The organism is Photobacterium profundum (assembly GCF_003026285.1).
Classification (GTDB): Bacteria; Pseudomonadota; Gammaproteobacteria; order Enterobacterales; family Vibrionaceae; genus Photobacterium; species Photobacterium profundum.
On record NZ_PYOD01000020.1, the window covers coordinates 1 to 85905 of the forward strand.

General features: G+C 41.9%; 73 protein-coding genes, 7 tRNA genes and 1 riboswitch. Of the genes, 45 read left to right on the plus strand and 35 right to left on the minus strand.

Annotation, left to right across the window (positions count from 1 at the left end; translation table 11 throughout):
* Nucleotides 1-10: 10 nt before the first annotated feature.
* From C9J48_RS24395 to C9J48_RS24410, 4 genes are all read left to right on the plus strand, one after another.
* Nucleotides 11-95, plus strand: a tRNA-Tyr gene (locus C9J48_RS24395).
* 100 nt (nucleotides 96-195) lie between these two features.
* A tRNA-Tyr gene (locus C9J48_RS24400) sits at nucleotides 196-280 on the plus strand.
* A 100-nt stretch (nucleotides 281-380) separates the two neighbouring features.
* A tRNA-Tyr gene (locus C9J48_RS24405) sits at nucleotides 381-465 on the plus strand.
* A 145-nt stretch (nucleotides 466-610) separates the two neighbouring features.
* Complete coding sequence (locus tag C9J48_RS24410; RefSeq protein ID WP_006232854.1) at nucleotides 611-2335, plus strand: response regulator; 1725 nt, start codon at nucleotides 611-613, stop codon at nucleotides 2333-2335.
* A gap of 46 nt (nucleotides 2336-2381) precedes the next feature.
* On the opposite strand, the gene C9J48_RS24415 is transcribed toward C9J48_RS24410, so the two are convergent.
* A complete protein-coding gene (locus C9J48_RS24415) occupies nucleotides 2382-3344 on the minus strand; it encodes a glutathione S-transferase family protein (RefSeq protein ID WP_006232853.1) in 963 nt (320 codons plus the stop codon).
* Between the two features lie 280 nt (nucleotides 3345-3624).
* Between C9J48_RS24415 and tpx the strand changes: the two genes are divergently transcribed.
* Complete coding sequence (tpx, locus tag C9J48_RS24420; RefSeq protein ID WP_006232852.1) at nucleotides 3625-4128, plus strand: thiol peroxidase; 504 nt, start codon at nucleotides 3625-3627, stop codon at nucleotides 4126-4128.
* Between the two features lie 105 nt (nucleotides 4129-4233).
* On the opposite strand, the gene C9J48_RS28035 is transcribed toward tpx, so the two are convergent.
* Complete coding sequence (locus tag C9J48_RS28035; RefSeq protein ID WP_006232851.1) at nucleotides 4234-4392, minus strand: hypothetical protein; 159 nt, start codon at nucleotides 4390-4392, stop codon at nucleotides 4234-4236.
* A 386-nt stretch (nucleotides 4393-4778) separates the two neighbouring features.
* Between C9J48_RS28035 and C9J48_RS24425 the strand changes: the two genes are divergently transcribed.
* Nucleotides 4779-5741, plus strand: a complete 963-nt coding sequence (locus C9J48_RS24425) for an endonuclease/exonuclease/phosphatase family protein (protein WP_006232850.1) — start codon at nucleotides 4779-4781, stop codon at nucleotides 5739-5741.
* Nucleotides 5742-5854: 113 nt separating this feature from the next.
* Here C9J48_RS24425 and C9J48_RS24430 read toward each other — a convergent pair whose 3' ends face one another.
* A complete protein-coding gene (locus tag C9J48_RS24430; protein WP_006232849.1) occupies nucleotides 5855-7768 on the minus strand; it encodes a BCCT family transporter in 1914 nt (637 codons plus the stop codon).
* 188 nt (nucleotides 7769-7956) lie between these two features.
* Nucleotides 7957-8130, plus strand: a riboswitch (Lysine riboswitch).
* Nucleotides 8131-8212: 82 nt separating this feature from the next.
* Here C9J48_RS24430 and C9J48_RS24435 point away from each other — a divergent pair.
* The 3 genes from C9J48_RS24435 to grxB all read left to right on the plus strand — a co-directional run bounded on the left by C9J48_RS24435 (nucleotide 8213) and on the right by grxB (nucleotide 11519).
* Entirely contained in the window at nucleotides 8213-9796 is a 1584-nt protein-coding gene (locus tag C9J48_RS24435; protein ID WP_036804011.1) for a Na+/H+ antiporter NhaC family protein, read from the plus strand.
* Between the two features lie 191 nt (nucleotides 9797-9987).
* Nucleotides 9988-10794, plus strand: a complete 807-nt coding sequence (gene xthA / locus C9J48_RS24440; protein ID WP_006232847.1) for an exodeoxyribonuclease III — start codon at nucleotides 9988-9990, stop codon at nucleotides 10792-10794.
* Between the two features lie 74 nt (nucleotides 10795-10868).
* Entirely contained in the window at nucleotides 10869-11519 is a 651-nt protein-coding gene (gene grxB, locus C9J48_RS24445; protein ID WP_006232845.1) for a glutaredoxin 2, read from the plus strand.
* A 100-nt stretch (nucleotides 11520-11619) separates the two neighbouring features.
* Here the strand turns inward: grxB and C9J48_RS24450 are convergent, their stop codons facing one another.
* From C9J48_RS24450 to C9J48_RS24465, 4 genes are all read right to left on the minus strand, one after another.
* Complete coding sequence (locus tag C9J48_RS24450; RefSeq protein WP_006232844.1) at nucleotides 11620-12297, minus strand: ABC transporter permease; 678 nt, start codon at nucleotides 12295-12297, stop codon at nucleotides 11620-11622.
* Between the two features lie 3 nt (nucleotides 12298-12300).
* Nucleotides 12301-13041, minus strand: a complete 741-nt coding sequence (locus C9J48_RS24455) for an ABC transporter permease (protein ID WP_006232843.1) — start codon at nucleotides 13039-13041, stop codon at nucleotides 12301-12303.
* Nucleotides 13042-13152: 111 nt separating this feature from the next.
* Nucleotides 13153-13929 carry an L-arginine-binding protein AotJ gene (aotJ, locus tag C9J48_RS24460; RefSeq protein WP_006232842.1) on the minus strand — a complete coding sequence of 259 codons (777 nt, stop codon included), beginning with the start codon at nucleotides 13927-13929 and terminating at the stop codon, nucleotides 13153-13155.
* A 123-nt stretch (nucleotides 13930-14052) separates the two neighbouring features.
* A complete protein-coding gene (locus C9J48_RS24465; RefSeq protein WP_036804106.1) occupies nucleotides 14053-14823 on the minus strand; it encodes an ABC transporter ATP-binding protein in 771 nt (256 codons plus the stop codon).
* 267 nt (nucleotides 14824-15090) lie between these two features.
* Between C9J48_RS24465 and C9J48_RS24470 the strand changes: the two genes are divergently transcribed.
* Nucleotides 15091-16818, plus strand: a complete 1728-nt coding sequence (locus C9J48_RS24470) for an ABC transporter substrate-binding protein (protein WP_107281279.1) — start codon at nucleotides 15091-15093, stop codon at nucleotides 16816-16818.
* A gap of 15 nt (nucleotides 16819-16833) precedes the next feature.
* Here C9J48_RS24470 and C9J48_RS24475 read toward each other — a convergent pair whose 3' ends face one another.
* From C9J48_RS24475 to C9J48_RS24485, 3 genes are all read right to left on the minus strand, one after another.
* A complete protein-coding gene (locus C9J48_RS24475; RefSeq protein WP_006232839.1) occupies nucleotides 16834-17127 on the minus strand; it encodes an ArsR/SmtB family transcription factor in 294 nt (97 codons plus the stop codon).
* A 157-nt stretch (nucleotides 17128-17284) separates the two neighbouring features.
* Complete coding sequence (locus C9J48_RS24480) at nucleotides 17285-18766, minus strand: YfcC family protein (RefSeq protein ID WP_006232838.1); 1482 nt, start codon at nucleotides 18764-18766, stop codon at nucleotides 17285-17287.
* A complete protein-coding gene (locus C9J48_RS24485) occupies nucleotides 18763-20130 on the minus strand; it encodes a M20 family metallopeptidase (protein WP_006232837.1) in 1368 nt (455 codons plus the stop codon). The genes C9J48_RS24480 and C9J48_RS24485 overlap by 4 nt, the downstream gene beginning before the upstream one ends.
* Before the next feature lie 469 nt (nucleotides 20131-20599).
* Between C9J48_RS24485 and ycaO the strand changes: the two genes are divergently transcribed.
* The 8 genes from ycaO to C9J48_RS24525 all read left to right on the plus strand — a co-directional run bounded on the left by ycaO (nucleotide 20600) and on the right by C9J48_RS24525 (nucleotide 32161).
* Entirely contained in the window at nucleotides 20600-22336 is a 1737-nt protein-coding gene (ycaO, locus tag C9J48_RS24490; protein WP_006232836.1) for a 30S ribosomal protein S12 methylthiotransferase accessory factor YcaO, read from the plus strand.
* 474 nt (nucleotides 22337-22810) lie between these two features.
* Nucleotides 22811-24325 carry a DUF3360 family protein gene (locus C9J48_RS24495; protein WP_006232835.1) on the plus strand — a complete coding sequence of 505 codons (1515 nt, stop codon included), beginning with the start codon at nucleotides 22811-22813 and terminating at the stop codon, nucleotides 24323-24325.
* Between the two features lie 213 nt (nucleotides 24326-24538).
* Nucleotides 24539-26815 (plus strand): formate C-acetyltransferase, encoded by a 2277-nt coding sequence (gene pflB, locus C9J48_RS24500; RefSeq protein ID WP_006232834.1) that lies wholly within the window; start codon nucleotides 24539-24541, stop codon nucleotides 26813-26815.
* A gap of 198 nt (nucleotides 26816-27013) precedes the next feature.
* The gene (locus C9J48_RS24505; RefSeq protein ID WP_006232833.1) at nucleotides 27014-27718 is read left to right on the plus strand and encodes a hypothetical protein; all 705 of its coding nucleotides are present in this window, start codon (nucleotides 27014-27016) and stop codon (nucleotides 27716-27718) included.
* A gap of 245 nt (nucleotides 27719-27963) precedes the next feature.
* Entirely contained in the window at nucleotides 27964-28704 is a 741-nt protein-coding gene (pflA, locus tag C9J48_RS24510; RefSeq protein WP_006232832.1) for a pyruvate formate lyase 1-activating protein, read from the plus strand.
* A 305-nt stretch (nucleotides 28705-29009) separates the two neighbouring features.
* Entirely contained in the window at nucleotides 29010-30002 is a 993-nt protein-coding gene (locus C9J48_RS24515) for a tripartite tricarboxylate transporter substrate binding protein (RefSeq protein WP_006232831.1), read from the plus strand.
* Between the two features lie 106 nt (nucleotides 30003-30108).
* Nucleotides 30109-30618 carry a tripartite tricarboxylate transporter TctB family protein gene (locus C9J48_RS24520; RefSeq protein WP_006232830.1) on the plus strand — a complete coding sequence of 170 codons (510 nt, stop codon included), beginning with the start codon at nucleotides 30109-30111 and terminating at the stop codon, nucleotides 30616-30618.
* A 10-nt stretch (nucleotides 30619-30628) separates the two neighbouring features.
* A complete protein-coding gene (locus C9J48_RS24525; RefSeq protein WP_006232829.1) occupies nucleotides 30629-32161 on the plus strand; it encodes a tripartite tricarboxylate transporter permease in 1533 nt (510 codons plus the stop codon).
* A gap of 128 nt (nucleotides 32162-32289) precedes the next feature.
* Here the strand turns inward: C9J48_RS24525 and C9J48_RS28040 are convergent, their stop codons facing one another.
* From C9J48_RS28040 to C9J48_RS24535, 3 genes are all read right to left on the minus strand, one after another.
* Nucleotides 32290-32442, minus strand: a complete 153-nt coding sequence (locus tag C9J48_RS28040; RefSeq protein WP_006232828.1) for a hypothetical protein — start codon at nucleotides 32440-32442, stop codon at nucleotides 32290-32292.
* A gap of 283 nt (nucleotides 32443-32725) precedes the next feature.
* Nucleotides 32726-33877, minus strand: coding sequence for an iron-containing alcohol dehydrogenase (locus C9J48_RS24530; protein WP_006232827.1), 1152 nt, complete (start codon nucleotides 33875-33877; stop codon nucleotides 32726-32728).
* A 146-nt stretch (nucleotides 33878-34023) separates the two neighbouring features.
* Nucleotides 34024-34704, minus strand: a complete 681-nt coding sequence (locus C9J48_RS24535) for a type 1 glutamine amidotransferase domain-containing protein (protein WP_006232826.1) — start codon at nucleotides 34702-34704, stop codon at nucleotides 34024-34026.
* A gap of 190 nt (nucleotides 34705-34894) precedes the next feature.
* Here C9J48_RS24535 and C9J48_RS24540 point away from each other — a divergent pair, with 190 nt between their 5' ends.
* Nucleotides 34895-35794, plus strand: a complete 900-nt coding sequence (locus C9J48_RS24540) for a LysR family transcriptional regulator (RefSeq protein WP_006232825.1) — start codon at nucleotides 34895-34897, stop codon at nucleotides 35792-35794.
* A gap of 55 nt (nucleotides 35795-35849) precedes the next feature.
* On the opposite strand, the gene C9J48_RS24545 is transcribed toward C9J48_RS24540, so the two are convergent.
* Both C9J48_RS24545 and C9J48_RS24550 read right to left on the minus strand, forming a co-directional pair.
* Nucleotides 35850-36530, minus strand: coding sequence for a response regulator (locus C9J48_RS24545; RefSeq protein WP_181320836.1), 681 nt, complete (start codon nucleotides 36528-36530; stop codon nucleotides 35850-35852).
* A gap of 36 nt (nucleotides 36531-36566) precedes the next feature.
* Nucleotides 36567-38168: an ATP-binding protein gene (locus C9J48_RS24550; protein WP_036804100.1), complete on the minus strand. Its 1602-nt coding sequence runs from the start codon at nucleotides 38166-38168 to the stop codon at nucleotides 36567-36569.
* Nucleotides 38169-38446: 278 nt separating this feature from the next.
* On the opposite strand from C9J48_RS24550, the gene C9J48_RS24555 reads away from it, so the two are divergent.
* Nucleotides 38447-40201 (plus strand): formate--tetrahydrofolate ligase, encoded by a 1755-nt coding sequence (locus C9J48_RS24555; RefSeq protein ID WP_006232821.1) that lies wholly within the window; start codon nucleotides 38447-38449, stop codon nucleotides 40199-40201.
* Nucleotides 40202-40468: 267 nt separating this feature from the next.
* Here C9J48_RS24555 and C9J48_RS24560 read toward each other — a convergent pair whose 3' ends face one another.
* A complete protein-coding gene (locus tag C9J48_RS24560; RefSeq protein ID WP_006232820.1) occupies nucleotides 40469-41374 on the minus strand; it encodes a LysR substrate-binding domain-containing protein in 906 nt (301 codons plus the stop codon).
* A 220-nt stretch (nucleotides 41375-41594) separates the two neighbouring features.
* Between C9J48_RS24560 and focA (C9J48_RS24565) the strand changes: the two genes are divergently transcribed.
* Nucleotides 41595-43073: a formate transporter FocA gene (gene focA, locus C9J48_RS24565; protein ID WP_006232819.1), complete on the plus strand. Its 1479-nt coding sequence runs from the start codon at nucleotides 41595-41597 to the stop codon at nucleotides 43071-43073.
* A gap of 131 nt (nucleotides 43074-43204) precedes the next feature.
* Here the strand turns inward: focA (C9J48_RS24565) and C9J48_RS24570 are convergent, their stop codons facing one another.
* Nucleotides 43205-43858, minus strand: a complete 654-nt coding sequence (locus C9J48_RS24570; protein ID WP_006232818.1) for an energy-coupling factor ABC transporter permease — start codon at nucleotides 43856-43858, stop codon at nucleotides 43205-43207.
* Between the two features lie 238 nt (nucleotides 43859-44096).
* Between C9J48_RS24570 and C9J48_RS24575 the strand changes: the two genes are divergently transcribed.
* The 7 genes from C9J48_RS24575 to C9J48_RS24605 all read left to right on the plus strand — a co-directional run bounded on the left by C9J48_RS24575 (nucleotide 44097) and on the right by C9J48_RS24605 (nucleotide 52480).
* Nucleotides 44097-44597 carry a YfbU family protein gene (locus C9J48_RS24575; RefSeq protein WP_006232817.1) on the plus strand — a complete coding sequence of 167 codons (501 nt, stop codon included), beginning with the start codon at nucleotides 44097-44099 and terminating at the stop codon, nucleotides 44595-44597.
* 272 nt (nucleotides 44598-44869) lie between these two features.
* Nucleotides 44870-46123, plus strand: a complete 1254-nt coding sequence (locus C9J48_RS24580; RefSeq protein ID WP_006232816.1) for an ABC transporter substrate-binding protein — start codon at nucleotides 44870-44872, stop codon at nucleotides 46121-46123.
* The gene (locus C9J48_RS24585) at nucleotides 46123-48483 is read left to right on the plus strand and encodes a sensor histidine kinase (protein WP_006232815.1); all 2361 of its coding nucleotides are present in this window, start codon (nucleotides 46123-46125) and stop codon (nucleotides 48481-48483) included. The genes C9J48_RS24580 and C9J48_RS24585 overlap by 1 nt, the downstream gene beginning before the upstream one ends.
* On the plus strand, nucleotides 48470-49753 hold the full coding sequence (locus C9J48_RS24590) for a sigma-54-dependent transcriptional regulator (RefSeq protein WP_006232814.1): 1284 nt from the start codon (nucleotides 48470-48472) through the stop codon (nucleotides 49751-49753). The genes C9J48_RS24585 and C9J48_RS24590 overlap by 14 nt, the downstream gene beginning before the upstream one ends.
* 725 nt (nucleotides 49754-50478) lie before the next feature.
* On the plus strand, nucleotides 50479-50796 hold the full coding sequence (locus tag C9J48_RS24595; RefSeq protein ID WP_006232813.1) for a PTS sugar transporter subunit IIB: 318 nt from the start codon (nucleotides 50479-50481) through the stop codon (nucleotides 50794-50796).
* Between the two features lie 17 nt (nucleotides 50797-50813).
* A complete protein-coding gene (locus C9J48_RS24600) occupies nucleotides 50814-52139 on the plus strand; it encodes a PTS cellobiose transporter subunit IIC (protein WP_006232812.1) in 1326 nt (441 codons plus the stop codon).
* Nucleotides 52140-52141: 2 nt separating this feature from the next.
* Entirely contained in the window at nucleotides 52142-52480 is a 339-nt protein-coding gene (locus C9J48_RS24605; RefSeq protein ID WP_006232811.1) for a PTS lactose/cellobiose transporter subunit IIA, read from the plus strand.
* A gap of 107 nt (nucleotides 52481-52587) precedes the next feature.
* Here the strand turns inward: C9J48_RS24605 and C9J48_RS24610 are convergent, their stop codons facing one another.
* Nucleotides 52588-53229: a DUF2057 domain-containing protein gene (locus tag C9J48_RS24610; protein ID WP_006232810.1), complete on the minus strand. Its 642-nt coding sequence runs from the start codon at nucleotides 53227-53229 to the stop codon at nucleotides 52588-52590.
* A gap of 83 nt (nucleotides 53230-53312) precedes the next feature.
* Nucleotides 53313-54368 (minus strand): porin, encoded by a 1056-nt coding sequence (locus C9J48_RS24615; RefSeq protein WP_006232809.1) that lies wholly within the window; start codon nucleotides 54366-54368, stop codon nucleotides 53313-53315.
* Nucleotides 54369-54833: 465 nt separating this feature from the next.
* On the opposite strand from C9J48_RS24615, the gene rlmA reads away from it, so the two are divergent.
* From rlmA to C9J48_RS24645, 6 genes are all read left to right on the plus strand, one after another.
* Complete coding sequence (gene rlmA, locus C9J48_RS24620) at nucleotides 54834-55649, plus strand: 23S rRNA (guanine(745)-N(1))-methyltransferase (RefSeq protein ID WP_036804090.1); 816 nt, start codon at nucleotides 54834-54836, stop codon at nucleotides 55647-55649.
* Nucleotides 55650-55860: 211 nt separating this feature from the next.
* Nucleotides 55861-56826 carry a ChaN family lipoprotein gene (locus tag C9J48_RS24625; protein ID WP_006232807.1) on the plus strand — a complete coding sequence of 322 codons (966 nt, stop codon included), beginning with the start codon at nucleotides 55861-55863 and terminating at the stop codon, nucleotides 56824-56826.
* 434 nt (nucleotides 56827-57260) lie between these two features.
* The gene (locus tag C9J48_RS24630) at nucleotides 57261-58229 is read left to right on the plus strand and encodes an ABC transporter substrate-binding protein (protein WP_006232806.1); all 969 of its coding nucleotides are present in this window, start codon (nucleotides 57261-57263) and stop codon (nucleotides 58227-58229) included.
* Between the two features lie 67 nt (nucleotides 58230-58296).
* The gene (locus tag C9J48_RS24635) at nucleotides 58297-59223 is read left to right on the plus strand and encodes an ABC transporter permease (RefSeq protein ID WP_006232805.1); all 927 of its coding nucleotides are present in this window, start codon (nucleotides 58297-58299) and stop codon (nucleotides 59221-59223) included.
* Nucleotides 59224-59238: 15 nt separating this feature from the next.
* Nucleotides 59239-60033, plus strand: coding sequence for an ABC transporter ATP-binding protein (locus tag C9J48_RS24640; protein WP_006232804.1), 795 nt, complete (start codon nucleotides 59239-59241; stop codon nucleotides 60031-60033).
* Between the two features lie 228 nt (nucleotides 60034-60261).
* Entirely contained in the window at nucleotides 60262-60573 is a 312-nt protein-coding gene (locus tag C9J48_RS24645) for a DUF6172 family protein (RefSeq protein WP_006232803.1), read from the plus strand.
* A 206-nt stretch (nucleotides 60574-60779) separates the two neighbouring features.
* Here the strand turns inward: C9J48_RS24645 and yfbV are convergent, their stop codons facing one another.
* Entirely contained in the window at nucleotides 60780-61229 is a 450-nt protein-coding gene (yfbV, locus tag C9J48_RS24650; protein ID WP_006232802.1) for a terminus macrodomain insulation protein YfbV, read from the minus strand.
* A 337-nt stretch (nucleotides 61230-61566) separates the two neighbouring features.
* Between yfbV and C9J48_RS24655 the strand changes: the two genes are divergently transcribed.
* Nucleotides 61567-62763 carry an acetate kinase gene (locus C9J48_RS24655; protein ID WP_006232801.1) on the plus strand — a complete coding sequence of 399 codons (1197 nt, stop codon included), beginning with the start codon at nucleotides 61567-61569 and terminating at the stop codon, nucleotides 62761-62763.
* A gap of 179 nt (nucleotides 62764-62942) precedes the next feature.
* On the plus strand, nucleotides 62943-65081 hold the full coding sequence (gene pta, locus C9J48_RS24660; RefSeq protein WP_036804007.1) for a phosphate acetyltransferase: 2139 nt from the start codon (nucleotides 62943-62945) through the stop codon (nucleotides 65079-65081).
* 257 nt (nucleotides 65082-65338) lie between these two features.
* On the opposite strand, the gene focA (C9J48_RS24665) is transcribed toward pta, so the two are convergent.
* Nucleotides 65339-66184, minus strand: coding sequence for a formate transporter FocA (gene focA / locus C9J48_RS24665; RefSeq protein WP_006232798.1), 846 nt, complete (start codon nucleotides 66182-66184; stop codon nucleotides 65339-65341).
* Between the two features lie 380 nt (nucleotides 66185-66564).
* Between focA (C9J48_RS24665) and C9J48_RS24670 the strand changes: the two genes are divergently transcribed.
* Nucleotides 66565-66840, plus strand: coding sequence for an Rdx family protein (locus tag C9J48_RS24670; protein ID WP_006232797.1), 276 nt, complete (start codon nucleotides 66565-66567; stop codon nucleotides 66838-66840).
* A 110-nt stretch (nucleotides 66841-66950) separates the two neighbouring features.
* On the opposite strand, the gene yfcE is transcribed toward C9J48_RS24670, so the two are convergent.
* From yfcE to C9J48_RS24695, 5 genes are all read right to left on the minus strand, one after another.
* Entirely contained in the window at nucleotides 66951-67499 is a 549-nt protein-coding gene (yfcE, locus tag C9J48_RS24675) for a phosphodiesterase (protein ID WP_006232796.1), read from the minus strand.
* A 118-nt stretch (nucleotides 67500-67617) separates the two neighbouring features.
* Nucleotides 67618-68049 (minus strand): CBS domain-containing protein, encoded by a 432-nt coding sequence (locus C9J48_RS24680; RefSeq protein ID WP_006232795.1) that lies wholly within the window; start codon nucleotides 68047-68049, stop codon nucleotides 67618-67620.
* On the minus strand, nucleotides 68046-68396 hold the full coding sequence (locus C9J48_RS24685) for a P-II family nitrogen regulator (RefSeq protein ID WP_006232794.1): 351 nt from the start codon (nucleotides 68394-68396) through the stop codon (nucleotides 68046-68048). The genes C9J48_RS24680 and C9J48_RS24685 overlap by 4 nt, the downstream gene beginning before the upstream one ends.
* Nucleotides 68396-69178 carry a DUF1538 domain-containing protein gene (locus C9J48_RS24690; RefSeq protein WP_006232793.1) on the minus strand — a complete coding sequence of 261 codons (783 nt, stop codon included), beginning with the start codon at nucleotides 69176-69178 and terminating at the stop codon, nucleotides 68396-68398. The genes C9J48_RS24685 and C9J48_RS24690 overlap by 1 nt, the downstream gene beginning before the upstream one ends.
* Before the next feature lie 18 nt (nucleotides 69179-69196).
* Complete coding sequence (locus C9J48_RS24695; protein WP_006232792.1) at nucleotides 69197-69931, minus strand: DUF1538 domain-containing protein; 735 nt, start codon at nucleotides 69929-69931, stop codon at nucleotides 69197-69199.
* A 389-nt stretch (nucleotides 69932-70320) separates the two neighbouring features.
* On the opposite strand from C9J48_RS24695, the gene C9J48_RS24700 reads away from it, so the two are divergent.
* On the plus strand, nucleotides 70321-71238 hold the full coding sequence (locus C9J48_RS24700; protein WP_036804084.1) for a TIGR01777 family oxidoreductase: 918 nt from the start codon (nucleotides 70321-70323) through the stop codon (nucleotides 71236-71238).
* 70 nt (nucleotides 71239-71308) lie between these two features.
* Here the strand turns inward: C9J48_RS24700 and C9J48_RS24705 are convergent, their stop codons facing one another.
* Both C9J48_RS24705 and C9J48_RS24710 read right to left on the minus strand, forming a co-directional pair.
* Nucleotides 71309-73774 (minus strand): ABC transporter permease, encoded by a 2466-nt coding sequence (locus C9J48_RS24705; RefSeq protein WP_006232790.1) that lies wholly within the window; start codon nucleotides 73772-73774, stop codon nucleotides 71309-71311.
* Entirely contained in the window at nucleotides 73771-74445 is a 675-nt protein-coding gene (locus C9J48_RS24710) for an ABC transporter ATP-binding protein (protein ID WP_006232789.1), read from the minus strand. Before C9J48_RS24710 ends, C9J48_RS24705 begins: the two co-directional genes overlap by 4 nt.
* Between C9J48_RS24710 and tesA the strand changes: the two genes are divergently transcribed.
* The 3 genes from tesA (at nucleotide 74444) to C9J48_RS24725 (ending at nucleotide 77312) form a co-directional block, all read left to right on the plus strand.
* Entirely contained in the window at nucleotides 74444-75043 is a 600-nt protein-coding gene (tesA, locus tag C9J48_RS24715; protein WP_006232788.1) for a multifunctional acyl-CoA thioesterase I/protease I/lysophospholipase L1, read from the plus strand. The genes C9J48_RS24710 and tesA overlap by 2 nt on opposite strands.
* Nucleotides 75044-75079: 36 nt before the next feature.
* Entirely contained in the window at nucleotides 75080-75907 is an 828-nt protein-coding gene (locus tag C9J48_RS24720) for an SDR family oxidoreductase (protein ID WP_006232787.1), read from the plus strand.
* 550 nt (nucleotides 75908-76457) lie between these two features.
* Nucleotides 76458-77312, plus strand: a complete 855-nt coding sequence (locus tag C9J48_RS24725) for a thioredoxin family protein (protein ID WP_006232785.1) — start codon at nucleotides 76458-76460, stop codon at nucleotides 77310-77312.
* An 81-nt stretch (nucleotides 77313-77393) separates the two neighbouring features.
* On the opposite strand, the gene C9J48_RS24730 is transcribed toward C9J48_RS24725, so the two are convergent.
* Both C9J48_RS24730 and C9J48_RS24735 read right to left on the minus strand, forming a co-directional pair.
* Entirely contained in the window at nucleotides 77394-77819 is a 426-nt protein-coding gene (locus tag C9J48_RS24730; protein ID WP_006232784.1) for an META domain-containing protein, read from the minus strand.
* Between the two features lie 175 nt (nucleotides 77820-77994).
* Nucleotides 77995-78954, minus strand: coding sequence for an OmpA family protein (locus C9J48_RS24735; RefSeq protein WP_006232783.1), 960 nt, complete (start codon nucleotides 78952-78954; stop codon nucleotides 77995-77997).
* Between the two features lie 678 nt (nucleotides 78955-79632).
* On the opposite strand from C9J48_RS24735, the gene C9J48_RS24740 reads away from it, so the two are divergent.
* Both C9J48_RS24740 and C9J48_RS24745 read left to right on the plus strand, forming a co-directional pair.
* A complete protein-coding gene (locus C9J48_RS24740; RefSeq protein ID WP_006232782.1) occupies nucleotides 79633-80268 on the plus strand; it encodes a winged helix-turn-helix domain-containing protein in 636 nt (211 codons plus the stop codon).
* On the plus strand, nucleotides 80255-80695 hold the full coding sequence (locus C9J48_RS24745; RefSeq protein ID WP_006232781.1) for a hypothetical protein: 441 nt from the start codon (nucleotides 80255-80257) through the stop codon (nucleotides 80693-80695). Before C9J48_RS24740 ends, C9J48_RS24745 begins: the two co-directional genes overlap by 14 nt.
* On the opposite strand, the gene cueR is transcribed toward C9J48_RS24745, so the two are convergent.
* Entirely contained in the window at nucleotides 80692-81081 is a 390-nt protein-coding gene (cueR, locus tag C9J48_RS24750) for a Cu(I)-responsive transcriptional regulator (RefSeq protein ID WP_006232780.1), read from the minus strand. The genes C9J48_RS24745 and cueR overlap by 4 nt on opposite strands.
* Before the next feature lie 228 nt (nucleotides 81082-81309).
* Between cueR and C9J48_RS24755 the strand changes: the two genes are divergently transcribed.
* Nucleotides 81310-84207 (plus strand): cation transporter, encoded by a 2898-nt coding sequence (locus C9J48_RS24755; RefSeq protein WP_006232778.1) that lies wholly within the window; start codon nucleotides 81310-81312, stop codon nucleotides 84205-84207.
* 237 nt (nucleotides 84208-84444) lie between these two features.
* Nucleotides 84445-85305, plus strand: a complete 861-nt coding sequence (locus C9J48_RS24760) for a TraB/GumN family protein (RefSeq protein WP_006232776.1) — start codon at nucleotides 84445-84447, stop codon at nucleotides 85303-85305.
* Nucleotides 85306-85401: 96 nt separating this feature from the next.
* Here C9J48_RS24760 and C9J48_RS24765 read toward each other — a convergent pair.
* The 4 genes from C9J48_RS24765 to C9J48_RS24780 form a co-directional block, all read right to left on the minus strand.
* Nucleotides 85402-85478: transfer RNA gene (locus C9J48_RS24765), tRNA-Pro, on the minus strand.
* 64 nt (nucleotides 85479-85542) lie between these two features.
* Nucleotides 85543-85619, minus strand: a tRNA-Pro gene (locus C9J48_RS24770).
* A gap of 64 nt (nucleotides 85620-85683) precedes the next feature.
* Nucleotides 85684-85760: transfer RNA gene (locus tag C9J48_RS24775), tRNA-Pro, on the minus strand.
* A 64-nt stretch (nucleotides 85761-85824) separates the two neighbouring features.
* Nucleotides 85825-85901 (minus strand) — tRNA-Pro (locus C9J48_RS24780).
* Between the last annotated feature and the right edge of the window lie 4 nt (nucleotides 85902-85905).

Sequence of the window (85905 nt, forward strand, 5' to 3'; positions counted from 1 at the left end):
CAAATCCCGTGGAGGGATTCCCGAGTGGCCAAAGGGATCAGATTGTAAATCTGACGGCTCTGCCTTCGAAGGTTCGAATCCTTCTCCCTCCACCATCATTTTGAAAATGGTTTCGCAATCTTATGTCACGAGGTTGAACAACGAAACGGCTTTCATTGCAAGACAGCTTATTGATTAATAATAAGCAAATCCCGTGGAGGGATTCCCGAGTGGCCAAAGGGATCAGATTGTAAATCTGACGGCTCTGCCTTCGAAGGTTCGAATCCTTCTCCCTCCACCATCATTTTGAAAATGGTTTCGCAATCTTATGTCTCGAGGTTGAACAACGAAGCGGCTTTCACTGCAAGACAGCTTATTGATTAACAATAAGCAAATCCCGTGGAGGGATTCCCGAGTGGCCAAAGGGATCAGATTGTAAATCTGACGGCTCCGCCTTCGAAGGTTCGAATCCTTCTCCCTCCACCATCATTCAAGCCAGTTGCATAAGCAGCTGGCTTTTTTTGTGCAAATTTATCACTTTTTTAGTCTTTTTTAGATATGCTGCTCAAAAAAACGGCTAAGATGAAAGATATATAAATACAATTAAGTGCATATTACACAAAGGACGTGTATGCCCGAACGAATGAAGCGCTTACCAACGATTGATTGGTCAAAACTAAAAATACTGATTGTTGACGATCAGCGTACTGCTGCGGTTCTATTAAAAAGCTTATTGAAAAATATTGGCATACATACCAGCAATATCGATATGGCATTCAGTTATGAGGAAGCCATTCGTTACTGCCAAAACAATCACTACCAACTTCTACTGACAGATTATCACTTAAACAGAGCCCTCAATGGTAATGAACTTACGACGTTACTGCGCCAAAAGAAACTCTTATCTTCACACTGCGGTATTCTCATTCTCTCTGGCGATCATTCTAGAGAAGTCATTTTAACCACACTCAGTATCGAACCAGACAGCTTTCTTTCTAAACCTATTTCGATCGTCGGTCTAAAACGAAAACTTGAAGAAATCTGTAATGATTGCGCTCAACGTAAGCCTATTTACACAGCACTTGAAAACAATGATATTACACTCGCCATTAGTATTGCCAAGCAACAGCTGAGTGAATATGGTCATCATCATAAAATTGAAGGGTTATTACTCGATCTTCTAATAGAACAGAAGGATTGGGAACAAGTTAAGCGACTGACAACCTTGTTGATAACACAAAATCCAACCCACAAGATCAGCCTCATTGATGCGCGAGTTAGTCATCATGAAGGGGATATCAATACTGCAATTCATAAGCTACAACAATTGGTCACGCGATCTCCACTCTATGTCGATGCCTATGATTTTCTTTCATTATACCAAGAAGAAAACGAGCAATATCACGATGCACTTAACAGCGCTAAGCAAGCCTTAAACTATACACCTAGCGTGACTCACCGCGTCTTGCAAGTTGCTCAACTCGCAGCGAACCTAAATGACTCAGATAACTTGATAAAAGCGGGAAAAATACTAGCATCTCATTTACCCATTATTGATGTTTCTTGGGTAACACGTTTTGCTGAGTTTACCGCCATTTTTGAACAACTGTACTTTGCTCAAACCTCACAACATCTACAACGGCAACTCATTCAACAGCTCAAAGGTATTCATCAGCTGGCTATCAAGCGATTATTACCCATACAACAACCTTTTCTAACGCTCTATGGTCAGATAACACTGGCACGTTTTTCGTTAGCTGACGATCAACCTTTAAAAGCTAAGCGTCGACTTATGGTTGGCTTATCAGCACATTTTGACGCTATCACAAAACTGCCTTCCGTAATTTTAATCGAAATATTACCAGCATTATTTCATCTGGGTGAGGCACAGCTGATTTTTGATATTTACCAAGTGTTTAAACAACGTGATCGTATTGATGGACATAGCCAAAACCGACTCGCAGAGCTCAAGCAAAATACCACGTCGATTAATAGTATCCACGCCTTAATGATTGACTTAAAAGAAGCCAAAATGCGATTAGAACAAGAGCACATTGCGGATCTTGTGACTTTGCAGCATTACAATGACATCATCAGTCGCTACCCACTCTGCAGTGAAGCTCACCTTGGGCGCCTACAAAGCCTTTATCAATTAGACCTTTATGATCAAGACAAGATCAAAGAAAGTATAAAGGCGATTAATATGATGCCACTACCTAGTGCACTTGAAGAATGGCGAAACAAAATATTTCAATGCTTATTGATAAAGATGACAAAAACGCAACATAACATCACCATTGATCCTTACCTGCGTCGTTACCACAGTAAAAATACCATCACCACTTTTATCTCTTGATCTGTAAGCTTACACTTATGCAAAGAATAAGCTCACTATATTCATATTAAACATTATCCCTACCATGAGGCGTAATAAGATCGAGTGCAGGCCCCATAGGGACAATACCCGTTGGGTTAATCATGGTATGACTAAAATAATAATGTCGTTTAATATGATAAAAATCGACGGTTTCAGCAATCTTAGGGAATTGGTATAACTCCTTCATATAACCTTGGATATGAGGGTAATCCGCAATACGCTTTAGGTTACATTTAAAATGACCAACATAAACAGCGTCAAAACGGATTAAGGTCGTAAATAAGCGCCAATCGGCTTCGGTTAATAGCTCTCCGGCTAAATAACGATTTGTCGCTAAATGTACATCTACTGTCTCGAGTGCTGAAAAAAGCTCAGAAAAAGCAGCATCATACGCTTCTTGCGTGGTAGCAAACCCACAACGGTATACCCCATTATTAATGGCAGGGTAAATATAATCATTCCATTGTTCAATAACAGGATGCAGATCTTGCGGGTAATAATCATCATGGTTACCCGTTAAATCATTAAATGCAGTATTAAACATGCGGATAATTTCGGATGATTCATTGCTCACAATTGTTTGTGTCTGCTTATCCCATAGTACAGGCACAGTCACACGCCCCGAGTAATCCGCTTTTGCTTGGGTATATACCTGGTGCATGAAATTGAAACCATAGAGCGGTTCAGGTTCATCAAATACCCAACCTTTTTCTAACATGTCTGCGCTAACAACCGTCACATCAATATGAGAGGTTAATTCTTTTAGCTGACGGAAGATAAGCGTGCGATGTGCCCAAGGGCAAGCCAAAGATACATACAAATGGTAGCGTCCTGATTCAGCCTTAAAACCTTGTTGACCATCAGGGCCAGTCTCACCATTTGGCGTTAACCAGTGACGAAACCCCGCATCTTCACGAACAAATTTACCATCGCTTGTATCTGTGTCGTACCACACATCGTGCCATATACCTTTAACTAATTTGCCCATGTTGGTTTCCTCACTCATCACAATCAAACATTGGGTGCCGTAATACAGCGCCTTACCTTTAATCGATTATAGGCAGAAACGAATATAAAGTCGGTGGGGAGAAATTGGTAGTGATCATCAGTTTATTTGAACAACTACAGAGACATATAATAAAGAGAAAACCAATCAAATAAGCACTGGTAGATCCTGCTGAATGTAAGGTTAAGTTTTCACCATTCTACTGTATGCTTATTACATTCAAACGGTGTTCAATACTCATATAAAAAAGAAAGGTAAAGTCATGTCTCAAGTTACATTCCAAGGTAACCCTGTTAGCGTTTCTGGTACTTTTGCTCAAAAAGGCACTACCGCTCCTGCATTTACATTATGCGGTGCAGATCTTTCTGATGTGCAACTGAAAGATTTTGCAGGTAAGAACGTTGTTTTAAATATCTTCCCAAGCATTGATACACCAGTATGTGCAACAAGCGTTCGTGCATTCAATGAAAAAGCAGCATCAACAGAAAATACCGTTGTATTATGTATTTCTGCAGATTTACCTTTTGCAACTGGTCGCTTCTGCGAAGTAGAAGGTATTGAAGGTGTTAAAACGGCATCTTTCTTCCGTTCACCAGAGTTCACTGAAGCTTATGGTGTTAACTTAAACGAAGGAGCACTACGTGGTTTAGCTACACGTGCCGTTGTTTGTGTAAACGAAGAAGGTCTTGTTACTTACAGTGAATTAGTCTCTGAAATCACTGAAGAACCTAACTACGATGCTGCGCTAGCCGCACTTAACGCATAAAACCAAGTTAGAGAATGAATACAGACTTATCGTCAATCAATGATAAATAAGCTCTTGCTAACAATAATAAATAGCCTTTTTATAAAGGCTATTTAGTCACAATAACTATTCACCATCTCCGCAGTCATCCGCATCAGCACCTTTTGCATACTTTTTATTTCGTTCAGCAATCAGCGCTTTATTTTCTTCATCTAGCTTTTTCTTTTGCTCATCAATATCAGGGGTGATATCTGATGAAAAAATACTTTTTAACCATCCAAACATATTATTCTCATTGTTATAATCATATAAACTCATACTGCATCAGTCTATCGCCACCAGCATTACTCATTTCTTTTGTCACTAAATACCATAAAGACAATTACCAACAAGGGTAAGATGAACGATAACAATTAAATGTTAATTAATCCGCTTTCGCATTACCAAGATAAGGCACTAACTTTTATCTCTTTTTATTTTTAATTACATACTCTTGCTAAAATCATAATCTTTCATCATAAAAAAGAGCTGAAATAGAAATAGCTCGCAATCATAAGCCAGCACACCAGCCTTCTTTCAGTAAAACACTCGCCTACTCGCAATATGTATTATTTGTTTATCCTATCCGCTCATGAAGCCGTCACATTGTTTCTTTTATTTGGACAAACATCATGCGATGGCGACTCCCGTTTTTTTTGATCTGTACTTGGGCTTTGGTGAACGGCAGCTTTGCCAAACCAAACGTTCCTCCCTTAACCACTACACTGACCGTTGCCAGTTGGAATCTGCAGTGGCTCGCATCTGATCCCATTATTATCATCCCCCCTCCACCCCAGCGCACCCGTGCTGATTATCAGCAACTGGCACACATAGCGACCCAGTTAGATACTGATATTTTGGCCTTCCAAGAAGTCGCGGATCGTCAAGCCATCGAAAAAGTATTAACGAATGACGAATATGTCTTTGAATTCTCCCGTCGACAACAAGAAAGCCAACACAATAACAAGCGTCACACGAAACCATGGCCTCAATTTGTCGGATTTGCTATTCGAAAAGGGATCTCATACGTGCGTAATGCAGATTTACATCAGTTGGATCTGAGGGGAAATAAGAGCTTGCGCTATGGGGTTGATATTACATTACTGAACGACGGAAAAGCGGCGCTGAGGTTACTGACTGTCCATTTGAAAAGTGGTTGCTATAGCCAACAACAAAGCACCAAAAATAGGGCTTGTCGTCAGCTCAACCGACAATTTGAAGTACTGGAGCAATGGGTAGACCGCCGAGCGGCTGAGCCTCTACCTTTTATGATCTTGGGGGATTTCAATCGACGGCTCACACTGCATAATGACCAAATGTGGCAACAGCTGGATGACGGACGCCCTACTGGATTATCACTCTATGCCGCAACCGAAGGTCAAAAGAGTCAATGTCGTATAAGAATTCATAGCAAACATAAAAAACACAGAAAGATCCGTCACTACCCTAATTTTATTGATCACATCGTGCTTGATGAACGAGCCAAACAGAAAATGGTCAACAACAGCTTTCGCGAACTCACCTCTGACGTAGAGGTGGTCAAAGCATTCAACCTAAGTGATCATTGTCCGATTACACTATCATTGAGCCTATAATATTCACCTCTCATTTTTCACAACAACGATATTGCCTTTGTATCAGTAAATATACGCATAAAAAAAGCCGCCCATATATGGACGGCTTACAATTATTCTACGTACTGCCAAGATTATGCTTGTGCTTCCACTTCCATTTCTTGACGATCGCGCATTAGTTCATCAAATACCTTACGCGCTTCTTGCGCTTGTTCAGAGGCTTGCAGCTTGTGCTCTTTAGCTGCCATCGCTTCATTGGTAAGACGCTTAATTTCATCCAGTTGTTCTTGAGGTGCATCGCCTAATTCCATACCAGATTCGCCCTTTGACAGAGCCGTGGCACGGATTTCTTTCTTCAATATCCATATTGCGTTAAGTTTTTCACGCTCTTCTTCTGCAGCTGAAATAGCTTCATCTTTCAAGCGTTCAAATTGCGCCATCGCCATGCCTTCTTTTGACCATGGATCTACATCTGGAAGATCTTCAATATTGATTACTGGATCGCTATATCCTTCCTGATGAGCCAAATCGAGCGTTGCAGCTTTCACTCCTGAAATCATCAACATAACAGCAATAACGAGCAATGGTAGACCACCAACAATTGCAGCGGTTTGCAACGTTGCCAGATCGCCCATGAACATCAGTACTGAAGGCATGAATGACAGTGTGAATGCCCAGAACAAACGGTTCCAGCGCATCGGATCTTCAGTCACGTTATTTTGTACAACAGAAGCCAAAATAAACGAGATAGAATCAAACGTTGTCGCCGTAAAGATAATACACAAGAGAGTGAACACTGCGATAACCATGGTGCTCATCGGCAACTGCTCAAGAATCGAGAAGATAGCGCGTGTAGGTCCATCCACGTTCAAGATACTAACAACATCCAGCTGACCTGAGAGTTGTAAAGACAAACCATAGTTGCCCAGGATCATGAAGTAGAGCGCACAGCCCGATGAACCAAAGAAAATTGCGCCTGACACCATTTGCTTAATCGTACGACCGCGAGAAATACGCGCAACGAACAAGCCCATACTTGGTGCGAATACCAGCCACCACGCCCAGTAAAAAATGGTCCAATCTTGAGGGAAGTGCGTATCTTCAAACGTGCCGTAGCCACCAAACGGTTCTGCCCATGTCGCCATTACGAAAAAATTAGACAGCATGCGTCCGATAGAATCTAAGCCCGTTTCTAACATAAAGAGCGTAGGACCAGCACACAAGACGAAAGCCAGCAACCCAAGTGCACCCCAGAAGTTAATGTTACTGAGAACTTTGATGCCTTCATCCATACCTTTGTAAGAAGAGTAAGCAAACAGTGCCGTACAAAGCAGCAATACACCAATCTGTGTAGTTGTGGTTGATGGAATGCCAAAGAGGTAGCTTATTCCTTCGTTAATCAAAGGTGCAGCAAGACCAAGTGTTGTCGCAGCTCCGCCAAGTAGGCCGAAAATGAAAAGTATATCAATGAACTTGCCAAGTTTACCGTGACTGCGTGATTCACCGATAATTGGCATTAGCGCCGCCGATACTTTCAATACTGGCTGCTTTCTTACGTAGAAAAAGTATGCAATAGGGATCGCTGGAATCATATAAATTGACCATGCGATTGGACCCCAGTGGAAAATACCATAAGTGGCAGCCCATCGAACGGCTTCTTCACTGCCTGATTCTAACTGAAATGGCGGACTCTGATAGTAGTAAGCCCACTCAATGGTTCCCCAATACAATATACTGGCACCGATCCCCCCGCAGAATAACATTGCAGCCCAAGATGCCGTGGCAAATTCAGGTTTTTCGTCAGCATCGCCCAGTTTGATTTGGCCAATATCACTGAACACGATATATATCATGAAAAAGAAAGCTGCGATGCCTAATGCAAGGTAGAGAAAACCGAGTTTATCGGTCATAAAAGTTTTAGCAATCGCAAGCCATTCAGCCCCTTGCACTGGAAACAGTAACAATGGCACTACAACCGAGATCAATAAGCCTAACGCACCAAAAAAGGTGGGTTTATCGATCAATTCAAAATGTTTTTTATCTATCATGCTTGCTCCTTAATCATGAAAAATTCCATGCATAAACTGGCTGATAGTCACGTATAAATAGGGTTGTCATCAAATCCATCTTTTCATCGTGACGATGAAATCAGTAGGTTGTTGCGTAATATCAATAAATATCACTATTTAACACTTGCTCCGTGATGGCTTATTGATAATATAGTCCGCGCAAACCCTTAATCAGTAGAGGTGCGCTGCCTATAAGTAACCGTGCGGAGGATGATACCGACGATGCCGGAGAAAGGAGTCAGTGCCGAAGTAACTGTTGTTATCACACTCAGTTGCTGGGTCTGCGTCGAATAGTCGCAGGACTGCCATAGTTTTTTTTCCTATGGAGCGCTACCTGAAGGGGTAACAAGTCACTTTTTCAGACGTCTTCGTTACACCTCTTTTTGGTAGATCTCCACCTTTTGTTATAGGTGTACAGAGATCATGAACCTCATCCATTATTCAGATTCCGCTTGGTCGGTTCTTCCCCCATTGTTGGCGGTAATTCTCGCTGTTACTACTCGACGAGTACTGTTATCACTCGGAACAGGCATTGTTTCCGGCGCCCTTATGCTGACGCATTTTTCACCCACAGAGGCGCTAAACTACCTATTCGATAAAGTACTTAGCATTGTGTGGGTTAACGGTAACCTAAACAGCGATAACGCCAATATGATCATCTTCATGTTATTGCTTGGTGCATTGATCAGCCTGATGAGTGTCTCTGGTGCGACTCAAGCCTTTGCCGATTGGGCTGCTGTACGTTGTAAGGATCGCCGCAGTGCAAAATCGTTAACAGGTCTAATGGTATTTATCTTTTTTATTGATGACTTCTTCCATAGCCTGTCAGTAGGTGCCATCTGTCGCCCGGTCACCGACCGCTTCCAAATTTCGCGTGCCAAGCTGGCTTATTTGCTCGATTCAACCGCCGCACCCGTTTGTGTGATAATGCCTATCTCGTCTTGGGGGGCTTATATCATCGCGCTAATTGGCGGCATTATGGTCGCGCATAACGTCACAGACCAAAGCCCCATTGCAGCTTTTGTCGAGATGATCCCGATGAACCTGTACGCGGTATTTACTCTTGTCATGGTGCTCTGTGTTATTGCTTTTCAGCTTGATATCGGTCCAATGCGTAAACATGAAGAACGGGCACTGGAAGGACAATTATGGGATGAATCTCGCGGTCGTCCACCCGGCCTTGATATTGAAACGCCTGAAGGCAGCAATGGCGGCATGATTGACATGGTACTTCCGATCCTGACGCTGACAGCAGCGGCGGTCTACTTCATGATCCAATCTGGTGCGACAGTGCTAACGGCAAAAGGCCTCGATTTTAGCGTAATAGGAGCTTTCGAACACACCAATGTCGGTTCTTCACTGGTATACGGGGCGATCTGTAGTCTGGTGGTTTCTGTGGTACTGGCACTTCGTTTGAAGCTAAGTGCAAAAATCTGGCTAAAAGCAGCGCCACAAGGTATCAGCGCTATGCTACCCGCTATCATTATTCTGTTCTTTGCTTGGACAATCGGTTCTGTCGTACGGGACATGGAAACAGGCATGTATTTAGCTTCTATGGCCAGTGGTAATATTCCAGTTGAAATGTTGCCTGCAGTGATCTTCGTGCTGTCTTGTGCGATGGCATTTGCAACGGGAACCAGCTGGGGAACTTTCGGGATTATGCTACCGCTAGCGGGCGATATTGCAGCCGCGAGTGATATCAGCATGTTGCTACCAATGCTGTCTGCCGTTCTTGCAGGTGCTGTTTTTGGTGACCACAGTTCACCCATTTCCAGTACCAGCATTTTGTCAGCCACTGGTGCTGGTTGCCATCATATGGATCACGTACTCACTCAACTTCCTTATGCGATTTCTGTTGCTTTTGGCGCCCTGCTTGGCTACATCGCGATCGGTTATACCCATTCTACATGGGCTGGCCTTATTGTCAGCGGTCTGTGGTTTGTAGTGTTTTGCTTATTTGCTTTGCGTAAAAATCAACCTGTTATGAGTATGGCCGAAGCCCGATAGTAGACACTCGCCCTCCAATTACCCTATTCCCTTTCACATCAAACATCCTCCTCTGGGTACTTGATGTGAAAGTAGAGAATTTGACATTCAGTCGGTTATCTTGAAGCAGCTTGGGTATAACAGTAGCCAAGGGGGTATGCTAATATCGAGAATCACCAGTTAACAAGCTCATAATAATTGGAATTTAGAACATGAAAGTCATCTCATTTAATATTAATGGTCTTCGCGCTCGTCTTCACCAACTTCAAGCTTTGATTGAAAAACACCAACCCGATGTGATTGGTCTACAAGAAATCAAAGTACATGATGAGGTTTTCCCTCTCGCAGACGTTGAAGCCATGGGCTACAAAGTTTATCACCATGGTCAAAAAGCCCATTACGGTGTGGCTATGTTGTGTAAACAAGAGCCAATTAACGTTCAAAAGGGATTTCCAACTGATGATGAAGACGCACAACGTCGCATGATCATGGCGACCTTTGAACAAGAAGATGGCAAAAAAGTGACAGTGTTAAATGGCTATTTCCCACAAGGTGAAAACCTGAGCCACGAAACAAAATTCCCAGCAAAAGAAAAGTTCTATGCTGATTTAATGAATTACTTAAACACTCATCATACTAACGAAGAAGAAGTAATTGTGATGGGTGATATTAATATTAGCCCGATTGACCTAGATATCGGTATCGGCCCAGCCAATGCCAAGCGCTGGTTAAAAACCGGAAAATGTTCATTTCAGCTGATTGAACGAGAATGGCTAAAAACCTTAATGGACTGGGGATTCACCGATACATTCCGTCAGTTACACCCTGATGTAGATGACCAATTCTCGTGGTTCGACTATCGTTCAAAAGGTTTTGTAGATAACCGTGGTTTACGTATTGATGTTGTACTTGCGACACCATCGCTTGCTGCTCGTTGTATCGATGCTGGCATTGATTATGAATTACGCGGCATTGAGAAACCGTCTGATCACGCGCCTATATGGTCAACATTTAAATAAACTCGTTTATCCCCATTGTGCAAGCTCATGAAAACAAGCTTGCACGTTTACCTTCAGCACTCGCAGGAAAACACATGAAATTATTTACTTTTGATCATTGTCCATTTTGTATAAAAGCGATGATGGTTGTCGGTTATAAAAAGGCAGATATTGAATTCGTCACGTTACAAAATCACGATATTGAAGCGCGTATTGAGAAAGTCGGTGCTAACTTAGTTCCTATTTTACAAAAGCCTGATGGCAGCTATATGGCAGAGAGTCTCGATATTGCAGCTTACATCGATCAACTCGATGGCAAGCCAACGTTAGGACAAAGCGTTGATGCAAGTAAGATCGCACAATGGTCAGAGAAAACACGCCCATACAGCAGTTTATTGCTTTACCCTCGCTGGCTAAAAATTGATTTACCCGAATTTCAGTGCCAAGAAGCTAAAGATTGGTTCCATAACAAAAAGTCAGCGATGATCGATGGATCATTTGATGATGCTTTTTCACATTCCGCACAATATATCACAGCATTAAATGCAGTCTTAACAGATCTCGATTGGTTAATTTTGCCATCTGAACGTGATAACAATCTAACGTATGACGATGTGAATCTGTTCCCTTCTTTACGCAACTTAACCGTCGTTAAAGGGCTCGTATTCCCAGCACAAGTACGCCGATACATTGATGAAGTGGCAGTATTAACTAACATCAATTTATACGATAACGTCGCGCTGTAGTTGAACATAAGTACACACAAAAAAGCCCAGATGTGTCCGTTAGTAACGGGAACGTCTGGGCTCATCTAATAACCTGTATTAATCTAATAAGACAGCGTGCTTACACAATCGGCCTTAAGTGTTGCAGCCAATGTTGCTCTAATTTTTTAAAGCCCCAGATAATAGTAAATGTAAGTACCATATAGCACATACCTGCAAAAAGGTAAGATTCGAATGGCGCATAATAACGCGAGTTAACTATACGAGCCGCCCCCGTCAAATCAACAATAGTTACGATACCTGCCACTGCAGAACCATGAACCATAAAAATCACTTCATTACTGTATGCGGGTAATGCTCGACGCATCGCACTGGGTAAAATAATACGGCGAAATGCTTGTGGTGTACTCATTCCATACGCTTTTGCAGCTTCAATCTCACCTTTCGGTAAGCTATTAATTGCCCCTCGGATAATCTCTGAAGTATAAGCAGCTGTATTTAAAATAAAGACAAAAAGTGCACAAAACCATGCTTCTTGCCACAAGGTACCTTGTACCTCAATAAGCTGACTTAACCCGTAATACACCAAATACAGCTGGATTAATAAAGGCGTACCACGGAAAAAATAGATATAAGCCCAAGCTGGAAAATAGATCATCGGATTTTTACTATTACGGGCAATGCCGACTGGTATAGCAATAATTAACCCAATAACCAGTGCAACTGCGACCATCCACACCGTGGTGATAAACCCATCAAGGTAAAGATCCCAGCTTTCAAAAAGAATACTAAAGTCCATATATTACCTCGTATGAATGCTAAATCGACGCTCAGCCCACTTAAGTGCTGATGTAGACAGTGTGGTGAACAATAAGAAAATAACTGCGATGGTCATATAAAAGGTAAATGGCATTTGCGTTGCACCTGCCGCCAACGACCCTTTACGGACCATGTCGTCTAAACCAATAATCGATACCAGCGCTGTTGTTTTAAGTAGTACTAACCAGTTATTACCAAAACCCGGTAACGCATGTCGGATCATTTGCGGTAATAAAATTCGATGAAAAGATTTAAAGCTGCTCATGCCATATGCTTTGCCAGCTTCAAGCTCTCCTTTATCCACCGATAAAATTGCACCACGGAACGTTTCTGCCATATAAGCACCAAAGATAAAACCAATGGTTAAGACGCCAGCCACAAAAGGGCTTATTTCAATATAGTCAGGTAAGTAGGCCGTCCACTCGTGAGTTGGATCACTGGATGTAAAATATTCATTAAACCATTCATTGATGCGATACAAACTATCGTTAAGCAGCATTTGCCCACCGAAAAAAATCAGCATCATCAATACAAGGTCAGGAATACCACGAATGACTGTGGTATAGATGGTAGCAATGGCTCTTGCCCAACGGTATGGCGATAGTTTCGCCAATGCACCAAGCATACCTAAGATTACTGCGAATAAGAGTGACAACAACGCAACCTGGACTGTTACCCAAGCACCTTCTGCCAATGCCCATTCATATCCTTTTAAATCTAACACGACAGATCTCCAAAAAAGGCCTAAAAGCTATAGCCATTAGGCCCTTGAAAATACAGCTTCGGTCATCAAAGCTTAAATTGGTAATATTAAGTTTAAATACAAAATATCTAATTATTGACCGTAAACATCGTAAGCAAAGTACTTAGCCGCAATTTCTTGGTAAATACCTTTTTCACGTAGTGAGATAATCGCTGCATCTAGCTTCTTGGTCAGCTCTTTGTCTTGCTTACGTAATGCAATACCAAAGCCTTCACCAAACCATTTAGGATCAGTTAACGAAGGACCAATAAACTCATACCCTTCACCACCTTCTTTATTAATCAGACCTTCTTCTAGTGCAGAAGCATCACCCAATACGCTAGCAATACGACCCGCTTTAAGATCAAGGTAAGCATCATCAAAAGAACCGTAACGAACAATAGTCACTGAGTCGCCATAGTTATCAGTTAGGTATTTATCGTGTGTAGTCGCACGTTGAACGCCAATTTTCACACCTTTTAAACCTTCTTTAGTAAAGTCGATTTCAGTGCCTTTTTTAGCAACAAACTTGTTCGGGATAAGCGCATATTTACCCGTAAAATCAATCTTTTTCTTACGTTCTTCAGTGATCGACATTGCAGCAATGATTGCATCATATTTACGAGCAAGTAGAGAAGGAATTATGCCATCCCAATCTTGAGCAACGATCTTACACTTCGTTTGAAGTTCTTTACAAAGTGCATTGGCCATATCAACATCAAAGCCTTTCAGCTCGCCACTTGGCTCAGTCCAGCTAAATGGAGGGTAAGCACCTTCAATACCGAAGCGCACTTCTTTGTACTCTTTTGCTTGTAAAGATGTTGCACCCAATGCCGAAACCATTGCTGCTGCCAAAATCCATTTTTTCATCTTACTTCTCCTATGATATTTACCGTCTGCTGCATGCCCCAACATCGTTCAGCAGCCACCTTGTCATTTATTTTACAAATGTATTCAATTAGCTATCTAACATTTATGAACAAATACTCATCTCTAATAAATGGAAGAGATAAACTTTTGTAATCGTTCTGATTCTGGATTTGTGAATAATTTTTCAGGATGGCCTTGTTCTTCAACAATACCCTGATGTAAAAACATCACTTGATTTGATACATCACGGGCAAACGCCATTTCATGGGTGACCACTAACATGGTACGGCCTTCTTGTGCCAAATCTTGCATTACTCCTAACACTTCCCCGACTAATTCAGGATCAAGCGCAGAGGTGGGCTCATCAAAAAGCATCACTTCAGGGTCAACTGCCAATGCGCGAGCTATCGCTGCACGTTGTTGCTGTCCACCAGACAAATGACCAGGATAATAATGACGTCGCTCATAAAGACCGACTTTCTTTAAAAGGGCTTCAGCCTTTTCAATAGCTTCTGCTTTAGGCACACCTAAAACATGAATAGGTGCTTCAATAACGTTTCCTAGAACCGTCATATGCGACCATAAATTGAATCCTTGAAAGACCATAGCTAAACGGGAACGAATACGTTGTACTTGCTTTTCATCAACCGGTAAAAATTCACCACGACGATTATTCTTCATTTGAATGAGTTCGCCATTAACCCAAATTTCACCCTGAGTCGGAATTTCTAACAAATTAACACATCGAAGAAAGGTACTCTTACCTGAACCTGATGATCCAATAATAGAGATAACATCGCCTCGGTGAGCCGTCAAAGAGATCCCTTTTAGCACCTCGTTCTGACCGAAAGACTTATGTAGGTCCTTTACTTCAAGCGCCACTACATCTGTCATGTGCGCTAACTCCTGTAGCTCCATAAAATCGAGAAATTGCTCGCAAAATGTTTGTCTGTTTGCAAACACATTCATGAAGGTATCACCACGAAATACAATTGGCAACATTTTGTTAACTTTAAGGGTTTGGTATTAATAGTCAATCAAAGCGAATATTTACGCATAAATACCCGTATGGTGCGATTTGCCAACACTTTGTGCATACTGTAAATTAACAAAATGAAATGGCATGTTTTTGTCTTGTTGTTGGCTGTATTAGGTTGGTATATGTTTCAATTATCATTTCAACTGAACTTTCGTGTTGTTTTCCCGCTGCTATCCCTTCTCTTATCTATGTTTTCCAGCATTGTTCTAGCACAAGAAGAAGGTGGTAGAAAGGACACTGTTCTTACCCTTGTTCCCGAGTATAAAGATCAGATAATTGCAAATTTTAACCCTTATTCAACGTCTAGCATGCCAACGACACATGAGTTCATGTTTGAACCCTTGATTATTTTTAATACTCGGCAGAATAATCAACCAGAATATCGGCTGGCAACAGGCTACAAGCTTGATGATGATCTGAGTGGCATTAGTTTTACCCTTAGAGATGGTGTTCAGTGGTCAGATGGAAAACCCTTCACTGTCGATGATGTTCTATTTTCATTTTTACTTGTTAAAAAATACCCAGCACTTGACTCACATGGCATAAATAAATGGGTAAAGTTGGTAAAAAAACAAAGTGCAAACGAGATCTATATCAAACTAAACAAGCCAAATGCTCTTATCGCGTTTACATTAGTGCTACTTCCGATTGTTCCCCAACATCAATGGGCATTCATTACTGATCCACTTCGATACGCAAACTCTACTCCCATTGGAACGGGGCCGTTTACATCAATTGAATCCTTAAATCAAAGTGGCTATTTGCAGTGTAAAAACCCCTATTACTGGCAAGCAGAGCAAAGACACATTGATTGCCTTCGATATCCCAAAGTCATCAATAATGACGATTTCATATCTCGTATCATGACCGGAGAGTTTGACTGGACTGGATCGTTCATTCCCGATATAGAACGCAACTACGCCTCTTTTTCCCCTCATTTTAAATATTGGTTGCCCCCTGCGAGCACCATCAGTTTATTTTTCAATTTCAAAGCAGCCGATCCGGAATTACAGACATTAATTAGCCACGTCGAATTTCGTCGTGCGATTTCGATGAGCATTCGTCGTCAATTTTTGATTGATATAGCGGCATTCGGTCAGGGGGAAGTGTCACACTTAGCATCAGGCATGAGCCAAGGTTTTGAGCAATGGGAAGATCCATTGAGCAATGAAAAGTATCAACAATACATGCGCTATACCCCTTTGCTGGCCAAAGAGTTATTAGATGAACTGCATGTTAGAGACGGTAATAATGATGGCTGGCGAGATTTACCGTCGGGCAAAGCACTCGAATTAACCATCTTGACACCTAATGGGTGGTCTGATTTTGATACCACCGCTTTACTCCTTGCTGACATGCTGCAAGAAGTCGGCATTAAAGTCAGCACACTACAGGTAGATTTTAGAGAATTTAATGAAAGGCTAAGCGCGGGTGATTTTACGGCGGCTTTAACGAATTACCCACAAGGCCCTACACCCTATAAGTATTTTGACTCAGCATTTAATAGCGCTTATCAAGCACCACAACACCCTCGCTATGCCAAACATTTCTACAAAAACACAAAAATAGATGAGTTGCTGGCACAATTCCCGATAGCTTCAACGCCAGAGAAACGTCAGGCTATTATTTACGATCTCAGTAATATCGTTGCCAGTAAACAAATCACAGTACCTCTGTATAACACGGTGCAGTTTTTCCAGTACAACACACAACGATTTACAGGGTGGTTTAATGAAGAAAACCCCAAAGCAAGCCCACTTGTATGGCCGCAAGCACCAGAACGTTTATTACATGTATTGGCGCTAAAACCAGTCGCGATGAAAACGGTTGATATCAAAGCTGCACTTTAATTATCGGCAGTTCTTTTATTCTGTGGGCGTACTGCAACATTCATCTTGTAGAAAACCGATTACGCCCTCTAAAACATCATATTGTGGAAGACAGTATAATGTACGTCCGTCTCGGTGTTGTTTTACTAAACCTGCAGACATTAAACTGGAGATGTGGTGCGATAAGGTTGACCCAGGAATAGATAACTCTTCCTGTAATCGCCCAACAGGTAACCCATCATGACCCGATTTAACCAAGTGTTTAAAAATAAACAGCCGTGTAGGATGACCTAACTCTTTTAGTGCTTTTGCGACAAACTCTAATTCCATTATCTATCCTGTTAGCTACTCTGTTGTCTGTATCGCTAGATCTGAGTTCTAACGCGTTTTGATTCGATCATTATAATAGAAAAGAGGTGAATACCGAAGGTTAGCCCTCCTATATTCACCTCTCACCAGATTTGTACAAAAAATGCTTACCGAATGATTATGACAACGCAGCCCCTGCAAATAGGATCACGATAGTCACGACAAATACCATGACAACAAACGGCATTACCCACTTTAAGAAACGCTCATAAGGTATTTTCGCTAATGCCAGACCAGCCACTAAGTGCCCCGCAGTCGGTGCAAACATATTGATCCAACCACTTGCTGATTGATAAGCCGTAATGATCAAATCTCGCCCAATACCCGAGAAGTCAGCTAAAGGTGCCATTAATGGCATTGAAACAGTTGCCAGCCCAGAGGTTGATGGAATGAAGAAGCTTAATACAATATGTACCAAGTACGTCACCACAACAAACACACCAGATGATAGACCAGTAACCGCGCCTTCAGCCCAGTTCAAAATGGTATCAATAATGGCACCATTATCCATCACAACGTAAATACCACGCGCAACAGCAACCACCAGCGCAACGCCGATCAAATCTTTTGCACCTTCTAAGAAGGTTTTAATGAAATCACCTTCTGACATACGGTTAATAACCGCAATCAAAATTGCTGATGCTAAAAATAGTGTAGAAAGCTCATCAAACCACCACCACAAGGTTGGGATAACCGTGATACCCATGTCTTCCCAAGGAATAACCCCGTAAATCATAACCATGAACGCACCAAAGAATACACCCATGGTGAGTTTTTGCTTGGTGGTAAACTCGCCTAAGTCCTCTTTAATCTTCGAGAATTCATCATTAAATTCGATATCAGCCAATACAGATGCAGATTTATCAGCTTTGACTTTAGCGGCATAGCGCATGACATACCATGAAGCCAGTACAATCAAAATGACAAGCTGCACCAAGCGCAAACCAATACCATCACCAATCGGTAAACCAGCAAAGCCCGAGGCAATACCTGTCGCAAATGGGTTAACAGTTGATGACAACACCCCGATACCAGAGCCGAGCAAAATAATACCAGCAGCGACCATACGGTCATAACCCGCTACCGCCATAACGGGTAATATCACCGCCCAAAAGGCGACGGTTTCTTCCGCCATACCATAAGTCGAACCACCAACAGCAAAAAGTGTGATTAACACCGGGATCATCATTTGCTCTCGGCCTTTAAACCGACGAACAATAGCGGCAACACCTGAATCCATTGCACCCGTTCGCATGGTTACAGCTAAGAAACCACCAATCACCAATACAAATAACGCAACATCAACGGCTTTATGGAAGCCTTTGATTGGAGCCATCAATACATCAATGAAACCCTGCGGCGTTGACTCAATTTCATTATACGTACCAGGGATCGGTAATAAACGCTCACCTCCGCTATAGTCCAGCACTTCGGCAGCAGGAATGATTTGATCAGTCCCGTTCACCATATAATCATATTTACCCGCTGGCATTACCCATGTCAGTAACGCAACCAAGCCGATAATAATGAATAAGATGGTGTACACCGTAGGCATCTTAAAAGACTTCTTCACCTTGTTTGTTTCTGTTGCCGCTGTCATAGCTCCACTCCTTGCAGCTGATGAATTGCATTGGCGTAGACATTCATCGCCTTAAGCATGTCATCAATGATTAAGTATTCATTTGGCATATGTTCAACTTTATCGCGCCCTGGGAAAATAGCGCCAAACGCCACACAATTTGGCATGGCTCGAGCATACGTTGCCCCACCAGACGTCATCGGCTTACTGTCAACATCACCACTTATTTCTTGATAAGCGCGCATCAATGTCTGAATGATCGGGCTATCTTTTGGCATATATAAAGAAGGCAATACGTCAAACTCTTCATAATGTAAGCCATACTGCTCAACCACAGCCAAAATATCGTTATCAAAATCTTCTTTACTAAAGGTAACGGGAACCCGAATATCAATGCCCGACTTACTGTGCTCTTTCGATATATCTAACTGCGCAACATTGAACGTTAGACGACCACTCACATCTTCAATATCACCAAAGATATTTGTAGCATTCGCATCTTGCCCAACTTGTTCAGCAATAAAGACCACAAGAGGATGAGTCACACCAATCTTCTTCAATGCGATACATAAGCGAGCGATAGCATTGACGCCTTTGGTATCGGCAGAGGCTGAATGCGCAGCTTTACCAAATACGGTAACTTCATCGTCTTCACAGCTAAAATCAAACCCAAGTTCATCAAGTGCACTCACTAAGCTATCGCTTAATAGACCTTGGTATCGTGCTAATTCAGGAACGGCATTCAATGCGCCGCCACACTCAAGAAATAACGAGGAGTCACCATCACCGTGCAACCACGATTGAATCAGCATTTTTTCAGCATGGATTAGAGGGAAACTGGCATCAGGTGTGAAGCCACACTGAGGGATTTCTTCTTTTTCTAAGTAACGTTCAATACAACGCCACAATGTTTCTTCATCAGTACCAAAAATAAAGCGAATTCGCTTCGTTAACACCACACCACTTTGCAATAAGGCTTTAACAGCAAATAAAGCCGCTAACGTCGGTCCTTTATCATCCTGCGTGCCACGACCGTACAAACGTCCGTCTCGAATTTCTGGCTCAAATGGCAGTGAATCCCATGCTGACAACTCCCCCGTAGGCACAACATCAAGGTGACCCAGCACCCCGATCATTTGTTCGCCTTGCCCAATATCGGCATACCCGTAATAACCCTCAGGATCTTTATACACCGAGAAACCCATCTCTTGGCATAGTGCCAATGTTTGCGTTAGACAATCATCAATAGGTTGACCAAACGGTACTCGATCTTGTTCAGATGATGTTGCCTCATCATAAACACTCGGAATGGTAACTAGCCGCTTAACTGCTTCGATATAATCATCACGCATACCATCTATATTTAACGCTATTTTCGCTTTCATCGTATCCCTCTGCTCCCCTTACATTTTAGTCGACATAAAAAGAGAAATGCAGACTAAAATAATGAAGGATATTTAATTATTGGTATAAATATTCAACGAGATTTCCTTATACCGGATGATTCTGCTACAACAAGCAGTAACAATCTGTGACAAATTTCACTTGATTAAGGATCGAAATGGGATAGTGATCATAAAGCGAACATTCTTTAATGTTGGGGATTTGACGTGCTGGAATAATCTACTCTTTCAAGTACATATGGCATTGAAGTGCAAACGTTAAACCAGTCAATAACTCTCATTTTATTAGGCACAATACTGTGCGACTCATTTTAATGTAGAACACTTCAGGTTATGAATTAGCGTTTTGTCTTGAGGTACAAATTCTCGCTGAAACGAGCATCTAGCTGCCATTTGCATATATACTGCGCGCCATTGATCAAAGACAATCGCCACACTAACGAGAACTATCATGAAAACATCTGTTACAGGTAAAGATGCCACGCTTGAACAATCTATCGAGCATTTCCAAACTCAATTAAATAAATTGGACTTTAATATAGAAGAGGTTGCTTCGTTTAATCCTGTACCGAATGTCTGGTTAGTACAAATTCGTGATGTCGATGCACCGATGAATACCACTCAAGGAAAAGGGACTACACAACAAGCGGCCCTTGCATCTGCATTAGGTAAATTCTTTGAATGTCTATCAACCCATGCTTTTTATAATGACTATTACTTGGGTCAAGCACTGGCTAATAGCGATGTTGTTCACTATAACAACGAAAAATGGTTTGATATTGGTGAAGATAACTTGCCGCCAGAAGGTATGTTGGATGAGCGTTTAACACAATACTACGACCCGACTCTTGAGCTTCTGGGTACCGATTTAGTTGATCTGCAATCAAGTAATATGGATCGTGGCGTATGTTGTTTACCGTTTGAACGTCAATTTGACAATGAAACCGTCTATATTCCAGCTAACATTATCAGTAACCTTTACTTGTCGAATGGTATTGCGGCAGGCAATACGCAAGCTGAGGCACGCACCCAGTGTTTATCTGAAGTGATTGCTCGTGCAATTAAAAACCGCGTTATTCTCAAAGACATCAGCTTACCGGTAATTCCAACAGAGGTAATAGCTCGCTACCCAGCAATCACTGAATCTATTGCTGCATTAGCCGCAAAAGGGTTAACTGTGACATGTTACGACGCATCACTGGGCGGTGAATTCCCAGTGCTGTGTGCGATGTTACCAATTCCGGGGAATGATGTATGCTTAGCTGCATTTGAGGCACATCCACGCTTTGATGTGGCACTTGAGCGAGCGGTAACAGAGTTACTGCAGAACGATACGCTGATCGAATTAGGCATTTACCCACAGCCAACAGTCGATAATAACAGTCAGCACAATGAACAAACGGCACATACACCGAACTTCTCATGTGTGATGGTTTCAGGTGAGTTGTTTAAAGCAGATGCAAGCTATGATTTTGTTGATTGGAATTTCACTGGCAGTACTGAAGAATCATTCAGCCATCTAATGGCAATTATGACTAAAGCAAGAGCTGATGTTTACATTGCCGATTACTCACACCTTGGTGTGAATTGTTGTCGTATTATAGTACCAAGTTGGTCTGAAATTTACCCGATTGAAACACTCATCGAAAGCAACAATAACGTGGCGTTGGAGCTACGTGAGACATTCCTTGCTCTACCAAATGTAGATTGGGAAGGTGAACAGTACGCAGAAATGTACGGTATTTTGGAAGAAGAAGGATACGATGATTCAGTACTGCTTGCTGAAATCATCGGTCTAGCCCCACAAGCCGGCGATGTATGGCAAACATTGCGCATTGGCGAAGTAAAATGTCTACTCGCACTCGCAGGTGGCGATCTCGAGTTAGCCCTCGAACTAGCGACTTGGTGTATTGAAGTAAATGCAACCACTTACAACCCTGAACGTCTCCAATTTTTCCATTGCCTAGTGGCTAGTCTTAACCTTGCACTTGATGAAGAAAGCGATCCAGCCCAGGCTAAAGCAGGTTTCGAACAGCAATATGGTGTAGAAACCGTTACCGCAGCATGGGGCTCTATCGAAGGAACAGTTCGCTTTTATGGTGTCACTGGTGGCGACCTTACAATGAACCAATACCCTGCACATCAGCAATTATTAGAGTCATACCAAAAACTGTATATTGGTCAATAGAAATCGATATATTGCTCTCTCTAAAGCCAGCTTTGTTGCTGGCTTTACCTTTCTTCACATCGCGAGTAATTAACAGCTTCCAGCCTGCCTCTTTTGGTGTAGACTTTCTGTAGACCGTAAAATCCACACCACAGACTCGTATTCGTTTTAAAATAACAACTTAACGAGTATTCTTTCATTTTTTGGATTATTACAAGTTCACATAGTCCGTTAATTTATTACTATATATTTTAACAAATCACTTTTTCTCTCAATTTTTTTTAGTTATTTTACTACATTTTTTGAGCGGTAGTGATCAAGATCAATTCAATCATCGGCTTCAAGCCGTATACTTTACTAAAATTTGGTGAAATATAATTACACTGATATAGCAGTTCCTACTAGAGGGTAACTTGAGGGTAAGTTATTAGTAGAGAACAGCAAGCAGATCACCATTAAAAAAATTTATTATTTTAACGTAGAAACGAGGCAAATATGTCATCAGAAGAAAGAAGTTATCAGGAGCAACATCGTCCTGCATCTGACTTCTCTAGCCGCTCTGAGTATCTAGATAACGAATTGAAAATAATGAAACCACGCCGCTGGAAGTTAAACCTTCCTGGTCGTGATTTTCGTTTTGAGTGGGAAGATTTAGTTCCCGCGCTTGCAGGTACTATCGGCATTATCGCAATGTATTCTGCAGTAATGATGTCTTGGGCTGATGGCCTAACGCAAGCTTGGGATCATGTCGAGCTTGGTAAAGAATTTGCCATTGAAGTCGCTCGTGTAGAAATGCTTATCCCAGCATTACTATTCTGTATTTTAGCCTCCGGGTTCTTTAACCCAAGAGCTAACTTAGCAGGTAACCACGGACCAATGATTCCATTAATTGGTACGATTGCCCTGGCTGGTGCACACCCTCTTGCTCTTGCAATTCTTTTAGGTGTATTCGGTCTATTATTAAGTTATTTTAAAGGCGGCTCTAAACTGGTGAATTTGACCGGTGAAGGGGTTGCTGGAGGCTTACTCGTTTTTCTCGGCTTTACGGGTGCAATGAGTCAGATTGGTGATATCCAATCTTGGGCAACAAGCCTTGAAACTGCCGATGCCGCGAAAGGCAGCATGGGGTATATTGGTTTAGTCGTACTTGCTGTTAATATCGTGCTTTATGCATTCCTTGCTCGTATCGGTAAGCGTTGGCTTGCAATTCCAGCTTGTGCAGCAACAGGTCTAGCCATTGCGCTAGCGCTGGGTGCTGGTTTTGACCTAACATTTGAAACTGAAATGGGTCTACCAAATCTAAACCCTGTATATTGGTGGGGCAGCACAGATCAAGGTTGGATGCTTGGTTTACCAAACTTTCAGCACTTCCTTGCATCATTACCGTTCGCTATTCTAGCAGTAGCAATGTGGTCACCTGATTTCCTTGGTCACCGTATTTTCCAAGAACTAAACTACCCGCGTGGCGCAAAAAATGTATTGATGGACGTTGATGATACAATGACAACGTGTTCACTACGCCAAATTGTAGGTACAGCGGTTGGTGGTGGTAACATTACATCATCTTGGGGTACATACATGATCCCAGCGGCAATTGCTAAGCGTCCAATTCCAGCGGGCGGTATCTTACTGGGTAGTCTGTGTATTATCGTTGCAATCCTTGGTTTCCCAATGGATGTTGCAGTATGGCCACCAGTAATGCGCATTGCGCTTCTTGTAGGTGTATTTCTTCCCCTTCTAGAAGCTGGTATGCAAATGGTTCGTGATACTAAAGACTCTCAGTCTGCTGGTATTTGTATCTTTGCTGCAGCAGTGACTAACCCTGTATTGGCTTGGGCACTCACAATGCTGCTTGATAACAACGGTTTAATCGGTGATAAAGAACGTGCTAAAACACTGTCTATCTTCGACCGTATTATCATTCCAGCATCGGTATTGATTATCTGTCTAGTTGCGATGCTTTCTGTCGGTATGCTAGAAGGTCAATACGGCATTCAATCACTATTATAATACTCGTGGGCAGTGCGCTTGCACTGCCCTGCTTTACTTAAGAATAAGCACTAATACGAATAATGAAATCTTAATTTAGTTGAGCTGTAATTTTTCATTATCCGTATTATTGTTAATAAAAGTGTACTGTTCATCATTTATGATGGTTGCTCGCATAATTGCGTCGTAATCAGTACGTATTTTTTCTACTGAATAGAAACAGGTAGGTATAACATGGCAGAGCAATTTGCTAAAGCTTGGGAAGGTTTCGCTGCAGGCGAATGGCAGAACGATGTAAACGTTCGTGATTTCATCCAAAAGAACTACACACCGTATGAAGGTGACGAGTCTTTCCTAGAATCTGAAGCAACGCCAGCAACGGCAACGCTTTGGGAACAAGTAATGGTAGGTATCAAGCAGGAAAACAGCACTCACGCTCCTGTTGATTTTGATACTTCAGTTATTTCTACTATCACTGCACACGATGCAGGTTACATCAACAAAGATCTTGAAACGATTGTTGGTCTTCAAACTGAAGCTCCACTAAAGCGCGCTATCATCCCTAACGGTGGTATCCGTATGGTTGAAGGTTCTTGTAAAGCGTACGATCGTGAACTAGATCCTGAAGTTTCTAAAATCTTTACTGAATACCGTAAAACACACAACCAGTGTGTATTCGATATTTACACGCCTGACATCATGAAATGTCGTAAGTCTGGTGTACTGACTGGTCTTCCAGATGCATACGGCCGTGGTCGTATCATTGGTGATTACCGTCGCGTAGCGCTATACGGTATCGATCGTCTAATGAAAGACAAGTTCGCTCAGTTTACGTCTCTACAAGAGCGTTTCGAGTTAGGCGAAGATCTTCAAATGACAATGCAACTTCGTGAAGAAATTGCAGAGCAACACCGTGCTCTAGGTCAGATCAAAACTATGGCAGCTAAATACGGCTACGATATTTCTGGTCCTGCTACGAGTGCACAAGAAGCAATTCAGTGGACTTACTTCGGCTACCTAGCTGCAGTTAAATCACAGAACGGTGCTGCAATGTCTCTAGGTCGTACTTCTACGTTCCTAGATGTGTACATTGAGCGTGATATCGCAGCTGGCGTAATCACAGAAGTTCAAGCACAAGAAATGATTGACCACTTCGTAATGAAGCTACGTATGGTTCGTTTCCTACGTACGCCTGAATACGATGAGTTGTTCTCTGGTGACCCAATCTGGGCAACAGAATCAATGGGTGGTATGGGCCTTGACGGTCGTACACTAGTAACACGTTCAAACTTCCGTTTCTTAAACAGCCTATACACTATGGGTCCTTCTCCAGAGCCGAACATCACTGTTCTTTGGTCTGAGCAGCTACCTGATGGCTTCAAGCGTTTCTGTGCGAAAGTATCTATCGATACTTCTTCTATCCAGTACGAAAACGATGATCTAATGCGTCCAGACATGGACTCAGATGACTACGCAATCGCTTGTTGTGTATCTCCAATGGTTGTTGGTAAGCAAATGCAGTTCTTCGGTGCACGTGCTAACCTTGCTAAAACAATGCTTTATTCTATCAACGGCGGCGTTGATGAGAAGCTTAAAATCCAAATCGGTCCTAAGACTGCACCTGTAACTGATGCAGTTCTAGATTACGCTGATGTGATGGATCGTCTAGATCACTTCATGGATTGGTTAGCAACACAATACGTGACTGCGCTAAACAGCATTCACTTCAGCCACGACAAGTACAGCTACGAAGCATCGCTAATGGCGCTTCATGACCGTGACGTTCGTCGTACAATGGCTTGTGGTATCGCTGGTCTTTCTGTTGCAGCTGACTCACTGTCTGCTATCAAGTACGCAACAGTTAAGCCTATCCGTGACGAAGACGGCATTGCTATCGACTTCGAAATCGAAGGTGATTACCCTAAATTCGGTAACAACGATTCACGTGTAGATGACATCGCTTGTGAACTAGTTTCAACATTTATGGGCAAAATCCGTAAGTTGAAAATGTACCGTGATGCTATCCCTACTCAGTCAATCCTTACTATTACATCTAACGTTGTATACGGTAAGAAGACGGGTAACACACCAGACGGTCGTCGTGCTGGCGCTCCTTTCGCACCAGGTGCAAACCCAATGCACGGTCGTGATGAGAAAGGTGCTGTAGCCTCTCTAACATCTGTAGGTAAACTACCGTTTGCTGACGCAAAAGATGGTATCTCTTACACATTCTCTATCGTGCCAAACGCACTAGGTAAAGAAGCAGATACTCAAAAAGCTAACCTTGCAGGCCTTATGGATGGTTACTTCCACCATGAAGCTGGCATCGAAGGCGGTCAGCACTTGAACGTTAACGTATTAAACCGTGAAACGCTTCTTGATGCCGTTGAGCACCCAGAGAACTACCCACAGCTAACTATCCGTGTATCGGGTTACGCTGTGCGTTTTAACTCTCTAACAACTGAACAGCAGAAAGACGTAATCGCACGTACTTTCACTGCATCTCTATAATTTAGAGCTGAGCAACGAGAAACTAGTCATTAGTCTTCTCACGCTGTCCTAATAAAAAACCGACTTTATAGTCGGTTTTTTGTTATCTGCCACATGGTCACATTTTCTTACTTAAAGCCCTGCTCTATATTAAAATGAAAAAGAAGTCGGCTTGTACGATTTATTGAATGAAAACATTAACAAATATGAAGACTTAATATGACTTTCGAAGAAGTAATGAAACTTCCTATCAAGGAGAGAGGCGCTCCGATGCATGAACTTGCAAAAGCCGAAGATGATAAGGCATGTGTCGCGTTTGCAAAACTAGTCTTTGATGATAAGTTCAAAGGAGTAGTCGATAAAACATTATCTAAGGAAGATGCAAAAGCCGCAAGTAAAGCGATACGGTCAGACGCCTTAAATCAACTTCTAAACGCTGGTAAACGTGGATACCTCCCAGCAATTACAGAAGGTCAGGATGCGGCTTTTTTAGGTCGAAGAGGCGCTTTCAGCAAAGTATTTTGCCCTGTGAACTATAACGTTGCTTTAGAGTTCTACGATCTATGGCTTACTCACGATGCTGAACTAAAAGAAGAGGATAGAGCATTACTATTAATGCGAAAGGCCACTTGTTTGCGTCTAACAAACCTTAACGACATCCCTTGGGATCAAATGATGGAGCTATGGAAAGAAGGCTCTACATACAGCGGTATTTTTGCTATTGAGTGTAGCGTCAAAATTGGCACTTATCACTTCGATAACGGTCGATATAAAGAAGCCATTCCTTGGCTAGAAGCAGGAGATAAAATCAGTATTACCGCTGTAGCTCTGCTTTTGCTCATTTATAAAAACTATATTATTGATAAAGACTTATATGCTTCATACCTCGAACGATGTGAAGCCATGTGCCAAAGAAAAGGCTAAGCTGCAAAGCCACTGATAATACGATTACTAAAACGGGCTCGTTCCGTTTTTTGTTTTAGCCTCCAATAGATATACCGAGCAACAACAAGTATTACTGAATGGCGCGATAAAAAGAAGAACACAAAACACGCAGACAAAACACTACAATTGCCCTTACACTTTAAACGTATATAGGGCTACTTTACCCTGTCGTTTTGTAATAAAATGACAGGTAAATAACACGCACAATATATGCGGAGATAGTAATGTCAGTAAAAGGTCGTATTCACTCTTTCGAATCTTGCGGAACCGTCGACGGGCCCGGCATCCGTTTTATTATCTTCATGCAAGGCTGCTTAATGCGCTGCCAATACTGTCACAATCGTGATACTTGGGATCTTCATGACGGTCGTGAAGTTTCGGTTGAAGAAATAATGAAAGAAGCGGTGTCTTATCGTCATTTCATGAAAGCATCGGGTGGTGGCGTAACCGCTTCTGGTGGTGAAGCTATGCTTCAACCTGAATTTATTCGTGACTTTTTCCGCGCAGCACAGGCTGAAGGCATTCATACTTGCCTTGATACCAATGGCTATATCCGTAAGCATACTGATGTGATTGATGAAGTATTAGATGCCACCGATCTTGTCATGCTTGACCTTAAGCAGATGGATGATACGGTTCACCAAGAACTGGTTGGTGTATCTAATAAACGTGTACTGGATTTTGCTCGTTACCTTCACAAACGCGGTCAAAAAACATGGATTCGCTACGTCATAGTTCCGGGTTACACGGATGATGAACAATCTGCTCATAATTTAGGTGCGTTCATTAAAGATATGGATAACATCGAAAAAATTGAGCTGCTACCCTACCACCAGCTAGGTGAACATAAATGGGATGCAATGGGTTATGACTACCCACTATCAGGTGTTCAACCACCATCAAAAGAAACGATGGAAAAGATGAAAGAAATCATTTCAAGCTATGGCCATAAAGTGATTTACTAAGCGAAGAAACCAGTAAAAAAGCCTCTTAATGAGGCTTTTTTTGTTGATAAAGCACCTGGTTACTTTTCCATAATAATTCAACTTATCACTGTATCAATCTTATCTTATTTTGCTTACCTGTCTTCTCTGGCTCTTTTATCTTAATCCTTCCTATTTCACCGTGAACTTTATGAACAAAATGGATAGAAGGTTCTTTAATCTCTTTTTTTACGTTTTATAGCGCCACAGGTAACATTGATTTAACTTCTCATTAACCCTGCTAGCCCAATAGGCATCTCAGCAGTGATAAAAAAGGAAGCTTAATCATGTTGAACACCTTTAAAAAACAGTTTACGACGCGTGTAGCGGTCACTCTCTTAGCATCAAGCATGGCGGCAATATCTAGCTCTGCGATGGCTGAATCACTTGAAAAAATTCACTTCCTAGTACCAGGCGGGGCTGGTGGTGGTTGGGATATGACAGCTCGTGGTACAGGTGAAGTACTGGCAAAATCAGGCCTTGTTGAAAAAGTCTCTTATCAAAACCTATCTGGCGGCGGCGGCGGTAAAGCCATTGCACATTTAATCGAAACTGCGAAGCGTCAACCTGATACTTTAATGGTAAATTCAACCCCTATCGTTGTTCGCTCACTGAGTGGTATTTTCCCGCAATCTTTCCGAGATCTAACCCCTGTTGCAGCCACTATCGCGGATTACGGCGCTATTGTGGTATCGGCGGATTCCCCTTTTACCGATTGGAAACAAGTAGTCGCACAGTACACCAAAGATCCTCGTAGCGTGAAAATCGCAGGCGGTTCAGCACGTGGTTCGATGGATCATCTGATCGTCGCTGCGGCATTTAAAGGCGAAGGTTTTGACCCTCGTAAAGTACGCTACATTGCCTACGATGCCGGCGGTAAAGCCATGGCAGCCCTACTGTCTGGCGAAACTGAATTGCTATCGACAGGTCTTGGTGAAGTATTGGAAATGAGCAAATCAGGTCAAGTACGTGTGCTGGCGATTACAGCACCAGAACGCCTAGCTGCCGCCCCTGAAATTCCAACCTTAGTCGAGCAAGGTAACGATACTGTTTTTGCAAACTGGCGTGGTTTCTTTGCCGCCCCCGGTGCTAGCCAAGCAAAAATTGAGGCATGGAATAAAGCGCTGTCTGGTATGTACAAAACCACTGAGTGGGCTGTAGTTCGAGACCGTAATGGTTGGATCGATACCTACAAAAATGACAAAGATTTCTACAGCTTTCTTGAACAACAAGAAAAGCAGATGGGCGGTCTAATGCGTGAACTCGGGTTCTTAAAGTAAATTCTTAGAATAAGGGGTGTATAAGCAGCCCTTATATTCAAATCAATACCGCACTAAAGCTATACCTATCTCTTTAGGTGCGGTTCTTTTAATTCGGGAGAGCGTAATGAATTCCTCTACTTCGAAGCCTAATTCAGCACCGAAATCATCAGTACAATTGCTCAGTCGCGACCGCATCGGTGCATTAATTTTTCTTGTTGTTACCCTTATTTATGGTTACCAAATCACGAATATCGCCTTATTTCCTGGTGATGAATTTGAACCCTTTACCGCCCGTACATTGCCATACCTACTGACAATTGCAGGTGTTGTATTATCATTATTACTACTGATTACCGGTAAAAATGATGATCAAAGTGGAGCGACGGTTGGTTTTAACTGGAAGCTACTGATTAGCTTTCTAATCTTAATGGCGGCTTATGGTGTGGGGTTAACGTGGCTAGGCTTTGTGCTTTCCACCAGCTTATTCTTACTGGGTGGTTTTTTACTGCTGGGTGAGCGTCGTAAATCTATTCTCTTTGGTGCGTCATTTCCTTTTGTGACCGCATTTTGGTTATTGCTTACTCAAGGGTTAGATATTTACCTTGAGTCAGGCTACATATTCTCAGCTTGGTAGGAGAACACGGATGTTAGATGGAATCCTTTCAGGTCTATCCACGGCCATTATGCCAACTAACCTAATGATGGTGATGGTAGGTTGTTTTGTTGGTACGTTTATCGGCATGTTACCCGGTCTTGGTCCTATTTCAGCCATCGCGCTGATGATCCCAATCAGCTATGGGTTAGATCCGGCATCGGGCCTGATCTTAATGGCTGGCGTATATTACGGAGCAGTATTTGGTGGCTCGACGTCATCAATTTTAATCAATGCCCCTGGCTGTTCATCTACCGTAGTAACCGCATTTGATGGTTACCCAATGGCACAGAAAGGCCAAGCAGGTAAAGCCCTCGCATTGGCGGCTTACTCATCATTCGTTGGTGGTACGCTTTCTGCCATTATGTTGTTAATTGCCGCACCAATATTGGCTAATGTCTCTCTAAGTTTTCAGTCTTCAGATTACTTTGCCCTAATGCTTGTAGGTTTATCAGCCGTTGCTGCCTTTGCCGGTAAAAACCAAGTGGTAAAAGCATGGATGATGACGGTTCTTGGCTTAATGTTAGCAACTGTAGGTATAGATAAAGGTGTCGGTGTTGAACGCTTTACTTTTGGTTTAACAGATCTGATGGATGGCTTCAGCTTCCTATTATTGGCAATGGCGACCTTTGCTTTAGGTGAAACACTGATGGGGATATTAAAACCTCAAAACGATACTAGCCAAGAAGAGCAAGAGAAAATCAGCCAGATCGGCAGTATGAAAGTGACCAAAGATGAATTTAAAGAGCTAGCCCCCGTTTCTATCCGTTCATCGATTTTAGGCTTCTTTGTGGGCGTACTACCTGGTGCAGGTGCGACTATCGCAGCATTCTTAAGTTATGGTTTTGAACGTAGTATTGCACCAAAAGACAAGCAAGCTGAATTTGGTAAAGGCAGCCTTCGTGGGTTAGTCGCACCAGAATCAGCCAACAATGCCGCCTCGAGTGGATCGTTTGTACCGCTATTAACTTTAGGTATTCCGGGTTCAGGCACAACCGCTATTATGCTGGGGGCGTTGATTGCTTATGGTATTCAGCCTGGGCCTCGTTTGTTTGTCGATCACCCCGATATTTTCTGGTCAGTGATTATCTCAATGTACTTTGGCAACATCGTACTGGTGATTCTAAATCTGCCGTTAATCCCGTACATTTCAAAGCTATTAATGGTGCCAAGAACCGTATTACTACCGATGATCTTGTTCTTTTCTATCACTGGGGTATATCTAGTTTCCTTTAACACCGTCGATGTCTTTATCATGCTATTAGTCGCGATGGCTGCGATTGCACTAAGGCTTGCAAACTTCCCACTTGCACCGTTACTACTCGGCTTTATTCTGGGTGGATTAATGGAAGAAAACTTGCGTAGAGCCTTGATGATCAGTGATGGGGAAATTAGCTTCTTATGGGAGCGCCCTATTACACTCGCGTTCACGGTTATTGCAGCATTAGTGTTAATCACCCCCATTATTCGAACGGCATTGCAGCATAAGAGAAAGACGAGCGACGCGAAGCTCAATGTAGAATAAGAGGATAAGTGTTATCACAGCAGAGCAATCATCACTGCTCTACCATGAAATAAAGCCGTCAGTATCGGTAATATAGCAGCGCAACATAACAAAAAACGCGCTGATATATTGCCGATATTTATGCCTGATTAACGGGTATTCGCTTCTATCATCACAACAACAAAGCTGATTAAGCTCGCCATAATTGCGAATGCGATCAGCATCGCATACTGCCATTTAGTAACAGGCTCTTCTATAACCGCACTATTCGATACGGTTTGGTTATTCGTTGACTCTTTCATTTTGATTTATCTTCTTTTTATAGGCTGAGCACGCACAATAAAGAGAACCGCTACATCAACAAAGCACTAGTAATGAAAAACCAGTTTCCATTTTTAACTATCGACAGTAGCACGTTAAAATCACGCTATATAAATCAAGATGTTGCTTAAATATAAAATAGAACTACGTAAAAAAGCCCTGCTAGTAATGCACTAACAGGGCTTTTATCAGTTTTTATGTTTAATTAAATGAATCTTTGGATCTCATTTAATTTTCGAGAACAGTATTCAAGAACAAGGTCTTCTATAAAGCAGCTTCTAGTACTTTACGGTTCACTTCTGGTGTCATGTCGCCATGCTCACCCAGTGATGTCATACCGTGCAGTTCAAGTTGTGCCAAAATATTCTCGATACTTTCAGCATCTAGCTCAGCATCAGTCAAACGTACAGGCATACCCATAGCTTTAAAGAATGCTTCCGTCTTTTCGATAGCCTGATCAATCACTTCATCTTCAGTGCCATCAACAATATTCCAAACACGTTGTGCATACTGCACTAATTTACCGCGTTTTTGCTCACGCTGTACTTTCATAACAGCAGGCAGAATAATCGCTAGCGTACGTGCATGATCGATACCATACTGACCCGTCAATTCATGACCGATCATGTGAGTACTCCAATCTTGAGGTACACCAGAACCAATCAAACCATTCAATGCCATTGTTGCCGACCACATGATGTTTGAACGAACTTCCAAATCATCCGGGTTTGCCAATACTTTCGGGCCTTCTTCAATCAGGTTCATCAACAAACCTTCAGAAAAGCGGTCTTGTACTTTTGCATTCACAGGGAACGTTAAGTACTGCTCCATTGTATGAACAAACGCATCAACTACACCGTTAGCAACCTGACGCTCAGAAAGGCTTAGCGTTACTTTCGGATCCAGCACTGCGAAAACAGGGCGAACAAACGGTGACATAAATGCCAGCTTCGTCGTATCACGTGTTACAACAGCACCAATGTTACTTTCAGAGCCCGTTGCAGGCAGGGTTAATACACACGATAGTGGCACAGCATCTTTAACTTGTGCTTGTTTCGCTAAAATATCCCAAGGTTCATCACCTTCGAAACGCGCTGCAGCTGCAATGAACTTGGTACCATCAACAACAGAACCACCACCAACAGCAAGAAGGTAAGTAATGCCTTCCGCTTTAACAACATCAACTGCTTTCATTAAGGTATCAAACTGTGGATTTGGCTCGATGCCTGAAAATTCAATCCAGTTATGATCTTTTAATGCAGTACTTACTTGCTCGTAAACACCGTTTGATTTGATCGAACCGCCGCCGTAAGTCACGAGGATTTTTGCATCCGCAGGGATTTCTTTTGCAATCGCTGCGATTTGATCTTCACCAAAGAAAATTTGAGTAGGGTTATGAAACGTGAAATTAAGCATTGCTCATTCCTTTATTAGTCATGAATACAGTATTCATGAGTGTTTTTATAATTTGTGGACATTACAAGTGACCTATTACACCTTAGATTCAGACACTAAGTACAATACATCACTTTAATATGTGGTACTTATTACGTTACACAGCACTATTGAGCCAATAAGCTCAGCAAGGCTTCTGCAACCGCTTCAGATGATGCTGGATTTTGCCCAGTAATTAACATGCCATCTTGAATCGCTAATGAATTCCAATCTTGTGCAGCTTCAAACTGCCCGCCACGGGCTTTTAGTTCATCTTCCAGCAAGAATGGCACTACTTCAGCCAAACCAACAGCCGTTTCTTCTGAGTTTGTAAAGCCTGTCACCGCTTTACCAGAAATAATATATTCGCCATCAGCTGTTTTAGCATTTAATAACACAGCTGGTGCATGGCACACAGCAGAAACAGGCTTGCCTGCTTGCCAGAACGCTTCAATTAACGCAATAGAATCACTGTCGCTTACCAAGTCCCATAATGGTCCGTGACCACCAGGGTAAAAAATTGCATCGTAGTCTTGCTCGTTCACATCGCTAAGCTTACGAGTATTAGCTAACACGGCTTGCGCTTGCTCATCGCGATTAAAACGTACCGTCGCTTCTGTTTGTGATTGCTCAAGTTCACTATTAGGATCGATAGGAGGTTGACCACCCGCAGGTGATGCTAATGTAATATCCGCATTTTCATCTAAGAAGCGGTAATACGGTGCTGCAAACTCTTCAATCCAAAAGCCAGTCTTATGATCCGTATCGCCTAGCTTATCGTGAGATGTTAACACCATTAAAATTTTCATCATCAACCTCGTTATGTCCTATTTAAAGCGTGCTGAGAGTGTATGCCTATTCATTAAATTCGACAATGGAGAGAAATTAAGAATCATTGTTTGAATAATTAGAACAATAAGTAGTCTTTAGGCATACTAGAGCACGATTCCTTGACCATTTTGCTCCTTTAATGGTGCATTAACGATATAGAGAAAAAGAATGGATGTATCTTTTGAGCAACTAAAAAGCATGGTCGTTTTTGCCAAAATTGTCGAACAAGGGAGCTTTTCAGCTGCCGCGCGGCAACTGGGCTTATCTCGTGGGGTCGTCAGCTATCACCTGAAAAAGCTTGAAGATCATATCGGCATGCCGTTATTGAACCGTACCACGCGCAGCATTAGCCTAACCGATGCTGGTCAACGTTACTTTCAGCGGTGTAAACGTATCAGTGAAGAAGCCGCGGCTGCCAACCTACAGATTGAAAACCTGCGTGAAGAGCCAGAAGGTAAACTCACGATTAGCGCCCCAGTTAATATCAGCATGCATACCATTGTACCCGCACTGAATACGTTCAAAACCTTATATCCCAAGATCGAAATAGATCTGAATCTGACCGACGATATCGTTAATATTATTCAAGAAGGGGTCGATTTAGCCATTCGAGGTGCACCACTTGCTGACTCTGGTTTGTACGCAAAAAAACTGATGACCATGAAGAATATATTGTGCGGATCACCCCACTATTTTAACCAACACGGTATACCTCGTACCCCTGCTGAGTTAGCCAATCATGAATGGGTGGTTTATAAGAAGACGTCAAAAATCCAAACACTGACAAAAGGCACGCGCTCATACAATGTCAAAATGCAGGGCAGCATTACCACTAATAGCGCATCGGCAAGAACTGCATTTGTGGTTGGCGGGCACGGCGTTGGACGCTTACCAATCTACGACGCACTACCGTTAATTAAAGCAGGGCAACTTACCCCGATTTTAGAAGACTATGAATTAAGCGACATTACGATTTATGGTGTCTATCCACCTCGCGCCGCTAATTCAAAAAAAATGCAGCTACTGCTGGATTACTTACAAGAACACTTCACTCAGCATGTGTTGTGACAACACGGCGATATTAATCATGTCTGTATTTAGCTTAATACAAAAATAGTCGCCTTTATGTGCGCTTAACATACGCCCGCTCAGGCCGACCCACGGTGCCGTAGCTCAAATCCGCTTCCAACTCACCGCTACTGATCAAGTATTCAAGGTAGCGTCTTGCGGTCGTTCGGCTGGCGCCAATTAGCTGCCCTGATTGTTCCGCAGTTAATTGAGCATGGGATTTAAACAACTCTCGCACTTTATCGAGGGTGACATTATCAATGCCTTTCGGTAATTGAGTCGTAAGCTTATGCTCTTTGGGGCGCATCAACATAGCATCGACATCACTTTGATCAATAGCCCCTAATCCTGCCATGGTCACTCTTGAATCCAAATACTTAGTAATTGACTCTTCTAAACGCGAGAAAACCACTGGCTTTAAAATATAATCGACCACCCCACCTCGCATTGCTTCTTGCAGGGTATCGACATCTCTTGCAGCAGTAATCAATAGCACATCGGTTTCTTGTTTTTCAGCACGCAGTAAACGCAATAAATCTAGCCCACTTCCATCAGGAAGCTGTATATCCAATAAGACAAGATCAGGATTTAAGACTTCAAATAACGTAATGGCTTCTTGATAGCTATGTGCCATTCCCTGTATTTCTATGCCAGCTATCTGACTTAAGCAACGACGATGCAGCTCTGCAATTCCGGCATTGTCTTCAACAATCACAACACGAATCAATGACACTATTCACACTCCCTGCCTGTATTTTGATGATGTATTCCTTTAACGTATTGATGCTGTTTTTGGTAAATAAACCGTCATTCTGGTTCCTACCGACGCCCTATCTTCCATCGTGTATTGCCCGTTATAACGTGACACAATTTGGTTGATCAAATATAAACCAACACCGTGATTATCACCTGCTTTGGTTGAAACACCACGCTGTAATAGATCGTGCTGGCTGATACCTTCGGGCAATCCTATTCCTGAGTCTTCCACTTCAAGAATCAAATCATTGCCATAATCGCTTAAATGTAAATGAATAGACGTATCTGCAAAATGAGAAGCTAAAGTGGCGTCGAACGCATTATCGATCAAATTACCTAAAATCGTCACCAAATCTTCAGGTTTGATATGTTCAGGTAAGGCGGATAAGCAACTTTCTAAATCAATCTCTAACTGTAATCCAAGCTCACGAGCGCGCTCACTTTTACCCAGTAACAAACCTGCAATTAATGGCTCTTCAATCGCACCACGCAAAAACTTGATCAACGCTTCATAATGTTGATTTTCTTGTCCGATTAGTTTAAATACATCGCTATATGCCCCAAGTTGAACCAAGCCCGCTATCGTATTCAGCTTGTTTCGATGCTCGTGGGTTTGTGCTCGTAATAACTCTGCATATTGTGTCACTTGCGACAATTGACGATTTAATTCGGTTATTTCATCTTTTAATCGAAAACTCGATACTGCCCCAATGAGTACACCATTTTGAAATAGTGGCTCACGGTTAGCTATCACCACTCGCCCGTTAAAATACAACTCTATATCATGTTCAGATTGACGCGTTAACAGCAATCGCTCAAGGCTGCTTTCCGGCAAACTTTCACTCAATGGACGATTCAAAGCACGATCTGCATCGACACCTAGCATGCCACACGCACTGCGGTTGATAGACCTTAGAATACCTTGATTATCAATACTCAAGACGCCTTCGCGCAAGGTGCTCATGGTGGCATCTTTCTCTGCATATAATCGCCCTATTTCTTCAGGCTCAAAACCCAGTAACGTGCGCTGAAAACGCTTTGCCAATAAGTTCGCCAATAAACCATTAGCGCCAACCACCACAATGGCCATCGCCAATAAAAAGGTTAAAAATGGCAATAATTTATCGTGAATACCAGTCAGTAAATACCCAACCGATACGACCCCTATGATTTCACCACGACTGTCGAATACTGCCGTTTTACCTCGAACAGAATGACCCATCGAGCCTTTGGCATAAGAAATATAAGACTTCCCTTCTGTTAGGGCACGAATATTATCGCCCCCACGCATTGGCAGCCCCACACGCTCAGCTATCGGGTGTGCAAGTCGAATACCATTATTATCACCAATCACAATAAAGGCAGCACCAATGGCTCGTCGGAATCGTTCGACGCCCTCGGTGAGAATCTGCGGATCTTTTTGCTCTACTGCGGTAATAATTAAGGGTGTTTGGGCTATGTATTCCGCGACGCCAATGGCTTTTTCGCCTAAATCTTGGGATTCCCATTTTTTAATGTAGCTAAACCCTAAAGCCGAAAGAATCAATAATTCAAGCAAGCCCGACATAGTCATAATAATCAGCAATCGTCGCCGAAAATTCAGCTTCTGCCATTGAATCATCTTTCACCTTTAATAACGAACGTAACAATATTGAAACATAGTACTCGTTATTCATTTCAAAGACTTTTAGCAAGCTCCCGTATTCAGCCTTTTAACAATGTTATCAGTGCCAACAAATAAACAACATTTATCACGGAATATTTTTGTTTATCCGTGATAAAATTATGGTATAAACACAGCGCAATCGATTGCGCGAGCTGTAAAGTCAATTAAATGCAGAATATTAATACACCAATATCTTCCCTGCTGTCACCACTAGAAGGAAATGCGCCCTTATGAAAAGCGACATTCAAATTTGCCGCAACACCGCACTCACTCCTATTGACCAAATCGCCCAAAGGGCGGGTATTGAACCTCAAGATTTAACCCCGCAAGGTACGTTAAAAGCGAAAGTAAAGCCGTCTATCCTAAAGCGCTTAGCGGATAAACCTGAAGGTAAATTGGTATTAGTAACAGCGATTACACCCACACCACTCGGTGAAGGTAAAACCGTTACGACGATCGGCCTTTCACAAGGTTTAGCAAAGATAAATAAACGGGTTATCGCCTGTATTCGCCAGCCATCAATGGGCCCAGTCTTCGGCGTAAAAGGCGGTGCAGCAGGCGGTGGTTACAGCCAAGTAGCACCAATGGAAAAGTTGAATTTACACCTCACTGGTGACATTCACGCGGTTACCGCAGCCCATAATCTTGCAGCTGCTGCTATTGATGCCCGCTTGTATCATGAAGAACGCCATGGCTACGAAGCATTTAGCGAGAAAACAGGCTTACCTGCATTACGTATTGATATAAAAAATATCGTATGGAAACGTGTAATGGACCACAATGATCGTGCACTACGCATGATCACTGTCGGTCAAAATGAAGCAGGCAAAACCATCAATGGTCTTGAACGTGACGATGGTTTTGATATTTCTGCCGCTTCTGAAATCATGGCAATCCTTGCTCTTTCAAAAGATCTCGCTGACATGCGTCAACGTATTGGTCGTGTTGTTTTAGCTTACAATCTCAACGGCAATCCAATTACAGCTGAAGATTTGCAAGTCGCGGGCGCAATGACCGTTACCATGTGTGAAGCAATTGAACCAACACTCATGCAAACGCTGGAAGGTGTGCCAACACTTATTCATGCGGGACCTTTTGCCAATATTGCCCATGGTAATTCTTCGATTATTGCCGATCGTATCGCCTTAAAGCTGAGTGAATTTACAGTTACAGAAGGTGGGTTTGGCTCTGATATGGGCTTTGAAAAAGCCTGTAATATTAAAGCGCAGCAAGCCGAACGAGGGCCAGATTGCGCCGTGGTCGTCGCAACATTGCGAGGCTTAAAAGCTAACTCGGGATTATATGATTTGCGCCCAGGGCAAGCACTACCCGATGCGATTTTTTCGCCGGATAAAAAAGCCTTAATAGCAGGTTTTGATAACTTAAAATGGCATATCCGCAATGCTGCTCAATATGGTTTGCCGGTTGTGGTGGCAATCAACCGCTTCCCACAAGATACCGATGTAGAGCTTGATCTGCTAAAAACCATGGTTGCAGACACAAATTTCAGTAGCTATGTCGATGTCGCTATAAGCGAAGCCTTTGGTAAAGGCGGTGAAGGAGCCACAGAATTAGCACAGGCGGTTGTTAAAGCGTGTGAAACACCAGCCAACTTCAAGCCATTATATAGCTTGTCGCAACCTCTTGAAGAAAAGCTAATGGCTGTTGCAGAAGCCGGCTATGGCGCACGTAGCATCGAACTCTCTGCTTGTGCGAAAGAGCAGCTCGCGACACTAAAGAAGCAAGGCCATGATAACCTCGCGGTATGCCTTGCCAAAACACCACTCTCTATTACTACCGATCCGAGTATTAAAGGTGCCCCCACTGATTTTGTAGTGCCAGTACGAGAACTAAGGTTATGTGCCGGTGCAGGCTTTGTGTATGCACTGTGCGGCAATGTAATGACGATGCCCGGTTTACCTGAAAAGCCAGCCTACATGAATCTTGATATCGACACTAACGGTAATATTGTAGGTTTAAGCTAAAAAAATTGGAGTGAATTGCATTCACGTCAGCCCTTAAGGGTATTTATTAATAATCTCGTGCCTTGAATACTAGTTATCACTAGTCAGACACGAGATTTTTTTAACTTGACCAAATAAGCAACAAAGCACCTATCAAAAATGTTGCACATGAATATCATTAAAGCTGATAAGTGCTTTTAGTGTCTAGCAAATGATTCGCTACAACATTTACATTTCAAATAAAATCATGATAAACAACAATATAAGATCACATTGATAGAGTGATATTTACATTTCTAGTTTTCTATCTTTAATCATACGGATCGCTTCACGGCGAATACAGTCACGTAACGGATTTTCAATCGAATCTGCACGCCAAATAAAAGACAAGGTTCGCTTCATATTCAGTTCTGGAACATTCAAGGCCACCAACTCGCCGCGTTCTATATGTTTAACCACATCAAGAAAAGGTAAACAACTTAAATAACAGCCATTAGTCACTAAGGTTCTTAGCACAGAGATCTGTTCATATTCCCGCCAAACATTTAAATCTTCAATAACGCCGTGTAATGCACTTTCAAAACTCTGCCTTGTACCTGCGCCTTGCTCTCGAAGTACCCATTGTGCCTGCTCTAACTGTGCAAAGCTGACTTTATCTAACTTGGCATAAGGGTGGTATTTAGAGGCAATAATCACAAGGTGGTCGTGACACCAGACTTCTTGTTCAACACGGCTATCATCACAACGCCCTTCAATAATACCCAGCTCACATTCAAAATTTCTTACGTGATCAACCACTTTTTGAGCATTTTTCACCCTCAGCTTGATACGTAGCTCTGGAAAATCCTTATCAATATTACTGATAAGCTCTGGTAGCAAGTGTTCTGCGGCAGTTTGACTGGCTGAAAGGCTGATTTCACCACTCACAATATGTTGATCATAAAAACCTTGTTCAATCTGTTGGGCATCAAATAAGAGCTGTTTTGCCCTTGGTCTTAACCACGCTCCCCAGTACGTTAATGTCATTTGCTTGCCTTGTCGCTCAAACAAAGGTCGCCCTAACATCTTTTCTAGCTGTAATAACGCCATACTAGCTGCTGACTGGGTTAGTGCTAGATTATCTGCCGCCTTACTCACACTACGAGAGCTCGCAACCTCTTCAAATACAGCCAATTGTTTGAGTGAATACCGCACTTAATTAAAACTCCTACTATCAAACGTCGATGACATTTTGCCATTTTACAATATCAACTTTAATGATGATGGTTAAGAAAACTATCAATTTTACTTAACACCCCTCCTCACCTTAATCTGATTACCAGTTACCCCAATCAAGAAGAGGAGAAAATGATGCAACACCATGTACTTACCAGATTCGACCTAAGTGTTGGTCTATCGATAAGAGGTTATTAAGATGAGTTCAGCAACAGCACCGACGAATAATAACTTCACACCAAAAGAAATGATGAAGCAGGCTGAAAAGTACGCCGTTGGTAAAGCATCTAAACCAACACGTACAACGATTGCCCTAGCAATTACAGCGGGGGTTTTCATCGGTCTTGCTTTTGTTTTTTATATTACCGTTACCACAGGCAATGGCGGCGTAAGTTGGGGGCTTAACCGTTTTTATGGCGGTTTAGCTTTTAGTCTCGGGCTTATTCTTGTTGTTATCTGTGGCGGTGAGCTATTTACCAGTACGGTGCTGTCTTCCATTGCTCGTGCAAATAACCATATCTCATCCGGTCGTATGCTGGGAACGTGGGCAAAAGTGTATTTTGGTAACTTCCTTGGTGCCATGCTGCTGCTGTTGTTGGTTTCGATGGCAAGTCTTTATCAGCTCGATGGTGGGCAGTGGGGATTAAACGCACTGAATATTGCTCAGCATAAACTGCATCACCAACCGCTTGAAGCGTTCTCATTAGGTGTTCTTTGTAACCTATTGGTTTGTCTTGCTATTTGGATGACATTTTGTACTGAAAACATGATGACAAAAATGGTCATTATGATTTTACCTGTCGCCATGTTTGTCAGCACAGGCTTTGAGCACAGCGTTGCTAACATGTTTATGGTGCCACTTGGTATCACTATCCAGAATTTTGCACCTGAATCATTCTGGCTAAATCTCGGTGTACTACCTGAACAATATAGCGATCTAACCATCCAGAACTTCATCTTTGCCAATTTAATTCCTGTGACGTTGGGCAACATTGTAGGCGGTGGCGTTCTTGTCGGGCTGAGCTATTGGGCAATCTTTAGTTCACCAAAAGAGCAGCACGCATCAGCAACAATTATCACACCAGACTTCTCGAACACACACACTCTGAATATGGAACATACTATGTTAAACGAAAAACAATTTGTTAATGACCACATGCGCCCAGCAACAATCACTCTTTTACCAGGTATGCCTGTTGCACAAGCCCTTGATATTCTAATGAATGAAGATCTAACAGGTGCACCAGTAATGACAACAGACCAACGACTAGTCGGTTTCTTCTCAATCCATGATGCGCTTGTTGATCTATGGTGCAACGACTACATGCCTGATGCTGAATCTAAAGTTCAAGATCTGATGAAGCATGAAATTCAAACGGTAAGTCCAGATAATTCAATTCTTGAAATCGCAGAATACATGAGCATTGATAAAAACATTCTTTATCCTGTATCTGATGGCGGTATCGCGACACGCTTTACATCGCTTTCTTTAAATGAGCGAGCACGTGCAATGGTCATTAATCGCCCTCACAGCTTCCCTGTCGTCAAAGATGAGCAACTGGTTGGCATTATTACTCGTAAAGAAATTGTCAGCGCACTTCGCCCTGTATACGGCAACATTGTATCGGTTACTGACGTAGCCAATACACAGCCTAAAGCGGTATCTGAGATCGCGTAATATCTCTGTTACCTGCTGGCTCTGCTAGCAGGTAACATTTCATATCAATGTAATTGATACAATGCATAGCACTGCTTCTAATTACGATATACACCTTCTATCACCACACAACCTGTGCAATAGAAAATCCGTTATTTCCGTTCCCTATCATGCATGTATTCACGTTCCGAAAATGTTCTTACCCATTTTGGCTGATAAATGATCAATAACGTCATGACCATTCCATTCAAAAATGCTTCGGGAAATGCCATAAGAGGCATCAGAATAAGGTAGTTATCAACAATATATTGCCACGATACATTCCCTTCCCAATAAATCCACCCACTGGTCAGCAACAAATGAAAGCACATCGTTAATGCGCCATTAATAAAAGCAGCAACGAAAATATAAATAAATATGTGGTGAGTTAAAAAACGGTAGCTAAGAAGAAAAATGCCGGAACTAAACAAAATGGGCAAGATAACCCCCACCAGTGCCGCAACCCCAATATTGCCTCCGGTAATACTTCCAAGCACAGCCATTAATATCAAAGATGATGAACCGATAAATGCAGCTATACGCCAACCATGTATGAGCATTAAGGCTGTTAGTCCTAAAAAATGTACCTGTAGATCCGCATGGATACCTGCACGTAAAAACCATAGCAGCAACAAAATCACCACGGTTGCAAAAACCAGATGTTGATAGTGCTTGTCGTGTTTAAACTTAGGCCAAAACTCATAGGGGATATTGCGTAAAAGTATCCCACATCCAACAAGGTAGCCTCCCCACTGTATCACTGTCATTTCATATCCATGCTTTTGTTGCGCCTAAATAGAGTTACAAATAGACTAGCCATACCCATACGATTAATAGGCTTAAATATTCAAACATATAAGCTTCACATCCTTACTGTATAAGCTTTCATCAGGTAATTTTTATTAACAAAAAAACGACTGCAACTTGTCGTTAGATCAAGTTTTTTTAAACATAACCTGCTAATCTCACTACCAGATTATAAGAGAATTTTTAAGGCCTACCTCCATGGATATGACAAACGCTCAACGTTTAATTCTTTCAAACCAGTATTACCTAATGTCTCAGCTAACACCTGAAAATGAAGCGAAATACCGCCGCCTACAAACTATTGTAGAACGCGGATACGGCTTGCAGATGCGTGAATTAGATAAAGATTTTGGCTGCCTTCCTGAAGAAGCATGTCGTAGCATTATCGATTACATGGAAATGCACCACGCATTACAAGAGTCGTACAAAATGTTAGATGATGCGAGCCAATCACAAGTGGAACCTCGTCGCCTTCAATTCCTAGGCTTTGACGCTGGAACTGAATCACAACAAGTGCACTACGTTCGCTTCTTAACAGAAGAAGAAGGCTTATACCCTCAATTTGATAAGTCTGAACATCAGTTCAACAGTCAGGTGCCGATGCAAGATAAGTATCAACGCATGCTACAAACATGGCGAAACTGCCCGCGTCAATATCACTTATCAAGCAGTGAAATCACGCAAATTTTAAGTGCATAATTGGTGCTATTATAATCAATTGACTTGCTTATAGAACTTACATTTAAAACCGGAGGACTCCTCCGGTTTTGTCATTTCTGTGTGGGAGTATTTGGGGTAATTAAACGCATCAATAAGCGCAAGGTGAGTTACTTTTGACACACATGCAAAATATGAAAATTTAAAAGCGCTAGCGACTTAAAACATTAATGAACACAGCCACTATTTGGCTATAATCACAATAAATAACCCTGTATATAAGAACATAAATAAAAGAAATTATTATTGCACTTATGATTCGATTGCTATTACTACTGCTTATTCTGTCGCCAACTTGTTTTGCCACCCCGACGAATCATTTAATTATATTAACCACTTTCTCTGAAGCATCAATAACCCCTGTTACGAATAAATTCCAACAACTATATCCTGATTCAACAATCAAAATATTGCACCGTCGAGCTGATTCAGGGGTACGACTACTAAGCAAAAATGATCATGACATTGATCTTGTTATTTCATCGTCGCCTGCTCTTTTTCTTCCGTTGGTCAAAAAAGGCACACTAAAACCATTACCAACGACAATAAATCAAACCCTACAACAACAAACCGATTTAAAAACACACTCTGATGATATCGCAATTTTTGGGTACTCAGCCTACGGCCTAATGTGGAATAACAATTACTTAACTAAACATAACCTCGAACAACCAAAAGACTTTAAAAGTCTAATCGAGCCGCAATATTTCCGTCATTTAATAATGAGTAGCCCTGCCCGTTCAAGTACTATGCACCTCATGGTTGAAAATATACTGCAACAACATGGGTGGAAAGGTGGCTGGAAAATGCTACTACAAATGGGAGGGAATCTGGCGTCTATTTCAGCACGCAGTTTTGGCGTTAGTGATGCTATTTCACGAGGATTGGTCGGTATTGGCCCCGTTATAGATAGTTTTGCTTTTGAAAATAAACAGCGTTTCCCATTTATTGGTTTTACTTATCAAATCGATAGCCCTCTCATGCCCAGCTACATTGCAGCAGTAAAAAATCTACATCAAGCGAACCATACGAGCCATTTTATTGATTTTTTATTATCAGACAACATGCAAAAAAAATTGCCTGAAAGTTCATTGTATAAATACCCTCTAAACAGTGAGATCACTCAATCATTTACATCACAATCATTCGATTTCAAATTAATGCAGCATCGCGATGTCATGATTAAACACTTATTTGAACAAGCAATTGCCCATCAACTGACTTTACTCAATCAAGCATGGCAACTGATTAATGAAGCCGCTAAATGCTCATCACATTTTACCAATGAACAACAGCGTCAATATGACCTTGCGATAAGCTTAGCTTCTACACCACCAGTAACAGAGGCGCAGTCACACAGTGATATATATACCCATTTATCACTATCTCGAAATGATATAGTCACCACAAGGCAACTAAATGCTTGGCGACGAATTATGCGCAGCCAGCTTGAGCAATCAATTGTAATCTCGCAAAAAATCATTCTTGAACACGAAGGTCATAAATAGTGTTTAGCAAGAAAACAATTGGTTACCGACTCACATCCGCTATTGCCTTTATGGGGTTTCTTACCATTAGTGTGGGGCTCATTGCCGTTATTAATTGGGAAACATTAGACGATAAAATTGAAACTATCGTGAATAGAAACATGCCAACATTACGTGCAAGTTACCAACTTGAACGCAATACCGCGAGTTTGCAGGCAGCCCTCAACCTGTTAAGTCACAATACCGACCCTATTTTGCATCGTAACCTTAAGCAAAACATTTTCACTAAACTGGAATTAATCACTGCCGCAATAACCGAAACCGCCAGCCTAGGCGACTACCCTGCAATAAAAGCAGAACATGCCATTTTAGCCAGCGATATTACTGCTTATACTGTCTTATTAGATCAACGCAATAGACATTTACTGTCGTTAACGACCACGGTGAATAGCATTAAATGGCTACACCAAGATTTGATTGATGAGCTTACCCCACTACGTCAAGAGGTCGAGTGGCAACTAACACGTCTATTACCAAATGTGATCAATACTCATTCGATCACTGAAATCATGACCGAATTTTCATTAATCCAATCAATCACAGTTAAAGAAAATGAACTGCACCAATTAGTGCAAGAAATTTTATTGCAGCGACATGAACGTGACATTAGTAATGCCTTCTACTTTATTGGTTATAAAATCAAAGAAGTCAGTAATATGAGTAAAACACTCAGCCATTACCCTTCGACGGTATCTTACCGACAACTGCTCAGCGAATTAATTGTTTTAGTCCAACCTAAAGGCGTGCTGGAAAAACAATTACGAGAAGATGTATTGCTCTCCAATACCATCAATGAATATGCTGAACGTATTCAGAACCGACTACGTGATCAAGAAGAATTAATTCAAACAATGGCAGAACAAGCAACAACCTCATTGAAACAACTCAATGATGAAACTCGCCACTCCATTACTGTCAGTAATTTCATACTCTTTGGGGTCGTCTCCTTAGCGATCTTCTTATCTATCGTGATCTCAATCTACTTAGTGAATCGCGGTATTGTTAAACGCCTTAACCTTCTCAGTAAAGCACTTTACGACGTTGCCAATGGTAATCTTAATACTGAAATTAACGTGGCAGGAAATGACGAAATTGGAAAGTTGGGTAATAATTTGCAGTATTTTTGTCAGCAAATGCAAGAAATGCAGCAAAGTAACGCCTTGAATCTAATTAATAATACTCAGGCGAGTATCATCACCTGTGATTTAAATGGTGTAGTCGAATCGGTCAATACCAGTGCATTAAAACTATTTAATTACGATACATCTTCTAAGACAAATACAATCTGGAATTTGTTTAATATTAATATGCAGCAACGGTTGAAATCTTTATTTGTCGATAGCAGTCCGCTATTAGTCAAAGGGGCGTGCAATCTTACTCTCAAACACAACACTAAAGATGACTGTGTATATTTACGACTCGATTTTCGTCTGTTCACCCAAGGTAATAGCGATAAAGTTATTATCACGATGACGGATATTACAGAACAAGAAAATGCTGCTCGTTGGTTAGAAAATATGGTTCGTGAGAAAACGTTATCATTGACCAACCGTAACCACCAATTAAAGCTGGAGGTTGAAGATAGGAAGCGGGTTGAAAATGATTTACTTGCCGCTCAAGATGATCTTATTCAAGCAACAAAAATGGCCGTTGTCGGGCAAACAATGACCTCACTTGCGCATGAATTAAATCAACCATTATCCGCAATTTCAACGTATGTCTTCACCGCAAAAATGGCAGTCAACAAAGAAAATTATACCCGATTACCCGCCAGTTTAGATAAAATAGACAACCTAACTGCTCGAATGGGACGTATTATTGCGAGTCTGCGCAGTTTCTCACGTAAGCAATCTGCGAATAATCCTCTGGTGTCTGTCAATATTCGAGAATCAATTAACCAATCAATGTTAATTGTTGAGAGTCGGGCGAAAACACAAAAAACCATCATCACGAATACCATTAATCAAGATCTATTCGCGAATGCTGATCAAGTGCAATTTGAGCAAGTACTCGTCAATTTACTGGTTAATAGTTGTGATGCGGTCGCAGGGCAAGAACAGCGCGAAATTTCTGTCTTTAGCTTATTAAATAACAACCCATTATTACGTATTGCAGTCAGTGATACAGGTAATGGTTTTGACGCTGAAATTATAAAAAAACTATTTATTCCCTTCACAACAACAAAGGATGTTGGGCTTGGTCTAGGCCTGAGTATCTGTCGTTCAATTATGAACCGTTTAGGAGGGGATATTTTCCTAGCTTCAACCATTGAAGGAGGGGCTATGGTCGTATTGGAGTTAAATAATCATGATCATAAATAATGATGTACAAGTGCTGATCGTTGACGATGACAAAGATGTTGTTGAAGCCTATCAGGATTTACTTGAAATCTCTGGCTACAAAGCACAAGCAACCACCGACCCAACTCAAGTTCTAGCTATGATAGCTAAAAATTGGTCAGGGGTGATTGTATCTGACATGTACATGCCAGGTTTAGATGGTATGGAATTACTGGCTAAGATTAAAGACTTTGATAATGAGTTACCAGTCATCCTCATTACGGGTCATGGTGATATTCCAATGGCTGTCGATGCGGTAAAGAAAGGTGCAGTCGATTTTCTCCAGAAGCCATTACAACCGACTGAGCTACTAACATTGCTTGAGGTACTGCTACCTAAACGTAAGCAAGTGATCGAACAACGCCAAAGTTTGAATAATACCGTGTCTGAAGTGTTAATCGGTGATAGCCCACTAATAGTCAAACTGCGCGACCAAGTCGCTAACATTGCCTTGACGAACAAGGATGTATTAATTGATGGTGAAGGCGGTACAGGTCGACGTACCGTATCAAAACTACTGCATCACAGTCGCCAGCTAAGCGTCGGCCCTTACATTGAGATTGATGGTAGCGAAATTACGTGTACACCCGATCTTCAGCGCACAATGATTTCAGTACGAAGTGGCAGCTTATGTTTAACCAATCCACATAAAATGCCCATGGAAGTGCAGCAATGGCTATGCCGCTTTTTACTTGAGCAAGATCGGCAAGGAAAAAAAGAAGTACGAGTATTAGCGATCATTGATGGCGATGCCGAAAAGATCGTTGAAAGTGAAGAAATGTTACCCGAACTTTTTTATTTTCTAAGCCAAATACGCTTTGTAGTACCCACACTTCGACAACGCACAAGCGATATCACCCCAATTTTTAAACATTACCTGAGGTGTAGCTGTAAGAAGTTAAACAAAGCTGTGCCCTCTGTCGACAAAGCGTACATCAATACACTCAATCGACATCAATGGTCAGGCAACATACATGAACTAAAAAGTGTTGCAGAGTTATATGCTATTGGGATAGTAAAATTGACAGGGCAAGAGCGTTCTAAGCCGCTAGAACAAATGAGTAGCCCACTTGATGAATTAGTTGATGGCTATGAAAAACAAGTCATTGAAGATGCGCTATACCTTTTCACTGGGCGTATCAATGAAGTCTCATCTTACTTACAAATACCACGAAAAAAACTGTATTTAAGAATGAAAAAACACGGTTTAGATAAAGCAGAATTCAAGGTGAGACCCACCAGCGAATTTTAACGCCTAAAGACAGAGTTATACTAACCTAGACAAGTGCCTGACTATTTTTCACTCATCAAAGATGAGGGTATGACTTATTCTAAACACGAAACAATATTAAAAAAGGTTATTTCTGAGCAAACTGTTGTAGCACGATCATACTTAATTTACGTGTGAAGAACTGCAGCGGTTTACTCTCATGAATGAACAATAATTTATTCCATTATTATACCAATTCCATTAATTATCTAACCATTCAAAACACTACTGGCCGTCTATTCAAGGATAGCGAAACCTCTACCTACGAAGTATTTGGGGCGCTATTTAAGTTGGTATCGGATGCCTGAACGTTGTCGCACGGCAATAATCTATCCTAATCCTTTGTCTTATTTCTCACGTATTTTCCAGTACAGGTTCGAGTATTGAATATGTCTGGATAGACCAATCCCCTGGATATTAGCGTAGAAAAAACCTTCTGTACGTTGCTATAAATCCTGATTCAGCAACTCAAGAATGCCATATTTTGAGAATATCGCCTTCACCCCGAGGCTATCTAGTTCATGATTTTTCACTACAGTTTGCAACAAAAACATTGATAGTTCTAATTGCCTCGCAAATAAGTACCCCCATTGCCATCAATAAAGTGAATATTTAAAAGGTGTGAGTTTGCACCATTATTTTTATTTGAAGGGAGATTATTATTTTACTCTAATTTTTCAGAGTAAAATAAGTTTAAAGGAAATAGTATGAAGATTTTTCTATGCTGTGCTGCTGGGATGTCAACCAGCATGCTTGTAAAAAAAATGCGTGAAGCTGCTGATAATCAAAATATAGATTGCTCAATTAATGCTTATTCAGTGTCTGAATTTGAAGCATCACTTGCTGAAAATGATGTTTGCTTGGTAGCACCACAAGTTAAATTCCAATTTGAAGACTTCAAGAAACGTGCTGAAGAAAACGGTAAAGCTTGTGGCCTTATCGACATGATGTCCTACGGAATGATGAAAGGTGACGTAGTTCTTAATCAAGCAGTTAATCTTTATCAATCGATGAATAGCAAGTAATTAAATGGAGTTAATTCATGTCAGTTCTTAATGGAATAATGAACTTCGTTGAAAAAGTCGTGGCTCCTATTGCCTCGAAAGTTTCAACTCAGCGACATATCAATGCAATAAAAGATGGTTTCGTGGCAACAATGCCGTTTTTGATCGTGGGCTCTTTACTTTTAGTATTAGCTTTCCCGCCACCGGGGGATAACTTTTTCCTTAATGGCTGGCACTCCCTTATGGAGATGATTGGTCGAGATAATATACTTACACCATTCCAAGTCAGTATGGGCATTTTTGCTGTTTATGCCGCATATAGTATAGGTTTTAGTTTAGCGGAATCATACGGGCTACGCGCACAAAACTCTGGTTTACTCTCATTATTCACCTTCCTTCTGGCAGCAGCTCCTATTCAATCCGTTGAAGGTGTCGGTGGGGTGATACCAGCGGCTTATCTGGGGGGGACTGGCGCATTTACCGCAATCATGGCTGGTTTGTTTGTTCCTGAACTACAGCGCTTCTTACGTGATAAGAATATCAGCCTTAAACTTCCTGAAGCTGTCCCTGAAAAAATTGCAGCGTCATTTGACCTGCTAATTCCAATCGTCATTCTCGCAATATTGGTTCCGGGTCTTAATGCTATTCTTGGTGGTTACGACCTAACAATTCCATCTGCTGTTATGGAATTATTTAGACCCTTAGTATCGGCATCAGACTCGTTCTTAGCATGTCTACTTGCCGTTGTTATGATTCAGCTACTTTGGTTTGCTGGTATTCACGGTTCCGCTGTTGTTACTACTGGTATCTTGGCTCCAATCCTATTGGTCAATCTTGGTATGAATCAGGACGCACTAGCCGCTGGTGCAGAGCTTCCGAAGATTTTCGTTAACCCGCTACTCGACTTCTTTGTCTTTGTTGGTGGTGCTGGTGGTACTTGGGGCTTCGTTGTTCTAATGATGCGCTCAAAGGCTACCCACCTGAATGTAATCGGTAAAATGTCTATCATTCCTGGCAGCTTCAATATCAATGAGCCTGTTATTTTTGGTACGCCTATCGTAATGAACCCGAACTACTTCATCCCTTGGATGCTTTCACCAATGATTAATACATGTATTGTGTGGTTAGCCTTTAAGACTGAATTTGTTTCTAAGATCGTTGCACTTCCACCGTGGACTATGCCAGCACCTATTGGTGCGGTTATTGCGACAAACTCAGGTACAGCGGCCATTTTGGTTGGCGTCTGCGTACTTGTGAGCATGGTTATTTTCTATCCATTCTTCAAGATGCATGAAAAGCAATTACTTATCGAAGAGCAAGCAAATACTGAAGATGCACCGAACTCTGAACCAGTAAAGGCTTAATTATGACTTTCGAAATTAATACTCAAGAAGATATTACTGAAGAGTTTTTGATGACGCTACTTTGCAAAGCAGGTGAAGCACGTTCAGCTGTTATGCAAGCGATGAGTGAGGCTCGTAATGGTGAGTTTGAGCGTTCTGAAGCGATGCTGATCGCAGCCGAAGAAGCACTTACCGAAGTACACAAAACGCAAACAGGCTTAATTGGTTTCGATGAAGGTGAAGGTAAGGTCACGATGACTCTTATTCTTACTCACATTCAGGACCACATTATGACTGCTATGTTATGTCGCGATATGGCGAATGAGATCATTGCTATTCACCGTCAGCTAAACAACGCATAACTAACCTCAGTAACTCTAACTAACGATTAAGGAGGTCTGTTTAACAGGCCTCCTTTTTGTTTGTAATAATTAAAGCTTTGCTTAAATGCTAATTTAGCGTTCTACATTTATAAACCTAGCGCCCAGCGTATAAATTCTTTACGACGTTTTTTGTCAGCACTTTGATATAAATCTTTCATCAATTGATCTGCTTGGGCTGGCGTTAATTGGTTAATATCAACCGTTGATACAGCTTGATAAGAGGTTGTTGTTACAGCCGGTTGTGGCAAGGTCTGTTTTTCACTCGCCGCAACTTGAACCGCTAAGATATCGTTATAGTTCGCCATTAAGGGAGAGCCTGATACCACCACTTTTTCACGTTCAAAACTAACAGACTTACCCGCTGTATCTGTTAATTCAAAACGAGGTTTTTCCGCAAAACGTTTTACATCTTGTTGAGTATCAACACGAGGGGCGACTAATTCAACCACCTCACCATCATTCGCGGAAAAACGAATTAAAACAGGTTGCGATGACACATACCCCATAGACTGACCCGTCGAATGCGGGTTAGTAGGACTATCAAAACGTACCAACACCTGTTGATCACCTTCTGGTAGTGCCACTGTTTTTGTCGCTTTTTTAATTTCCAGATGTTGAGCTGCAAGAATTTCAAAATTGCCAGGCATTTTCAAGGTTACTTCTGCCATGGCAACTTGTGAAGTCAATACCAAAGGCAACGTAAATGCTAACAGTGTTTTTTTCATCATGCTTTCTCTCTGAAAATAGATATTCTATAAATAGTAAAACCAGCGGATCACCGCTGGCTTTTTCTCACACGTTAACGGTTCAATTAGAACTCGTAACGTAGACCAACGTTGACGTAGTCTTCTTCTGCGTTGTTCCAATCACCCCAGATATTACCGGTACCGTTATCACCATCACGGAATACATAGCTAGTGAAGATAGATGAACGATCAGTCATCTTATATTGTGCTTCTACCGTTGTATCTTTGTATTTTGTTTCATCGCCACCAGTGTTTTCTAGGTTACGGTAACCTGCACGAAGTACCCAATCAGCATTCACATCATAAACGGCCGTCAATTCGTATACTTTATCTTGTGAATTTTCTTGGCCTTTGTATGTAACTTCATCTTCAGAGTACACCGCACCCAGCATTAAATCGTTCAAGTAGTAACGTGTACCTACAGACCAGAAATCGTATTTATCAACGTTGTCAGAACGACCGTTGTCTGCATTATTTTGCTGGTAAGACACAACTGGTGCTAACTTACCCGCATTACCCATGTCGATGGTGTAACGTGCTGCAAGGTTATAACCATTCTTAGTTTCGTAATCTTTAACGTTATTGCCTAAGATGTAGGCAGCTGACACATCTAATGCACCAAAACTATTTTGGTACTGTAAGGTATCATCTTGACGGAAAACTTGCGTTGCGTTCTTATTCACAAGGCCCGCTTGGCGTGCAAGTGTCACGTCAGATAAAGAGAACACATCAGCAATGTCTGTTGACATAATTAGGCCTGAAGCCACACGACCGCCAGTAATTTTACCGTACTCAGATGCATCAACACCTGCCCATACGTAACGTGCACTCAGATCAGAACCTTCATTTTTACCTTCAGCGGCACCCACTTGGTACTCAGCCCAACCAATTACCGATACTTTATCGTTAACTGTTTGAGAGCCTCCAAGACCTAGACGACCATCAAATTGACCAACAAATTTACTGTCATCAGGATTGTTGTCACGGTCATTAACGTTAAAACCTAAACGGCCGTAAACATCAATATTTGAACCGTCTTCACCTTGGTAAACGGTTGCGGCTTGTGCTGCGCCAGCCACTAACATGGCAGGTAAAAGAGCTGCTAATACTGTCTTTTTCATTGTTTGAAATCCTAATATTGTTATTTTTTTTATCCCGACTTTGATTATGTGGATTCGGCGGTCACACAGACAAAATCATGCAGCTCTTTTCTTCCTTGAAATATCACTGAAACTCAATAATAACAGCGATATATCGTCTACTACACAGAGGACAATACAAATTGTTTAATGGAAAAAAACATGAGCAAAAAATGACTTCACGTGCACTTTCCGTTCAAGTTAAGGTGCAAGATAACCGAGAATGCTGAATAAAGGCTGAACGAGGCGATCGTTATTTCGCGCTATGAAATAATAGTTTTCAACTGTGATTTAAGTCTAATTTTTCATCGAGAATTATGTGATGTGTATCCTTTAAACTATTGAGTAACGAGCGTATAGAAGGCATATAAGGAGATATTCAGTGGGTAGTTACTTTCGATGTTTGGTATTACAATGAGCACTGAATTTAATCGTGCGGTTTTCATCATGTCTTATCAATGCCCTTTATGTCACTCAGCTTTAGCCAACCATACTCAATACTGGCGCTGCGAGAATAATCATCAGTTCGATCTAGCCAAAGAAGGCTATGTGAATTTAATGCCCGTTCAGCATAAAGGGTCAAAGAACCCTGGTGATAACCAAGAAATGATGCAAGCGCGACGTTTGTTTTTAAATACCAATCACTACAACCCATTGCGCGAAGCGGTGATCAAGCATCTAGATGAGCACTTGCCAGAGAACGCGCAACAATTATTAGATATTGGCTGTGGCGAAGGGTATTACACATCTGAATTTACCCAATTACAGGCTAAGCACCCTGAATTAAGCGTACATGGGTTAGATATATCTAAAGTGGCTGTTCGTTATGCCGCCAAACGCTACAAAAACTGCTACTTCTGTGTCGCATCGAGCCACCGTCTACCCTATTCCGATGCGTATCTTGACGGTATCGTGCGTATTTACGCTCCTTGTAAAGATGAAGAATTACAACGTGCAGTTAAAAAAGACGGTATTTTAGTAACCGTTTCGCCTGCTGCGCGTCACCTATACCAGTTAAAAGAGTTAATTTATAACGGCGTACACTTGCACGACATGGAACCAGAAGTTATTGAAGGATTCGATTTAGTCGCCGATCAGCAATTACATTACGACATGACACTGAACGGTGAAGAGGCAACAGCTTTAATGCAAATGACACCTTTTGCATGGAAAACATCAGATGCAGTATGGGAGCAACTAAAAACGGCGGTTGATTTACGCTGTGAAGCCGACTTTTCAATCCGCGTTTACCGTCGCCAATAACAACTCTCTTCTTTTTCGTTAACCTTTAGTATTGATTATCAATTGCATTTGATAATCAATCTCACCTCTATTACTATCACACACAGTCTACAGTTATACCTATTGCATGAGGTTTGATCCCATCATGAATAAAATAGGTATTCATACTGTGTATTTCGACTTTTGCATGCGCATCTTTGCATGTGAGTTCTTTTTAAGGTGTGGTATTCAAATGAAAAAATGGTTCTCTCTTGGGCTAACCGGCATGATTATTGGCTGTACAACACAGCCTGAATTACCTGTAAATACAACAACGACACAACCTTTGCCACCCACAATGTATGATTACACGATCACCTCGCCACAAGGTGCAACACTTAGCCTATCAAAACTTGCCTCAGCGATTAGCGATGCCGATATTGTTCTTGTGGGCGAATGGCATGGGCATCCGGGGGCGCACTTAATGCAAGCCCAACTGTTTGCCGAACTTTATCGCCAAAACCCTAATATGGCTTTATCGATGGAACAATTTACCCGCGATAAGCAGCCTTTAGTTGATCAATATTTAGCGGGAGAGATTGGCGAACAAACACTCATAAAAGAAGGGAATGCTTGGCCTAACTATATCAGTGACTACCGCCCTTTAGTGGAATTGGCAAAGCAAAATAGTCTGGATGTGATTGCCGCGAATGCACCTAAGCCTATTGTTCGATGCATTGGCCGAGAAGGCACAGATTATCTTGACCGTCTGCCGAATAACGAACGTAAGTGGGTAGCTGATAATTTAACGCTAACACCAGATGCCTACCAAGCGAAATTCAAAGCATCAATGCATCACGGTGATGAAGCAAAAACACAACGCCAGTTTGCAGCACAAACCGCTTGGGATGACACCATGGCAGAAAGTATGGTGGACTATTTAGCGAAACATCCTGGTAAACAAATTATCCATGTTGCAGGGCGCTTCCATGTTGCTGAAGGACTAGGTACTGCATCGCGTATTAAGGCACGTAACCCTGAACTTAACATCGTTATGGTTACCCCTGTCACTGAGCAATCGAATATCGCTGAGGATGCACCTGATTATAGAGTCAATGTAATACCACTGCCCAAAGGTTATGTAAGTAAAGATAAAATGATGGCTGCAATGAAAAGCATTTCAAGCAGAAATAAAGAATTGAAGTGTTATACCAAATAAAACGAATAGCCAGAAAAGAGTAGTCCCCCATCGGCGGCCAGCTGGTGGAGGACTTAGGAGAGATACAGCTATATATCTCTTTTACTAGTTCATTATCCTGCAACAACCTTTCCTGAAGCTGAATAGGCTTTGAGCTTTTCCATGTAAAAAATAAGTCAGTTAAGATCAATATAATTAAAAATCCAAATTAAGAATAATCAACCGAAATAATACCCAATACATAGCATTTAAATGCCACCCAGCATCTAAATATCAAATTAACCCCCCGTCATTTCATCAAAAAACCACATATTCGATAGATATAATGTTTCAACTTTGTTAAAAATTAGATGTTCTTTCTTTTCGCTTTGCGCTAAAACATTATCCTATGAGATCACAGTTCGAACTAGAGACTGCTCTCTAACTGGATAAAATAATAAAGCAAGGAGCTTGCAATGAAGGGTAAAAAACTACTTGTCGCAGCCGGTATAGCGGCATCATTCGCACTATCATCCGCATCTGCCTTCGCGGATGTGGCCAAAGTCGCAGTATCACAAATCGTTGAACACCCCGCTCTTGATGCTGCACGCCAAGGTTTACTGGATGGTTTAAAAGCAAAAGGATACGTCGAAGGTGAAAACCTTGAATTCACTTATCAGACAGCACAGGGTAATCCCGCGATTGCAGTTCAAATTGCCAAACAATTTGTCGGTGAACAACCTGATGTCTTAGTCGGTATTGCAACACCAACCGCACAAGCCCTTGCCGCTTCCACTCGTTCTATTCCCGTTGTATTTACTGCTGTTACTGATCCTGTTGGTGCAAAGCTCGTTAAAAACATGGAAAAACCCAACGGTAATGTAACCGGTCTTTCTGACTTATCACCCGTTGCTCAACATGTTGAGCTAATGCAAGAAATCATTCCAAATCTGAAAAGTATCGGGGTGGTCTTTAATCCAGGCGAATCCAATGCTGTTGCGTTAGTTGAGTTACTACGTGAAGCCGCAAAAGCAAAAGGCATTGAAGTAGTAGAAGGCACAGCTCTTAAGAGTGCTGATGTTCAATCAGCAGCGCAAATTATCGCTTCAAAAGTTGATGTGATTTACGCCCCGACAGATAACACAGTTGCCAGTGCGATTGATGGACTAGTAAACGCAGCAAACCAAGCAAACAAACCGATTATTGGCGCATCCACTACCTATATTGAAAATGGTGCACTTGCAGCATTGGGCTTTGACTATTACCAAGTTGGTATTCAAACAGCTGACTATGTTGATGCGTTACTTAAAGGCACGAAAATCGCTGATTTACCAGTTAATGTAGCGAAAGGGTCAGATCTAGCCTTAAATCAAAAAGCTGCCGAGAAACTAGGGATTTCGTTCCCAGCAGCAGTATTAGCACGCGCAACCTCAATCGAAAAATAAGTTTCAAATGGCAAGAGGCAAGAGCCATTACTCTTGCCTCTTTCATATAAGACAAGGAGTGTTATAGATGTCTTTCTTTGCCTTCATTGGTACGCTAGAAATTGGATTGGTGTATGGATTGGTTGCACTTGGTGTATACCTGACTTTTCGCGTTTTAGATTTTCCCGATTTAACCGTCGATGGCAGTTTTCCTATGGGCGCTGCGGTCGCTGCTACTGCAATCGTAGCTGGCATTAATCCATGGATAGCCACATTGATGGCCATATTTGCAGGTGGTGCTTGTGGTTTAGTTACTGGATTTTTAGCCATTCGCTGCAATATTTTACATTTATTGGCCAGTATTCTGACCATGATTGCCGCTTTCTCTATCAATATCCGCATTATGGGTCGCCCTAATCTTGCTCTTTTAGGGGAAGAAACTATTTTGACCCCGTTCGAAAATTTTGCGATGGATTACGGTTTTGATTCTAATTTAATTCGCTTATTGGTTGTTGCTCTGCTTGTGGTCTTCAGTGCTTGGTTCATCATTCGTTTGCTAGCCAGTGATTTTGGCTTAGGTTTACGTGCAACGGGCGTGAATAGCCGCATGGTAAGTGCACAAGGCGGCAACACCGCGTTATATACCTACCTTGGTCTCGCGCTTTCAAATGGTTTTGTTGGTTTTTCTGGCGCTCTATTCGCTCAAACAAACAGCTTTGCTGATGTCACATCAGGTGTTGGTACAATCGTTGTAGGTCTTGCTGCGGTTATCTTGGGACAAACCCTTATTCCAGGTAGAAAAATATGGGTTGCCGTGGTCGCCGTTATTGTGGGCTCAGTGTTGTATCGTCTCGCGGTCGCATTTGCATTAAGTTCAGGTATGTTCGGGCTCAAAGCCTCCGATCTTAATTTGATCACCGCTGTTCTTGTTGCTGTTGCCTTAATTGCACCTCGAATGAAAACTAGCTTCAATCGCAAAAAAAAACGCGCTGCCGTAACCAAAAAACTTGCCTAGGAGGTAAAGCTCAAGATGATTGAATTAAATGATATTCGCGTTACCTTCAACGAAGGCACGATTTTAGAAAACCAAGCACTTCGTGGCATTAACTTAGTGGTGCCTGAAAAACAATTTGTTACTGTGATTGGTTCAAATGGTGCAGGGAAATCAACTTTGCTGGGCGCTGTCAGTGGTGAAACCCCCATGAGCGATGGGCAAGTACTGATTGATAATATTGATGTGACGGATAAGTCCGTACATCAACGCGCGCAATATGCCGCACGCGTATTCCAAGATCCTTTAGCTGGCACTTGTGCTTCTTTAACGATTGAAGAAAATATGGCATTAGCCTATAAACGTGGTAGCCAACGTAGCTGGAAAATGGCGTTATCTTCAAACCGCCGTAAACTCTTTCAAGAACGTATCAGTATTCTTGGCTTAGGTTTAGAAGATCGTTTAGGTGATAGTATTGGCTTACTTTCAGGTGGTCAGCGCCAAGCTGTGAGTTTAGTCATGGCGACATTAGCCGACAGTAAGCTGTTATTGCTCGATGAACACACCGCGGCACTAGACCCAAGAATGGCCGCTTTTGTACTCGCCCTCACAACAAAAGTGGTGAAAGAGTTCGATCTCACCGTAATGATGGTGACGCACTCAATGAAAGATGCCCTCGCGCACGGTGATCGCACCGTCATGCTTCACCAAGGTGAAATCGTTTTAGATGTTAAAGGTCAAGAGCGAGATAACATGGACGTGAAACAACTACTTGAAATGTTCAGCAAAGTGCGAGGCGAAGAATTAGCGGATGACAGCCTTTTATTGAGTTAGTTGAATTCAACGAACATAACCCCTGTATTACTTTATTATTAGATATAGATTATTACGGGGTTATGTTTATTAACGATAAGAATTAAAGAGTTACCTGTTATTCCTATACGTATAAAAATCCTAGAATCAATTGAAATACCACTTCACCGTCGCTACTGTTGTAGAATTGAAGTAAAATATGCCTAGCGCTCTATCTTTTCTGAGCCCTTATTTAGATTTAGGAAAACAATGAAAAAAACATTTGCTTTAACTCACCCAAAAAAAGCTGTGCCAAGAGTCGTTGAATCAGTTAAAAGTGAAGTGAAAAAGTACATCAAAAGAGAGCGTAATAAGCAGCTTCCTTCTGGTGTCGATTTTTGGGATTTTGATTGTAAGTTTGGTCACACCGAACAAGAAGCAAAAGTAATCCACCTTAAAGAAATCAACAAGTGCATTGATGAAGCAGAGAAATTAGAACTGACTTCATTCTATCTTGAGATTTTAGTTAAAGATGGCATTCGTACTAAAAAGCCACTAGACGGCTTATTTGAAGACGAATAAACATTTTCGCTGTTAATAGCTTCACTGTTAACATTCGTATTGAAGGCAGTACTGGGTAGGGCTTTACGATAGTTTGATCAATTCGCTATCGTCTTGCGGCGCAGAACATGACTGACCTGAACTAAAAGCCCTTACTCAGGGCTTTTTTACTTTTCAATAATGTTGTACCACATCTAAAAGATCACAACGTCGTATTGTGTATCAGTTTAAAACCACCTTTCTAACGATGTTTTATCCAGTTGCTTAAACGCGCGATTCAAGACTTCTGCCAATTCAAGATATCGAGGCTGTTTTTTCAACGGCTGCATTGCGTGCCCTTCACTGGTGATCTTTTCATAAATTTCACGATACCAAATGGCTAATGAAGGTGGCAACGTCGTTCGACTGCGCTTACCCAACCACCACAAACCTTGCAAGGGCATGGTCAATGCAAATAGCGCCACCGTCATTGCTTGTGGTAGCGCGCCATAGTTATTGAATGCCATTTGGCTTAAGACACTCATAACTGCAACGGCAGGCATAACACGGGTCGCGAATTTTGTCGCTTTAATGTAGCGCTGTTCTGGGAATATGGCTGCTAGCTCTTTGCGCATAGGCCATGTTGCCATGTACTGCTGACCATTTTGGAAGTGTTGCCAAACCGTTCGTTGAGTCATAAAGCACCAACCATCAAAAAAAACCATAATTATTAAAATAAAGTAGTAACAAACTTGATTCAAATTAAATTTTTCTAAAATCTTTTTGTTATATTGGGTAACAATCGGCTATCCTAAGCACGCTTTAAGTTAATTGTTGCCTGTAATTACCATTTAGGCAACCTAAAGCAGCCATCAAGGATGACCCAGGATTGTGGGTTACTCAATTCTAGCCCTACGGATAGTGCACAATTTTAACCCGATTTAGACTGACTGTATCAAAAGTCGTCTACGCTATGGGTACTTTTTTTATTCTCACGAATATCAACTTTCAGACAGATTATAGGTAGTCACTCTCATGTCTAAGCTGGTTCTAGTTCTTAACTGCGGTAGTTCATCTCTTAAATTCGCTATTGTTGACGCTGTTTCAGGTGAAGAACACCTAACAGGTCTTGCAGAATGTCTGCACCTTCCAGAAGCTCGTATCAAGTGGAAACTTGATGGCAAGCACGAAGCTCAACTTGGCGATGGTGCTGCTCACGAAGAAGCACTAGCATTTATGGTAGAAAGCATCATTGCTTCTAAGCCAGAACTTGCCGCTAACCTAGCAGCTATCGGTCACCGTGTAGTTCACGGTGGTGAGAAGTTCACTCAATCTGTTCTTATCGATGAAACAGTAGTTCAAGGTATCGAGGATTGCTCTGCATTAGCACCTCTTCACAACCCTGCACACATCATCGGTATTAAAGCGGCACAGAAAGCATTTCCAGCACTTAAAAACGTTGCTGTATTCGATACTGCTTTCCACCAGACTATGCCTGAAGAAGCGTACCTATACGCACTTCCGTACAACCTATACACAGACCACGCTATCCGTCGTTACGGCATGCACGGTACTTCTCACCTGTTCATTACACGTGTAACAGCTGAGCTACTAGAGAAGCCAGAAGATGAACTAAACATCATCAACTGTCACCTAGGTAACGGTGCTTCTGTTTGTGCAATCAAGAACGGTAAATCTGTAGATACATCTATGGGTCTTACTCCGCTTGAAGGTCTAGTAATGGGTACGCGTTGTGGTGATATCGATCCTGCGATCATTTTCCACCTACACGATACACTTGGTTACTCTGTTGAAAAAATCAACAATATGCTAACTAAAGAGTCTGGCCTTCAAGGTCTAACTCAAGTGACTTCTGACTGTCGTTTCGTTGAAGACAACTACGGTAAGAAAGAAGAAGCAACTCGTGCAATGGACGTATTCTGTCACCGTCTAGCTAAGTACGTTGCTGGTTACACTGCAACACTAGAAGGTCGTCTAGACGCTATCACATTCACTGGCGGCATCGGTGAAAACTCTGCTCCTATCCGCGAAATGGTTCTTAACCGTCTTGCTATCCTAGGTGTTGAAGTTGACGGCGAAGCAAACCTTAAAGCACGCTTCGGTAAAGAAGGTGTTATCACGACTGCAAACAGCCGTGTTCCTGCAATGGTAGTTTCGACTAACGAAGAACTAGTTATCGCAGAAGATACAGCGCGTCTAGCTGCTATCTAATCTAACGATTATTATAACGGCTGGCCTAGGCTGGCCGTTTTTTCATGTGTAATACAATTGTTTGTTGTGGCGTTGCTCCATAATTGTTCTAATTTGCAGATCGACCTGTCTTTAGAATCGTTATCGAACAGCGCTGTATTATTCAATAGTTTGAGGAATTCATAGTGTCCCGTACTATTATGCTTATCCCAGTTGGCGCTGGTGTTGGTCTAACAAGCGTAAGCCTTGGTGTTTTACGTGCAATGGAACGCAAAGGCGTTCGTGTTTCTTTCTTTAAGCCTATCGCACAACCACGTAGTGGTGGTGAAAAGCCTGATCTGACTACAACGATCATCCGTGCTAACAGCGATATGGAAATTGCAGAACCATTTACAATGGCACGTGCCGAAGAACTTCTTCGTAACGACCAAAGTGATGTACTGCTAGAAGACATCGTCGCACGTTTCAAAGAATCAACAGCGCAATCTGAAGTAGCATTAATCGAAGGTCTTGTACCGACTCGCAAGCACCCATTTGCGAATCAGATTAACTATGAAATTGCTAAAACGCTGGGTGCGGAAATCGTATTCGTTATTGCGCACGGTACTGATAACCCCGCACAACTAAAAGAGCGTATCGAAGTAGCATGCTCTAACTTCGGCGGCATTAAAAACAAGCAAATCTCAGGCGTTATTGTTAACAAGCTAAACGCACCTGTCGATGCTGAAGGCCGTACTCGCCCAGACCTATCTGAAATCTTTGACGATATAGACGGTACAACTATTCCGCTAAACGTTGAAGTAATGCAAGTATTCAACTCTAGCCCTATTCGTGTACTTGGTTGTGCACCATGGAGCTCAGAGCTAATTGCAACACGTTCAACAGATATTGCTGCACACCTTAACGCTCAAATCATCAACGAAGGTGATATTGCGACTCGTCGTATCAAGAGTGTTACTTTCTGTGCACGCTCTATACCTAACATGGTTGAGCACTTCCGTCCTGGTTCACTACTAGTAACTTCTGCAGACCGTCCTGACGTTATCGTTGCGGCATGTCTTGCTGCAATGAACGGCGTTGAAATCGGTGCACTTCTTCTTACTGGCGGCTATGAACTACCTAAGCCAGTAATGGATCTTTGTGAGCGTGCATTCGCAACAGGCTTACCTGTAATGACGGCACTGGGTAACACTTGGCAGACATCTCTGAACCTTCAGAGCTTCAGCCTTGAAGTACCAGCAGACGATAAAGAACGTGTAGAATTCGTTAACGAATACATGGCTAGCCATATCGATGGTCAGTGGATTGAATCATTAACTGAAGGTTCTGCTAAAGAACGTCGTTTAAGCCCACCAGCATTCCGTTATGAATTAACAGAGCTAGCGCGCAAAGCTGCTAAGCGTGTTGTTCTTCCTGAAGGTGACGAACCTCGTACCGTTAAAGCTGCAGCTATCTGTGCTGAACGCGGTATTGCTGAGTGTGTTCTTCTTGGTAATCCAGAAGAAATCAAACGTGTTGCTGAACAGCAAGGCGTTACACTAGGCGCTGGTGTTACAATCATCGACTCTGAAGCAGTTCGTGAAAACTACGTTAAACGTCTTGTTGAGCTTCGCGGTGCGAAGGGCATGACTGATGTTGTGGCACGTGAAAAGCTTCAAGATTCTGTTTTCTTAGGCACAATGATGCTAGAAAACAATGAAGTTGATGGTCTTGTTTCTGGTGCGGTACACACAACAGCTAACACTATCGTTCCTCCGTTCCAAATCATCAAAACAGCACCAGATGCATCTATCGTATCTTCAGTATTCTTCATGCTTCTGCCTGATCAAGTACTGGTATACGGTGACTGTGCAATCAACCCAGATCCAAATGCTGAACAACTTGCTGAAATCGCAATTCAATCTGCTGATTCTGCAAAAGCATTCGGTATCGAACCTCGCGTTGCTATGATCTCATACTCTACTGGTACATCTGGTAAGGGTGCTGATGTTGATAAAGTACGTGAAGCTACACGCATTGCTCAAGAGAAACGTCCTGATCTAATCATCGATGGTCCTCTACAGTACGATGCTGCAATCATGGAAAATGTAGCCGCTTCTAAAGCGCCTAATTCTCCTGTAGCGGGTAAAGCAACAGTATTCGTATTCCCAGACCTAAACACTGGTAACACGACGTACAAAGCGGTACAGCGTTCAGCTGACCTAGTTTCTATCGGTCCTATGCTTCAGGGCATGCGTAAGCCGGTAAATGACCTTTCTCGTGGCGCACTTGTAGACGATATCGTATACACCGTTGCACTTACTGCGATTCAGGCAAAACAATCTGAAGACGCTAAGTAATTACTGATTAGCTAAACAAGCTATACCGAACGCCTCTGCAGTAATGCAAGGGCGTTTTTTTTACTTTAAACTTGGAAAACCAGATACTACAACATGTTTAAAGTACCCAGTAATGAACAATTGATGCAGAAAAAATGAAGAGGATTTACGTCTTTCATATCAAAAAGGCCATAATGATCTGCTTATCATTATGACCTTTTTAATGTTCTTTATTGTTTTGTGCGCTCTACTCTAAGCGCCATCAATAAACGACGGTACTACTCACTGCGCAAGTAAATAAGCCAGTAGCCCATCCCGACGAACACACCACCACCAATAATATTACCGAGAGTCACTGGAATAAGGTTATTAATAATAAAATTACTCATGGTTAAATCGGCAAAATCAGCGGGGTTCATACCGCTCAGTTGCCAGAACTCAGGTGATGCCAGTGTCTTAATACCAATCGCCATCGGTACTTGAAACATATTCGCTATACAGTGTTCAAAACCTGCAGATACAAACATCGCTACGGGTAAAATCATCACCATGATTTTATCTGTTAGAGTACGTCCACTGAATGTCATCCAAACGGCAGCACAGACTAATACGTTACACATAATGCCAAGCGCAACTGCTTGAAAGAAACCATGGTGCAATTTATGTTGAGCAATTTGCATGGTATTAATACCTACCGCGCCATTAGCCGACATGTATTGCTTAGCCACCAGCATGATACCCACCAGTAACAAAGCACCGATCAAGTTACCGATATAAACAATGCCCCAGTTCATACATAAGCTTTTCCAGCTAATTTTACCACTCGCACGAGCCACTAACGTCAAGACAGAACTCGTAAAAAGTTCACCGCCAGTGATCACCACTAAAATAAGCCCGAGGCTAAATGCAAGCCCACCGATGAACTTACTCATTCCCCATGCCATATCTCCAGAACCCGTCGTCACCGTGGTATAGAAAATAAATGCAATCCCAATATGCAGCCCTGCAGTAATAGCCAACAGAAAAGACTTCATTGGATCTTTAGTTGCCTTACCTACTCCGACTTCTGCAGCTTTTTCCGCCATCTGCGGCGGTAAAAGGGAATCAAATTGACCCTGATTCATAAACACTCACCTGATACATATTGAAATACAAAAAATTGACAGCGGATACTGAACCCAACAAGGGTTAATTTCAAGCCTTAAACACCATAAAACATCGAAAAAAACGCAATCTTTGTTCGCATATTCCGAGATAAATAATTATATTCAGACTTACCCTTCATCGTTACTAGGGTGTATACAGTTGTAAATAAAGGAATTACTTACGTTTCATGGGTATATTACGTCGTGTAGGATGATTAAGGCGCACACCTTACGATTAAAAAAAAGTAACGCCTAAATCAAACGCTGCTTAGAAGTATTAATCTTTACGATTGGTTTGAAGTAAATTACTTGCATCTAGGCTTCAAGATTTTTAGTCTTGTTTTCGTAAAGAGGTGGACATGAATAAAGCAAAAATAGATATTTACTACTGTCGTCAGTGCAATTGGATGTTACGCGCAACGTGGATGTCTCAAGAATTGCTACATACATTCAGCGAAGAAATTGACACCATCAGTTTGCACCCAGACACAGGTGGACGCTTCGAGGTGCACTGTAATGAGCAATTAATTTGGGAGCGTAAAGCGGACGGTGGGTTTCCTGATGCCAAACAACTTAAACAACGCGTACGAGATGTGATCGATCCAGAGCGAGATTTAGGGCATGTCGATCGTTAATGACTATGTAGTCGCAGATGCAATTGAGGCTAATAAGCGCACCACTCATTATGTAACGATGAAAATGCTGCGCTTTTCTTGTTTTCACTACTGTATTTTTTCGTCTAAACCTAGTTAATAGCTACAGAGCGAAGTACATCACCACCAAATGTAATGACTTTTAACGTATTGTCTTCAAACACACCGAAGCTTGCCTGATGATCGCCACGGGGCATCGTGACTGATCCGGGGTTAAATAATACAAGGTCCCCTTTTTGTTCAGCCACGGGGATATGTGTATGACCCGATACAATCACATCACCCACTTTTAAGCGTGGGTGCTTATCGGCATTATATAAGTGGCCATGAGTCAAAAATAAACGTCTACCATTAGGCAAAAGCACTAAGTTGTAGTCCGCTAACATCGGGAAATCTAGCAGCATCTGATCGACTTCACTGTCGCAGTTACCACGCACGGCAATAATACAGTCACCAAACTGATTCAATAAATCAGCGACTTTAGTCGGCGCATAACCCACAGGAACAGTATTTCTTGGGCCAGGATTCAAGACATCGCCTAATAATATTAAGTGCTGAGCTCCGCTTTGCTCAAATGCAGCAATCGCTTTTTTCGCGCTGTCGTAGCAGCCATGTATATCGGAGGCAAAAAATAATTTCATAAAGCAAAGTCACACGTTGTAAAACAGGAACAACATATTACGCTTATCCACTTTTTTTTTCTATTCAGCATTGTTTCAAAACACACTCAATCTAAGGTTGAAACGCCGTTAAATCCGCTCAATCATGCAACATGCCATTTAGTACAATATTGTTATAACTTACCATACCCAATACCTTACCATCTTCAATAACGGGGGCACGGCTGATCCCAAAACGTTCAAATAATCGCGCACAATAACGAACATCCATCGAGGCACTTACCGATAATGCAGGCTTGGTCATGATTTCATAAATATTAGTGCGCTTCGGTGAACGATCTTGAGCTAAAACTTGCTTGGCAATATCATTCATTAACACAATACCGTATTCATCGTCGGCATTACGCTTATTAACAATTAATGCTTTTACCTGACGTTGCTTGGCAATAACGATAGCATCTGCAACCGTCGTAACACCTTCAACCATTGCGTAAGCATCCATCATTACATCGCGAACCCGAATAATGCGCTGATCGCCAAATTCACGATGACTCAAATTATATTCATTCATAACTTGTCCCCAACCACCTTGGTTAACTCTTCAATTTGATGTGCAACACCAACCGCATCTTCAATATTCAGTTGAAGCGCAATACCTTGCCCTTCCTCACTATCAAATTCGCCGACTTCTTCAATCGTCTCTAAAATCGAGCGGGCCAAATGCTCTTCAACCACTAATAAGATAACATCACGCTGGACCTCTAAAGTAAGACCGAAAAAAGTCTTCTTTTTATTCAGCCCTTCACCTCGCGCATTATTAATAACAGTGGCACCAGTCGCCCCTGCATCACGCGCGGCATCCAATACAGCATCTGTTTTTGAATCTTCAACAAAGGCAATTAACAATTTAAAACGCATTATTCAGCTCTCCTTTCCAGCCAAACCGACAACTGGGCATACCCCATTACTGTAATCATCGGAAATAAACTGGCAAACGCGATCAAACCAAAACCATCTAACATCGGGTTACGCCCCGGAACGGTAGAGGCTAACCCTAATCCTAATGCCGTCACTATCGGAACGGTCACCGTCGATGTTGTCACGCCACCAGAGTCATACGCTAACGGCACAATTGATTTAGGTGCAAAGTAAGTCTGTATCACCACAATGATATACCCCGCCATAATGTAATAATGCAAAGGGTCACCCACCACAATTCGATAACTCCCCAAAGCAATGCCCATGGCAACGCCTAATGCAACGGCAATACGTAATCCATTTACTTGAATTGTACCGCCCGATACCTGACTCGCTTTAATGGCAACAGCAATCAAGGATGGCTCTGCCACTGTAGTACTAAACCCTATTGCGGCGGCAAAAATATATACCCAATAGTAATCAACCCAGTCAATAACCAAAGGAATGACTGCCCCTTCACCATACAAAAACTCAGGTGCCGTCAGTTGCTCGGCCATCGATTCGCCCAACGGAAATAACGCCAGTTCTAAACCCATTAAGAACAACGATAAACCAACAATAACGTAAACAAACCCCAAAACGACACGGCGCCAATTAGCAACGGGGCGACGTAAAACAGCTAACTGAAACCCAAAGATAATCACTACGATGGGTGCAACGTCGCGCACCGTCATCATTAAAGTGTCAGAAAATTGCACAAGTGTTGAAACAAATTGACTCATGTCTTTAGGTCATCCTCATTAGCTCAACACCATGCCGTACCCCATGACAAAAATCATGGGCGTTAATGAGGCAAACGCAATTAAACCAAAGCCGTCAATCATCGGGTTTCGCCCTTTAATTGACGAGGCTAGGCCCACGCCTAAAGCGGTGACTAAGGGCACTGTAATGGTCGATGTAGTAACGCCCCCAGAATCATAAGCAATGCCGATAATGCTTGGTGGAGCAAACCAGGTCATGATCATTACCAGTAAATAGCCCCCCACAATCATCCACTGAATTGGCCAGCCTTTTAGAATACGAATAACCCCCAGCATAATGGCTAGCCCAACAGAAAAAGCGACCGTCAATCGCAAGCCAGAGGCATAGTCTAATTGTGCTTCTTGATTGTTATCTATCATGCCACCTTCTGCCGCTACTTCTGCGGCCTCTGTGGCAACTGCAGTTAATGCGGGTTCAGCAATGGTGGTACCAAAACCTAAACAAAAAGCGAAGACTAATAACCAAGCTAAGCTGCCTTTTTTAGCAAAAGCGTGCGCCATTGATTCACCAATGGGAAACAAGCCCATCTCTAAACCAAAAATAAAAAAGGTTAATCCCATTACCACAAAAATAAGCCCGAGTAATATCGGCCCCCATTGCGGTAACGGCTGTTGTAATACCACCAGTTGAAAAAAACTAATAACAAAAATAATCGGTAATAAATCTCGAAAACTAGAGAGCATTGCTTTCAATAAAGCCATAATAGATTTCATGCATCTCCTTGTTGTGAGATTAATTCACCTACTATATTTATGGCTCATTAATATTTAGACACAAATTTTATTGTGCGAGGCGAGAAGCCCACCACACTATTAAATATTCATAATAAAAAGACCTTGTAAAAGTAGTGCTTTTTCTCATTCTGCGATATCTAAGGCTTTTATACCAAAACCACTTCCAAGTACGGAATTCAGAACGATCTCAGCGAACATATTGAGGTAACTTAAGGATATTTATTCCTGAATAAACACACTTGGTTATACTTATACCGACTGACACCTAAAGACCTGTGTCTACACACCATGTTCAACAATAATTCTTTGATCGTATCGTTCAAAAGAGGCGTATTATCTGAACAGGTAGCAGAAGGAGAAGCATGGACATGAATATATTAGTAACAGGTGGAACCGGGTTTATAGGTAAAGCGCTACTGCCTCATTTCAATCATGATCATATCATCGTACTCAGTCGTAACCCTGCAATGGCTTATCAACGATTAGGACATCACATCAAAGTCATCTCATCTATCGAAGAGCTCAGTGACTTCAATGATATTGATGTGATCATTAATCTTGCGGGTGAGCCCATTGTTAATAAACGTTGGAGCAACAAACAAAAACAGATTATTTGTGAAAGCCGTTGGGCAATTACTGATGCAATCGTAGATAAAATAAATGTGAGCAGTAACCCTCCCCATACATTTATCAGTGGTTCTGCGGTGGGTATCTATGGCGATCAAAAATCTAATCAATTTGATGAAAGCCTACAAATAAAAAATGAGGATGACGCAAATTCCTCTCCTCTTGATTTCGCTCAAACCGTCTGTACAAAATGGGAAAACACAGCCTTACTAGCGCAATCAGATAAAACGCGGGTATGCTTATTACGTACCGGTATAGTGCTTGCTAAACATGGCGGAGCACTAGCAAAAATGCTACCTGCTTATCAATTAGGGCTTGGTGGGCCACTCGGAGATGGGAAGCAATATTTCCCTTGGATTCATTTGCAAGACATGGTGAAAGGCATTTTATTTTTACTTAAAAATCCAGAAGCACAGGGTGCATTTAACTTCACCGCTCCTACCCCTGTAACGAATAAAGAATTCAGTCAAACCTTGGCGAGAGTTTTACATCGCCCACATATTTTAAGTACACCTGCTTGGTTACTTAAAATCGGGTTAGGAGAATCAGCCTCACTATTGCTTGATGGCCAACGTGCTTTACCTGCCAAATTGGAATCACAAGGCTTTCATTTTTGTTACCCCGAACTAGAGCATGCTCTGAAAAACACGTTGAACTGATGTTGATCTAACTCAAGAAAGATACCCAAGCTAAATTGGGTATAAACATCCGTGAACACACGGATGTTTATTAAGACTTTAGTGGCTGTAATAACTGCTTCAGCATGGTGCTAATAATAAACAGAACCAAACCAATCGCAGCGGTAGGCAACATTACCCATAATAGAGGGTGCCATTGTGGGGGCATTTCAAATCCCCACTTTACCAGCGCAGCAACAATCGCTTCTGCACCAACAACAGCCATTAAGCCAGCAATCAATGCCATCAAGCCATACTCGCCCCATACCGTCGCTGAAATACGCTTTCTACTCGCGCCTAATGTTCGATACAGTTTAATTTCTTGTTGGCGCTGAGCCATACTCAGACGTAGCAACGTCATTACCAGTAATAGTCCACTGAGCACTCCTAGTGCAGCTAAGACAGATAGTGATAATGACACTTGTTGAAGCATTAATTGGATACGCGATGCCATAGTGCGTAAGTCCATAAGACTCACTGTTGGGTAGTCCCGCCCCAACTGATTTACCACATCATTTTGGTCTGACTCTATTCTAAAACTTACCAACCAAGTGGCAGGTAAATCAGCCATCACATCCGGGGTAAAAATAAAATAAAAATTAGGCCGCATGTTTCGCCATTCAACATGGCGAATACTATTCACGGTAGCTGAAAATGGCTGACTATTCACATTAAAGCCCAGCTCATCACCTACCGATAATCCTAACCGCTCAGCAATACCAGACTCAACTGACACCCCTTTTAGCGCCAACCCAGCTTCTGGCCAATAACCATCTAGCACATCATTATGAATAGGCAAGGTTTCACGCCATGTGAAATTTAACTCACGTCGTAATGCTTCATCACGCTGCTCGGTATCATCAGCCTGCATCAATAGATCGATCCCATTCACCGCGACTATTCGGCCACGAATAACCGGATAGGCTTCAGAGTGAGGAATATTCTCTTGATCAAGTTTCGCTAAATAGTCTTGCTGTTGTTCAGAACTGATATTAATCGCAAATACGTTAGGTGCATCAATGGGCAGTGTTTGCTGCCAGTCGGCTAATAAATCGGATCGTAATAACCAAATGACGGCCAATAACATTAATGAGCTCGTGAGTGCTGCTAATTGAGCCCCTGTTGTTAACGGGCTGCGACTTATACGACTCAACGCTAACGTCATTGCTGGGCCCCACGTTCTTTTGCGTAGTAATGATAAAATCACTAAGCCAAAGAAGGCAAGTAATACCAATACGACCACAATACCCGCTAAGGTCATCCACATTAATTTATTATCACCAAACCAAATCAATGCAGCGGCAACAGGTAATAGCAATAAAGCGTAGGCTTTATTATTCTTCGGCCTATCAGCTTGTTGCTGGATTACTGAAATAGCTGGCGCATCCAGCAAACGAATTAAAGAAATACCAATCCCAGGGATCGCCACCAGCAATGCAACGAACATACTGATAAATAGAGGAGATACTCCCATATCTGGCAATGGATCTGGTAAAATATCCGCCAAGGGCAAACGCAGCAATACTTCCAGCCCCCACCCAATCGATAGCCCAGCAATGGCTGAAAGCCCAAATAACATCGCTAACTGACCAGATAACCAACGCCATAACCATCGCTTACTCGCCCCCAAGCTTTTCATCATGGCAACGGTTTCAACGCGGGTTGAGGTGTAATGCTGGCACGTCAGTACCAAAGTCGCTGTCGCCATTAAAATGACTAGAATTAAGGTCAAAGATAAATATTGTCTGGCGCGATCAATAAATTCACCAGTACGACCTTGTGAGGTTTCACTCAACCAACGCTGCCCTGGTTCTAACGTTACAAAATCTTGAATTGCGGTAAGCTTGTCGTCACTGCCCATAAAATACAGGCGATACTGTACACGTCCTCCGGGTTGGACCGCCCCTGTCGCTGCAACATCATCTTCATGAATAAGCACCGCAGGCATCTGACTAAAAGGGTTAAATGACAACTCAGGTTCTTGTGCTATTTGACCTGACACCTTCAATTCGGCATCACCAATCGCAACAGTCTCCCCTTCTTTAACATCTAAAAGAGAAAATAAACGTTCCGATAACCACAACTCCCCCGGGTTAACTTTACTGTGTGAACTTTCCTGATTTTGCAACGCCAATTTCCCACGTAATGGAAAATCACTTTCGACCGCTTTTACACTGATCAGCTGCATTTGCTGTTCACTAAATGCCATCGTGCCAAAACGTGTTTGCTCTGAAAACGTTAAACCAAGCGCTTCAGCTTTACTTAGCAACGTTGCCTCTATCGGATTATTAGAGACCAGAACTAAATCAGCGGCGAGCACTGATCGCCCCTGATCTGTCATGATTTTCTCAACTCGACTGACCAATGCCGCCAATGCAAATACACAAGCAATAATCAAAGTAAGCGCCACAGCCACCGGCCAAAGCTGACCTTGCCATAATTCTCGCCAGCTCCATTTTAGCAACAGTTTGGGTTGCTGCCTTTTTTGTATTCTTTGTGAGTCAGCCATATCTGTCATGCCGCCTCCACCTTTCCACCTTGGATCCGTAAGGTACGATCACAGCGCTCTGCAAGCACAGAATCATGCGTCACTAACACTAATGTTGTACCGTGATCTCGGTTTAATGCAAAAAGTAAATCAATGATATTCGCCGCTGTCTGCTCATCAAGGTTACCGGTAGGCTCATCGGCAAACAGCACCTGAGGGCGCGTCATGAATGCACGCGCAAGTGCTACGCGTTGTTGTTCACCACCCGACAGTTGTGAAGGTAAATGGGTTTCTCTACCAGCCAAACCGACCAGTTTCAATAAATCAGATGCTCTCGTTTCATCGCCCACATCACCTTTAATAATGGCGGGTAACATGACATTTTCAACTGCATTTAAAGACGGAATTAATAAGAAGCTTTGAAAGACAAAACCAATCGAATCACTGCGTAAAGCTGCTCGCGCTTCATCATCTAATTGCGACAAAGACTGTCCCAATAACTCAATATCTCCCGTACTCGGGATATCCAACCCTGCTAGTAATGTCATTAAGGTGGACTTACCTGCGCCAGAGACGCCAACAAGTGCTATTGTTTCTCCTTGCTCGACCTCGAGGGAAACATCCTGCAAAATGGTAAGCGAAGACGATGCCGTCGTCACTTTTTTAGACACAGATACAGCCTTAATCACGGATGTTGACATGATGCGAATCCTTTCAGTTTTATTGATCTATTTATGCTCGCTAAATGCATGGGGCAACACATTACTGGTGGTCGGTGATAGCTTGAGCGCGGGCTATCAAATGCGGGCAGAACAAAGTTGGCCAGTATTACTGCAACCCGCATTAAAGCAACAAGGTCATGAAATTACCGTTGTAAATGCCAGTATTTCAGGTGATACAACAGGAAACGGCTTGGCTCGATTGCCTACATTATTACAACAACATAAACCAGCTTACGTCATAATTGAACTCGGGGCTAATGATGGATTACGTGGTTTCCCTCAAGGTACTATACGTAACAACCTCAGCCAAATGATCACTGAAATTCAAAATGCTGATGCCAAGCCAATGCTCGTGCAGATAAAAGTGCCGCCCAATTATGGCAAACGCTACAGTGATATGTTCAGCTCGATTTACCCCCAACTCAGTAAAGAGCTAGCCACACCACTGTTACCTTTCTTTTTAGAACCGATCATTTTAAAGCAAGAATGGATGATGAATGACGGTTTGCACCCTAAACCTGATGCTCAGCCATGGATTGCCGAATATATGGCTGAGAATATCGCACCTTATTTATAACTTCCCTGCTACAGCAAACCTTTAAGAGAGATAACAATGAGTACTTCCATTTTAATTACAGGCTGTAGCACTGGCATTGGCTACCACTGTGCAATCGCACTTCATCAAGCAGGTTATCAAGTTATAGCCAGCTGTCGCCACCTAAAAGATGTTGCCGCTTTACAAGCACAAGGGCTACATTGCGTACAACTTGATCTCACCACTAGCGAGTCAATTCAACAAGGCTTAAAAGAAACATTAGACATTACCGGCGGGACACTAGATGTACTATTTAATAATGCGGCTTACGGTCAACCTGGGGCATTAGAAGATTTACCCACTCATGCGCTGCGTGAACAATTTGAAACTAATATTTTTGGCTGGCATGAGCTCACTACCTTGGTTATTCCTCTAATGCTTAAACAAGGCCATGGTAAAATTGTTCAAAACAGTTCGGTGTTAGGGCTTGTTGCCATGAAATACCGAGGAGCATACAACGCCAGTAAGTTCGCCCTAGAGGGCTACACGGATACACTACGCCTTGAATTAATGGATACCCCGATCAGCGTCAGTTTAATCGAACCCGGTCCTATTGAAAGCCAGTTTAGAGACAATGCGAAAAGACAATTTGAGAAGCACATAAATATTGATGATTCACGCCACCAAGCCAGCTATAAAAAAACACTGGAACGATTGGGTACATCGTCACCAACCAATAAATTTACCTTAACACCTGAAGCTGTGCTTAAGCCGTTGTTGAATATAATTAACACTAATAAACCAGCACCGCGTTATTACGTAACTCAGCCCACGTATATTTTTGGCTTTCTACGTCGTGTATTGCCGAGTCAATGGCTAGATAAGCTTCTAGTAAAAAGTAACTAAACCTTATTATTCGTCTTATAAGCAACCTTGATATCTAACATGGTTGCTTTTTTATTCGTGAACACAACTATCTCCACTTAAAATCACACCTTTACCTGTGTAATAAAAGTTCAATCCTTGTATTGTAGCCATCATAAATAAGCACTAAGCACTATTATCGCGTTAGTAATGATAAAAAAAACAATAACGTAATATTACTGTCACATATTCAGGTTATCTTAATTATGTAGATTGAAGAGAAACCTCCTACATCTGATTTCTCTACACCTCCCTACGCCTTATAACTAAAAACCCTGAGGGTGTGGTATGACATTACGCCAAATAAATATGCTTTGTGTCTGTGTGACACTCGCTTTACTGTTAACATTTCAAGGCTAAAAAGGAGAGGATTACTCTCCTTTTTTTCGCCTTTACTTCACATTCCCCCTTCTCTTTCTTGATAAACATGTATTAATCCCCATATTATTTAGTTAAATGCCCCACATTTTTGCGCTAACTCTGGCAAGGTATTTAGACAAATTTTAAATTTAAACATTTACGGATGAGTAGCATGTACGAACAATTAGCGATTGAACTGACAGAACAGAATCTCCAACAAGTGATTGAGCAATCAAAGCAAACACCTGTTGCAATCAGCTTTTGGGCACCATCGATGCCTGAAACCCTTGAAGTAAATGCAATACTTGAGAAAATTACTCGTGAGTATCAAGGGCAACTTGTTCTTGCGACCCTTAACTGTGAAACCCAGCAAATGGTTGCCTCACAGTTTGGCGTTCGAGGTTTACCTACAGTTGCATTATTTAAAGATGGTCAACCCGCAGATGGCAGTTCAGGTCCTCAAACAGAAGCTAGCCTGCGTGAAATGTTAAATAAGCATCTACCAAGCCAAGAAGAATTACAGTTAAAGGCAGCGTTAACGCTAGTCGATAATAAAGAATATTCCCAAGCTCTGCCTGTACTTCGCCAACTCGCGACTGCATTCCCACAAGCAGGCATTGTTACTCTTGCCATCGCTGAATGTTTAGTGGAAACAGCTCAATTTGATGAAGCTGAAACTTTACTAGCAACTGTTGTAATGCAAGATCAAGATGCAAAATACAAAGGCTTAATGGCGAAACTTGAATTACACAAGCAAGCAAGCGATTCACCAGAGATCCGTTTATTAGAAGATAAACTTGCCACTAACCCAACAGATTCAGCCGTCTCTTTCGAACTGGCTATTCAGTACAATCAAGTAAGCCGTACCGAAGAAGCATTAGAGTTATTGATTACGATTTTACAGGAAGACTTAAACTTTGCAGATGGTAGCGCAAAGAAAACGATGATGGATATACTTGCCGCATTAGGCCAAGGTAACCCAATAGCTGGGCAATATCGCCGTAAGCTGTACTCTCTTTTATATTAAAGAAGCGTTATTACATAATAGTAAAGGGCAGAGTAATAAACATTACTTTGCCCTTTTTAATTTTAAATCAGTGACGATCAATTAAATATGTTCATTCGATTTTTCAAACACTAAAAAACGATCACCAGAATCCACGACTAACGTCTCATTCACCACCTCAATGTTGGTTACATGGCGTAAAACATTCATAATATTTTGCTCTTGCTCAACGATTTCCGGCAGGCACATTTTATGCGTCATAATAGGTAGTGTGAAATTCACTGCACTATCATCGATATTCAATTTCCCTTTAAATAAATTACAACCAGTAAAACCTGCTACACCTAGATCCTCTTCAATGATCATACTTGGTTGGCGCTTAGTGATACCTGGAATACTAATCCCCCCCTCAAGAATCCACTCACCCACGTATTGATCAGATTCACTTAATAATTGTTGATTTGAAAAGCACCCAATTAAAGGCAAAGCGAGCATAGCTAAAATGAAAAATTTAATTATGTTCATCATATAGTTATAACTTTCCGAGATACTAATCACCTTAAGTAACGGATATCCACAATTATTTAAGGTGATTAAAATTTGAATAAAAAAATACCGGTAAAACCGGCATTTGCAATTGTTACCTGAAATCAAGATAGTCAAAATGCAATAACGCCTTAGCACTATTGCATTAAACCTCTAATTACTTGATTACAACTTCAACAGAACGCTCGATTAGAGACTTACCGCTGTCGTCTGTTAGCGGGTTCTGATCAGCAACAGATGTTACTGTTAGGCGAGATGCGTCAACACCGTTGTCAATTAAGTACTGAGATACCGCGTTTGCGCGTGCTTCAGATACTTTAGCGTTGATTGCAGCAGTACCTGTTGAATCAGTACGACCAATGATTTCAGCGGTTAGTTCTGGGTTTGCTTGCAGCGTTTGTGCAACTTCGTTCAGGTTATAACGACCGTAGTCGTTCACATCAACTTGACCAGTTTGGTAAGGAAGTACGAAGTTTGAACGAGTCATTGTCGTTACTTCTACAGGCACTTCTTTAACAACTTCAACGTCCTGAGTTACGATCATTGGTGTTGCAGGTTGACCAAACTTGTAAGTCATACCCCAGTAAACCTGGTGTAGGTCAGTGTCTTGACCTTGGTTCAATTCTAGGTTCTGGTAGTAATCGTAACCAATCTTGGTTGATACAGCATTAGTTAGTTGGTACTCAAGACCAACACCCGCAGTACCAGTGAAGCTATCATCGATCTCACCTTCAGCAAAGATGTAAGTTGCACCCAACTTACCGAATACAGATAGGTCTTGTGTAAAGTAGTAGTTACCCTTAACACCAAGAGTACCAAGGTGTAGATCTGCATTACCTAGGTCATGCATGTAATCGTAGCTAGTGTAAAGACCAACATTTTTGTTGAAGTCGTAACCTGCTTCTAATTTAGAGCTAAATGCTTCACCAGTACCGCCAACGTTAGACAGGTCATTGCTATCAACGATACCCATACCCATACCAGCACCGATCCAAAAGCCAGCTTTATCTACAGATTGAGTCGCATCATTTGCAACTGCATCGTCAGCCATCGCTTGAGTAGCTACGCCTAAAGAAAGTGCAGCAAGAACTGATAAAGATAGTGATTTCAATTTCATTATAAACTCCGAATTTTCTAATTGGCCACTCGTTAATGCGTACTGATTTTTTTCTATTGTACTGCCGAGGGCATGTCAGGAACGAGATACATACTGCGACTAAGTTCCCTACTGAACAAATAATAAAAATGTTGTTCATTATTAATTAGCTTTATTCATTCCCATCAACAGTACGAGTTCTGAAACATGACATTTTCAGAAAAAAACTAAAACAAAGAGTGATAAAGATCACAATTCAAGTTCTGAAAAACATAAAACCCAACACGAGAAAAATATAAAAACATAAAAAGCAATAATTAACAGTAACTTAAAACAAACTCAGGTTAAGTGCATTTATAAAACCACTCACTTCTGAAAGCTATAAAATGAAAATAAAAACACGCTAAAACAATGATTCAACCAATCAACGCTTATGGCCGTCTCTTCCATAAATCCTTTATTTTGTTAGCATCCCTTTCGAAAAATAAACATGTGTAAATAACAATATGCCTGACTTTTTATACCATTGAGTATATTCATACGAATACCCAATATTGCACTTTGTCGAACATGGTTTCATTACGGTGTTATATAAAAACCATTGCCCTCAGTGTATTTAGCCGTCTTGATAAACATCATTAAGAATAAGAAAGCGACAAACCTCAGGTTTTGTCGCATACAATAAATAGGTAACAGTACATGATCATCTATAAGCATGGTAATGACATTTTTGAGCCTCAGAAAAGTGCTTTTCGAACCACAGAAAGCACGACAAAACTCAGTGCGAGCGAAACTAAAGTTTTGCAGTATTTGATTGAAAATAATGGCGAGATAATTACACGAGAAAAATTGCTAGAGATAGGATGGCCCAACAAGGTTGTTGTGCCTAACTCACTGAATGTAGCCATTGCTAATTTAAGAAAAGCATTCAAAACTAAGATCGAAATTATTATCACGATTAAAGGTGCGGGATTTACAATTGCCAAAAATACCTTTATTCAACATACGATACAACCAGAACCAATCTCTCTGGTTAATGAAGAAATGGATGCAGAAAAGTCAGAGAAAAAAAGCTTTAGCAGCCATAACGATGATCATTCAATAAGCAAATCTAAACGCCAACTATTTCAAACGGTATCTTTTAGTGTTTCTGTTGTGGTGGTGTTTACATGGGTCACGTTATGGGTGAGTAGCTGGCAATCGCCGCCTTGCATCAGCTTTAACGAACAAGAAATTTGCGGCAATATTGAGTTGCTCAATCTAGAAGATCTTCCAAAAACAGCAAGTCGTTCTCTCTATATCGATTTTAAAGGTAACATTTATGAAGCACAGTAAACTCATATTGATAGCGTTTATTGCCTTTGTAGGATTATTGCTATTTCCTATTATCAACGGGTTAGGCTGCGATTTTAGTTTCAAATACATGATTGGTGATCGTGAAGAGTTTGGCAGCTGTAAACTTGGGCAATACACATTAATTGACTACCCAGATAAAGATAACGGCTATACCGTACTTAACGGTTGGTATTTTAATATCTTTAATAATGCCGTGATTGTAGTAACCAGCCACGAAGATCATACTAAAAAAATGACCCCAGAAGTCATGAGTGCTATCAATGTATTAAATCAACGTTCTTGGTATCAAATGAGCATGGAACAAATATCTCCAGCCCATATGGCGGTCTATACCGATACCCCATCAGATACCATGAAGGTTATTCAATACAAGGGCAAGCTGTCTTTGTTAGATAAAGACGCTTAATCTTGGCTTAACCCCTCGATAATTGGGCATGCAGCCCCCTCGTTCCCTGGGCATTGTTTCGTCAATGTTTCCAGGGTTTTCTTCATCATCAATAACTCCTCTATTTTATGATCAATTTCAATTAACTTTTCCTGGGCTTTCAGTTTTACATCTGCACTTTTACGCTTAGGATCTCGTGACAAGGCCAGTAATTCACCACACTCCTCTAAAGAAAACCCAACTAAACGTGAGCGACGAATAAGATTTAACTCTGCAACATGCTTTTCACCATATAGGCGGTAACCATTACTGCTACGTTCTGGCACCGTAATAATCCCTTTCCCTTCATAGAATCGGATCGTTTTGGTGGTTAACCCTGTTTTTGTTGCGACGTTGCTAATATTCATACCAGCCTCTTGAACATTACAGCTTATGTAAGGTTATTGGACTCTATTATTCTGTGAAGATTCCCTTTTTGACAAGTATTTTCTTATCCGATCTTCCAGCTAGCCCCTTCCCAAATTAATTTATATAACTCGCTTGACCTTACACCAACTAGAAGGTTTATTGTTACTATCAAATTAATATATTCTTTACTTTTCCACTTATCGCTTCTCGTAGCTAAGGTGACAAACATGACCGAATTTATCCTTCCTCTCGGAAAAGTTCGTTGTATGAATTGTGCGAACAAAATCCACACAGCTTTAACGACCTTACCGAATATCGAGCATGTTGAGGTAGATACTCAACGCGCCATTATTATAGGAAACGTTGAGCTAGCACCTATCATGTCAACCATTACAGCACTGGGCTACGAGGCGGGCTATCAGCATATATTGCCACTTCAGGGTTTATCATGTGGTAAATGTGTGGCAAAGGTAGAAGCTGCGCTAGCTGAAAATAACCAGGTCACTGATTTTTCAGTTACCAAAACACAAGTATCAGTAACAGGGGTAATCACAGAACCAAACTTAATCACCTTGATTGAAACGTTAGGTTACTCCGTGCCTACTGAACACACTTTTCATTTTTCTTTATCGGGGCTAAATTGCGGTAAGTGCGTCAAAAAAATCGAAAATGCACTCGCTGAGCAAGCTACTGTTAGCGATTTCACCATAAGTAAAACGCAGGCGACTATCACGGCTAAAACCGAAGCCGATACACTTATATCTCTGATTAAATCACTTGGCTTTATGGCGAAAGAAGTCGATGGCACAAAGGCTGTAGTGAATAGCATCGATGCAGAAGCCAACCATACAAAAGACACACCTAATATCGCCCCAATACAAGAAGATGCCTCTTCGAGTACTTTGCAATTCCTGCTTTCTGGAATGACATGTGCAAGTTGCGTATCTTCAGTAGAAAAAGCGATCTTGGCAGTGCCTGGTGTCGAACAAGCCAATATCAATCTAGCAGAACGTACTGCATTAGTTACTGGTACAGCCTCTGACCAACATATTATAACGGCTATCATTAATGCGGGTTACGGGGCTGAATTGAGTGCTGATGAACAAACACGCCGCGCACGCCAACAAAAACAGAATGACACAACATATCGCCTGCATATGCGTAATGCCTTTGTTTCTCTCGGTCTAGGTATTCCTCTAATGGCCTGGGGGCTATTAGGCGGGAATATGACGATTAACTCTTCTAGCAGTCAAATTGCCTGGGGAGTAATTGGCATTGTTACCTTTGTTTTATTAATCACCGCTGGGCGCCATTTCTTTATTAACGCCTGGAAAGCATTCGTACACCACCGTGCAACCATGGACACCTTAGTCGCACTTGGTACAGGATCCGCTTGGCTATTTTCAATGTTAGTGGTTATTGCACCCAATATTTTTCCAGAACCCGCTCGTCATGTGTACTTTGAAGCAAGTGCAATGATTTTAGGCCTAATCACCGTCGGGCATGCACTTGAAGCGAAAGCACGTAGTCGTACATCAAAAGCATTAGAGCGTTTAATCGATCTACAGCCTCAAACAGCCATTGTTATTATTAACGGGAACGAGCAAGAAGTGCCACTCGCCGACGTACAAGCAGGCATGTTGGTACGCCTTCATCCTGGGTCAAAAATACCTGTTGATGGGATCGTTGAAGAAGGTCAAAGCTATATTGATGAATCAATGTTGACTGGTGAGCCAATTCCAGCCAACAAGCAAGCCGGAGATAAAGTTCACGCTGGCACAATGAACCAAAATGGCAGCCTAATTTTTAAAGCTGAACATATTGGTAGCAATACCATGCTAGCGCGTATTATCCAGCTAGTTCGCCAAGCCCAAAGCAGTAAACCCGCACTGGCACGGTTAGCAGATACTATTTCAGCGATCTTCGTTCCTAGCGTCATGATTATTGCCATTATAACCGCTATGGCATGGTACTACTTCGGGCCAGAACCCTCGTCGATCTATATGCTGATCACAGCAACGACAATATTAATCATCGCTTGCCCTTGTGCGCTTGGTTTAGCAACTCCAATGTCGGTAACCGTAGGGGTGGGTCGTGCTGCAGAATATGGTATCTTGATTAGAGATGCAGAAGCGATGCAACTTGCCGCTGATATCGACACCGTAGTGCTCGATAAAACGGGAACACTGACAGAAGGCAAACCTCAGGTTGTTAATATTCATACCTACAACAATACTCAAAGTAACCACTTACTCAGCTTTGCTGCCAGCCTTGAACAAGGCTCTGAGCACCCTCTGGCGCGTGCAATTATTGATGCCGCCAATACCGAAGAACTTTCACTACTTAAACAGCAGTCATTCGAAGCCAAACCAGGCTTTGGTGTTATAGGTAAAGTAAGTGAACACCAACTTCTATTAGGCAATGCTCGTTTACTTCAACAGCATCATATTAATATTGATGCTGCAGATGAAGATGTTCATATTATTGCCAGCAAAGGGGCAACCCCTATCTACATGGCGATTGATAACCAGCTAGCAGGGGTATTGGGGGTTAGCGATCCCTTACGTCAAGATTCCATTTCAGCGGTAAAACGAATGAAAGCGATGAACCTTAATGTGGTGATGCTAACAGGAGACACACTGATTACTGCCAATGCTATCGCCCATGAAGCCGGTATTGATACCGTCATTGCAGGCGTATTACCTGATGGAAAAGCTGCAAAAATAGCTGAACTTCAACAACAAGGACACAAAGTCGCGATGGTTGGGGATGGTATTAATGATGCCCCAGCGCTCGCACTGGCTGAGGTTGGCATTGCGATGGGAAGCGGTAGTGATATAGCCATTGAAAGTGCCCAGTTTGCGTTAATGCGCCATTCTTTACACGGTGTTGTCGATGCAATTCAACTATCCAAAGCTACATTGAAAAACATGAAGCAAAATTTATTTGGTGCCTTCATATATAACTCGTTGGGTATTCCGATTGCAGCAGGTGTGCTATTTCCATTAACTGGCACCTTATTAAGCCCTGTTATTGCAGGGGCTGCCATGGCTCTATCGTCTATCACCGTGGTAAGCAATGCAAACCGCTTACGTTTATTCAAACCTAATCAGCAGGAGAAATAATATGGTTGCTCTTATCGGATTGTTCGCTATTGGTTTTATCATCTGGTGGTTTTGGTTACACCCTGCGACGAAAGCAAAATAATACCGTTAATCATTCCCATTGAATGACGCTATTTTATCACACCCAAACGGCCGATTTATCGGTCGTTTTCCCCTCTCAATTCCAGCCTACTGGCAATGGTAAATTATCGATATAATTGATATAACAAACTCTCTTGCAGCAACTTTGGTTTAACCATGTTCAAAACTTTGTTTTCAAAAGCACTTATGGTGCTGCCATTTATAACGACATCAGTTTTTGCCGAGCCTATTGTGTGGCAAATCAAAGACGCTAACCGAGAATTTATCATTTTAGGCTCTGTACATGCAGGCACTCATGATATGTACCCTTTGCCTAAAGCCTTTCTAGAGCACTGGAAAACGGCAGACAGCCTCGTTGTTGAAGCCAATATTCTACGCCCTTCTCAAGCGCCTTTAGATATGTCGGGGCCTACAACATCATCAATGCTAAATCATCAACAACTTGAAAAACTCGCTTCAATTGCCAACGACTTAAAGCTGCCTTATTCATCTCTTAGTAAAAACCCACCATGGTTAACAGTGATCAGTATTCAAATGTCACTTGCCACTCAATTAGGCTTAAGTGCAGAGCAAGGTATTGACACTATTCTACTAAGAAGGGCAATGACCGAAGATTTACCGATCCTCGAACTAGAAAGCGTTGAACAACAGCTATCAATGCTAAAAAGTATGCCCGATCACGGTAAAGAAATGCTCACAACATCTATTGATGACTGGGAGAAAATGAGTAGCGAATTTACATGCTTGATTGATGCTTGGAAATCAGGTGATAGCCAAAAATTAACCACACTATTTGAAAAAAGCCAACACAGTGAAGCTATCGATAATGTACTTATTTTTGATCGTAATGAAGACTGGGCTAACCAATTAACAAATGGATCACCTTACCAGAAAGGTAAGTTTATGATTGTAGTAGGCGCATTCCATTTATTTGGTGATAAAGGGCTACCTAATTTGTTAAAGCAGAATGGATTCACGGTTACTCAACTGACAAAAAGCAAAAAGGTTCAGTGCTAATTTGAAAAGCATAAAGAACAACAGAAGCCTCTAAGCATAGAGAAAATATACGCTAGAAACGAAAAAAGCCTCGTCCTAAGACGAGGCTTTCGAAAGTGGTCGGTGAAGAGGGATTCGAACCCCCGACCCTCTGGTCCCAAACCAGATGCGCTACCAAGCTGCGCTATTCACCGACATTGTATATTTTAAATCTTACCAGATTGATTCTATCCGATTTGCACCAAACAGAAATAAGAGTGGTCGGTGAAGAGGGATTCGAACCCCCGACCCTCTGGTCCCAAACCAGATGCGCTACCAAGCTGCGCTATTCACCGACATTATATATTTTAAATCTTACCAGATTCATTCTATCCGACTTACATCCAATAGAAATAAGAGTGGTCGGTGAAGAGGGATTCGAACCCCCGACCCTCTGGTCCCAAACCAGATGCGCTACCAAGCTGCGCTATTCACCGACATTGTATATTTTAAATCTTACCAGATTCATTCTATCCGACTTACATCCAATAGAAATAAGAGTGGTCGGTGAAGAGGGATTCGAACCCCCGACCCTCTGGTCCCAAACCAGATGCGCTACCAAGCTGCGCTATTCACCGACAT

Excerpts from the sequence above, each read along its gene's own strand:
- C9J48_RS24540 (WP_006232825.1), top strand. The coding sequence starts at position 34,895 with ATGGATGTATCTTTTGAGCAACTAAAAAGCATGGTCGTTTTTGCCAAA.
- rlmA (WP_036804090.1), top strand. The coding sequence starts at position 54,834 with ATGTCTTATCAATGCCCTTTATGTCACTCAGCTTTAGCCAACCATACT.
- C9J48_RS24725 (WP_006232785.1), top strand. The coding sequence starts at position 76,458 with ATGTACGAACAATTAGCGATTGAACTGACAGAACAGAATCTCCAACAA.
- C9J48_RS24745 (WP_006232781.1), top strand. The coding sequence starts at position 80,255 with ATGAAGCACAGTAAACTCATATTGATAGCGTTTATTGCCTTTGTAGGA.
- aotJ (WP_006232842.1), bottom strand. The coding sequence starts at position 13,929 with ATGAAAAAATGGATTTTGGCAGCAGCAATGGTTTCGGCATTGGGTGCA.
- tpx (WP_006232852.1), top strand. The coding sequence starts at position 3,625 with ATGTCTCAAGTTACATTCCAAGGTAACCCTGTTAGCGTTTCTGGTACT.
- C9J48_RS24690 (WP_006232793.1), bottom strand. The coding sequence starts at position 69,178 with ATGAGTCAATTTGTTTCAACACTTGTGCAATTTTCTGACACTTTAATG.
- C9J48_RS24570 (WP_006232818.1), bottom strand. The coding sequence starts at position 43,858 with ATGACAGTGATACAGTGGGGAGGCTACCTTGTTGGATGTGGGATACTT.
- C9J48_RS24475 (WP_006232839.1), bottom strand. The coding sequence starts at position 17,127 with ATGGAATTAGAGTTTGTCGCAAAAGCACTAAAAGAGTTAGGTCATCCT.
- C9J48_RS24740 (WP_006232782.1), top strand. The coding sequence starts at position 79,633 with ATGATCATCTATAAGCATGGTAATGACATTTTTGAGCCTCAGAAAAGT.
- yfbV (WP_006232802.1), bottom strand. The coding sequence starts at position 61,229 with ATGACTCAACGAACGGTTTGGCAACACTTCCAAAATGGTCAGCAGTAC.
- C9J48_RS24605 (WP_006232811.1), top strand. The coding sequence starts at position 52,142 with ATGACTTTCGAAATTAATACTCAAGAAGATATTACTGAAGAGTTTTTG.
- pta (WP_036804007.1), top strand. The coding sequence starts at position 62,943 with ATGCTTATCCCAGTTGGCGCTGGTGTTGGTCTAACAAGCGTAAGCCTT.
- tesA (WP_006232788.1), top strand. The coding sequence starts at position 74,444 with ATGATGCGAATCCTTTCAGTTTTATTGATCTATTTATGCTCGCTAAAT.
- C9J48_RS24655 (WP_006232801.1), top strand. The coding sequence starts at position 61,567 with ATGTCTAAGCTGGTTCTAGTTCTTAACTGCGGTAGTTCATCTCTTAAA.
- C9J48_RS24700 (WP_036804084.1), top strand. The coding sequence starts at position 70,321 with ATGAATATATTAGTAACAGGTGGAACCGGGTTTATAGGTAAAGCGCTA.
- C9J48_RS24710 (WP_006232789.1), bottom strand. The coding sequence starts at position 74,445 with ATGTCAACATCCGTGATTAAGGCTGTATCTGTGTCTAAAAAAGTGACG.
- C9J48_RS24645 (WP_006232803.1), top strand. The coding sequence starts at position 60,262 with ATGAAAAAAACATTTGCTTTAACTCACCCAAAAAAAGCTGTGCCAAGA.
- C9J48_RS24595 (WP_006232813.1), top strand. The coding sequence starts at position 50,479 with ATGAAGATTTTTCTATGCTGTGCTGCTGGGATGTCAACCAGCATGCTT.
- C9J48_RS24610 (WP_006232810.1), bottom strand. The coding sequence starts at position 53,229 with ATGATGAAAAAAACACTGTTAGCATTTACGTTGCCTTTGGTATTGACT.
- C9J48_RS24520 (WP_006232830.1), top strand. The coding sequence starts at position 30,109 with ATGAATTCCTCTACTTCGAAGCCTAATTCAGCACCGAAATCATCAGTA.
- xthA (WP_006232847.1), top strand. The coding sequence starts at position 9,988 with ATGAAAGTCATCTCATTTAATATTAATGGTCTTCGCGCTCGTCTTCAC.
- C9J48_RS24425 (WP_006232850.1), top strand. The coding sequence starts at position 4,779 with ATGCGATGGCGACTCCCGTTTTTTTTGATCTGTACTTGGGCTTTGGTG.
- C9J48_RS24525 (WP_006232829.1), top strand. The coding sequence starts at position 30,629 with ATGTTAGATGGAATCCTTTCAGGTCTATCCACGGCCATTATGCCAACT.
- C9J48_RS24730 (WP_006232784.1), bottom strand. The coding sequence starts at position 77,819 with ATGATGAACATAATTAAATTTTTCATTTTAGCTATGCTCGCTTTGCCT.
- C9J48_RS28040 (WP_006232828.1), bottom strand. The coding sequence starts at position 32,442 with ATGAAAGAGTCAACGAATAACCAAACCGTATCGAATAGTGCGGTTATA.
- C9J48_RS24630 (WP_006232806.1), top strand. The coding sequence starts at position 57,261 with ATGAAGGGTAAAAAACTACTTGTCGCAGCCGGTATAGCGGCATCATTC.
- focA (WP_006232798.1), bottom strand. The coding sequence starts at position 66,184 with ATGAATCAGGGTCAATTTGATTCCCTTTTACCGCCGCAGATGGCGGAA.
- C9J48_RS24600 (WP_006232812.1), top strand. The coding sequence starts at position 50,814 with ATGTCAGTTCTTAATGGAATAATGAACTTCGTTGAAAAAGTCGTGGCT.
- C9J48_RS24465 (WP_036804106.1), bottom strand. The coding sequence starts at position 14,823 with ATGACAGATGTAGTGGCGCTTGAAGTAAAGGACCTACATAAGTCTTTC.
- C9J48_RS24410 (WP_006232854.1), top strand. The coding sequence starts at position 611 with ATGCCCGAACGAATGAAGCGCTTACCAACGATTGATTGGTCAAAACTA.
- C9J48_RS24720 (WP_006232787.1), top strand. The coding sequence starts at position 75,080 with ATGAGTACTTCCATTTTAATTACAGGCTGTAGCACTGGCATTGGCTAC.
- C9J48_RS24435 (WP_036804011.1), top strand. The coding sequence starts at position 8,213 with ATGAACCTCATCCATTATTCAGATTCCGCTTGGTCGGTTCTTCCCCCA.
- C9J48_RS24635 (WP_006232805.1), top strand. The coding sequence starts at position 58,297 with ATGTCTTTCTTTGCCTTCATTGGTACGCTAGAAATTGGATTGGTGTAT.
- C9J48_RS24695 (WP_006232792.1), bottom strand. The coding sequence starts at position 69,931 with ATGAAATCTATTATGGCTTTATTGAAAGCAATGCTCTCTAGTTTTCGA.
- pflB (WP_006232834.1), top strand. The coding sequence starts at position 24,539 with ATGGCAGAGCAATTTGCTAAAGCTTGGGAAGGTTTCGCTGCAGGCGAA.
- C9J48_RS24670 (WP_006232797.1), top strand. The coding sequence starts at position 66,565 with ATGAATAAAGCAAAAATAGATATTTACTACTGTCGTCAGTGCAATTGG.
- C9J48_RS24555 (WP_006232821.1), top strand. The coding sequence starts at position 38,447 with ATGAAAAGCGACATTCAAATTTGCCGCAACACCGCACTCACTCCTATT.
- C9J48_RS24760 (WP_006232776.1), top strand. The coding sequence starts at position 84,445 with ATGTTCAAAACTTTGTTTTCAAAAGCACTTATGGTGCTGCCATTTATA.
- C9J48_RS24580 (WP_006232816.1), top strand. The coding sequence starts at position 44,870 with ATGATTCGATTGCTATTACTACTGCTTATTCTGTCGCCAACTTGTTTT.
- C9J48_RS28035 (WP_006232851.1), bottom strand. The coding sequence starts at position 4,392 with ATGTTTGGATGGTTAAAAAGTATTTTTTCATCAGATATCACCCCTGAT.
- C9J48_RS24755 (WP_006232778.1), top strand. The coding sequence starts at position 81,310 with ATGACCGAATTTATCCTTCCTCTCGGAAAAGTTCGTTGTATGAATTGT.
- C9J48_RS24575 (WP_006232817.1), top strand. The coding sequence starts at position 44,097 with ATGGATATGACAAACGCTCAACGTTTAATTCTTTCAAACCAGTATTAC.
- grxB (WP_006232845.1), top strand. The coding sequence starts at position 10,869 with ATGAAATTATTTACTTTTGATCATTGTCCATTTTGTATAAAAGCGATG.
- C9J48_RS24415 (WP_006232853.1), bottom strand. The coding sequence starts at position 3,344 with ATGGGCAAATTAGTTAAAGGTATATGGCACGATGTGTGGTACGACACA.
- cueR (WP_006232780.1), bottom strand. The coding sequence starts at position 81,081 with ATGAATATTAGCAACGTCGCAACAAAAACAGGGTTAACCACCAAAACG.
- C9J48_RS24480 (WP_006232838.1), bottom strand. The coding sequence starts at position 18,766 with ATGACAGCGGCAACAGAAACAAACAAGGTGAAGAAGTCTTTTAAGATG.
- C9J48_RS24515 (WP_006232831.1), top strand. The coding sequence starts at position 29,010 with ATGTTGAACACCTTTAAAAAACAGTTTACGACGCGTGTAGCGGTCACT.
- C9J48_RS24590 (WP_006232814.1), top strand. The coding sequence starts at position 48,470 with ATGATCATAAATAATGATGTACAAGTGCTGATCGTTGACGATGACAAA.
- C9J48_RS24485 (WP_006232837.1), bottom strand. The coding sequence starts at position 20,130 with ATGAAAGCGAAAATAGCGTTAAATATAGATGGTATGCGTGATGATTAT.
- C9J48_RS24625 (WP_006232807.1), top strand. The coding sequence starts at position 55,861 with ATGAAAAAATGGTTCTCTCTTGGGCTAACCGGCATGATTATTGGCTGT.
- pflA (WP_006232832.1), top strand. The coding sequence starts at position 27,964 with ATGTCAGTAAAAGGTCGTATTCACTCTTTCGAATCTTGCGGAACCGTC.
- C9J48_RS24495 (WP_006232835.1), top strand. The coding sequence starts at position 22,811 with ATGTCATCAGAAGAAAGAAGTTATCAGGAGCAACATCGTCCTGCATCT.
- ycaO (WP_006232836.1), top strand. The coding sequence starts at position 20,600 with ATGAAAACATCTGTTACAGGTAAAGATGCCACGCTTGAACAATCTATC.
- C9J48_RS24705 (WP_006232790.1), bottom strand. The coding sequence starts at position 73,774 with ATGACAGATATGGCTGACTCACAAAGAATACAAAAAAGGCAGCAACCC.
- C9J48_RS24430 (WP_006232849.1), bottom strand. The coding sequence starts at position 7,768 with ATGATAGATAAAAAACATTTTGAATTGATCGATAAACCCACCTTTTTT.
- focA (WP_006232819.1), top strand. The coding sequence starts at position 41,595 with ATGAGTTCAGCAACAGCACCGACGAATAATAACTTCACACCAAAAGAA.
- C9J48_RS24535 (WP_006232826.1), bottom strand. The coding sequence starts at position 34,704 with ATGAAAATTTTAATGGTGTTAACATCTCACGATAAGCTAGGCGATACG.
- C9J48_RS24640 (WP_006232804.1), top strand. The coding sequence starts at position 59,239 with ATGATTGAATTAAATGATATTCGCGTTACCTTCAACGAAGGCACGATT.
- C9J48_RS24505 (WP_006232833.1), top strand. The coding sequence starts at position 27,014 with ATGACTTTCGAAGAAGTAATGAAACTTCCTATCAAGGAGAGAGGCGCT.
- C9J48_RS24680 (WP_006232795.1), bottom strand. The coding sequence starts at position 68,049 with ATGAATGAATATAATTTGAGTCATCGTGAATTTGGCGATCAGCGCATT.
- C9J48_RS24685 (WP_006232794.1), bottom strand. The coding sequence starts at position 68,396 with ATGCGTTTTAAATTGTTAATTGCCTTTGTTGAAGATTCAAAAACAGAT.
- C9J48_RS24530 (WP_006232827.1), bottom strand. The coding sequence starts at position 33,877 with ATGCTTAATTTCACGTTTCATAACCCTACTCAAATTTTCTTTGGTGAA.
- C9J48_RS24735 (WP_006232783.1), bottom strand. The coding sequence starts at position 78,954 with ATGAAATTGAAATCACTATCTTTATCAGTTCTTGCTGCACTTTCTTTA.
- yfcE (WP_006232796.1), bottom strand. The coding sequence starts at position 67,499 with ATGAAATTATTTTTTGCCTCCGATATACATGGCTGCTACGACAGCGCG.
- C9J48_RS24615 (WP_006232809.1), bottom strand. The coding sequence starts at position 54,368 with ATGAAAAAGACAGTATTAGCAGCTCTTTTACCTGCCATGTTAGTGGCT.
- C9J48_RS24450 (WP_006232844.1), bottom strand. The coding sequence starts at position 12,297 with ATGGACTTTAGTATTCTTTTTGAAAGCTGGGATCTTTACCTTGATGGG.
- C9J48_RS24470 (WP_107281279.1), top strand. The coding sequence starts at position 15,091 with ATGTTTCAATTATCATTTCAACTGAACTTTCGTGTTGTTTTCCCGCTG.